The 115343-nt window shown below is 41.3% G+C and carries 99 protein-coding genes, 4 tRNA genes and 1 pseudogene (2 of these 104 only partly in view); 38 read left to right on the forward strand and 66 right to left on the reverse strand.

Features of this window, described 5'->3' with window-relative positions:
- The 7 genes from hutI to purH all read right to left on the reverse strand — a co-directional run.
- Positions 1-334 carry the beginning of an imidazolonepropionase gene (hutI, locus tag NVS78_RS08870; RefSeq protein WP_286358877.1) on the reverse strand. Its footprint begins 920 nt before the window's first position, so 334 of the gene's 1254 nt are visible here — the first part of the coding sequence; the start codon lies at positions 332-334; the stop codon falls past the left edge of the window.
- A gap of 103 nt (positions 335-437) precedes the next feature.
- Positions 438-1859 carry a rod shape-determining protein RodA gene (gene rodA / locus NVS78_RS08875; RefSeq protein ID WP_286358878.1) on the reverse strand — a complete coding sequence of 474 codons (1422 nt, stop codon included), beginning with the start codon at positions 1857-1859 and terminating at the stop codon, positions 438-440.
- On the reverse strand, positions 1852-3690 hold the full coding sequence (mrdA, locus tag NVS78_RS08880) for a penicillin-binding protein 2 (protein ID WP_286358879.1): 1839 nt from the start codon (positions 3688-3690) through the stop codon (positions 1852-1854). The genes rodA and mrdA overlap by 8 nt, the downstream gene beginning before the upstream one ends.
- 32 nt (positions 3691-3722) lie before the next feature.
- On the reverse strand, positions 3723-4121 hold the full coding sequence (locus tag NVS78_RS08885; RefSeq protein ID WP_286358880.1) for a rod shape-determining protein MreD: 399 nt from the start codon (positions 4119-4121) through the stop codon (positions 3723-3725).
- 100 nt (positions 4122-4221) lie between these two features.
- A complete protein-coding gene (gene mreC, locus NVS78_RS08890; protein WP_286358881.1) occupies positions 4222-5049 on the reverse strand; it encodes a rod shape-determining protein MreC in 828 nt (275 codons plus the stop codon).
- A 3-nt stretch (positions 5050-5052) separates the two neighbouring features.
- A complete protein-coding gene (locus NVS78_RS08895) occupies positions 5053-6075 on the reverse strand; it encodes a rod shape-determining protein (protein WP_041504040.1) in 1023 nt (340 codons plus the stop codon).
- Positions 6076-6080: 5 nt separating this feature from the next.
- The gene (gene purH / locus NVS78_RS08900; protein WP_286358882.1) at positions 6081-7619 is read right to left on the reverse strand and encodes a bifunctional phosphoribosylaminoimidazolecarboxamide formyltransferase/IMP cyclohydrolase; all 1539 of its coding nucleotides are present in this window, start codon (positions 7617-7619) and stop codon (positions 6081-6083) included.
- A gap of 190 nt (positions 7620-7809) precedes the next feature.
- On the opposite strand from purH, the gene NVS78_RS08905 reads away from it, so the two are divergent.
- Positions 7810-8331: a hypothetical protein gene (locus NVS78_RS08905; RefSeq protein WP_286358883.1), complete on the forward strand. Its 522-nt coding sequence runs from the start codon at positions 7810-7812 to the stop codon at positions 8329-8331.
- Positions 8332-8337: 6 nt separating this feature from the next.
- Here NVS78_RS08905 and NVS78_RS08910 read toward each other — a convergent pair whose 3' ends face one another.
- Positions 8338-9600 carry an outer membrane beta-barrel protein gene (locus NVS78_RS08910; protein ID WP_286358884.1) on the reverse strand — a complete coding sequence of 421 codons (1263 nt, stop codon included), beginning with the start codon at positions 9598-9600 and terminating at the stop codon, positions 8338-8340.
- The gene (locus tag NVS78_RS08915; RefSeq protein ID WP_286358885.1) at positions 9590-10123 is read right to left on the reverse strand and encodes an RNA polymerase sigma factor; all 534 of its coding nucleotides are present in this window, start codon (positions 10121-10123) and stop codon (positions 9590-9592) included. The genes NVS78_RS08910 and NVS78_RS08915 overlap by 11 nt, the downstream gene beginning before the upstream one ends.
- A gap of 191 nt (positions 10124-10314) precedes the next feature.
- Between NVS78_RS08915 and NVS78_RS08920 the strand changes: the two genes are divergently transcribed.
- Positions 10315-11007 carry a hypothetical protein gene (locus NVS78_RS08920; RefSeq protein WP_286358886.1) on the forward strand — a complete coding sequence of 231 codons (693 nt, stop codon included), beginning with the start codon at positions 10315-10317 and terminating at the stop codon, positions 11005-11007.
- 104 nt (positions 11008-11111) lie between these two features.
- Here NVS78_RS08920 and NVS78_RS08925 read toward each other — a convergent pair whose 3' ends face one another.
- Positions 11112-12896 (reverse strand): aminopeptidase P family protein, encoded by a 1785-nt coding sequence (locus NVS78_RS08925; protein WP_286358887.1) that lies wholly within the window; start codon positions 12894-12896, stop codon positions 11112-11114.
- Between the two features lie 628 nt (positions 12897-13524).
- Here NVS78_RS08925 and NVS78_RS08930 point away from each other — a divergent pair.
- Positions 13525-13938, forward strand: a complete 414-nt coding sequence (locus NVS78_RS08930) for a helix-turn-helix domain-containing protein (RefSeq protein WP_286358888.1) — start codon at positions 13525-13527, stop codon at positions 13936-13938.
- Between the two features lie 40 nt (positions 13939-13978).
- Here NVS78_RS08930 and NVS78_RS08935 read toward each other — a convergent pair whose 3' ends face one another.
- The 13 genes from NVS78_RS08935 to NVS78_RS08995 all read right to left on the reverse strand — a co-directional run bounded on the left by NVS78_RS08935 (position 13979) and on the right by NVS78_RS08995 (position 29264).
- Positions 13979-14884, reverse strand: a complete 906-nt coding sequence (locus tag NVS78_RS08935) for a dihydroorotate dehydrogenase (protein ID WP_286358889.1) — start codon at positions 14882-14884, stop codon at positions 13979-13981.
- Positions 14872-15633: a dihydroorotate dehydrogenase electron transfer subunit gene (locus tag NVS78_RS08940; RefSeq protein WP_286358890.1), complete on the reverse strand. Its 762-nt coding sequence runs from the start codon at positions 15631-15633 to the stop codon at positions 14872-14874. Before NVS78_RS08940 ends, NVS78_RS08935 begins: the two co-directional genes overlap by 13 nt.
- Before the next feature lie 19 nt (positions 15634-15652).
- Positions 15653-18415 (reverse strand): excinuclease ABC subunit UvrA, encoded by a 2763-nt coding sequence (uvrA, locus tag NVS78_RS08945; protein WP_286358891.1) that lies wholly within the window; start codon positions 18413-18415, stop codon positions 15653-15655.
- A 156-nt stretch (positions 18416-18571) separates the two neighbouring features.
- A complete protein-coding gene (rplI, locus tag NVS78_RS08950; RefSeq protein WP_041503645.1) occupies positions 18572-19012 on the reverse strand; it encodes a 50S ribosomal protein L9 in 441 nt (146 codons plus the stop codon).
- A 21-nt stretch (positions 19013-19033) separates the two neighbouring features.
- Positions 19034-19303, reverse strand: coding sequence for a 30S ribosomal protein S18 (rpsR, locus tag NVS78_RS08955; protein ID WP_286358892.1), 270 nt, complete (start codon positions 19301-19303; stop codon positions 19034-19036).
- 3 nt (positions 19304-19306) lie between these two features.
- A complete protein-coding gene (rpsF, locus tag NVS78_RS08960) occupies positions 19307-19654 on the reverse strand; it encodes a 30S ribosomal protein S6 (RefSeq protein ID WP_200889858.1) in 348 nt (115 codons plus the stop codon).
- A 155-nt stretch (positions 19655-19809) separates the two neighbouring features.
- Positions 19810-20838 carry an endolytic transglycosylase MltG gene (gene mltG, locus NVS78_RS08965; RefSeq protein ID WP_286358893.1) on the reverse strand — a complete coding sequence of 343 codons (1029 nt, stop codon included), beginning with the start codon at positions 20836-20838 and terminating at the stop codon, positions 19810-19812.
- Between the two features lie 6 nt (positions 20839-20844).
- Entirely contained in the window at positions 20845-21891 is a 1047-nt protein-coding gene (locus NVS78_RS08970; protein WP_286358894.1) for a nucleoid-associated protein, read from the reverse strand.
- A gap of 4 nt (positions 21892-21895) precedes the next feature.
- Positions 21896-23491, reverse strand: coding sequence for a DUF3078 domain-containing protein (locus NVS78_RS08975; RefSeq protein WP_286358895.1), 1596 nt, complete (start codon positions 23489-23491; stop codon positions 21896-21898).
- A gap of 10 nt (positions 23492-23501) precedes the next feature.
- On the reverse strand, positions 23502-24311 hold the full coding sequence (locus NVS78_RS08980) for an SDR family oxidoreductase (RefSeq protein WP_286358896.1): 810 nt from the start codon (positions 24309-24311) through the stop codon (positions 23502-23504).
- 234 nt (positions 24312-24545) lie between these two features.
- On the reverse strand, positions 24546-25790 hold the full coding sequence (locus NVS78_RS08985) for a tetratricopeptide repeat protein (RefSeq protein WP_286358897.1): 1245 nt from the start codon (positions 25788-25790) through the stop codon (positions 24546-24548).
- Positions 25791-25848: 58 nt separating this feature from the next.
- Entirely contained in the window at positions 25849-28350 is a 2502-nt protein-coding gene (gyrA, locus tag NVS78_RS08990; RefSeq protein ID WP_286358898.1) for a DNA gyrase subunit A, read from the reverse strand.
- 152 nt (positions 28351-28502) lie between these two features.
- Complete coding sequence (locus NVS78_RS08995; RefSeq protein WP_286358899.1) at positions 28503-29264, reverse strand: MBL fold metallo-hydrolase; 762 nt, start codon at positions 29262-29264, stop codon at positions 28503-28505.
- A 119-nt stretch (positions 29265-29383) separates the two neighbouring features.
- Here NVS78_RS08995 and NVS78_RS09000 point away from each other — a divergent pair, with 119 nt between their 5' ends.
- Positions 29384-30115, forward strand: a complete 732-nt coding sequence (locus tag NVS78_RS09000; RefSeq protein ID WP_289623362.1) for an SAM-dependent methyltransferase — start codon at positions 29384-29386, stop codon at positions 30113-30115.
- Positions 30116-30159: 44 nt separating this feature from the next.
- Here the strand turns inward: NVS78_RS09000 and NVS78_RS09005 are convergent, their stop codons facing one another.
- The 3 genes from NVS78_RS09005 to NVS78_RS09015 form a co-directional block, all read right to left on the reverse strand.
- On the reverse strand, positions 30160-30741 hold the full coding sequence (locus tag NVS78_RS09005) for a dienelactone hydrolase family protein (protein WP_286358900.1): 582 nt from the start codon (positions 30739-30741) through the stop codon (positions 30160-30162).
- A 133-nt stretch (positions 30742-30874) separates the two neighbouring features.
- On the reverse strand, positions 30875-31426 hold the full coding sequence (locus NVS78_RS09010) for an NADH peroxidase (protein WP_041503634.1): 552 nt from the start codon (positions 31424-31426) through the stop codon (positions 30875-30877).
- A 21-nt stretch (positions 31427-31447) separates the two neighbouring features.
- Positions 31448-31873, reverse strand: a complete 426-nt coding sequence (locus NVS78_RS09015) for a Fur family transcriptional regulator (RefSeq protein WP_286358901.1) — start codon at positions 31871-31873, stop codon at positions 31448-31450.
- 572 nt (positions 31874-32445) lie between these two features.
- On the opposite strand from NVS78_RS09015, the gene NVS78_RS09020 reads away from it, so the two are divergent.
- The 3 genes from NVS78_RS09020 to NVS78_RS09030 all read left to right on the forward strand — a co-directional run bounded on the left by NVS78_RS09020 (position 32446) and on the right by NVS78_RS09030 (position 36083).
- Positions 32446-34581, forward strand: a complete 2136-nt coding sequence (locus tag NVS78_RS09020; RefSeq protein WP_286358902.1) for a TonB-dependent receptor — start codon at positions 32446-32448, stop codon at positions 34579-34581.
- Between the two features lie 14 nt (positions 34582-34595).
- Complete coding sequence (locus tag NVS78_RS09025) at positions 34596-35288, forward strand: hypothetical protein (RefSeq protein ID WP_286358903.1); 693 nt, start codon at positions 34596-34598, stop codon at positions 35286-35288.
- Between the two features lie 138 nt (positions 35289-35426).
- Positions 35427-36083, forward strand: coding sequence for a superoxide dismutase (locus tag NVS78_RS09030; protein ID WP_286358904.1), 657 nt, complete (start codon positions 35427-35429; stop codon positions 36081-36083).
- Between the two features lie 28 nt (positions 36084-36111).
- On the opposite strand, the gene NVS78_RS09035 is transcribed toward NVS78_RS09030, so the two are convergent.
- From NVS78_RS09035 to NVS78_RS09060, 6 genes are read right to left on the reverse strand one after another with little or no spacing between them, the layout of a single operon-like run.
- Positions 36112-38289, reverse strand: a complete 2178-nt coding sequence (locus NVS78_RS09035; protein ID WP_286358905.1) for a S46 family peptidase — start codon at positions 38287-38289, stop codon at positions 36112-36114.
- A 31-nt stretch (positions 38290-38320) separates the two neighbouring features.
- On the reverse strand, positions 38321-38902 hold the full coding sequence (locus NVS78_RS09040) for a Maf family nucleotide pyrophosphatase (protein WP_286358906.1): 582 nt from the start codon (positions 38900-38902) through the stop codon (positions 38321-38323).
- A gap of 2 nt (positions 38903-38904) precedes the next feature.
- A complete protein-coding gene (locus tag NVS78_RS09045) occupies positions 38905-39849 on the reverse strand; it encodes a geranylgeranylglycerol-phosphate geranylgeranyltransferase (protein WP_286358907.1) in 945 nt (314 codons plus the stop codon).
- A gap of 52 nt (positions 39850-39901) precedes the next feature.
- Complete coding sequence (locus tag NVS78_RS09050; protein ID WP_434802129.1) at positions 39902-40429, reverse strand: KdsC family phosphatase; 528 nt, start codon at positions 40427-40429, stop codon at positions 39902-39904.
- A gap of 12 nt (positions 40430-40441) precedes the next feature.
- Positions 40442-41272 (reverse strand): Rossmann-like and DUF2520 domain-containing protein, encoded by an 831-nt coding sequence (locus NVS78_RS09055; protein WP_286358909.1) that lies wholly within the window; start codon positions 41270-41272, stop codon positions 40442-40444.
- The gene (locus tag NVS78_RS09060) at positions 41269-41754 is read right to left on the reverse strand and encodes a hypothetical protein (RefSeq protein WP_041503624.1); all 486 of its coding nucleotides are present in this window, start codon (positions 41752-41754) and stop codon (positions 41269-41271) included. The genes NVS78_RS09055 and NVS78_RS09060 overlap by 4 nt, the downstream gene beginning before the upstream one ends.
- 131 nt (positions 41755-41885) lie before the next feature.
- Here NVS78_RS09060 and NVS78_RS09065 point away from each other — a divergent pair, with 131 nt between their 5' ends.
- The 4 genes from NVS78_RS09065 (at position 41886) to buk (ending at position 46441) form a co-directional block, all read left to right on the forward strand.
- The gene (locus NVS78_RS09065; RefSeq protein WP_286358910.1) at positions 41886-42674 is read left to right on the forward strand and encodes an aminotransferase class IV; all 789 of its coding nucleotides are present in this window, start codon (positions 41886-41888) and stop codon (positions 42672-42674) included.
- Between the two features lie 118 nt (positions 42675-42792).
- Positions 42793-44199 carry a serine hydrolase domain-containing protein gene (locus NVS78_RS09070; protein WP_286358911.1) on the forward strand — a complete coding sequence of 469 codons (1407 nt, stop codon included), beginning with the start codon at positions 42793-42795 and terminating at the stop codon, positions 44197-44199.
- Entirely contained in the window at positions 44132-45253 is a 1122-nt protein-coding gene (locus NVS78_RS09075) for a glycerate kinase (protein ID WP_286358912.1), read from the forward strand. The genes NVS78_RS09070 and NVS78_RS09075 overlap by 68 nt, the downstream gene beginning before the upstream one ends.
- A gap of 114 nt (positions 45254-45367) precedes the next feature.
- Positions 45368-46441 (forward strand): butyrate kinase, encoded by a 1074-nt coding sequence (buk, locus tag NVS78_RS09080; protein ID WP_041503622.1) that lies wholly within the window; start codon positions 45368-45370, stop codon positions 46439-46441.
- Positions 46442-46533: 92 nt separating this feature from the next.
- On the opposite strand, the gene NVS78_RS09085 is transcribed toward buk, so the two are convergent.
- From NVS78_RS09085 to ahpC, 3 genes are all read right to left on the reverse strand, one after another.
- Positions 46534-47346: a M48 family metallopeptidase gene (locus NVS78_RS09085; RefSeq protein ID WP_286358998.1), complete on the reverse strand. Its 813-nt coding sequence runs from the start codon at positions 47344-47346 to the stop codon at positions 46534-46536.
- Positions 47347-47504: 158 nt separating this feature from the next.
- The gene (gene ahpF, locus NVS78_RS09090; protein WP_286358913.1) at positions 47505-49055 is read right to left on the reverse strand and encodes an alkyl hydroperoxide reductase subunit F; all 1551 of its coding nucleotides are present in this window, start codon (positions 49053-49055) and stop codon (positions 47505-47507) included.
- An 86-nt stretch (positions 49056-49141) separates the two neighbouring features.
- The gene (gene ahpC, locus NVS78_RS09095) at positions 49142-49705 is read right to left on the reverse strand and encodes an alkyl hydroperoxide reductase subunit C (protein WP_286358914.1); all 564 of its coding nucleotides are present in this window, start codon (positions 49703-49705) and stop codon (positions 49142-49144) included.
- Positions 49706-49830: 125 nt separating this feature from the next.
- Here ahpC and NVS78_RS09100 point away from each other — a divergent pair, with 125 nt between their 5' ends.
- The gene (locus NVS78_RS09100) at positions 49831-50754 is read left to right on the forward strand and encodes a hydrogen peroxide-inducible genes activator (protein ID WP_286358915.1); all 924 of its coding nucleotides are present in this window, start codon (positions 49831-49833) and stop codon (positions 50752-50754) included.
- Positions 50755-50764: 10 nt separating this feature from the next.
- Here the strand turns inward: NVS78_RS09100 and NVS78_RS09105 are convergent, their stop codons facing one another.
- The 6 genes from NVS78_RS09105 to NVS78_RS09130 form a co-directional block, all read right to left on the reverse strand.
- Positions 50765-51919 (reverse strand): M20 metallopeptidase family protein, encoded by a 1155-nt coding sequence (locus NVS78_RS09105; RefSeq protein WP_286358916.1) that lies wholly within the window; start codon positions 51917-51919, stop codon positions 50765-50767.
- Positions 51920-51923: 4 nt separating this feature from the next.
- Positions 51924-53252, reverse strand: a complete 1329-nt coding sequence (locus NVS78_RS09110; RefSeq protein ID WP_286358917.1) for a nucleobase:cation symporter-2 family protein — start codon at positions 53250-53252, stop codon at positions 51924-51926.
- Positions 53253-53272: 20 nt separating this feature from the next.
- Positions 53273-53842, reverse strand: a complete 570-nt coding sequence (gene xpt / locus NVS78_RS09115) for a xanthine phosphoribosyltransferase (protein WP_286358918.1) — start codon at positions 53840-53842, stop codon at positions 53273-53275.
- A 131-nt stretch (positions 53843-53973) separates the two neighbouring features.
- Complete coding sequence (gene purL / locus NVS78_RS09120) at positions 53974-57660, reverse strand: phosphoribosylformylglycinamidine synthase (protein WP_286358919.1); 3687 nt, start codon at positions 57658-57660, stop codon at positions 53974-53976.
- Positions 57661-57835: 175 nt separating this feature from the next.
- Entirely contained in the window at positions 57836-61279 is a 3444-nt protein-coding gene (locus tag NVS78_RS09125; RefSeq protein ID WP_286358920.1) for an AAA family ATPase, read from the reverse strand.
- 234 nt (positions 61280-61513) lie between these two features.
- Positions 61514-61586 (reverse strand) — tRNA-Gly (locus NVS78_RS09130).
- 364 nt (positions 61587-61950) lie between these two features.
- Between NVS78_RS09130 and NVS78_RS09135 the strand changes: the two genes are divergently transcribed.
- Together NVS78_RS09135 and NVS78_RS09140 are read left to right on the forward strand one after the other, a co-directional pair.
- Positions 61951-62862 (forward strand): L,D-transpeptidase, encoded by a 912-nt coding sequence (locus NVS78_RS09135; protein ID WP_286358921.1) that lies wholly within the window; start codon positions 61951-61953, stop codon positions 62860-62862.
- A gap of 12 nt (positions 62863-62874) precedes the next feature.
- The gene (locus tag NVS78_RS09140; RefSeq protein WP_434802130.1) at positions 62875-63564 is read left to right on the forward strand and encodes a murein L,D-transpeptidase catalytic domain family protein; all 690 of its coding nucleotides are present in this window, start codon (positions 62875-62877) and stop codon (positions 63562-63564) included.
- 9 nt (positions 63565-63573) lie between these two features.
- Here NVS78_RS09140 and NVS78_RS09145 read toward each other — a convergent pair whose 3' ends face one another.
- From NVS78_RS09145 to NVS78_RS09155, 3 genes are all read right to left on the reverse strand, one after another.
- A complete protein-coding gene (locus NVS78_RS09145; RefSeq protein ID WP_286358922.1) occupies positions 63574-66966 on the reverse strand; it encodes an ABC transporter permease in 3393 nt (1130 codons plus the stop codon).
- A gap of 256 nt (positions 66967-67222) precedes the next feature.
- Positions 67223-67295, reverse strand: a tRNA-Gly gene (locus NVS78_RS09150).
- Between the two features lie 122 nt (positions 67296-67417).
- Positions 67418-67852, reverse strand: a complete 435-nt coding sequence (locus tag NVS78_RS09155; RefSeq protein WP_041503611.1) for an Hsp20/alpha crystallin family protein — start codon at positions 67850-67852, stop codon at positions 67418-67420.
- A 166-nt stretch (positions 67853-68018) separates the two neighbouring features.
- Between NVS78_RS09155 and NVS78_RS09160 the strand changes: the two genes are divergently transcribed.
- The 3 genes and pseudogenes from NVS78_RS09160 to NVS78_RS09170 all read left to right on the forward strand — a co-directional run.
- Positions 68019-68531 (forward strand): gamma carbonic anhydrase family protein, encoded by a 513-nt coding sequence (locus NVS78_RS09160; RefSeq protein ID WP_059026181.1) that lies wholly within the window; start codon positions 68019-68021, stop codon positions 68529-68531.
- 23 nt (positions 68532-68554) lie between these two features.
- Positions 68555-69205 (forward strand): ribulose-phosphate 3-epimerase, encoded by a 651-nt coding sequence (gene rpe, locus NVS78_RS09165; RefSeq protein ID WP_286358923.1) that lies wholly within the window; start codon positions 68555-68557, stop codon positions 69203-69205.
- A gap of 43 nt (positions 69206-69248) precedes the next feature.
- Positions 69249-69953 (forward strand): annotated as a pseudogene (locus NVS78_RS09170) (cell division ATP-binding protein FtsE); the annotation flags it as partial.
- A gap of 366 nt (positions 69954-70319) precedes the next feature.
- On the opposite strand, the gene NVS78_RS09175 reads toward NVS78_RS09170, so the two are convergent.
- Positions 70320-70766 carry an SPOR domain-containing protein gene (locus NVS78_RS09175; RefSeq protein ID WP_286358924.1) on the reverse strand — a complete coding sequence of 149 codons (447 nt, stop codon included), beginning with the start codon at positions 70764-70766 and terminating at the stop codon, positions 70320-70322.
- A gap of 172 nt (positions 70767-70938) precedes the next feature.
- Here NVS78_RS09175 and NVS78_RS09180 point away from each other — a divergent pair, with 172 nt between their 5' ends.
- The 4 genes from NVS78_RS09180 (at position 70939) to NVS78_RS09195 (ending at position 76342) form a co-directional block, all read left to right on the forward strand.
- Positions 70939-73491 (forward strand): S9 family peptidase, encoded by a 2553-nt coding sequence (locus tag NVS78_RS09180; protein ID WP_286358925.1) that lies wholly within the window; start codon positions 70939-70941, stop codon positions 73489-73491.
- A gap of 2 nt (positions 73492-73493) precedes the next feature.
- Entirely contained in the window at positions 73494-73961 is a 468-nt protein-coding gene (locus tag NVS78_RS09185; protein WP_059026185.1) for a CYTH domain-containing protein, read from the forward strand.
- Between the two features lie 129 nt (positions 73962-74090).
- Entirely contained in the window at positions 74091-76115 is a 2025-nt protein-coding gene (locus tag NVS78_RS09190; RefSeq protein ID WP_289623363.1) for a transketolase family protein, read from the forward strand.
- A 154-nt stretch (positions 76116-76269) separates the two neighbouring features.
- Positions 76270-76342 (forward strand) — tRNA-Met (locus NVS78_RS09195).
- 93 nt (positions 76343-76435) lie between these two features.
- Here the strand turns inward: NVS78_RS09195 and NVS78_RS09200 are convergent.
- On the reverse strand, positions 76436-76978 hold the full coding sequence (locus NVS78_RS09200) for a GNAT family N-acetyltransferase (RefSeq protein WP_286358926.1): 543 nt from the start codon (positions 76976-76978) through the stop codon (positions 76436-76438).
- A 294-nt stretch (positions 76979-77272) separates the two neighbouring features.
- Here NVS78_RS09200 and NVS78_RS09205 point away from each other — a divergent pair.
- The 3 genes from NVS78_RS09205 (at position 77273) to NVS78_RS09215 (ending at position 80053) form a co-directional block, all read left to right on the forward strand.
- Positions 77273-77345 (forward strand) — tRNA-Met (locus NVS78_RS09205).
- 162 nt (positions 77346-77507) lie between these two features.
- Positions 77508-79457, forward strand: a complete 1950-nt coding sequence (locus NVS78_RS09210) for an LruC domain-containing protein (RefSeq protein WP_286358927.1) — start codon at positions 77508-77510, stop codon at positions 79455-79457.
- 44 nt (positions 79458-79501) lie between these two features.
- Positions 79502-80053 carry a nitroreductase family protein gene (locus NVS78_RS09215; protein ID WP_286358928.1) on the forward strand — a complete coding sequence of 184 codons (552 nt, stop codon included), beginning with the start codon at positions 79502-79504 and terminating at the stop codon, positions 80051-80053.
- Here NVS78_RS09215 and NVS78_RS09220 read toward each other — a convergent pair.
- The 4 genes from NVS78_RS09220 to fabG form a co-directional block, all read right to left on the reverse strand.
- The gene (locus NVS78_RS09220; protein ID WP_286358929.1) at positions 80050-83277 is read right to left on the reverse strand and encodes a UvrD-helicase domain-containing protein; all 3228 of its coding nucleotides are present in this window, start codon (positions 83275-83277) and stop codon (positions 80050-80052) included. The genes NVS78_RS09215 and NVS78_RS09220 overlap by 4 nt on opposite strands.
- 53 nt (positions 83278-83330) lie before the next feature.
- A complete protein-coding gene (locus NVS78_RS09225; RefSeq protein ID WP_286358930.1) occupies positions 83331-84488 on the reverse strand; it encodes an iron-containing alcohol dehydrogenase in 1158 nt (385 codons plus the stop codon).
- A gap of 11 nt (positions 84489-84499) precedes the next feature.
- On the reverse strand, positions 84500-85477 hold the full coding sequence (locus NVS78_RS09230; protein ID WP_286358931.1) for a DUF6340 family protein: 978 nt from the start codon (positions 85475-85477) through the stop codon (positions 84500-84502).
- Positions 85478-85660: 183 nt separating this feature from the next.
- On the reverse strand, positions 85661-86407 hold the full coding sequence (fabG, locus tag NVS78_RS09235) for a 3-oxoacyl-[acyl-carrier-protein] reductase (protein ID WP_041503601.1): 747 nt from the start codon (positions 86405-86407) through the stop codon (positions 85661-85663).
- Between the two features lie 247 nt (positions 86408-86654).
- Here fabG and NVS78_RS09240 point away from each other — a divergent pair, with 247 nt between their 5' ends.
- The 7 genes from NVS78_RS09240 (at position 86655) to NVS78_RS09270 (ending at position 92053) form a co-directional block, all read left to right on the forward strand.
- Positions 86655-87122, forward strand: a complete 468-nt coding sequence (locus NVS78_RS09240; protein ID WP_286358932.1) for an alanyl-tRNA editing protein — start codon at positions 86655-86657, stop codon at positions 87120-87122.
- A gap of 139 nt (positions 87123-87261) precedes the next feature.
- Positions 87262-88263: a phosphate acetyltransferase gene (gene pta, locus NVS78_RS09245; RefSeq protein WP_286358933.1), complete on the forward strand. Its 1002-nt coding sequence runs from the start codon at positions 87262-87264 to the stop codon at positions 88261-88263.
- A gap of 25 nt (positions 88264-88288) precedes the next feature.
- The gene (locus NVS78_RS09250; protein ID WP_286358934.1) at positions 88289-89488 is read left to right on the forward strand and encodes an acetate/propionate family kinase; all 1200 of its coding nucleotides are present in this window, start codon (positions 88289-88291) and stop codon (positions 89486-89488) included.
- A gap of 117 nt (positions 89489-89605) precedes the next feature.
- On the forward strand, positions 89606-90196 hold the full coding sequence (locus tag NVS78_RS09255; protein ID WP_286358935.1) for a LemA family protein: 591 nt from the start codon (positions 89606-89608) through the stop codon (positions 90194-90196).
- A gap of 23 nt (positions 90197-90219) precedes the next feature.
- Positions 90220-90666 carry a TPM domain-containing protein gene (locus NVS78_RS09260; RefSeq protein ID WP_286358936.1) on the forward strand — a complete coding sequence of 149 codons (447 nt, stop codon included), beginning with the start codon at positions 90220-90222 and terminating at the stop codon, positions 90664-90666.
- A 13-nt stretch (positions 90667-90679) separates the two neighbouring features.
- The gene (locus NVS78_RS09265) at positions 90680-91438 is read left to right on the forward strand and encodes a TPM domain-containing protein (protein ID WP_286358937.1); all 759 of its coding nucleotides are present in this window, start codon (positions 90680-90682) and stop codon (positions 91436-91438) included.
- Between the two features lie 30 nt (positions 91439-91468).
- Positions 91469-92053, forward strand: coding sequence for a DUF4251 domain-containing protein (locus tag NVS78_RS09270; protein ID WP_286358938.1), 585 nt, complete (start codon positions 91469-91471; stop codon positions 92051-92053).
- Between the two features lie 96 nt (positions 92054-92149).
- Here NVS78_RS09270 and NVS78_RS09275 read toward each other — a convergent pair whose 3' ends face one another.
- Genes NVS78_RS09275 through NVS78_RS09285 form a run of 3 tightly spaced genes read right to left on the reverse strand, consistent with a single transcriptional unit; the run spans position 92150 to position 93569 of the window.
- Positions 92150-92620 carry a YqaA family protein gene (locus tag NVS78_RS09275; protein WP_286358939.1) on the reverse strand — a complete coding sequence of 157 codons (471 nt, stop codon included), beginning with the start codon at positions 92618-92620 and terminating at the stop codon, positions 92150-92152.
- A 47-nt stretch (positions 92621-92667) separates the two neighbouring features.
- Entirely contained in the window at positions 92668-93132 is a 465-nt protein-coding gene (locus tag NVS78_RS09280; protein ID WP_041504887.1) for a YqaA family protein, read from the reverse strand.
- A 41-nt stretch (positions 93133-93173) separates the two neighbouring features.
- Complete coding sequence (locus NVS78_RS09285) at positions 93174-93569, reverse strand: hypothetical protein (protein WP_286358940.1); 396 nt, start codon at positions 93567-93569, stop codon at positions 93174-93176.
- Between the two features lie 384 nt (positions 93570-93953).
- On the opposite strand from NVS78_RS09285, the gene NVS78_RS09290 reads away from it, so the two are divergent.
- Positions 93954-95099, forward strand: a complete 1146-nt coding sequence (locus tag NVS78_RS09290; protein WP_286358941.1) for an amidohydrolase — start codon at positions 93954-93956, stop codon at positions 95097-95099.
- Position 95100: 1 nt separating this feature from the next.
- Here the strand turns inward: NVS78_RS09290 and NVS78_RS09295 are convergent, their stop codons facing one another.
- The 9 genes from NVS78_RS09295 to NVS78_RS09335 all read right to left on the reverse strand — a co-directional run bounded on the left by NVS78_RS09295 (position 95101) and on the right by NVS78_RS09335 (position 104109).
- Positions 95101-96210 carry a clostripain-related cysteine peptidase gene (locus tag NVS78_RS09295; RefSeq protein ID WP_286358942.1) on the reverse strand — a complete coding sequence of 370 codons (1110 nt, stop codon included), beginning with the start codon at positions 96208-96210 and terminating at the stop codon, positions 95101-95103.
- Between the two features lie 168 nt (positions 96211-96378).
- On the reverse strand, positions 96379-98190 hold the full coding sequence (locus tag NVS78_RS09300) for a peptidase U32 family protein (RefSeq protein WP_286358943.1): 1812 nt from the start codon (positions 98188-98190) through the stop codon (positions 96379-96381).
- Positions 98187-98864, reverse strand: a complete 678-nt coding sequence (gene bioD, locus NVS78_RS09305; protein ID WP_286358944.1) for a dethiobiotin synthase — start codon at positions 98862-98864, stop codon at positions 98187-98189. The genes NVS78_RS09300 and bioD overlap by 4 nt, the downstream gene beginning before the upstream one ends.
- Before the next feature lie 21 nt (positions 98865-98885).
- A complete protein-coding gene (gene bioC, locus NVS78_RS09310; RefSeq protein ID WP_286358945.1) occupies positions 98886-99680 on the reverse strand; it encodes a malonyl-ACP O-methyltransferase BioC in 795 nt (264 codons plus the stop codon).
- Between the two features lie 2 nt (positions 99681-99682).
- Positions 99683-100330: a DUF452 family protein gene (locus tag NVS78_RS09315; RefSeq protein ID WP_286358946.1), complete on the reverse strand. Its 648-nt coding sequence runs from the start codon at positions 100328-100330 to the stop codon at positions 99683-99685.
- A gap of 1 nt (position 100331) precedes the next feature.
- Positions 100332-101489, reverse strand: coding sequence for an aminotransferase class I/II-fold pyridoxal phosphate-dependent enzyme (locus NVS78_RS09320; RefSeq protein ID WP_041503589.1), 1158 nt, complete (start codon positions 101487-101489; stop codon positions 100332-100334).
- A gap of 1 nt (position 101490) precedes the next feature.
- Positions 101491-102759 carry an adenosylmethionine--8-amino-7-oxononanoate transaminase gene (gene bioA / locus NVS78_RS09325; protein WP_286359001.1) on the reverse strand — a complete coding sequence of 423 codons (1269 nt, stop codon included), beginning with the start codon at positions 102757-102759 and terminating at the stop codon, positions 101491-101493.
- Positions 102760-102814: 55 nt separating this feature from the next.
- Positions 102815-103777, reverse strand: coding sequence for a biotin synthase BioB (gene bioB, locus NVS78_RS09330; RefSeq protein ID WP_286358947.1), 963 nt, complete (start codon positions 103775-103777; stop codon positions 102815-102817).
- 2 nt (positions 103778-103779) lie between these two features.
- A complete protein-coding gene (locus tag NVS78_RS09335; protein WP_286358948.1) occupies positions 103780-104109 on the reverse strand; it encodes a hypothetical protein in 330 nt (109 codons plus the stop codon).
- Between the two features lie 156 nt (positions 104110-104265).
- On the opposite strand from NVS78_RS09335, the gene NVS78_RS09340 reads away from it, so the two are divergent.
- Positions 104266-107229 carry a PEP/pyruvate-binding domain-containing protein gene (locus tag NVS78_RS09340; RefSeq protein ID WP_286358949.1) on the forward strand — a complete coding sequence of 988 codons (2964 nt, stop codon included), beginning with the start codon at positions 104266-104268 and terminating at the stop codon, positions 107227-107229.
- Positions 107230-107280: 51 nt separating this feature from the next.
- Here the strand turns inward: NVS78_RS09340 and NVS78_RS09345 are convergent, their stop codons facing one another.
- Both NVS78_RS09345 and NVS78_RS09350 read right to left on the reverse strand, forming a co-directional pair.
- Positions 107281-108150 (reverse strand): YwqG family protein, encoded by an 870-nt coding sequence (locus NVS78_RS09345; protein WP_286358950.1) that lies wholly within the window; start codon positions 108148-108150, stop codon positions 107281-107283.
- A 117-nt stretch (positions 108151-108267) separates the two neighbouring features.
- Positions 108268-108714 carry a GNAT family N-acetyltransferase gene (locus NVS78_RS09350; protein ID WP_286358951.1) on the reverse strand — a complete coding sequence of 149 codons (447 nt, stop codon included), beginning with the start codon at positions 108712-108714 and terminating at the stop codon, positions 108268-108270.
- Positions 108715-108943: 229 nt separating this feature from the next.
- On the opposite strand from NVS78_RS09350, the gene queC reads away from it, so the two are divergent.
- Genes queC through NVS78_RS09365 form a run of 3 tightly spaced genes read left to right on the forward strand, consistent with a single transcriptional unit; the run spans position 108944 to position 111003 of the window.
- Positions 108944-109615, forward strand: coding sequence for a 7-cyano-7-deazaguanine synthase QueC (queC, locus tag NVS78_RS09355; protein ID WP_286358952.1), 672 nt, complete (start codon positions 108944-108946; stop codon positions 109613-109615).
- Between the two features lie 15 nt (positions 109616-109630).
- A complete protein-coding gene (locus NVS78_RS09360; RefSeq protein ID WP_286358953.1) occupies positions 109631-110167 on the forward strand; it encodes a 6-pyruvoyl trahydropterin synthase family protein in 537 nt (178 codons plus the stop codon).
- A complete protein-coding gene (locus tag NVS78_RS09365) occupies positions 110146-111003 on the forward strand; it encodes a 7-carboxy-7-deazaguanine synthase QueE (RefSeq protein WP_286358954.1) in 858 nt (285 codons plus the stop codon). The genes NVS78_RS09360 and NVS78_RS09365 overlap by 22 nt, the downstream gene beginning before the upstream one ends.
- 23 nt (positions 111004-111026) lie before the next feature.
- Here the strand turns inward: NVS78_RS09365 and NVS78_RS09370 are convergent, their stop codons facing one another.
- The gene (locus NVS78_RS09370; protein ID WP_286358955.1) at positions 111027-111545 is read right to left on the reverse strand and encodes a GNAT family N-acetyltransferase; all 519 of its coding nucleotides are present in this window, start codon (positions 111543-111545) and stop codon (positions 111027-111029) included.
- 4 nt (positions 111546-111549) lie between these two features.
- Positions 111550-113451 (reverse strand): RecQ family ATP-dependent DNA helicase, encoded by a 1902-nt coding sequence (locus tag NVS78_RS09375; RefSeq protein ID WP_286358956.1) that lies wholly within the window; start codon positions 113449-113451, stop codon positions 111550-111552.
- Between the two features lie 137 nt (positions 113452-113588).
- Here NVS78_RS09375 and NVS78_RS09380 point away from each other — a divergent pair, with 137 nt between their 5' ends.
- Together NVS78_RS09380 and NVS78_RS09385 are read left to right on the forward strand one after the other, a co-directional pair.
- Positions 113589-114431, forward strand: coding sequence for a peptidylprolyl isomerase (locus tag NVS78_RS09380; RefSeq protein WP_286358957.1), 843 nt, complete (start codon positions 113589-113591; stop codon positions 114429-114431).
- A 90-nt stretch (positions 114432-114521) separates the two neighbouring features.
- Positions 114522-115343 carry the 5' portion of a peptidylprolyl isomerase gene (locus tag NVS78_RS09385; protein WP_286358958.1) on the forward strand. 513 nt of this gene lie beyond the right edge of the window, so only the first 822 of its 1335 coding nucleotides appear in the window; its start codon is at positions 114522-114524; the stop codon falls past the right edge of the window.

The following is a 115343-nucleotide window of genomic DNA, read 5'->3' on the forward strand; positions in this document are numbered from 1 at the left end:
TTCGAGCAATTTCTTCATAAGAGAGCCCTTTGATCTTGTCGATGTACTCGATCTCCCGGCTGCCTGCATATACAATATGCGTGTGTGAATCGCAAAAGGCGGGGAGAACCAAACGGCCGGTAGCATCAATCTCCTGAATGGTATCGTCTCCTTCGTATACGGCGTGCTGGTCCAATTCGCTCATTTTACCGAAAGCTTGTATGTAACCGTCTTCCACCAACAAATAAGCATCGTTGATTATTCCCAATCGGGCCATATCCGCACCTGCAACTCTCGTTCTCGGCTCTTTCTCAACCTGAACAAGTTGTTTTATATTTATAACTACTGTTTTCATGTTTATCATTTTAAATTATTCGGGAACGAAAGTATAAAATTTAATCTACAATTTAAAACATTTGCGATTTATAGGCTCCAGAATACTCCAATTAAAATACCTACTATCTAAATACTTGTAAACGATTGGAATCGAGCCGTAGAAATATGAATATGAGTATCGTAAAGGCCCACAGAGAAGATCCCCCGTAACTGAAAAAAGGAAGAGGAATCCCGATAACGGGAGCCATCCCGATGGTCATCCCGATGTTCACTGCCATATGGAAGAATAGGATAGAGGCTACTCCATACCCGTATATCCGGGAAAAATTGGAACGTTGGCGCTCTGCCAAATAGATAATACGTAAGATAAATGTCATGAGTAATAGTATGACCAGAGCACTTCCCGCGAATCCCCACTCTTCTCCGACGGTACAAAAGATGAAATCCGTACTTTGTTCCGGAACGAAGTTAAATTTCGTCTGCGTTCCTTGTAAAAAGCCTTTTCCCAAAAAACCTCCTGAACCAATGGCAATTTTGGATTGATAGACGTTGTATCCCGTTCCTTTTTTGTCCATGGTTATGCCTAACAGGTTATTGATACGGTCTCTTTGGTGGGGTTGAAGTTTCTCGAACATGTAGTCGACAGATACCGTGGCTCCGATGCATAACCATGAAACGAATATCAGTAATGCAATATGCTTTATCTTCTTTTGGTAAATATAGATCAATCCGGCCAGGTTGCAAATCAGATAAGACAACAGCAACAGATAGTAATCAGATAAATTTCCTTGAATAGCCCAGTTGACAAAAAAGAAGAGAAAAAAGAGCAGAGTCAGTATTCCGATGATTTTGATTAGTTCCCTGAGATTATGTCGATAATAATAATAGGCAGCTAAGGTTCCTATCAGGATAATAACCAGTACGGTAAACGGAGAGTACAAAATACTGAGAACAAAAAGCGCAACGGCAACAAAACAAAGTAAAAGAATGGAACCGTGCAGCCCTTCCCTGAATAATACCAGGATAAAAGAGCTGTATACAAGAGCGGAACCCGTGTCGTTTTGTAAAATAATGAGAGCGGCAGGTATGAACAAGAGAATCCCGATCAACAATAAATTACTTATTCTCATCACCTTGAAATTATGCCTACTCATCACGTTGGCCAATGCCAAATTGGTCGCAAATTTAGCGAATTCTGCCGGCTGAACGCGAATACCCTGAATTTCGAACCAGGAACGAGCCCCATGTACCTCTTTCCCGAAGATTAGCACACAAAGCAGAAGACATATGGTAATCCCGTAAATGATAAAAGAAAAAGCGGTAAAAAATTTACTATCGGTCAGTAACACTAAAAAAGCCAATAGGAAAGAAGCCCCTATCCATATCAGTTGCTTCCCGTATTGTTGCGAAAAATCAAATATACTGTTGTGGTTCTCGTCGTATACGGCGGCATATATATTGACCCAGCCCATAAAGACAAGCAAAATATAAAGTAGGATAGAGATCCAGTCGATATTAGCAATCAGGTTCGTTTGTCTATTCATCGCCTTTTCTGTTTTTATTTGTTTGGCGAATTAAATCGCTTTCAAACATTCTTTTTTCTAACTCTTTTTTCTTATCCGATATCTTACCTTTCAAATATTTTTCAATCAATAAGCCGGCAATAGGGGCAGCATAAGTAGATCCCCACACTCCGTTTTCCACGTAGACGATAAGTGCGATTTTAGGGCGGTCTACGGGAGCAAAAGCGATAAAGACAGAGTGATCGTCCCCTTGCGGATTTTGTACGGTTCCTGTTTTTCCGGCAATCGCTATGGAATCGACCTGAGCATTTCTTCCGGTACCTTTTTTAACTACTAATTCCATTCCTTCTATGATCGGTTTAAAATAGGCCTTATTGATATCGACGGTATGTTTTTCTATCCGGTTCCGGGGAGTGGTCTCGTCAGGTCGCACGATATGGGGAGTCATGTAATATCCGCGGTTTGCCAGAATTGCGGCGATATTTGCCATCTGTATAGGGGTTATCAGCAGTTCGCCCTGTCCGATCGACAGAGATATGATATAGAGAGGATGCCAATTTTTGGTGCGGTGTATCCGGTCATAATAAGCTTGTGTCGGAATGGAGCCGCTCACTTCGTTTTGGAAATCAGGACATAATTTGCTTCCCAACCCGAAGGAGATGACGTATTTTCTCCATTCATTGTAGGCATTTCGTACATTTTCATATTGCGGTAACTCCAATACGCGCCGAAATACATTCACGTAATAAGGATTACAGGAATTTTGAATAGATGCCCGCAAATCGGTAGGGGAGTCGTGGAAATGGCATTTCATAAAACGTTTACCGCCAATGTAAGCTCCTCCTGAACAGGAAAATCTGCTTTCGGTAGTTATCGCTTTCGTCTGCAGTCCGATCAGGGCTTGAATCGTTTTGAAAATAGATCCGGGAGGATACTGAGCCATTGTCGTACGATCGAACAGGGGACGTAAACTGTCCTGTTCCAGTTTCAGATAATTCCTGCCTCTATCCAATCCAACCATCAGTTGGGGATCGTAACCGGGACTCGATACCTTTGCCAAAATCTCCCCGGTTTCCGGTTCGATTGCCACGATACCTCCTTTTTTGTTACGCATTAGCTGATAAGCGTAGTCTTGTAAGTCTATATCCAATGTAGTCTCCAAATCTTGCCCTACAATCGCTTCCTTGTCGTATTTACCATCCTGAAAGGAGCCTTTTACCCGGTTATGATTATCGACCAAGACGATTTTTTTGCCTTTTTCTCCCCGAAGTGTGGTCTCGTATGTCCTTTCCAGTCCGTTAATACCGATATAATCTCCCGGTTCGTAACAGGTGTCTTTTTTCACTTGATCCAAACTGACTTCTCCGATATAACCGAATACATCTGCGGAATGTTGAACATTATACTTTCGTAATGTTCTCGTTTGAATATAGAATCCCGGATAGCGATACAGCTTTTCCTGAAGCACGGCATATTTATCTCCGGTAATTTGGGAAACCAAAATAGAAGGCTTATACCTGGAGTAAGTCTTGCATTTTTGAATGTTTCTGTCTAAAAATTCTTTCGATATGCCGAGTATGGAAATTAAGTCCGTCGTGTCGAATTCTTTTACCTGTCTCGGAATAATCATCAAGTCGTATGCCGCTTGATTATCAACCAATAGTTTATGATTACGATCGTATATCAGACCGCGTGCAGGGTATACTGTCTCGATCCTCTGTGAATTATTGTCTGCCATTTGTTTGAATTGATCATCGACTACCTGATAAATGAATAGCCTGATGATATAAATAACGCAGACGCATACGATAATACCCGCGATAATTCCTTTTCTATATCCAAATTTATTCATTTGAATGAATCTTTTCCATTTCGAAGAAATACTTACCTGTTTACCTTTTTCAATCCGATAAAGTAATAAAGCAAGATCAACAACCAGGAGATAAAAGTACTGAAAATTATCCGGATTAAAGTGATAAACGGATCGCTAAAAGTGAAAGCTTCGGCAAAAATAAGAACGACATTGAACAGGAGGGTTGACACACCCGAATATTTTAGAAACCAGTTGAATTCCGTCAATCGTTGGGCTCCATGAATATCATCCAATTTCTCCCGGTTAGATGTCGATTGCAACAGCCAGGGACGGATATAGGCTGTAAAGGTGGAAGCCGCCGCATGAATTCCCACGGTCTTGTCGGCCAGGTCCATCACGAATCCCAATAGAAAACCGAAAAGCAATAGGGGAATTCCTTTGAATTTGTAAGGAAGAATATAAATGGCCAAAATATAAATATTGATATAGAAATAAGATCCAAGATGAATGTTATCCAAAATAAAAATTTGGATAATACACAATATGAACAAATGGATAAAATAATTTATATTATTCATGGTAATTGTTTCCTTCTAATCTTTTTTTCTCATCCTTCCAATAATCATTCACGATATAAACATGATAGAGTTTTTTAAAGTCTACGGCCAAGCGCACTTTTATGGCTAAAAAGTTAGCCGTTTCCCGAGTAGCCGATTCGACGAAACCGATCAGCAATCCTTCCGGAAAAATAGAGGAGAAGCCGGAGGTGACGATCGTGTCTCCCGGACTGATCTCCACGTGGTAGGGTATATCGTTCAAATAAGAGTAACGATAATCACTTCCGTCCCATTGCAACGAACCGTAATACCCGTTTTTCTTTATTTTAGCCGATACCCTCGAATTCACATTGATTAACGGAATTACAAAAGAATAATGTTCGCTCGTGTCCTGTATTAAGCCGACTACTCCCTCCGGGGAACATACCGCCATCTCTTTCCGGACGCCATCCTGACCTCCCCGGTTTAGCGTCAAATAATTTTTAGTCCTGTTGAAAGTTGCATTTACAACTTTCGCATCCACATAGTTGTACAGTATACAACTGTCAAGGACAAACGATATTACTTCTGAGCTATCTTTTTTTGAATTTAAAATTTCCAATTGATTCTTTAAAGCTACATTCTCTTTTACCAAGTTTTCATTTCGTTCGGCCAACCAGAAATAATTTTCGGTTTCCGTAACAACAGAAGAGATGTAATTAAAAACAGAAGAAGAGTATTGGGAGAATACCACTCTCTGATAGTCGTTATTATTGACTATCAGAGAAAAGCATAAAACTTCCAATAATATAAAAATTATAGTAAAATGATACTTAAGTATCAGTCTTATAATTTCTTTCACCTCTTATCGGATAAGGAATGAGAATTTATCTACATTTTTTAGTGCGATTCCGGTTCCGCGAGCCACAGCACGAAGAGGATCCTCTGCAATATGGAACGGTATGTTCAATTTATCTGATAACCGTTTGTCCAATCCTCGCAACAAGGCTCCGCCCCCGGCTAAGTAAATACCTTTATTCACAATATCGGCATACAGTTCAGGCGGGGTCTGTTCCAAAGCGCCTAAAATAGCTATCTCTATCTTAGAAATCGATTTTTCTATACAATGAGCGATTTCCTGATAGGAGACCGGAACTTCTACAGGCAGGGAGGTCATTTGGTTCGGACCTTGTACCACGAAATCCGCAGGCGGTTCGTCCAATTCGGATAGAGCCGATCCCACATGAATTTTTATTTCCTCCGCTGTTCTTTCGCCGATCTTTATATTGTGTTGGTGACGCATGTATTCCTGAATATCGTCCGTTAAATCGTCACCTGCGATGCGAATCGATTTGTTGCTAACTATACCGCCCAAGGAAATAACTGCGATTTCTGTTGTTCCGCCACCTATGTCAACAATCATATTTCCTTCCGGAGCCTCCACGTCCAAACCGATACCTAATGCCGCGGCCATCGGCTCATAGATCATGTATACGTCGCGTCCTCCCGCGTGCTCGGCGGAATCGCGTACGGCTCTAATTTCGACCTCCGTACTTCCGGAAGGGATACATACGACGATCCGTAAAGAAGGAGAGAAGAACTTACCTTTCCCGTTAGCCATTTTAATCATCCCCCTGATCATCTGTTCGGCAGCGTTAAAGTCTGCAATAACTCCATCGCGCAACGGCCGGATCGTTTTGATATAATCATGGGTTTTTCCTTGCATTTGCCGAGCTTTTTCCCCAATTGCAATTACCTTTTCCGATTTTTTATCTATGGCTACGATAGAGGGTTCATTCACCACCATCTTATCGTTCATAATGATAATGGTGTTTGCCGTCCCTAAGTCTATCGCGATATCTTGTGTTAAAAAAGAAAATAAACTCATAGTCATTAATGTTTAAAATGTCTCATACCTGTAAAAATCATAGCTATCCCGTATTTGTCGGCGGCATCAATGGATTCCTGGTCCCGGATAGAACCTCCGGGCTGGATTATGGCCGTGATACCGGCCTTATGGGCTGCTTCCACGCAATCGGCAAAGGGAAAAAATGCGTCGGATGCCATAACGCTACCGGGGATACGCTCTGCTCCCTGACGAATCGCATTTTCTAATGCCCAAATACGGCTGACCTGTCCCGGGCCTACGCCTGTCGTGCACTTATCCTTTGCAATCACAATAGCATTAGATTTAGTATGCTTTACAACTTTCCATGCAAAAAGTAAGTCCTTCAACTCTTCTTCTGTCGGGTGACGCTGGGTTACCACTTGAAGTTCTCCTTCGATCAATCGTTGATCCATGTCCTGTATCAATAAACCGCCTAAAACGGTTTTAGCTTTAGGCGTGGTATAGGTCCTTCGATCGATATCTTTTACTTGCAATAATCTTAAATTTTTCTTTTTGGAGAAAACGGACAATGCTTCTTCGGAAAAAGAGGGAGCCACGATCACCTCTAAAAAAACGGGAGCCATTTTTTCAGCGGTAGCCTTGTCTATTTCCCGGTTGGCGGCTACAATCCCTCCATATATGGATACCGGATCCGCGTCATACGCTTTCTGGAAAGCATCCGCCAAGGTTGCGGCACTCCCGACACCACAAGGATTAGCGTGTTTCGCCGCTACAATCGTAGGTTCATCAAACTCTTTCAATGTCTCTAACGCCCCGTCCGTATCCCCGATGTTGTTGTATGATAACTCCTTGCCTTGTAGTTGGACCGCCCCGGTTAATGTCCCTTCCGTCTCCTGGATACACCTATAAAAGGTAGCTTCCTGATGCGGATTCTCGCCATATCTTAAATCTTGTTTCTTTTCGTAAGTTAAGGTTATGGTTTTGGGAGAGGTGATATGCAGACGTTTCGAGAAGTAGTTGGCGATCAAAGCGTCGTAATGCGAGGTATGAATAAATACTTTGGCAGCCAATCGCTCTTTCGTCTCCGGCAAGGTTTCTCCGTTTTCCCTTATTTCAGCAATAACCCGTTCGTAATCTTCCGGATCAGTAACAACCGTCACGAAAGGATAATTTTTAGCCGCGGCCCGGATCATGGTAGGCCCGCCAATGTCTATATTTTCTATGATCTCCTCGTGCGAGACTCCTTCTTTCAAAATCGTCTGTTTGAAAGGATACAAATTACAAACCACCATATCGATGGGCTCTATACCCAATTCGGCCATTTGTCGTTTATGTTTTTCATTGTCCCTGATTGCCAAAATACCCCCTTCTACATTGGGATGCAACGTTTTCACTCTTCCGTCGAAACATTCCGGAAATTTTGTCAGGTCAGCGATATCTTTCACCTGAATACCCTCTTCCTTTAATATTTTTGATGTTCCTCCGGTAGAAATAATTTCCCACCCCATAGAATTTAGAGATTTAGCAAAGTCAACAATTCCACTTTTGTCAAATACACTAATCAATGCTTTTTTCGTTCTCATCCGGATTTATTTTATTTTTTTAAACGAAATCAATTATACTCGTTGACAAAGGTAAAAAAAAGATAGTTATTTTACATGTTGAGTATATAATTTCATGGAAAAAATATGTAGGAAAAATATTTTTTTTACATCGAAAGCGTGGGGTTACAAAAAATAGTTATATTTGATCGACACTAAAAATGATATTTTTATGAGTGACAACGCTTTGGATATTATAGTATATATAGCATTGACCATCGGGGCCAGCGTATTGGGGGCTCTAAAGTCTTCTAAGGATAAAAACAAAAAGAGACAACCCTCTGCGAGACACGAAACTGCTCGTCCGGAAATTTTCGTTCCGGCAGAAGATGAGACAGAAGGAGACTTTTTCGATCAAATTTTTGGTAAACGGGTAGAGGTTCCGCAACAAGAAGTTGAAATAGAGAAGCCGGAAGTCGGAACGGAAAAACAAATTATACCCGATTTCTTAAAAAGGAAAGAGGCGGAAGCCATCGCTCATTTCGGAAAATCCGAAGAAGAGAGGATGGAAATACTGAAGAGCGACCAACGGGCCCGAAAAGATATGAGAGACAAACGTTTTGCCGCTTTATTCCAACTGCACGAAAATGACATGCAAGAAAGCGATACAAACGAATCGATTTCCGGTAATACAATCCGTTTCGATTTGCCGGAAGCGGTTATCGCGAGTGAAATACTGAATCGCAAGTATTAACCCCTTCTAAAAAGATATTCCGAATCCGGTGGAAAAAGTAAAAGTATAAGGATTGTACCGGATATCCGGATCTTTACTTAAAGATTGTAAGTAATACTTGAAGCCGGGTTCTATTTTAAAATGAATCGATTTGCCAATCGGATATTCAACGCCCAAACCGACATGAGTACTCATGTTAATACGGCGAATATTATCTGTTTCTCCCATCTTCTCTTTTACACCCTCATAGCGTAAATAGGTCATGTTACGTACCAAAAAACTTGCTCCAAATCCTCCCAGGATACTGAATTTCAGTTTATTGTTGTTCAAATAATAGCGAAGGGAAAGAGGAACTTCTATCGCATCGAACTCCTGCTCAATGCTGCCCGTCGTCTCGCTATTGCTTCTCAATAACTGGGAATTGGAAACGAATACGGCCGCGTTAGATCGGCTTTTTACGTTTCCAAGCGGGGTCAGTACCCGTGTTTGGCTGTTGTAGCTGCTCATCATGGCATTTGCCCGGGGAACAAAAACCTTAGAATCACTCGTTTTTTGGCCGATACGGGTGTATCCGATACCTGTTTCGAGAGAGATTCGGTTCCCCGGCGATACGGCAAAAGTAATCCCCCCGTTCATATTGAAGATGCCGTTTAACTGATCGTCCGTGTAGCTGACAAGTCGGCTCTGTTTGTTTTCCATGTGGTAGCTACCCGAAGAGTATCCCGGAGAAACATAACCGCTGAGGGTATACTTCAGGTTCAATTTCTTCTTTTTTACCGCCGGTTGTTCATGAATTAATTTAAGATATCGGCGTTGATTTTCCAACGCTTCTTTATTTATTAAAGGGATAAAATCCTCGCGAATGGCCACCTTTTCCAGTTCGGCTACCGGGTGCGATACCGGCAACAGACCGGAATCGAAAAATTGAACCGTCATCGGATCGACCTTGACAAATTCCGGTGTTCCGGATACTTCGGTTTTTCGGTGGGCAACCGGAGGAATGGTCGGGACTGGCGAGTGATATGCCAAGAGGTAGGGGGCCGGTGGCTTTAAAGTTTGGATTTTTGCTAAAGGGGGATAAGGTGTCTTTTTCTTTTCTTGTTGAAGCATAAAAAGCGAGGAGAGAAGCAGGACTATTCCTGCCGCCGCACCGCTATATATGAATAACTGCCTAAACCTGTTTTGTTTGCCACCCAGGCGAGAATTTATGTCGGTCCACACCCTTGCCGGGGGATCGACCGTAACCTCTTCCAGGGCTGTCTTAAATAGTTTTTCTAAATTATTGTCCATAACTTAGGTATGTATTAATTTTTTTCTTTAAAATCTCTTTTGCTCTCGCTAAATTCGATTTTGAAGTACCGTCCGAAATACCGAGTATGGAAGCAATCTCTTTATGAGATAACTCTTCCATTACGTACAAGTTAAATACCAACCGGTATTTTTCCGGCAATTGACTCACAAAACCAAACAACACTTCCGAAGGAATATTCAAACCCGCGTCGACATCTTCCGTTTCGATCTCGGGAATCTCTTCCACGGGTTGTACGGGATTATTTTTTCGGTACTTTTCGAGGGCGATATTGATAAAAATACGTTTCATCCATCCCTCGAAAGATCCTTTGCCCGAATATTGTCCTATACACTCCAAAGTTTTAATAAAACCGTCCTGCAAGTTATCTTCCGCCTCTTCGCGCGTTTTGGAATACTGAATGCAAACTGCAAACATCTTGGAGGAGAACATGCGGTAAAGTTGTTCTCCGGCTTGTCGATTGCCTTTTTTGCATTTCTCTATTATTTTGTCCAAAGTATACATCGATAACTAACGCTAAGATGCTGTAATTTGCTAAAGGTTGCGTTGATTTAGCGAAAAAATAAAAAAACTTCACGATCAGAGAAAAAGCGCTCTTTTTTTTTGCATCGTATTGTTTTTTTGCGAATATTCGCACCATGAAACACAGAATTAGTGTGCTATTTAATTATTTTAAACAATAAAAACAACTAAAAATGAGAACTATTTTAAGATTAAAGCAATTTATCTTTGTATTATTGAGTGTCACCTTATTGAACTCTTGCCTGAAGAGCGATGATCCTGATTTTGCGATTACCTACGCGAGTTGCGTAGTGCTTCAAAAAAATATAATCGACGGGGAGCAAGTCGAGAAAAGATTCCTCCCTCATATTCAAATTATAGCCAACGAGGCGATGGAATCTTATACCTGTCAGGGGCCCGAGGGGATTCTCAGCATGGAGTCAATGCCCGATTCATATGGCCAGGGAGCTCAAAGTAAAATATTGAACAGTCAATTTTCCGCTGCTTTCCCCAAAGGGAATTACAGGGTTTCCGTAAAGAACGCTAAGCAAGAGGTAGCCGGATGGTCTGTCGATATCAAAGAGACCGAGAAAGTATTGGGGACGATCGAAGCAGCGATATCATATGAAAACGGAAGAGTAAAAGCCAAATGGAACAAGGTGGAAAACGCAAGTTTTTATCTTGTCGGAATCGGAACAAAAGGAGAACCGTATTCATTGATTAACGGTAAAAAATTTACGGACAGTCCCGAAAGCGGAGTGGATTTTGCTATTAGCGATATCAGCGCAGGTTTTACCAAAGGCGAATATCAATTGGTGGTGCGTGCCGTACAGTCGGAGGCCGGTATCGTGCTGGATAGCGAAAGCGTTATAATTACTTTGGACTAATCATCAGCGTAGAATAATCGCTCGAAAGAAAAATGGAGTTCATAAAATGAACTCCATTCTGTTTCTAAACTCGCCTCGGTCGAATGATTTTGATGTTGCGATTTTCAGCTCCTCAGAGGATTGGTTTTATTCCGTAACCATTTTGCCTCTTCCGCGGACAAATAGGGAGACGTCTCTCGGTACACCCGCTCGTTATAAAGATTTAGCCACTCTGTTTCTTCCTGTTCTAAAAGTTCAGGTAAAATAGCTGAAGTATCGAAATAACAAAGCGTTATCGTTTCAAACTTATAAAATTCTCCGAATTCGTTAATCGTATCCGGCCGGCAAACGATCAAATTTTCGTGGCGGATACCGTGAAGGCCTTCCCTGTATAATCCCGGTTCGTTAGAGGTCACCATTCCCGGAAGTATCTCCTGATCCTTTAAGTCGGGACGAATGGATTGCGGCCCCTCGTGCACGTTTAAGAAATAACCGACACCATGTCCCGTTCCATGTCCGAAGTTTCTGTGATTCATGTATAAAGGCAACCTTGCAACTATATCGATATTGCATCCTCTGGAGCCTTTGGGAAATATCAATCTGCTTAAATTGATCATGCCTTTAAGGACCAGGGTGTAGTCCTCTTTTTCCAAATGCGTTAATTCCCCCACGGGGATTGTGCGTGTAATGTCGGTTGTGCCATGCAGGTATTGCGCACCGGAATCAACCAAATACAAACCTTTGGCTTGAATCTCGGATTGATGTTCTTTCGTGGCGGAATAATGGGGCAACGCGGCATTTTTTCCATAAGCGGAAATACATTCGAAACTGTCGGAAACATATTCGGAATCCGCACTTCGGAATTTTTGTAGCACTGCGGCAGCTTCCAGTTCGGCAACGGAGCGGGTGGCTAACGTATTCTCGAGCCAATAGAAAAATTTTGTCAAGGCAATGGCATCTTTGCGGCACGCCAAACGAAATCCAGTTAACTCCGTCTCGTTTTTCACTGTTTTCAGCAGAGGTACGGGAGAAACGATCTCCTTCACCTTGAATCTCTGACCAATCCGATGATACACGGCGTAATTGCAAGTAGTCGTGTCCAAAATAAAATCGGCAGGGGACTTCAATTCATCCAAATAAAGAAAAAGATGATGATAATCGTGTATCTCTACGCCGTCCGCGTGTAGTTGGCTACCGGTTTCCGGTGTAATTTTATCCTGTTTTACAAATAAATGGGCTTTCTCTTTATCGATTAAGGCATAAGCGATGGCAACCGGATTATAAGGGATATCGTTACAACGGATATTGTAGAGCCAGGCTATTTCGTCCAAAGCAGAGAATAGAATATGGTTGCTGTTATTACTAATAATAAACTCCCTTATTTTCTTGATCTTGTTTCTGACTGTTTCTCCGGCATATCGATCGGGTAATACGGTTATGGCTCCTTGAGGAAAAGCCGGACGATCCAGCCATATCTCACCCAAAAGATCCGTTTTTTCACAAACGGCTATGTTTTTAAGGGCCAAAGTATCTTTTAGGGCACGGACATCGTTGACAGACATACAAAAACCGTCTATGCCGACTTTCTCACCCTGTTGCAAGTGTTCGCGCAACCATTGAGGGTAATCAACGGCTCCGGGAATACGTAGTTTATGTAATTCGATCTCTGTTTCGCTCAATTCCTGTTCTGCTTGAATAAAATAACGGGTATCCGTCCACAAACCCACATGATCTCTGGTAACAACGACCGTACCAAAAGAGCCTGTAAAACCGGAAATCCATTTCCGTTGTTGCCAGGGAGCGGGTAAATATTCACTATTATGAGGATCCGTTCCGGAAATAATGTAAGCGGCTATATTTTCCCGATCCATAATTCTTCTGAGTTCTGCTATTTTTTCCGCGATTGTCATGATTTACGTGTTTAATTTTTTTCAAATGTAAAAGAATTTCACGAAGATAACAAGGTCTTGATTATTTACATTTGTCACGATATTTAAACCAATGAATAAATTTACATTTGTAAAGTACATGTTACAATCGGATACGGTTTCTTCCGGTAAAGAGTAGATTTACGAATGTAAAGAAATAAGGAGTCTTGTGTATTTAACATTTTAATACAATTGTATATTTATTCCTTATTATAAGTAATTTACATCAATAGATTCATCTTTTACTTTAGGCTGAAAGAGCATTCGGAGATGACTTTTACGTGAAAACACATAAAATCGAGGAATTTTCGATATTTAAATATCTAATTATCAGTGATATATTAGTAATTATATTATGTTTTTATTTATGGAGTTAAAAGAGGTGTTTTTAATTTAATACACTAATAAACAATGTATTATTTTTATTATAATGGAAAGGAGGGGGAAATCATATTTAACTATTTGATATTTAAGTAAAATGCAATTTTCACTTTCGATACACCTTTATTTTTGTTACATATGTAAATCCATGGAATTACAAATGTGATTTGTTTTTTCACCTTCAAATCATTACATTTGTAATGTACAATATTTACAAAATGATAATCAAATGCAGGATCGATTGAATCAATTATTTGCACAAAAAGAGCTTACTGCTACAAAATTTGCGGCGATGATCGGCGTGAGCGCTTCTACCATTTCTCATATATTAGCCGGTAGAAATAAACCCGGTTTTGATATCATCAACAGCATAGCGGAGGTATTTCCGGATATTAGTCTTACCTGGTTAATAACAGGAAAAGGTCCCATGTATACCGGAAGTGTTCCGGAACAGCCAACGAAGAAGCCGATAGAAGAACCGTTGTTGTTCAAGGAGGAGGAGATCCTTAAAAACAAGCAGGTTGAAAAAGAACTTCCGGAATGGAGCACCTCTTTCCGGGTATCGTCCGAGAAAAGCAAAAACTTAAAGCGTATTCTTCTCTTTTTCGATGACGGAAGTTTTGAAGATTACAATAAAGAATAAGAGACCGGGAGAAAATGAATTTTCTCCCGGTCTCTTTCTTTTAAATCAAACCAATGATATCTTTAACGGATTTAAAACCGTTCTGATCCAAATATTCATTGATACCCCGTATCACTTTTAGCGTAATAGCCGGATCTATAAAATTGGCCGTGCCGATTTGGATTGCCGATGCTCCCGCCAATAAAAATTCGATGGCATCGTTAGCGGAAGTTATTCCTCCTAAACCTACAACCGGTATTTTTACGACCTTGGCAACCTGCCATACCATTCGAAGAGCTACCGGTTTTACACAGGGGCCGCTTAGCCCTCCGGTAACCGTACTCAGAACAGGTTTACGACTTTTTGTATCGATGGCCATTCCCATCAACGTGTTGATCAGGGAGACGGAATCAGCCCCAGCCTCTTCGGCGGTAAGAGCGATCTCCTGAATATTGGTCACGTTGGGAGATAATTTCACCATCAGGTGTTTTTTGTATGCCTTTCTAACTTCTTTTATCACTTCTCGGGCAGAAGCACAACTGGTTCCGAAGGCCATACCGCCTTCTTTCACGTTAGGGCAAGAAATATTAAGTTCAATGGCCGGTATATTTTCCAGTTCATTGATTTTTTCCGCTGTCATCACGTAATCGGCCACGGTAGATCCGGAAACATTTACCAGAATATTACTTTTTATCGCTTGTATCTCCGGATAAATGTGTTCGATAAAATAATCCACACCCTTATTTTGAAGGCCTACCGCATTTAACATTCCGGAAGGCGTTTCTGCCATACGGGGATAGGGGTTTCCTTCCCGGTGCTTTAAGGTGGTACCTTTCACGATAAAACCGCCCAATGCATTTAAGTCGATGAAATCCTGAAACTCTATCCCGTATCCGAATGTCCCGGAAGCAGTTAAAACCGGATTTTTCAGCTGTAACCCGTTGATATTGATACTTAAATCTGCCATGTTAAATCTTTTATATTAAAAATAGGACCTTCCGTGCATACACATTTATGGCCTGTCGTTGTTTCCGTTACGCAACAGAGACAAGCGCCGATCCCGCATGCCATCGTGTTCTCGAGGGATACCTGACAATCAATATTATTCTTGTCAGCATAAGATGCAACTGCTTTCATCATCACTTCCGGCCCGCAACAGAAGATATGGTCGAAGTGCTCTTTCAATATCGAATGTTGCGTTGGGTATCCCTTTTCTCCGTAGGAACCGTCTTCAGTTGTGTAGTATACTTTTGCATATTTTTCAAACTCTTCCCGGCGTAAAATCTCTTTTCGCGTGCGGGTTCCGACCAAAAGAACGGGATCCATTCCCACGGATTGCATGACACGCGATAGATGGAGCATGGGAGCCACCCCACAACCGCCTCCGATTAGCAGGCATTTGCCATCCTGTGGTATTTTAAAGCTGTTTCCTAAAGGAAGGATAATATTCAACTTTTCTCCCGGCTTAAGTTCTCCCAAGGTTGCCGTTCCGCATCCCACTACTTTAATATAGAGATAGAGAAGGCCTTTCTCTTCATCCACATCATGAACCGATATAGGACGTCTCAACAAGGTGGAAGGGGATTTGTCTACTCTCACGTTTACGAATTGTCCCGGTAGAATGGGGGGTAATTCATCGGAATGAAGTACCAGCAGAACGGTATCCTGATTTAATGGCTGATTTTCTTTTACTGTAAAATCAATAATTTTCTTCATATCTGTATGTTTCAAACGCTTATTGGTACATCTCTAATTTTTCTTTTAAATATTTTCCCGTGTAGGAATTCTGGCATTTGGACAACTCTTCGGGAGTTCCTTCGAAAACCAAATAACCTCCTTCGTTACCTCCTTCGGGGCCTAAATCTATGATGTAATCGGCACATTTGATTACGTCCATATTGTGTTCTATGATTAAAACGGTGTGTCCTCGGTCGATCAAAGCATTTAAGGATTCCATCAATTTGTGGATATCGTGAAAATGTAAACCTGTCGTAGGTTCATCGAACACGAATAGGGTAGGGTCCGCGTTTTCCTGGCTTAAATGGTAAGCAAGCTTTACGCGCTGACTCTCTCCTCCGCTTAACGTACTGGAGGCTTGCCCCAGTTTTATATATCCCAGCCCCACGTCTACCAGTTTTTGCAATTTGCTAACAATGCTCCGTTCACTGTGACTGCTACCGGTACCGAAAAACTCAACCGCCTGATTGACCGTCATCTCCAGGATATCGTATATATTTTTATCCTTGTATTTTACTTCCAGTATCTCCTCTCTGAAACGACGTCCTTTACAATGTTCACACTCCAGGTATACATCGGCCATGAATTGCATTTCCACTTTTATAATACCTTCTCCCTGACACTCTTCACACCTTCCACCCGGAACATTGAAAGAGAAAAAAGCCGGTTTGAAACCATTCGTCTTGGATAGTTTTTCTTCCGCGAAAATTTTTCGTATATCGTCCCAGGCTTTAATGTAAGTTACCGGATTCGAGCGGGAAGATTTGCCGATAGGGTTCTGGTCGATAAATTCGACATCAAAAATCCGGTCTAAGTCACCGGAAAGACGATTGAAACTTCCGGTTCTATCCGAATAATCCCCGTAGTATTTTTTCAAAGCGGGAACCAGAATCGTTCTGATCAGGGTACTTTTTCCAGAACCGCTTACACCGGTTACCGCTGTCATGATGCCGAGAGGGATCCTGACGTCTATGTTTTTTAAGTTGTTTTCGGTCGCTCCTTTCAGTTCGATCCGATAGGGAGAAGTCCGACGATGATCCGGTACGGGAATGTGTTTTTTGCCGGACAGATAATCAGCCGTTAGCGTATCTGCTTCCCGTATCTCATTTAAAGTGCCCTGGTATACGATTTCTCCTCCCAGTCTGCCCGCCAAGGGACCCACGTCGATAATCTCATCCGCCGCCAACATAATATCTTCGTCGTGTTCAACGACAACCACCGTATTACCCAAATCTCTTAATCTTTTCAGAACCTGAATCAGGCGATCCGTGTCTCTGGAATGTAATCCGATACTGGGTTCATCCAATATATACAAAGAACCCACCAAAGCCGACCCGAGAGAAGTGGCCAAATTGATACGCTGCGATTCTCCTCCGGAGAGGGAAGAAGAGAGACGGTTCAAGGTCAAATACCCCAAGCCCACGTCCAACAGAAATTCAATTCGATTATGAATATCCGGAAGAACCCGATCGGCTATTTGTTGATCCGGCTCTGAAAGAGACAGTCGTTCAAAAAAATATTTCAGCTCCGAGATCGGCATATCGACCAAATCGGTGATGGCTTTATGTCCTACTTGCACGTAAGAAGCCTCTTTCTTCAAACGAGTTCCATGACAGACCGGGCATTTGGTCTTTCCGGTATAACGTGCAATCATCACCCGGTTCTGAATCTTGTATTTTTTGGATTCCAAATGTTCAAAAAAAGCATAAATTCCCGTCGGACTGTTCCAAAGAAGCTCTTTTTCCGCTTTAGTCAATTCGTAATAGGGCTTATGTACGGGAAAATTCGTATGATGAGCCTGACGAATGAAATAGTGCTTCCATTCGCTCATCTTCTCTCCGCGCCAACACATGACGGCATCGTCATACAGGCTCAATGATTTATTGGGGACAACGAGATCCTCGTCTATACCTAAAATTTTACCGTATCCCTCGCATTTGCTGCATGCCCCGATCGGGGAGTTAAAGCTAAACATATTGACGGAGGGAATTTCAAAAGTCATACCGTCGGCCTCAAATCTGTTGGAAAAAGAACGAATCTCTCCGTCCAATTCGATGTAGCATACTCCTTGTCCTTCATATAAAGCCGTTTCAACGGAATCGTTAATCCGGGAGATGGTATCCTTCTCTTCATGCACGGTAACCCGATCGATAACCAAAAACAGGGGAACATCCGTTTTAACCTCTTCATTGCTCTCTAAAAAATCGGATATACGCGTAAATTCATGACCATACTTGATACGGCTAAACCCTTGATTCATCAAAAGTCCCAAACTCTCTTTCGTCACCGAAACAGGCTTGGCCATAATGATGACGCTTTTATCCGCGTGCCCCTGAATAATATAATCACAAATATCGTCTACGCTATGCCGTTTTACCTCTTCACCGGAAACGGGAGAGATGGTTTTACCGATACGGGCATACAACAACTTGATGTAGTCGTATAATTCGGTAGATGTACCTACCGTTGAACGCGGATTGGACGTATTTACCTTCTGTTCTATCGCTACTGCCGGGGGAATCCCCTTTATATAATCGCATTCCGGTTTATTCAGACGTCCCAAGAATTGACGGGCATAAGCGGATAAGCTCTCCACGTAACGACGTTGTCCTTCCGCGTACAGAGTATCGAAAGCCAGAGAAGACTTGCCACTTCCGGATACACCGGTAATCACTATCAGCCGATTCAGTTTGATTTTCAGGTCGATGTTCTTCAGATTATGAACCCGTATACCCTTCAACTCAATATATTGTTCGCTCATAAAATCTATCCTCCAATTCTTGCAAAGATAAGATTTTCACTTCATTTTCTATTTACATGAAGGTGAAATGTACATAAAAAAAGCACCCGTAAAGGTGCTTTTCGTTTGGAATATGTTTGGAAATACGTTTAAGTCTTGTTTATGACTTGTTTTTAATTATTCTGAAACTACTTCGAATTCTACATCGACTTTCACTTCCCTGTGAAGTTTGATGATTGCGCTGTAAGTTCCAATCTCTTTCACATCTTTCAGCATGATCTTCTTTCTGTCGATATCGAATCCTTTCTCTTTCAGACATTCAGAAATCATGATGCTGTTAACGGAACCGAAAATCTTACCGGTAGAACTGGTTTTAGCTCCGACAGTAAGTTTTACTTCAGCCAATTTTGCTGCAAGTTCCTCAGCTTCAGCTCTCAATTTTGCTTCTTTGTGAGCTCTTTGTTTCAAATTCTCAGCAACTACTTTTTTTGCTGACTCTGTTGCTAAAATAGCATAACCTTGGGGAATAAGGTAGTTACGACCGTAACCTTGTTTAACATTTACAATGTCATCCTTATGACCCAAGTTTGCTATGTCTGTCAATAGTATAATCTCCATTTGCGTCCTCCTTCCTTAAAATTATTTCATCAAGTCGGTTAAGTAGGGCAACAAAGCAAGGTGTCTTGCTCTTTTCACGGCGGTTGCTACTTTCTTCTGGAATTTCACAGAAGTTCCGGTAATTCTTCTGGGAAGAATTTTCCCTTGCTCGTTCAAGAATTTCTTCAAAAATTCAGGATCTTTGTAATCGATGAATTTGATTCTTGCTTTTTTGAACCGACAGTACTTTTTCTTTTTGATTTCAACCGTAGGAGGGGTCAAATATCTAATTTCGCTTTCGTTCTGTGCCATGGCTTATTTCTCCTCTTGTTTTACTTGATTTTTAGCTCTTCTTTTTAACGCATACTCGTAAGCATACTTGTCTAATCTAAATGTCAGAAAACGGATCACTTTCTCATCGCGTCTGTAAGCAGTCTCTAATTTGTCCACTAAAGTACCCTCAGCCTCGAATTGAAGCAAGTGATAAAAACCTGTAGTTTTCTTTTGGATAGGATAAGCCAGCTTGCGCAGTCCCCAAGCCTCTTCATGCTCGATATTACCTCCATTCTGGGTAATAACGTTTTTGAATTTTTCTACCGCTTCCTTTACCTGTATTTCAGATAAAACGGGAGTTGTGATGAAAACGGTTTCGTAATGATTCAACATAACTGTTTGTTTATTAATAAATTAAATAATAAAAATTATTTTATCGCCCGCAAAGTTACTACTTTACTCCGAATTTGCAAAGAAAGTAAGTATTTAATTTTGAGTTTTTTGCCATTTGTTTTGTCCTCTCTGCTTGGATATTGGTTTCTTAATTATCTCCAAATTTTCCTTCTATCCAATTCCCGGTGGTATTCCCGCGCATGAGCGTTATGCTGTCGCAATGTTCTGGAGAAATAATGGTAACCGGAAAAGTCGCTTTTGGCACAGAAATAGAGGTAATCATGTTTCTGATGATTCAACACGCCATCGATAACCTGAATAGAGGCCATTCGGATAGGACCGGGGGGTAGGCCGGCATATTTGTAAGTATTATAGGGAGAATCTATTTCCAAATAGCGATCCAAAATCCGGGTAATCGTAAAATCTCCCAACACGAATTTAAGGGTCGGGCAAGCATCCAGCTTGATACCCTTTTTCAACCGGTTCAGGTAAACCCCGGCGATGATGGGATACTCTTCCTTTTTTACGGTCTCTTCTTCAATAATCGAGGCCAATATGGTCACTTCAAGAGGAGAGAGTCCTATCTCTTCCGCTTTCTTCAGACGCTGTTTATTCCAAAAACGCTGGTATTCCTTATACATTCTATTCAAGAAATCAGTAGTTGAAGTATTCCAATATATCTCGTATGTATTGGGAATAAACATACCGATCACGGTTTCCGGGGAAAAACCGTATCGGACAGTCGTATCAGGATTACGAAGCCGAGAGAGTAATTCATCGGACGATACGGCCAATTGAAGAGATACCGTTCCGGCAAATTCTTCTAACGTACGTATATTATTGAATGTCAGTTGTACCGGAGATTGATTTCCCGAACGTAACATATTGATCAATTCGTTATTGTTCATACCTTCTCTGATCCGGTAACGTCCGGATTTTGCTTTTGCTTTTTTCAACCGGGCAACCTGCAGCAGGGTAGAGGGATGTTTGACATATCCCCGGCTTCGCAAGGTATCCAACACCTCCGTTATCGAACCGGAGCTTCGAACGTAAATGATTCCGTCGTCTTTTACCGTAATATTCGGATAAAATAGATAGTAATATCCGATTCCTGCTCCCATTAATCCCGCAAGACACAAGGCCGCAAAGAGTATGATAATTCTTTTCGTTGCTTTAATCATGGAGGTTCAATTTTCTTCCCGGAAAAATAATTTATAATAATTCATATCTTTGGTCGAATCGTATCCTTTCTCGATGTATTTTTTTTGGCCGTGAATGTAAACATGAAAATTCTTATCCAATTTTAAAACGTGTTTAAAATAACGTTTTTCATCTTTTACGGCACTATCCGACACGTCGAAAGAGTCCTTCAAGGCTATTTCATTTTTCTCCTCGTAGAAATTTTTAAAATCTTCAAATGCGCGAATGACTTGCGGATCCATGACAATCTCTTCTTTAAACCGATCTTCATCAAACGTGTCTGCTTTTTTGAAATAATCGATGGATCTATTCAACATATCGATCTGATCGGCTTTAGGAATATCGTTTTCCTGATTATAAACCTCTTGTACGAAATCTTTACATAACTTCAAGTAATTGGAAGTCTGAAAATAGTCATCCTCCTGCTGTTCCAATCCCAAAAAATCAGTTGTCCAATATACCGCTTCCGTATGATTAGTTTTATCCAAAACAGTAACCCGATAGCCGCTCTCCTCGTTCATGTTAAATATCAGACAAGCCTTATCTAACTTTTTAATGTTGATACCGGACTCACTGGTCAGTTGATAACTATTTTGATTAACAATGATTTTCAAAAAAGTATCTTTATTCTCCGATTTAAAAATACCGATCGCATCGCAAGTTCCGTCTTCCAATAAACAGTTTTTAAAATGCACCACATAGAGTTCTCCGGATTTGATATTCGGATGGTTGGATTGTTCGAACAAATGCCGGGCGATGTCGATGGATGCCTTGTAGAAAGAGGCAGGGTCCTCGAACACAGAACGTATCGCCGCATACACGGGATTGCGGGAAAGTTCTCCTTCGTAGGCGGAAAAACGATAAAAGGCATCTCTTTTAAAAGGAGTCAGAAAATAAGTTTTCAGCAGATTATGAACATCCTGTTCGTCCGGAACAAAATTAGATTCGGAAAACCGGATATCTCCTTCTTCATACTTATTTCCTATATCGTGAATAACGATATTACCAATTTCACAATTTTCAAAATTCATCATAAGGTTAAAATCTAAAATATATACCGAGATTCAGCGTCTCTTTGAACTGTATTTTTTTCGAATAATTTTGATCGTATATGGCATTCATATAAACGGATGTTTTCATAAAATAATTTATTTTGAAATCGAGACTCAAACGCCAATCAACGGTTATGTATTCCGGTTTCTCATAATAACTGGAAAAAATAATCAACCGGTTATCTATTTTCAAAAACTTAAAAAATTCATGCTCATTCCTTAATTCCACTTTGGCTCCGGCATCACTCCTGTACCTTTTTCCCTTTTCGACGCCATAGCGGGTCGGATCAACTCTGGCCGTATCCCGAACATAGATCCATTGTCCGGCAATAGGCGAGAGGTAAAGAGAGATATTGTTTTTAGGTTTATAATCAAGACCTAAGGAGATGGTGAAGTAACCCGGAGAGAGAAAATTAGCGATAATTTGATCGTTTTTAGGATAGTTGTGAGTCCTGAACAGTACCGTATTCATATCGAACTGAGCCGCATAATTCCAATGTTTAAAAGCTTTTACTCCTAATTTGGATAATACTTCAAATTTATCTTCGTTCTTACTTAACTCCTCCTTTCCGCTCTTTAGCGCCCCTAATCTGTACCGGAATGCATTCTCCCAGGATAAACTGTTCTTCTTGTAATTTAAAAAATACTTCAAATCGGAAAGAATAGAAAGTGAATTTTCCCCCCCAGAAGCCCAACTGTCACTAAAATATCCTTGTCCGAATGCGAAACTGATATCCCAGTAATACCGCCAGTAGTTTCTTTTTATCGGAAGAGGTATCAGGGGTTTTAATTTTAAATAGGCCGAGTCCTGTATCTTCAAGCTGATATCTTTTGAAATTTTATCGGATTGACTGTACTTCTGATACATGTTTTCATCCACAAAAAACTTCACCCGATTTCCACGGGAAGAGACTCTTAACCAAGATCCTACGGAATCTCCAGCGACACTTTTGGTCGAAAAATAGTAGTAATAGGTTTTTCCTCTATTCAACCAAACCTGATTGGGTTTATCCGAAGCGTTCAGTATGATTAGTGGAATGGAATCCCTGCTTTTTTCACGCATCCATTGATAATTCTCATCTTTTTCCATAAAAGTTAGAAGAGATTGCAAATCTTGATTCAAAAGTATATCGTAACGTGCCGAATCCATAGGATTTCTCTTACGGTATTCCAGGCTATCTTTTTTGATTCGTTCCCGTATTTGTTGAATGGCTTTTTCTTTTTCTTCAATGGTTTCAAAATAGGCCCGAAGATAATTTATCATATATTTTATATGTTCATTTTCAGCGTATCCCCTCAACGTATTTATGGCTTGTTTCAACTCGTAATATTTTGATCTGTCTCGGGTAAGTTTTTCCAACGCGTAACGAACGGCGGGATTTTCTATATGTTCATTTTTTAATTGTGCCGATCGATAAACCAGATCGGGAATACGGGTAAAACGGAGTGAGTCCGTCCGACTGATTTTTAAAACAGTTATCGGAATGGGATAAGATTTCATGATTTTCAGCATTCCCTTTTCCTGAGCGAAAAGAGAAAAAGAGAGGAAATTCAGAATAAAAACAAATACATAAAATCTCATCGATTCACAATTATTTAAAAGGAGAATCAGGTTCCTTGGCCATATGATTATAAGCCAGTTTATCCAACAAACTGGGCCACCATTTACTTAAGAATACGGATATTTTTCCCTCCACTAATGTCATAATAATTTCCCGTTTCCGTGTTCTTATTCCTTTCACGATGATTGCAGCACACTCCTCTGCAGACATCATCTTACTTTCTTCCCGGGGACTTTCTCCTTGCTGGTTTCCATCTGCAACCAGAGCGGTTTTACGAATATTGGAAGCCGTAAAGCCGGGAGCTGCAACCAATACATGCAATCCTTTTTTCAAATTTTCTACCCGCAAGGTGTTCAAAAAACCTCTTACGGCGAATTTACTTGCTGCATACCCGGTTCTCCCCGGTAAACCTACAAAACCGGCCACAGAGATAATTCCGACCAAACTGCCTTTAGAATGAAGTAAATAGGGGATAGCATATCTTGAACAATAGACCGTTCCCCAAAAATTAACATCCATAACGCGCCGAATGACGTCCACATCCAACTCGTCAAATAATGCCCTCATGGAAATCCCGGCGTTATTGACTAAAATATCAATTTTCCCGAATTTCTGAACGGTTTGCTCGATCAAATGTTTACAATCGTCTTCACGAGTCACATCCGTTTGAACCGCGAGAACCTCAATACCTTTATCGTTCAGCTCTTTTTCCATTTGCTGAAGTTCCGCCAAATTGCGGGCTGCCATTACGATTTTACTCCCGAATTTTGCAAATTCATATACTAACGCCTTACCGATTCCGGAAGAAGCCCCGGTAATGATTACCACTTTATTTCGCATGAGATAATTTTATTCATTACTTTGACTCACAAAAATAAGAATAAAAAGTGGATTTGAAAAACAGATCGTTTATCGATTAAAAATGAAAGATTGCCTCGTGGGAATTACTTGTATAATTTGTCCTATAATTTATATTATGTTAAGTAGAATATATGGAAAGGATTGAAATATATTCTACTGCAATAAAAAAGACGAGACTTTTTGAATCTCGTCTTTTTAGAAGCAACCGGACTTTTATAAACTTTCCAGCATCTCTTTTGTTTTTTCATATTTCTTCATATAGTCCGTATTGGGTTTTTCTCTCAACCGGTAATATAACTCTTTCAACGTGGTCAACGTGTTTTTCTCTCCCGGTTCCAATTCCAAGGCTCTTTCAAAATAAGGAATAACCGACTCGTATTCTTTCAATATCTGTTCATAAGCCACTTTATACTTCGCGTCATCCAGTTCGTCTATTTTGTTATGTTTTTCGATAACTTTGTTCAACTGAATATTTCCCAAATTGTACTGGGCTCTGAAATCATCCGGATTTAACTCCAACGTTTTAAGATACATCGCTTCGGCTTTATCCGTTTGCTTCAAAATCTCGTACATATCACCTTTAGCACGATAGAGCTCCGAATTGTCGGGTGTTTGTTCAATAGCCGCATCTAAGAATTGTTCTGCTTTTTCCGGGGTATCTCCTTGTAGGTAATAGTTGATCAACTGGATCAGCAAATAAGATTCATTCGGGAACAGTTCGTGTCCTTTCAGCAGATACTGAACAGCTTCTTCCTGATAATTTTTTCCTAAAACGCTATCCCCAGCATCATTTGCATTCTTGCTTTGAGTAAACAGGATGCTGATAATCATCGGATATACTTTTGAGGCGTCATAGTTCAATTCCAGTGATTTTTTATAAAAATCCAATGCTTGTTCCAAGTCTCCTGCCCGTTGGGCCGTGATACCTGCATTGTAAATAATGGCCGTATCAACTCTTTGGCTTCCGAATTCCGAGGCATTGATTTCCAACACGCGTTTAAAATTATCTAAAGCAAGGGCAAAATCTTTTTTTGCGGCGTCAGGATTTGCGTTATTATCATTATCTACTCCTTTATTATAATTTTCGACACCATAATTTTGAAAATCAGCAACCAGATTGGCATATTGATTGATCAAATCTTTTTTAAATTTTCCCTTATCATCCAGTTTAATGACTTGTTGAAAAGCTTCCCACGCGATATTCAGAGGGTCTTTTACCAACTTCAAATAATCCGGATTTTGAGACTCGTAAATGGCTTGATAAATCTGTCCTTTTACAAAATAGGCTTTGGGCCAGCTTACACAATTCTCGTGAACGATAGCTTCATCTATTAATTCTTTGGCTTTGTCTAACTTTCCTTGCGTGAAAAAGCTAACCGCAGAAGTAACTTTCCCCTTTTGTGCAAATGTGAAATTCGCGCAAAGTAGAAGTGCAATGATAAAAGATAGTTTTCTCATACGTTATAAAATTTGTTTTACATTTAGATGTTTTTTCAAATCGTCAGTTATTTTCGTTTTACTCCGTTACGTCTTCAGTATCCTCCCCCTGCTTCTCTCCTTCCGCCTCTTCTTCTTTAGCCGAAGAGACCTTGGCAACGGCGGCAATAGCATCATCGTTTCTTAAATTAATCAATTTCACACCCTGCGTATTCCTTCCCATTACTCTTAATGTCGATATATCAAGACGTATTGTCAGGCCTGACCTATTGATAATCATTAGATTGTCATCGTCCGTTACATCGATTAAAGAAATCAGGTTACCTGTTTTCTCCGTTAGATTAATGGTCTTCACACCTTTTCCTCCCCTGTTGGTAATACGATAATCTTCAATATCGGAGCGTTTTCCGTATCCGTTTTCCGAAACGACCAAAATATCTGCTTTTCCCGGTTCAACGCATATCATACCTATAACCTCATCGTCTTCGTTACCCAGCGTTATACCTCTGACGCCTGAAGCCGTTCTTCCCATCGGACGAACCTTATTTTCAGGGAAACGAATGGCTTTACCCGATTTGACGGCTATCATGATATCGTTTTCTCCGTTTGTCAATTTGGCATCCAAAAGTTGGTCCCCCTCTTTTATCGTAATAGCGTTTACACCATTCGCACGAGGACGCGAATAGGCTTCTAAGGTCGTTTTCTTCACGATACCTTGTTTGGAACATAAAACAATATAGTTACTGTTTATATAATCTGTATCTTTCAGATCCAAGATGTTAATATAAGCTTTGACTTTATCGTCCGGTTCAATGTTCAACAGATTCTGTATGGCTCTACCTTTGGATTGTTTTGTGCCTTCCGGAATTTCCCATACTTTCAACCAGAAACATTTTCCTTTTTCGGTGAAGAATAGCATCGTATTATGCATGGTTGCCGTAATCATGTGTTCCAGGAAGTCCTCATCGCGAGTCGCGGATCCTTTTGATCCTACTCCTCCCCGATTTTGAACCTTGTATTCACTTAAAGGAGTACGTTTGATATATCCCATGTGCGAGATGGTGATCACCATCTCTTCGTCGGCATAAAAGTCTTCGGGGTTGAATTCTTCAGATGCGTATACGATATCCGTTCGCCGCTCGTCTCCGTATTGTGCCTTTATCTGCAATAACTCATCTTTAATGATTTGCATCCTTAGTTCCACGCTTTCCAAAATAGCTTTCAGATGCTCGATCAATTTCATGATCTCTCCGTATTCCGTTCTTAGTTTATCCTGCTCCAGGCCTGTTAACTGACGTAACCTCATTTCGACAATGGCTCTGGCCTGAACCTCGCTTAGAGAAAAGCGTTCTATCAATCCGTTTTTAGCTTCGTCCGGGGTTTTCGAGGCACGAATAATACGAATGACTTCGTCGATGTGATCGGAAGCAATAATCAGGCCTTCCAGGATATGGGCACGATCTTCCGCTTGTTTTAATTCAAAACGGGTACGACGGGTAACGACATCATGACGGTGATCCACGAATAATCGAATCAAATCCTTCAAATTCAGCAACCTGGGTCTTCCACCGACCAACGCGATGTTGTTGACCCCGAAAGAGGTCTGCAATGCCGTGTGTTTCAATAATGTATTTAAAACGACATTGGCAATCGCATCTTTTTTCAGATCGATAACGATTCGCATTCCATTACGATCCGATTCATCATTGATATTTGAAATTCCGTCTATCTTTTTTTCATTCACCAAGTCTGCAATCTTAACGATCAGCTCGGCTTTATTAACCATATAAGGAATTTCATGCACGATGATCTTCTCTCTTCCGTGAGGTGTCGTTTCTACGGAAGTTTTAGAGCGAACGATAACCCGTCCTCTTCCCGTGTGATATGCCTCTTTTACCCCACTATATCCGTAAATCGTACCTCCTGTCGGAAAATCAGGAGCTTTGATGATCCGAATCAGATCATCGATCTCGATATCATTATTGTCAATGTACGCGCATATGGCATCGATGGTATCTCTAAGATTGTGAGGCGGCATATTGGTTGCCATCCCGACAGCGATACCGGATGCTCCGTTTACTAATAAAATAGGAATCCTGGTCGGTAATACACTCGGTTCTTTTAAGGATTCGTCGAAATTAGGTATCATATCGACCGTATCCTTCTCCAAATCTGCCAAAGTCTCTTCGGCAACTTTCATCAGACGTGCTTCAGTATAACGCATTGCAGCCGGACTATCCCCGTCAACCGATCCGAAATTACCCTGTCCTTCTACCAATCTGTATCGTAGAGACCACTCCTGAGCCATACGTACCATTGCCATGTACACGGAACTATCTCCATGAGGATGATATTTTCCCAATACTTCTCCAACTATTCTGGCTGATTTCTTGAATGGTTTACCAGAGGTCACCCCCAATTCACTCATTCCATACAACACCCTTCTGTGCACCGGCTTTAAGCCGTCCCGAACATCTGGTAATGCGCGGGATACAATCACCGACATTGAATAATCAATGTACGAAGATTTCATCTCCTCCTCGATGTTGATTTTAATAATTTTTTCTCCGATGTTTTCCATTTAATATGATCTAATTACTCTATTAACAAATTGGCAATAAGGCTATTAAGCGTGAAATAACCCTTTCTGTTCCAAAATTTCACAAATGTAATAAAAACGGCCGATTAATTGAAATTTTATCCTCTTTTTTATTAACATTTGCGTGACGAAATTCAAATTTCAAATGTCAGCATATCATGGGCTAACCGTACGTTCGAAGGTAATTCCGCGGAGACTTGGGTGCTTAATCCCATCTGATGCCCGATATGTGTGATATAAGCTTGTTTAACTTGTAATTCCCTGATAATCTCCAAAGCCTGATCCAATGAAAAATGAGATATATGAGGCTCTTTTCTTAATGCATTGATAATCAAACATTCCACTCCTTTTAGTTTTTTCTTGTTCTCTTCCGATATGAAATTCGCATCCGTAACATACGCAAAATTACCGATCCTGAAAGCGGTAACGGGCAATTTGTAATGCATAACCGTAAGCGGGATAATTTTTATATCGTCCACGTAAAAAGGACGATTATCAATAACATGCATGCTCATATCGGGGACACCCGGATACTTAACGGGCATGAAAGCGTAATCGTAATCTTTATGGATGGCATCACAGGTTCGTTGATCGCAATAGATATCAACATATCCTCCTTTTATCCAATTAAAGGCTCTTACATCATCCAATCCTCCGGTATGATCTTTGTGTTCATGTGTCAAAAGGATGGCCCTCACGTCCTTTACGTGTGCCCTTAACATTTGATACCTGAAATCAGGACCAGCATCGATCAACAATTTTTTCCCTTCTATTTCAATCAGAGCAGAACTTCTCAATCGTTTATCGCGGGTATCACAGGATCGACACACTTCACATTCACATCCGATAACGGGAATACCTTGCGAAGTCCCACTTCCTAAAATCGTTATTTTCATCGGTTAAGCATTTAATATCATAAAAGAATCTCCGGAAATCTTCCCTGTCCGCCTCTTTTAATACGGACAAAATTAATAAGATAAAAATAATCCTATATATTTGCAGCAAACATTTTATCATGGGAAAATTATATTTACTCCCCAATTTACTTGGAGATACGGAAGTTCGGCAGGTACTTCCCGAACACGTGACCGGCATTTTAAAAAAGCTAAGGGTATTCGCAACGGAAAACGTGAAAAACACCAGACGTTTTTTAAAAAAAATAGATAAAAATATCTGTATAGACGAATTGACTTTTTTGGATCTGAACGAGCATTCGACACGGGAAGAGATCGAATCTTATCTTCCTTATTTGACCGTACAGGATGTAGGTATTATTTCAGAAGCCGGATGTCCGGGTATTGCCGATCCGGGTGCGGAGCTCGTGGCATTAGCTCATCAACATCAGTTTCAAGTCGTCCCGTTGGTCGGTCCTTCGTCCATCCTTTTAGCTTTAATGGCTTCGGGCTGCAACGGACAAAATTTTTCATTTAACGGTTATCTGCCGGTAAACAGACAAGACCGGGCCAAAGCGTTGAAAATATTCGAGAAGCAATCCTTACAAGAAAACAGGACTCAAATATTCATTGAAACACCTTACCGGAATCTGACGTTATTGGAAGATATGTTATCCGTTCTCTCTCCGACAACGAAGCTGACCATTGCCTGTGATTTAACAACGGCGAACGAGTACGTCAAAACACGATCGGTAAAAGAGTGGAAAAATGAAAAACCCGGTATACATAAACGACCGACCATATTCATCGTGTACGCGGGAATGAAAGAATGCAAAAAAGGCTGTCGATCGTAAAATCGGGACAGCCTCCTATAAGATAAAGTCTCTTTTTCAAATATTTAGTGAGTATTGAACCACCGGTAAACATTCTTTACCGTTTTATCTAACACTAAAGGATCTTCATAGTATTGTACACGAGAAACCGAATCTTCCCAAATGGCCATTTTGTCTTCCGCCTTAATGGTCGCGTATATCTCCCGTGCCGATTCCAAACTTTCGTTTTCTCCGCCATGGATAATGATCGTAGGTGTTTTCAGTTGAGAAGCTTCTTTTTTCTTGTAGCAACCGGATACAAGTGCAATAGCTCTCAACCGTTGCTCTTCTTCAGTACGATTGATGACCTCGTTCGTTCCGTGACAAATACCGACTGCATACATTTTATCTGCATCGACCTCTTCTTTGAAGCTCAGGTAATCAATGGCGGCTTTAATGTTTTCGGTCTCTTCCAAACATAAGGTAACATAACCGTAATTAGCCAGTCTCGTGGCATATCGCATAGAAATTTTATCATCTTTTGAATCCCGCGGTCCTAACACGATCACGGCCGGTTTTTTCCCTCCCTCTTCAGGATTGCATAACCATCCTTTTATTGTATTTTCATTAGATAAAATCACGTCTTCACATGTATAACTTCTCATCATCTTCTTTGTTTTAATATTATTACCTGATTCGGTTACGGAAAACACGAGCAAAGGTTACGCTTTTATCGAAAAAAAATAAAAGAAGGACTTCCCGGTTTAAGGAAGTCCTTCATAAAAAAAGAGTTATGTCTGTTTATTTTTTAAAATAACGATTATAAAGCCCTTCAAAACCCTTTCCGTGGCGAGCCTCGTCCTTGCACATTTCGTGAACGGTATCGTGAATCGCGTCTAAATCCAACTTTTTAGCTAACGTGGCAATACGCTTTTTGTCTTCACATGCTCCGGCTTCAGCTTCCATGCGTTTCCTTAAGTTTGTCTCGGTATCCCACACGCATTCTCCTAATAATTCTGCAAATTTCGAAGCATGTTCAGCTTCTTCCCAGGCATAGCGTTTGAATGCTTCGGCTATTTCCGGGTATCCCTCGCGGTCAGCCTGACGGCTCATGGCCAAGTACATTCCGACCTCCGTACATTCGCCGTTGAAGTGAGCTCTTAATCCTTCCAGCACTTCAGCATCAACTCCTTTTGCCACTCCAATCCGGTGTTCGTCTACAAAGGTCAACGCACCTTCGGTTTCAACCAACTCCTTGAATTTACTTTTCGGTTGCTTACATTGAGGACAAAATTCAGGAGCTTCATCTCCTTCATGAACATAACCACATACGGTACAAATAAATTTTTTCATAACGCTCATTTTAATAAATTACTACTTATCTTTTCTCTCTATACAATTTTCACAAAATCCTTTATAATACAGATGAATTTCCGTAACGACAAAACCCTCCTCCCCCTTAAAAGAAAACTTTTCCATATCTTCTACGGAAAGGTCGTGTACTTTTCCACACCCCATACACATGAAATGGGCATGGGGCACGGTATGGATATCGAACCGAATATTTTTCTCGTCAATAACTATCGGAATAACGGCTTTTTGCCCGACAAATAATTTCAACGTATTATATACCGTCGTTTTGGATAAAGTCGGGTATTCCGGAGATAACGCGTCATAAATCTCCTCTACGGTAGGATGTATTCTATGGGAAATCATATAATCCATTATAGCGATCCTCTGTACCGAAGGTTTTATGTGATATTTACCTAAATACGCCTGAATCTCCTGTATCTTACTCATTACTTATTTGTAATAATTACAATTTTTAAACTTGTACAAATGTATAAAAATTGTTTCTTTAACAATTTATTTTCAAGCACAATTCTTTAAAATTTAGAATGTTTCTAATTAATTGTATTCTTCGATTAATTTTGATATTAGCATGAAGCGTATCTATATTTTTAATAGCTTTGTAGCATGTTTTTTATAGGTCCATCGGTACATATATTTGTATATCTGCTTGTTTCAGCCTTTTTCTTTATCTGTTTTTATACAAAAAGCGAAACAAGAATTCGGGAAAACTTACCGGAAGAGAAGATTATTACTCTCTCCCGAGGGACTTTCGAAACATTATCCGCGTGTAAAATAGTAGATTTTATAAAAAATACGATTCATAAAGAGCCGGAGGCGACAGAATTTTCAGTTTTAAAGAAAAAAGTTTTACCCTACATCATAAATTACAAAGATCCTCTTTCGTCGAGTAAAACCCTTCGGGCCCCTCCTGCTGCTTAATTAGCTTTTTCGCTTCCTGCTATTACGACATCCGTTTGTAATACACTTTGAACTGATTTACCTTATTAAAATTTATTATAATGCGAATAACTATTTGTATAATATTACTTTGCATCCTATCCAATGCCCTAAAAGGGCAAAGCGGTACGGCCATTCGCGAGCAAGATTCAACTTACAGTATAATTGAACAATTAAAAGAGGTCGTCGTATCTGCAGAGAAAAGGATATTGCCCATCAACAGTATTCCCATAGCTTTAACTGTCATCACGGGGAAGAACCTGCCGAACGAAAATAATCTGGATTTAAGGAATCTATCGGGAATCGTTCCTAACTTTTACATACAGGAGGACGGTCTTAAATTATCAACCCCCTTGTATATACGGGGAGTTGGTACCGTTTCCGGTACTCCTCCTGTCGGGTTATACGTGGACGGAGTTCCCGTTTTCGACAAAAATGCTTTTATTTTTGATCTGTACGATATCAAACAGATTGAGGTTTTACGGGGACCGCAAACAACACTTTACGGAAGAAACAGTATTATCGGATTGATTAATATCACAACCAATATACCTTCAAATGTTTTTTCCATAGAAGCGAAAGCCGGAGTGGCCAGTTATAATTCACAAAACTACATGATATTAACGAATCTGCCTTTCCGTAACGTTTTATATAACAAGCTATCTTTTACTTATAATCGCACGGACGGATACTTTAAAAACAGATACACGGGAGGTAAGCCTAATCAATCCGACTCTTATAATCTGCGTTACCAGGGATTAGTACACACGAACAACACCTGGAAGATAGCTTTGGGTATGAATTACAACCATAGCTTCGACGACGGTTACGCCTACCACGCGATCGATTCGTTAAAAAGACATCGTTATACGGTGAATTACAACGCGACCTCTTCCTATGAAAGAGATCTGGTATCTACTTACGTTAACCTGAAAAGAAATTTCGAACGGACGTCTTTCCTGTGGGTGACTTCGTACTCCTGGTCGGAAGACGAGCAGCTATTAGATGCCGATTTCACTCGTTATGATGTTTTTCAGAATGAAAAAAGCTCTAAGCAAAATTTGATTACGCAAGAGATCAATTATCAATCGACTCAGGCGAAACGCGTAGATTGGACTGTCGGGACTTTCGGTTTTTACAAAGACTTAACGAATAATTATTTAGCATTATTCGGAGAAGACCGGCAATTGTTGCTTCCGATGGATTTGGATAAGGCTTTGTATTATAACAGCACAAAAACCTGGGGAGCTGCCGGATACGGTCAGATTACCGTAAAGGATTTACTTCCCGGACTAATGTTCACCATCGGATTGAGATACGACTATGAAAAGGTAAAACTGTCGTATCGCGACAGTCTACTTTATCACGGAGAGCAAAAATTTACCGGTTATCATGATTGGAAAGAGTCCAAAGATTACAAGGAGTGGTTGCCCCAATTTTCTATTTTACAGAAGTGGAACGACCAATTGTCCGTTTACGCGAGCGTATCCAAAGGCTATAAAGCGGGAGGTTATAATATTATTTCTAATGAAATGACGTCTCAAATAGTCAAGTTGGGCTACGATAAAGAGAGCCTGTGGAATTACGAGACGGGAGTAAAATATTTTAGCCGGAACAGTAAATTCAACCTGAACGCTTCTCTTTTTTATATCGATTGGAAGGATCAGCAGATATTCGTCATGGGCATGATGGGACCAAGTATCAAGAACGCCGGAGATGCCCGAAGCATAGGAGGCGAAATGGACATGAAATGGGAATTCGTGTCCCATCTAACCTATTTTTTATCTGCAGGATACAGCGATTCGGAGTATTACCATCACCTGAACAAAGAGTATAAAGGAAATAAAGTCGTTATGGCCCCCGATTTCACGATGAATACGGGATTCTCTTACTATAAACCCATAAAATTTTTCTGTTTTAATACTTTGACAGCTTCTACTTCGGTAATCGGTTTCGGGACACAATATTTTGACGAAGCAAATCGCTTGAAGCAGAATCCTTATTTCCTCTGGAACATGGATTGGGGTATATCAGGGAAGTGCATTGACTTCAGAATATGGGGAAAAAACATGTTGAACAAAGCATTTTTCAGCTATATGTTTACCAGTCCGGTAGGAACCAATTTACCCGCTTATCGTCATTCAGGGCAATCCGGAGCCCCTTCAAGATTCGGAGCTTCCATTACATTTAAAATTTAAATAAAACAATCATCATGAAAAACAAATTGACTTCTATCATTTCGATATTATCCCTGTTATTCGTTATCGTTTCTTGCAATGACAACAAAGAACCGGAACCCTTTTTGCAAGGAATATGGGCTTACAAAGCTCCTTATTTCGCATTCGAATATAGCGAGGAAAACATAGATGTGAACTGGGGAGGACAAACACTTCAATTTAAACCCGAAGAGTTAACGACGATGTTCAAGTCCATGGCAGGAACTAAAATGGGAGAATACTTTGTCGGTATACAATTTGTTTCCGAAACGGAAATGAATATTAATATGAAATTTAAAGACCAGACACAAAAGACACTAAAAGCCACTTATGAAACTCAAGGAACCAAGTTGGGTATCCTATTGGATAAAGAGAGTTTAAAAGAGATTACCGGAAAAGAATGGGATATTCCTCAACTCTCTTTCGATTATAAAATTATCAACAACCAGTTGACGGCCTATTTGAACTGGAGCTATCTGAAAGGCTTTTTAAATACACCCTATGTTTCCGGTATGTTAGATCAATTATTTCCCACGTTGGCCGCAACGCTTCTGAAAGACCAGTGGCAATTTATGCCGGAACAAGCCCAACAGGCCGTGGTCAATCAGCTGAAACAAATCTTTAACGAAATTAAATCAAAGACAGAAGACTTAGAGATCGGTGTCGTAATGGAGTCCGTTTCCCTCTAAGAATGATTATATTGTAAATTTATGATACTAATTTGGCAAAAAAAGATTTAAATTGTATAACTTTATAAGGCTTGAATTGCAACCTTCATTTGGAATCGGACGTATATCAGTAGCCTGTCAAATTAAAAAAGATACATTATGAAAACAGAAGAATTTAAAGAGTTAGATGTGTTGATTTCATCGAACGTAATAAATGCCAGAGGTGAGGACAAAAAATTCAAATTACCCCCTCTTCCTTATAAAGAAAACGGTTTGGAGCCTTATATCAGCGAAAAAACCATTCAATTCCATTACGGAAAACACATGGCTACTTACATCAATAATATGAACAATCTGATTGCCGGTACCGAATACGAAAACATGTGTTTAGAAGGGATCGTGATGAAATCGGAAGGCGGTTTATTTAACAATGCCGCTCAATCTTATAATCACGCGTTTTATTTTGAGGCATTCAAACCTTACGATTCGGCCAAAGTGGTTCCAACCGGAAAAATAAAAGAGTTAATTGATAAATCTTTCGGTAGCTTCGAAGTTTTTAAAGAAGCATTCACAAAAGCCGCCACGACCTTATTCGGTTCCGGATGGGCTTGGGTGATACTTACGAAAGAAGGAAAACTCGAAATCGAACAAACCGGAAATGCGGACAATCCGTTGAAACACGGTAAAAAACCGATCTTAACCATAGACGTATGGGAACACGCTTACTATTTGGACACTCAAAACGCCCGTCCGAAATACATAGAAAATTTTTGGAATATCATTGATTGGAACATTGTCAATCAGCGGTTGAAATAAAAAATCGGGAGAATATCTCCCGATTTTTTTAGGGTACAATCTCCATCTCTTCGATCAGATGTTTAGCTCCCGCGTACTTATCGATAATAAATAATACATAACGTATATCTACCGCGATATTTCGGCATATTTCCGGACTGTATTGCATATCGGACATTACCCCTTCCCAAGCCCTGTCGAAGTTCAGACCGATCAGATTTCCATCCGCGTTCAACACGGGGCTTCCGGAATTTCCACCTGTCGTATGATTGGTTGCAATAAAGCAAACCGGCATTTCTCCATCCTGAGCATACGAACCGTACTCTTTGGATTCGTACAACTCTTTTAATTTCTGAGGAACATCGTAATCATAGATCGCGGGATTGTTTTTTTCCATAATTCCTTCTAAAGTCGTATAATGCTTATAATACACGGCATCTCCCGGCGTATACCCTGCAACCTTACCATAAGCGATTCGCAAAGTTGAATTGGCATCCGGATAGAACGTTTTATCCGGTTGCATCTCCATTAAACCGGCCATCCATAAGCGATCCAGCATTATTAATTCATTCTGTATCCGGGTTAATTCCGGTTTTATTTTCTCTTTGACCAACTCCTGAATCCCGTTCATGAATTGATATATCGGATCTTTCTTAATTTTCTGCAAACCTTTAGGCGTTATATGTTTTACAAAATCAAGAAGAGCTTCCCGATGCGTGAATAAGGATTTTTTAAAGATATCTGCCGCGTAATAATCGTAACTCTTCTCTCCGTGTTTGATATATTTGGAATTTAATTTGACCATACCAGGGATCCACTCCTCTCCCAACTCCTCATTATTATACAACCGAAGCATTTCTACCATGATTTTCTGATCGGTAGCCACATCATAATCTTTATAAAACGCCTCAATCTTTTCCGTAAGTAATTTTTTATACTCCTCTTTGTTGTCAGTTTTATCATAAAGATCGAAAAGTTTGGATAAAGAGGATGCCAAACCAATGATTTCGGCACCGCGCAAACCGGCTTCCATAGCATAGGCACTGGCTAATGCAAAATCCTTTCTTTTCTCGTACAAATCGCGATAGCGGTCTGTTAATCCGATATATTGTGTTTTCTGTTCGCCGCGGGCCCATCGATCAAATTGCTGTTCCAATTTTTTCTTTTGTTCTGCCGTTTTGAAACGTTCCAGTCCTTTAATCTCACCCTGCCACTTTTTCCATGCGTTAGCCACATTCGCAGCTTTAGCGGCATATTTAATACGTAATAATTCATCCGAATTCATAGCGGCATTAATGACATTCAATTTTGCCGTCCGGATTTTTATTTTATGAGGATCTTCTATGTTCGCGATCTGCTCGATAGCATACGAGGTTAGGTATTCCTGCGTAGTTCCCGGATAACCGAAAACCATCGTAAAATCACCTTCCTTTACTCCTCCTGTTGATATCTTAAAATACTTGGCCGGAGTATAAGGTATGTTATCTTGTGAAAAATCGGCCGGTTCGTTGTCTTTTCCGGCATATATCCGTAAAACGGAAAAATCCCCCGTATGGCGAGGCCATACCCAATTATCCGTGTCCCCTCCGAACTTACCTATTGCAGAAGCCGGAGCTCCCACCAAGCGTACATCCCGATAGATTTTAAATACCGACAAAAAATATTGGTTCCCGTTGAAATAGGGTTTAATATTAGCTTTCAAATTCGTTCCTTTTACCGCTTCCGACTCTAATCTCCGGGCTGTTTGCGTAACGGCTTTGATTCTCTCTTCTTCTGTCATTCCGGGTTTTACGGCCGCGTTGATTTTATCCGTAACGTCTTCCATTCGCATCAGTATAGAAGCCGTAATCTTGGGATTGGCCAATTCCGCTTTTTTATCCTGTGCCCAAAAACCATCTTTCAGGTAATTGTGTTCCAGACTGGAATGAGCCTGAATCATTCCAAAAGAGCAATGGTGGTTCGTGATAACGAGTCCTTCGTTACTCACTATTTCACCCGTACAAAAGTGATGGAACGGTGAATCTTCCCGCCCCAAGCCGATAACTGCATCTTTCAAAGAGGCGTGATTAATATCGTAAATATCTTCCGCGGTAAGTTTAAAACCGGCTTTTTGCATATCTTCGATATTATACTTCTTTAATAACATAGGAATCCACATTCCCTCGTCCGCCATACTGGGCAGGGCCAATAGAACAAAGGCCAAAAAACATACTGCAAATTTTCTCATATATAACGATTTAAAATGATTTTTATCGAATTTACCAATCCAGATTCTTTAAGGTCTCGTATAGTTTCTGCGTAGGTAATCCCATTACATTATAGAACGATCCTTCCACTCTCTCAATCCCGATATACCCGATCCACTCCTGAATACCGTAGGCTCCCGCCTTATCAAAAGGTTGAAACGTATCCACGTAAAATATGATCTCTTCATCCGATAGCGTGTTGAAATAGACGTTCGTAAAAACCGAGAACGATTGTTGCCGCATCGTCGTGGTCAAAGTAACACCTGTTACAACCACGTGTCGACGTCCGGATAATTCCTTCAACATATGGATGGCCATATCCCGATTTTGAGGCTTACCAATAATTTTGTCATGGAGACATACCACCGTGTCTGCAGTAACCAATAATTCGTTCTTTTCCAATTCATGTCGAAAAGCTTCCGCTTTCAAACGGGAAAGAAATTCCGGTACCCGCGTAACAGGTATATCGTCCGGATATTTTTCTTCGATGTTTTTCGTCCAGACCTCAAACGTGAATCCGGCATCCCTCATTAATTGCTGTCTCCGGGGGGAAGACGACGCCAAAATCAATTTATAATTGTTAATAATATCCATGTTCACGCTACACTATTAAAGAAGTATTGTAACAACAAGCTAAATCCTACACACAGAACCATAATAAGGCGTATCAAATAGAATTGAAATTTTTTACGATCATCCCTTAAAACCGAATAAACATAGAACAAGTAGGGTATGAATAGACCAACTGCAAAATATCCTAATACGACCCACGAATGTGAAAATTCTATGGCATAAAGTACGAACATGGATACAATGCACCAGCATACAAGAATAGAGATAAAAATTTTAGTCTTTCTGATTCCCAATTTTACCGGAAAAGTCATCACTCCGTCGTCCCGGTCTCCCTCTATACTGTATATATCTTTATTGACCTCATAAATCCACATGTTGAAAAAGAGAAAATAAGAGAACCATCCCGTCCAATACAATACGGCATTGAAGTCTATTCCTGTTTTTGCGATAACATCCGAATAAGTATGAGTCAAAAGAGGGATTTCAAACAATACCGCGGACAACGGAATGCAACCGGCCAAAAAAGCCACGATCAGATTTCCCCAGACAAAACGTTTTTTATAGCGTGAAGAGTAGAACCAAAGCAAAAGCGAAACGGCCAAAAATAAAATCCCGAATTCCCAATGGCCGATTCGTTCTCCTATGTAAAATGCAATGACAACGGCTACTATATTTAAAAAAGTATGCAAGATGATAGCCATACGCCTGCTTATCGTTTTTCCGACAATAATCTCCCGGTTTCCCGAAAGTCGGTCTGTCTTCGTGTCAAAATAGTCATTGATCACGTATGCTGCAGAAACAAGGCAACAGACAGAAACTACAAGGAACGAAAAATCTCCATCCGACAACTGCAAGGAAAATCCTCCCCGCGCCAAGATCGGTACGATAACGAAATAACGCATTGCATACATGGTAAAAGCAGCAAAGGCAATTGTTCGTAAACGGATTAATTTAAAAATTTCCAACATCTATAAATTCTTGTAGTTAAACGCTAAGATCGTTACTGACTTTCGCCTATTTTTACATGCACTTTACATAACATTGCGTATCCATCCACTCCCCTTTGGCCTTCAATACTTGAGATACAACATCCCTCACACACCCCAATCCCCCGGGGATATCGGAAATATAACGGGAAATCGACTTGATTTCTTCACAGGCATCAGCGGGGCATACAGGTATACCGACTTGGGTCATTACGTTGTAATCCGGTATATCATCCCCCATATACATCACCTCTTCCCTTTTCAAACAATACTTTTGTAGAAATTCGTCCAATGCCTCCACCTTATTCGCGATACCGAGATAAATATCCTGAATACCCAGTTTTTGAAAACGTTCCCTTATTCCGGGGGCGTACCCTCCCGATATAATACATACCGGATAGCCTTTTTTGATACAATACATCATGGCATAGCCGTCTTTCGTACACGATGTCCTTACCAATTCCCCTTCAGGGGTAATATTCATCTCGTGGCGGGAAAAAACACCATCCACATCAAAGGCAAATGCCTTTATTGTTTTAAGTTCTTCTTTAAAAAAATTCATATTATTCATTTATTACCAAAGTGTTGGCATATCCGATATTTCATCTTGATTCATCGGATCATCCTCTTTCGTCTGACTCTCTTTAATCATTTCCGACAATAAAGCATACAGCTTTAATAAATTTTTATTCTCTTTCAACATACTCTTATGCCCGTTCAGGATAGATTCATCTCCCCGTTTAGCCGGTCCGGTTTGAGCCTCCATAGGAGTCAGTAACATGACTTTGTGTGCCGTTTCGAAGATCAAAGGCCGTAAGACCGAAAAAGGTAACCCACTATTTTCCAACATTTTTTCAGCTATATGATACAAATAATTAGGAAAATTACAAGCAAAAACGGCTGCCAAATGAAGCTCTTTACGCTGATCCGAATGGACGGGATAAATATTATCCGATAAATCAGTTGCCAACTCCCTTATTCTCTCCATTGCAACAGGAGAATTCCCTTCTATACACAGGGGAATTTCCTTGAAATTCAAGTCTCTTCCTTTAGAAAAAGTCTGAACAGGATAAATAACTCCGTATTGTTTCGAAAAAGGTTTGAGGATCTCCATAGGAAGACTTCCTGACGTATGCAGCAAGAGTGCATCATCATGTATTCTAATTGACTTCAAAAGAGAATGTAACACGTCATCACTTACACAAAAAATATACATATCCCCATCCGGATAAATTTGTGAAAGATCAGATGTATAAGAGATGCCTGTTTTGCGACCTAATTCTCTTGCGGATTCGATGGTACGGCTGTATATCTGACATAAATTAGCGCCCGCTTTCAATAAAGCGGCGGCTAAATGATGTGCCACGTTGCCGGCCCCGACTAATATGATTTTATCTTGTCTCATTCCTGATATCCTATATTTTTCGGTTTTATTTTCCCCGTCTTCAACGCCTCACAAAGACGATCGACAGCTTTGCAAATATCTTCATAAAAAAACTCAGAAATCAATACCAATTTTCCCTCCGTAACCTCCAAATGCTTATATCCATTTTTATTTTCATTCCGGTTTATTAGCAGTAAATCTCCCCCAGGAATAAAGGTATGAGTCATTTGGTTGCGTAGTTTATCGTACAAATAATAATTCTCATTCAACAAGCGGTAGCGTCCTCCGAACAATTTTGTAACACCGGAGGCAAATCTTTTAGCAGACTGCCCTTTAGCCTTCATCGGTTTCGTATCCAAAAAACTTCCCAGCACCTCAACTGCTTGTCCCATAATAACAAACTGCATATACGATAATTCAAGTTCCACTACCTTCGAGAGCTCTTTTATCATGACATTCCGCAAGAAATATTCTATCCGATTGATTTGTTCGCTTGTTTCCATAATTCCAGCCAAAATTAAGGCAAATAATTGAAAGTTGAAAATGGATGCAAGAGAATATAAAGTTTAAGAACTTTATCGATCGCTTATTCGTTTTATCCTGTAACTTTGCACCATATTTAATGAATACGAATATGATGCTATACAATAACGTTCCTATAGAGAAGCGGTCGTTTTCCGAGGATATTTTAAACACGGGACTAAGCCTTTACGAAGTATGCAGGGTTTTTAGAGGAAATGTCATTTTTCTTGAAGACAATCTCTTAAGACTGGAGAATTCCATACGCAAATCAAACGTAAATATCGATATCCATGCGCTCCATATAAAAGATAAACTGGATCACTTAATTCGTTTGGAAGGGATCAAAGAGGGTAATCTTAAATACGTCCTACACATCACTTCCGACGCCATCGACGAATACATATATCAGATCCGGCACTCCTACCCTACAGAAGAAGATTATCGTTCGGGAGTTGATACGATTACTTATCATGCTATGAGGGATAACGCCGAAATAAAATACATTAATCCTCACTTGCGCGAAATGACCAACGAACTCATTCGTTCGCGTGGAGTTTACGAAATCTTACTGATAGATCGGGACGAATGTATCACGGAAGGATCTCGTTCCAACGTATTTTTTATACGCGACAATATTTTTTATACAACACCTGTACCTTATGTTTTACCGGGTACAAGCAGAAAACGGGTGCTTGAGATTTGCCAGCAAGAAAATTTCCCTGTCGTGGAAAAACGCGTGTCCTGTGCGGACTTGGAAAACTACGACACCGCTTTTATAACAGGAACTTCTCCTCTCGTGTTACCGATACGTAAAATCGATCACCTGTTTTTCAATCCCGCGCACCCCTTATTGAGAAAAGTCATGGAACGCTATTTTTCATTATTAACTTTAAATTTTTAACCTGATTTCACATGCTTTACTTTGAATAAGAATATCTTTTTCTTAATATTGCGAACGTATTGTATACTTCTGTTATCTAAAGAAATACAATGCATTTTTTTATTACGAAACAGAGCCTATGAAATATATTATAAGTTTGATTATTTTATCAGGTGTTCTTTTGTTTAGACCTTGGAATATCAACCGTACTCAGGCCGATATGATGGAAACGACAGAAGAGCGGCCTATGGAAGATACTCTTATACCTATTCACGATATCATTCATAATTATTATTCCGATTTATCCGAAACGAAACGTTTAGATGCAACTATCGAACGATTTATGAATCAATGGGAAATAAAAGGAGCCTCCTTGGCTATCATGAAGGATGGAAAATTGATTTACAGCAAGGGATACGGGTATGCCGACGAGGAATCTCAGACCAAGGTTGATGTGAATCATATCTTTAGAATCGCTTCTATTTCTAAATTAATTACGGCAACCGGTATTATGAAGCTGGTAGAAAGTAATAAATTATCTTTAGAAGATAAAGTTTTCGGAGAAAACGGAATATTGAACGATACCGTATACCAAGCGATCAGGGACAAGCGGGTAAAGGAGATAACGGTAGAACAGTTGCTGCGACACAAAGGAGGATTCTCTTTAAGGTACGGAGATCCCATGTTTCACCCGGTAGAGATCGCTAAAAAAATGGGAGTTCCCCCTCCTGCCGATTTGAATACGATAATCAGGTTTGTATTATCAAAGCGTTTAGGATTCCGTCCGGGGACCAGTACCTGCTACTCGAATGTAGGATACGGGATTCTTTCCAAAGTAATAGAAAAGATAAGCGGACAATCTTATGAAAAATACATTCAGGACAGCATACTGATCCCTGCCGGCTGTTTCGATATGCACCTGGGTAACAATTTATGCGAAAGGCGCTACCCGAACGAAGTAAAATACTACGAACCCACCAACGCCGAATTAGTACGGGCATGCGATGGAAGGGATACGTTGGTACTTCGATCCAACGGGGGAAATAATATCGAAGAACTTTACGGCGCCGGAGGATGGGTAGCTTCTCCGACCGAGTTACTGCGATTCCTGTCCGCGATAGACGGAAATGACAATTATCCCGATGTGTTAACTCCCGAAAGCGTCAAGACGATGACGGCCAATATTTACAATGCCCTGCCGATCGGCTGGATGAACACGAATTCCAGAGGTGATTGGTGGAGGTCAGGGACCTTAGCCGGAACGAGTGCTATGATGAAACATCAAAAAGACGGTTTCAGTTGGGTTTTCATTACGAATACAAGCAGTTGGACCGGAAGTAAATTCCCGAACAAAATAGAACGGATGATGCATCAGGCTCTAAACCGGGTAAAATCCTGGCCCGAACGGGATCTTTTTGATCCGGAATATTGTAAAACGATAGAAAACTCTCAAGAATTATTAGCAAACGAACCCGCTCATGAACCCCTTTCCTCCAAAAATTCTCTTAGCACCCAACGCCTTCAAGGGAAGTCTCTCAGCTTTTGAAGCGTGTCATATCCTTTCAACATCTCTAAAGAGAAACGGAATTGAAACGATATCTCTACCTATGGGGGACGGAGGAGATGGAACTGCCGCCGTATTAGCTTATTATTATAAAGCTCGGCCCATAGAAACCGTGACATGTGACGCGTTGGGACGAACCCGGAAAGCTATTTACTACGTTGACGGAGATACTGCTATCATCGAGTTAGCCGAAAGTTGCGGGATAAAACACTTGAAAAGAGAAGAATACGATATTTTAAATACGAATACGGCGGGGTTCGGAATAATGATCCGTAACGCAATAGAGAGCGGTTTTAAAAAATTAATCCTTTGTATAGGAGGAAGTGCCAGTGTGGACGGAGGAATGGGAGCTTTACGGGAAATAGGTTTGTCCATAGAAAAAAAATCAGATACATACAGGAACGATATTATTGATATGAAGGACATTCATACCGATTATATACAAAATAGATTTAAGGATATAGAGTGTACCGTCTTATGTGATGTGGATAATCCGATAACAGGAGAACAGGGAGCAGCTTTCATGTTCGGTCCCCAAAAAGGGGCGTCTTCGGAACAGGTCATTTTATTGAATCAAAAGCTTCATAAGCTGACCTGCTTGTTAGAATCCAAAACCCGGAAGTCGTTACATACCCTGAAACACGGAGGTGCTGCCGGAGGGATTGCTTTGTCTTTTTGTTCTTTGTTGAATGCTAAATTAGTATCCGGTTCCATTTTTTGTATAGAACTTGCTCGACTAAGGGATTATCTCTCTTCTGTCCAAGCAGTAATAACAGGAGAAGGTAAAATAGACGTACAATCTCTACACGGAAAAATTCCCGGATCCATTTCCGACCTATGTCGTGAAAATCATAAAACGGTATATGCTATTGCCGGAATGACAGACCATCGACTTCTCTCCTCTTTCGACCAGATCTTCACGTTACTATCTCATGCTTCTTCCGTGGAGGACTCTATCAGAAATGCAAAAGAATATCTAAAAGTCATTGCCCAGGAAATCTCGGATGCATTTTACGCTTCCATCTATCCTATGTAACTTCTGCAAAATAAATTATCACTTTTCCTTTGACATTTGCTTACAATTTATAAATTTTGCAGCTTCAAAACAGACAATCATAAATAATTATCTAATAACAAAAACTTATAATTTATGTCTTATAAAATTCTTGCGATTAATCCGGGGTCAACTTCCACGAAAATTGCTATTTACGAGGATGAGAATGAGCTATTCGTGAAAAATATCAAGCATTCATCCGAAGAAATCGCCCGTTTTGAGACCGTTGCTTCTCAATTCCAATTCAGAAAAGAGATCATTTTAACCGAATTGAAAAATGCCGGGTTCGATATCAACGAGATCCATGCAATCGTTGGCCGGGGAGGATTGGTTAAGCCTATAGAATCGGGAGTGTATGAAGTAAACGATGCCCTTATAACCGATTTAAACAACCCTCCTCTCGGAGAACATGCATCCAATCTGGGCGGATTGATCGCTCACGATATCGCCCGCTCTTTAAATAACGGAGCCAAAGCGTATATTGCGGATCCGGTCGTTGTGGATGAAATGGAAGAAGTTGCCCGTCTCACCGGACATCCCGCATTCCGAAGAGTCTCCATTTTCCATGCATTGAATCAAAAAGCAATCGCGAGAACTTATGCCAAAGAGATTGGGAAAAAATACGAAGATATCAATCTGATTATTGCCCATTTGGGAGGAGGTGTTTCCGTCGGAGCACATAGACGGGGACGAGTAATTGACGTAAACAACGCTTTGGACGGAGACGGACCGTTTTCTCCGGAACGTTCCGGTACCTTGCCTACCGGACAATTGATAAAAATGTGCTTCAGCGGAGAAAAGACTCAAGCCGAGATAAAAAAGATGATCAAAGGTGAAGGCGGATTAGTAGCTTATTTAGGAACTAACGATGCTTATGAAGTAGAGCTGAAAGCGAAAGAAGACCCGCAATGGAAACTGGTTCAGGACGCAATGTCATATCAGGTGGGTAAAGCTATTGGAGAGATGGCTGCCGTTTTGAAAGGTGACGTGGATGGCATTCTGTTAACCGGAGGAATCGCACATAACCCCTTCCTGGTTGCTTATGTAAAAGAGATGGTCGAATTCATCGCCCCGTTAAAGGTATACCCCGGAGAAGATGAAATGCGTGCTTTGGCCATGAATGGCCTGATGGTTATCCGCGGAGAACTTACCGGAAAAATCTACCAATAAGAGTCGGTCTTTAAAAGGGAAAAAGGCTCTAAATGTCAGTATAAAAAAAATGAGAAGCGCAGCAAAGCGCTTCTCATTTTTTATCGATTCATTCATTTATTTTCAGTCGTATCGACAGGCTTCTGAATACCTTCGGTCGTTGCGCGTTCTTCCATACGCTTTATGCGTGAATCCAAATCGGGATGAGTAGAAAATAACTGGTTCAGTTTACTGTTTTTTTTCGCTCCAGCCTCTTCCTGCATTTGTTTCAATCTATGAAACGAAAGAGCCATCGCCCATGGATTTTTCCCGGCCTTCTTCAAAAATTCATAACCGTAATCATCTGCATCGCGTTCCTGTTTTTGCGAGTAATTGGCTTGCACCAATGCTTCACCGAGATCGCCTAACTGCGAATCGGTCAATGCGGCAACTTTTCCGTCTTGAGACGACACTCCGTCTTTTAAAGCGGAAGTCAACAATGCCGTACGAAAAGCTTTCTTAGAGTCCTTATGGGCCACATGTCCCACCTCGTGTCCAATCACGCCCAACAACTCTTCGTCACTCATAATATCCATTAACGAAGAAAAGACGCGTACGCTACCATCCGCACAAGCAAAAGCGTTAACGTCGATCACATGGTACACTTTAAAATTCAAAGGAATACCCTCCACCTCCTTCAATCCTTCCGTCAGTTTCTTCAGTCGAATAGTATAAGGATCATCATCGGCACATACCTGATTGTGCTTATCCATCCAATCGATATACTCCTTTACATACGCGGCCATTTGTTCGTCCGTCAGCGTAACCGCTTGTACCGCTTTCGATACTCCGCTCACTGCTTTTTTAAGTTTTAACTGCGCCATTACAGGCATCACGAATGTTGTACACACGAGTACAACCGCACATTTCACAAAGAATCTTATCATCATATTTTAGCATAAAAAATTACGCGGCAAATAAAATAAAAAAAATCCATACCAGATAACGGTTAAGCGACTTTTTTAGACTTTCTGCAAGTCATAAAATTCCTCGGAAATCTTTGGTTCCGAGGAATTTTTTTTAAAGGTTTTCTCTCTGTTTTTGATCAGATAACTCCCCGTATACGATCTTCAAAGGCCGTAAGAGCAGCTTTAGCCCCTTCACCCATTGCGATGATAATTTGCTTGAAAGGCACGGAAGATACATCTCCCGCGGCATAAACTCCTGGAACATTTGTCCGGCAATAACTATCTATGACAATCTCGCCTCCGCGGTTCGTATCCAAATATTCCCTAAACGGGAGCGTATTGGGAGCTAAACCGATCTGCACAAAGATACCATCCAATTCAACGACACGTTCTTCTCCCGTTCGATGATCTTTTACGCGAATCCCAACCACCTTCTCTCCATTTCCAATCACTTCCGTGGTTTGCGAATCGGTGAAAATATCGATATTGGGCATACTTTTAGCCTTCTCTTGTAATACTTTATCGGCTTTCAATTCATTCAGGAATTCAAACACAATCACGTTCGAACAGATTCCAGCCAGGTCTATTGCAGCTTCGATCCCCGAATTCCCACCTCCGACAACTGCCACTCGTTTTCCTTTATAAAAAGGACCGTCACAATGCGGGCAAAACGCTACGCCATGTCCAATGTACTCTTCTTCTCCCGGTACATTCAATTTACGCCAACTTGCTCCCGTGGCAATGATAACTGCATCCGCCATGAATTTTTCCCCACCGGATACCGTTAATTGTCTTTTACTTTCTTGTATCTCTATTTTCTCTATTTTTCTATGCTCGAACAAATCGATAGGATAACGATTCATATGAGTTCTCAAATTATCGGCTAACCGATCTCCCGTGGTTTCGGGAATGGATATTAAGTTCTCTATCCCTACAGTTTCTTTCACCTGCCCTCCTATCCTTTCAGCGATGACCGCAACATTCAATCCTTTACGAGCCGAATAAATAGCGGCAGAACATCCGGCCGGTCCTCCTCCAACAACGACAACGTCGTATTCTTTAGCAAGTGTCTCCCGAACGTTTTCGATTTTCCCGTACCGAACTTCCAATTTATCCAATAAAGTCCCGAAATCACCTCTTCCGACATGCAATAATTGTCCGTCCGCGAAAACGGCAGGAACTCCCTGAATCTTCAACGCATCTATCTCTTGGGGATAAATAGCTCCATCCACCATTTCATGTCGAATCGTACCGTTTAACGTGGTCATTGCATTCAATGCCTGTACGATATCAGGACAATTGGTACAGGTTAAAGAGACATAAGTCGTCAAATGCATGGGACCTTTTAAAACTTTTACACGGTCACATATTCCTTTATCCGGAAAATTTTTCCCTTTTCCGTCCAAATTCAATATCGCCAGCAATAAAGAAGAAAACTCGTGTCCATTAGGAACCGCCCTGAATTTTATACCGGTCATTTTGCCGTTTTTCAGTAAAACAAAGGATAAACCTTCTCCCTCTCCTACTCGACAGGAAATTTTCTCGGAACAGGAAGATACGTCTTCCAATAGTTCCAATAATTCTGCACGACTTCCATGTTCCGGCGAAACAGAAATATCGAAAAGGTAATCTGCCTCCAACGGGCTAAATATTGTACATAATTGTTTTTTTAATTCAGAATCTAACATCTTGTTTTATTTGTTTTTAATGGTTTCCTGACGAAGAAATAGGGTCGAGATAAAGTTTCCCGACCCCGTTTTCCTGTTAATTTATATTAAATCTTTCCGACCAAGTCAATACTCGGTTTCAACGTTGCTTCTCCTTTTTTCCACTTGGCAGGACAAACTTCATCCCCATGTGCTGCAACAAACTGAAGAGCCTGAAGACGACGGAACAATTCGTCCGCATTACGCCCCACATTACCGGCCAATACCTCGTAAGAAACGATTTTCCCCTCCGGATTGACGATAAAAGTGCCCCTCTCTGCCACCCCGTCGCTCTCGATCATAACATCAAAACCACGGGCAAGCGTTCCTGTCGGATCAGCCAACATGGGATATTGTATTTTTTGAATGGTTTTTGAGGTGTCATGCCATGCTTTATGAACAAAATGAGTATCACAGGATACGGAATAAATTTCACAACCTGCTTGTTTAAAATCTTCATATTTATTCGCCAAATCCTCTAATTCCGTAGGACATACGAATGTAAAATCGGCCGGATAAAAGAAAAACACGGACCACTTTCCCAGGACATCCGCTTTACCGATCGTTTTAAACTCTTTATTCACATAGGCCTGAACCTTAAAATCTACAATCTCTTTTCCAATTAGTGACATAACTTTCATTTTTAATTTATACTGTTTATCTATCTGTTTTTATTAGTTCGATACAAAAATATTCTGAATATTTTTATAAATCAAACAGATATTATTTATATTTGTATCTACAAAATCTATATACAATGACAATACAACAGATGGAATACATTGTGGCGGTTAATAAATACCGTCATTTTGTGACAGCTTCGGAAAAATGCGGAGTAACCCAACCGACCCTGAGTATGATGATTCAGAAGTTAGAAGAGGAGTTGGAAATTAAAATATTCGACAGGACCAAGCACCCCATAGAACCAACTAATATGGGACTACGGATCATCAGGCAGGCCGAAGCTTCTCTATTCGAAATCCGAAAAATCAAAGAGATGGTCATTGCCGAGACCGAATCTCTTTCCGGAAGTTTGCAGATAGGCATTATTCCAACAGTTGCCCCTTATCTTGTTCCTGAATTTATTACATCTTTTAAACTCGAATACCCGACAGTGGACCTCTCTATCTCGGAGATGAGAACCGATAATCTCGTTCACCATCTTCACGACGGCTTGGTAGATATCGTTATTGCTTCTACTCCATTGAATAGACCTGAATTTTATGAAATACCGCTCTATTATGAACAGTTCGTGGCTTATTTCGCCCCGGAAAATCAACAAAAAGATCAGGTTCTAACAGCGGAAAATTTGCCGGGAGAAAATCTTTGGGTGCTACAAGAAGGCCATTGCATCCGGAATCAAATTTTTAATCTATGTTCTCAAACGGCCAGTTATAACCACGTTTACGAGGCAGGGAGCATAGACACATTAATCCGGATCGTAGATAAAAACGGCGGGTATACCTTGATCCCGGAATTACACCTGCCGTTTTTGACGGAAGAACAGAAAAAAAATATCAGATCCATTGCATCTCCTCCTGCCGTGAGGGAAATTTCAATTATCATACGGAAAGATTACGTTAAAGAAAGAATGATAAATGCCGTTGCGGACACGGTGAAAAAAATCATTCCTTCGTCTATGCTTGACGACCGATTAAAAAAATTCTCCATAAAGTTGTAGCTCTCAAAGTTTATCGGTTATTCAGAAAGGTCAAACAATTCCTGACCAGCAAGTCTATTCCTATGGATATAGCTTTTTCATCGGGGGCTAATCGGGGGCTATGCAAGGGCGGCATAGATTCGGAACCTTCCGGGCAAACACCCAACACCCATAACACGCCCGGCATTTTTTCCAAATAGATAGCGAAATCCTCTCCCAATGTCAGAGGATCCATCTCGATCACATTCTCTGAACCGACAAGATCGGAAGCATTTTTCCGGACCAAACGGGTAAGCTGTTCGTCATTCACGAGCACGGGAAGTCCATTCCAAGTATTATCCATTCTAAAAGAACACCCGTAAAGTCCGCAGATAGCACGGGACTTTTCTTCTATCAACTCAAAGATTCGATGGCGTAAAACGTTATCGTGCGTGCGAACGGTTCCCAAAACATCGACCCGATCCGGCATGACATTATTACAGGTTCCACCGTGAACAGAGGTAATTGAAAGAACCGCCGGAATAAAGGGATTCCTGAATTTGGTTATCAAAGTTTGATAAAACTGTATCAGATGAGCAACGGTCAGTATCGGATCCGATCCCATTTGCGGCATGGCGGCATGCGTTCCCTTGCCTTCCACTGAAAAAATAATATTATCCGAAGAAGCAAAAAAAGCTCCGGCACGTATACCGATACGACCGGTTTTCAATCCCGGAAAAATATGTTGAGCAAAAATGGCCTGCGGCACAGGGTCCTTTACGACTTCCGGTAAAAGCAAACGAGCTCCTCCCGGCCGTTTCTCTTCGCTCGGCTGAAAAAGTATTTTAACCGTCCCGTTCAACTCTTTTTCTCTCCTTTTCAAAAAAAGGAGAGCCCCCAAAACCATGGCCATATGCATGTCATGTCCGCAAGCATGCATCATTCCCTCCTTTTCAGAACAATATTCCAATCCGGTCTCTTCTTCTATCTTCAACGCATCCATATCAGCCCGTAGGGCAACGCAACGCTTCCCTCTGCCCACGTAAGCAATAATACCCGTACCGATCTCCTGATAGTCAATATGATGATCCTCCAGTATTCCTGTTATGTATTTTTGCGTATTGAATTCCTGCATGGCAAATTCCGGATGCCGGTGGAAATAACGCCTGTACTCTATGGCCAACGAATAGATATCTTCTGTCTTCATTTTTTCATTCTTTAATTCGAATCAACGCGTTTGATACAATAGCTGTCACTCCTCCGGCCGTAATTCCGGAAGAAAAAATGTTCTTTATCGTGTCCGGAAAATACATTAAAATTTCAGGAAGCAATTCCACACTCAATCCTAAAGAAAAACTGAGAGCCATTACCAAGGTCGCTTTGCGATCGATATTCTGAGAAGCTATAATTCGTATGCCGGCCGCGGCCACCGTTCCGAACATCAATAAGGTAGCTCCTCCTAAAACCGGTTCCGGCATCAAGGAAAATACCAACCCTACGGCCGGAAAAAGTCCCAGAAGTATTAAAAAGGCAGAAATATAATACCCTACGTAGCGACTGGCAACTCCCGTCAATTGTATCATTCCGTTGTTTTGAGCAAATATTGAATTAGGAAAAGAATTGAATACGCTTGCCATGAAAGAATTAAATCCATCGGCCATAATACCTCCGGAAACCCGTTTTATAAACTTGTCTCCCTCCACGGGTTCTCCGGATATCATGGAATTAGCCGTGATGTCTCCGTATGCCTCAATAGCGGTAATAGCATAAATTAGTCCTACAGCAATAAAGGAAGACCACTCGAAAGATAATCCGTACTTGAAGGGAAGGGGAATATGGACTCCACCGTAATTCCGAACAGAATAAAAATCAATCATCCCCATAAAATAAGCTACAATATACCCGGCACCTAATCCGATAACGATAGAACTCATCCGAAGGTATTTATTCCCGCTCCGGTTAAAGAAAATAATCAGTACCAGAACAAAGGCCGCCAGTTCCAAATGCTCGAAACTACCAAATGTTCCGTCGGCTTTGGCCAAAGCCCCTCCACCACAAGCCGTAATCCCCACTTTAATCAAACTCATGCCGATCAATGTAACAACTATTCCGGAGACAAGGGGAGTAATTATCTTTCTGGCATATTTCAATAGCCGACTAATCAACATCTCGACAAAAGAACCAGCCATACAAACCCCGAAGATCAAAGGCAATCCTCCCGTTAATCCGGTAGAGATAATCGGACCGATAAAAGAAAAGCTCGTTCCTTGTATACATAACAACCCCGCTCCTATACATCCTATTCGTTTACATTGAATAAATGTGGATATTCCTGATGCAAAAAGAGCCATGGAGACTAAAAATGCAGTAGTTTCCACATCCAAATTCAACGCCCCAGCTATAATAAGGGGTGGTGTCACTATGGCGACAAAAATAGCCAATAAATGCTGCAATGCGGCAAAAAAAGCCTCTTTAAAAGGCGGCCGATCCTCAATTCCATAGATCAAGGCTGAACGCTCTTGTTTGTTTTCCATCTCCATACCTCCTCTAATTACCGTATTTATTCCCGTATTTCAATCCGACAGTTATCCAAACTATCGATGATCGCCAAGGATTCAACAAGAATATTCCTGTTTCTTAACAAATCTCCCCCGTGCTGAAATGCCTTTTCTATGATAAATCCCATCCCGACTAACTCTGCTCCAGCTTGCTCTATCAAATCAATGATACCGTTAGCGGCATTGCCATTGGCTAAAAAATCGTCGATAAAAAGAATCCGGTCTCCTTTACCTAAAAAATCTCTACTGATACATACGTTATACTCCCTGTCTTTCGTGAAGGAACGAATCGTTGTCGAAATCGTATTTTCCATCGTTTTGGGCTGCTTTTTTTTAGCGAATACGACCGGTAGCTCTAATAGATACCCAACCATGATTGCCGGAGCTATTCCGCTGGCTTCAATCGTCATTACCTTGTTGAAATTCAGGTTGGCAAACCGACGAACAAACTCAACCCCGATAGATTTCATCAAGATGGGATCCATTTGATGATTTATGAAACTATCCACTTTTAAGATACCTCCCTCAAAACATCTACCATCCTGCAGAATCCTTCTTTTTAATAACTCCATAGGTCTTTATATTTATCTATTTTACACTCCCTGCAAAAGTATAAAAATCTCTTGTGATACGATCCGTTCTTTTCAAATTATAAAAAAGCAGCCATAAGAATGGCTGCTTTTTTATATAACAATAACAATGTTTATTTCCGTGTTTCTATCCATTTTTTAGCATTCACGAATGCTTCGATCCACGGACTCACTTCATCCTCTTTCCGATCTTCCGGATAATACGCCCAGTTCCAAGGAGCCATAGAACGTTCCAAATGAGGCATTATCGCCAAGTGACGACCATCCTTGCTGCAAATAGCCGCCGTTGCCAGAGGAGAACCGTTCGGATTAGCCGGATAGCGGTCGTAACTATACCTGACAGGAATATGATACTCCTCCTGTTCATAAGGTAAATAGAATTTCCCTTCTCCATGAGCGATCCAAATTCCCAGACGAGATCCCGCTAACGTTTTCAACATAATTGAATCATTCTCCACGATATCCACGTTTACGAAAGCTGACTCAAACTTACGGGAATCGTTATGCAGCATCTTAACTTTCTTCCCTTGCTCCGGATAAACCAAATCCAACTCTACCATTAATTGGCATCCATTACAAACACCCAGACTCAAGGTATCCTCCCGCTTATAAAAATTCTCCAAAGCGACACGCGCTTTTTCATTGTATTTAAACGCCCCGGCCCATCCTTTTGCCGAACCTAAAACATCCGAATTGGAGAATCCTCCCACAAAAACAATCATATTCACGTCTTCCAGATTTTCCCGACCGGAAATCAAATCCGTCATGTGAACATCCTTAACATCGAATCCCGCTAAATACAGCCCCCAAGCCATCTCCCGATCGCACTGGCACCCTTTTTCGCGAATAATAGCAGCTTTTATACCCGAAGGAGTCGAACGATTCGAATCCAACCCCAACGCGGCTAATTTCCCAGTAAAAGAAGAGGGGAATCGATATTTCAATTCATTCTGCTTGTAATTTTTATACCTCTCCAATGCCAACTCAACTCCGCTTTGACGACGATCCAAAAGATAAGAGGTTTTAAACCACAAATCCCTTAAAGAACGAATATCCAGGTTCCACCGCGCACTATCCTTTTTAATCGTCAAGCGGCCGCCCTGAGACAATCCCCCAAAGAAATTATAGGCAACGCCGGCCTCATCCAAAATCCGGGCCACTCGTTTACAATCCTTTACCTGTATCAATACTCCCGGATTTTCAGCGAATAAAATTTTCACGATATCCTTTTCAACCAAATAAGAAAAATCGATATCCAGTCCCAAACGATTGTCGGCAAAACACATCTCCAACAAAGCCGTGATCATCCCCCCGGCCGAAATGTCATGACCGGCCAATACATACCCCTCTTCTACCAATTGTTGCAAAACGGTGAAAACATTTGCAAAATATTCCGCATCTTTTACATCCGGAGCATCCTTTCCGACCTTATCCAATACCTGAGCAAAGCTGGATCCGCCCAATTTCAATTTATCGAATGAAAAATCAATATATACGATTTCTGTTTGCGGATCGACTTTTAAAACAGGAGAAACTATTTTTCTTATATCCTTCACCTCTCCTACCGTAGAGATAATGACGGTCCCCGGGGCGTAAACTTTTTTGTCTCCGTATTTCTGTGTCATGGAAAGAGAATCCTTCCCCGTGGGAATATTTATACCTAATTGGATGGCAAATTCACTCGCGGCCTCTACCGCTCCGTATAAACGAGCGTCTTCGCCCGGATTTTTACAGGGCCACATCCAGTTAGCAGATAAAGATATTCCCCGTAACCCTTGCTCTATGGGTGCCCAAACCAAATTAGTCAACGCTTCCGCTATGGCCAAACGCGATCCCTTTGTCGAATCGATCATAGCAGCAACCGGGGCATGACCAATAGAGGTGGCTATTCCTTTCTCTCCCTTATAATCCAAAGCGATAGCACCCAGATCATTCAACGGTAATTGCAAAGGTCCGGCACATTGCTGAAAAGCAATACGACCGGTTACAGAACGGTCTACTTTGTTGGTCAACCAATCTTTACAAGCTACCGCTTCTATCTGCAACACTTGTTCGATATACTCTTCGACTTTACTTATATCATACTCGACCTCCGTGAAATGCTCCTTTACGTTTTTATCCTCCATAATTGTTTTCGGCGGATTCCCGAACATATCTTTCATCTCCAGATCTATAGGCTTTTCTCCTGTTTTGGCATCAATAAAGGTAAAACGGTGGTCTCCCGTAGCCTCTCCGATTACATACATAGGGGCTCTTTCCCGGTCTGCAACACGCTGTAATGTAGCCACATCTTTCTCTTTCATCACCAGTCCCATACGCTCCTGAGACTCGTTCCCCACGATCTCTTTGTCGGAGAGGGTCGGATCTCCCACGGGCAATTTTTCCAAATGAATCAATCCCCCTGTCTCTTCCACCAATTCCGACAAACAATTCAAATGTCCGCCAGCACCGTGATCGTGAATGGATACGATCGGATTTTCATCGCACTCGGCCATCGCCCGGATCGCATTACATACTCGCTTTTGCATCTCCGGATTGGAACGTTGTACGGCGTTCAGCTCTATTGCACCGGCATAAACCCCCGTATCCACGGAAGAAACGGCTCCCCCTCCCATTCCAATCCGGTAATTGTCTCCTCCTAATAATACAACTTGATCTCCTGTTTCCGGAGTACGTTTCATAGCCTGTCTGCGGTTTCCGAAACCAATACCGCCCGCTTGCATGATTACTTTATCGTAACCGTATGTTTTGTCATTCTCCTCGTGTTCAAACGTCAACAAAGAACCCACGATCAAAGGCTGACCGAATTTATTTCCAAAATCCGATGCCCCATTGGAAGCTTTTATTAAGATATCTTCCGGTGTTTGGTAAAGCCATTTCCGCGGATCGATTTTCTCTTCCCAAGAACGATCAGCCTCCAAACGCGGGTAAGAGGTCATGTATACGGCCGTACCGGCAATAGGAAGAGCAGCCTGTCCCCCAGCAATTCTATCCCGTATCTCTCCTCCTGTTCCCGTGGCAGCCCCGTTAAACGGTTCCACCGTAGTCGGGAAATTATGGGTTTCCGCCTTCAAGGATATTACCGTATCGATCTCTTTCGTTTCGAAAAAGTCCGGTTTATCCTGCGTACGAGGTGCGAACTGAATCACATGCGGCCCTTCTAAAAAGGCACAATTGTCTTTATAAGCAGACACGATCCGATTCGGATTGGTCTTTGAAGTCTTTTTTATCATCGAAAAAAGAGATTCTTCTTTAGTCTCTCCATCGATAATAAATGTTCCGTTAAAAATTTTATGACGGCAATGCTCCGAGTTTACCTGAGAAAAACCGAATACCTCCGAATCCGTCAAATTTCGTTTTAACTTTTTACTTAAGTTTTCCAAATAAACAACCTCCTCCTCGTTCAACGCGAGCCCCTCTTGTTGATTATAAGCTCGTATATCTTCGATATAAACGATGGGATCCGGCTTCTTATCGATCGTAAAAACAGATTGATCCAATCCTGTATAAAATGCTTGAAGCATAGGATCGTATGTTGCTTTCTCATTACTACGAGCAAACTCTTCAATCCTTAGGATCCCCGATATTCCCATATTTTGAGTGATCTCTACAGCGTTAGTACTCCAAGGAGTTACCATTTCCCGGCGAGGACCCACGAAATATCCGTCCATCGCCTCTTCTCGAACTCTTTTTGCCCCGCTGAATAACCATTCTAATTTACTAACATCCAAAGGATTTTCTGAATCTTGGTAGTGAACGGCATACACCGTTTCATCTTTTTGGTAGAAAACTATTGCCATGCGTTATATCTGTTTATTTTGAATTCCACGTTTCACCCGCGAATATAATAAAAAACGAGGGATCTTTCCCTAAAAACAGGATTCGAACATAAAATAAAACAGAATTAATGGAATGACGAAAATGCCGATAACCTTCACCAAAGAGTTGTGTATGCAACAATCTATTGATTCGAACTTACATTTTATACCCGATCGTATTCCGCTCCCTGACCATACCGGCAAGGAATTCCGGAGTGAATTGTTCCACATCGTGTTTAGTTATCGAATACATTTTACTTTTGTTCTCTTTAAGACCGGTTTTAGCTACCCGTTGAATCCTATTTCGAATCATCATCTCCGCTACCAATTTGATCAGGCGAGCACTGGCGTGATTTTTTTTCTTATTGTCGACCAAATGGGAGATAAATGAAACGATTTGCTGCTGAGCCGTACGAGTCATTTTGGATTTTTCGGTAGCCAGATCCCGCTTCAATATCTCCAACAACTCCTCTTTCGTATAATCCTCAAACACCAAAACATTAATCATATCGGAAACTTTTTCAACGTCATCGTTCAACATGATTCGCGGAGGATTCTGTTTGGCGTATATAATCGTGTAAGCCCCCGGTTTTTCTGCCAATTGATTAACCAATATGGCACGTACCCTCTCTTTCACTCCCGGAACGTCATTCAAACGACTGGAATCTTCATCGAAGAAGAAAAGCCCGCCTTTCGATTGAAGCAACGCATTGCCTATATTCTGCATGGCTTCTTCATCTGTTTGTCCGATCAGCTTCTCTACCCGGAAACGTTTTACCTCCTCTTTGTCAATAATTCCCATCGCCTTATATAGACGGGCTATGATTCGAGCTACCGTCCCTTTGCCCATACCGGAATTACCTGTAAAACACCATTGTAAAGAGAGACGGGTATTTAATTTTACTCCTTGTCGGTTGTAATGTCGGGCCAAATCCACAAAATCGTGAATTTGCTTTTTTAATTTAGCCTGACCAACCATATGATCCAGATCCTTCAATGCAGCTGCAATCACTTTTTCATCGAACCGATCCTTGTAGGAATTGGGTAACTGAGAAGTTATATCAGGGATATCAACCTCCATCAAGGTAGTAATCTCCTTCCGGGTCAATTCCCGTTCTTTTCGGATTTTCATCGTTCGCGAAGAAAGATTTCGTATAGCCTGATCTACCATTTTTTCCACGAAAAGAGCGTTTCCAAAATGTTTATCGTGTTCATCGTATACCTTAGATACTAACTTCTTAAAAGCCTCTTGGGCTTTGGGATGTAAACTATAATTTTTTTCTTTCACTTTCCGAACAGCAATATCCAGCAACTCTTCAGGCGTGTAATCTTCAAAATAGAATGAATAGGGAAAAAGCAATTTCAACTTAGGGTTAGCGGTCAGAATTTTTTCCATCTCTTCGGAATCTCCCCCCAATATGACCACGGTATCACCGTTTTCGGTTTCGGATAATTGATTTAAAATCATACCTAAAGCCGTCATACCCGTTACCTCCTGAAACAAAGTATGAGCATTCTCAAGATAAAGAATCCCCCCTCGAGCCTGTTCATAAATATAGAATGCCATTTGCTGGGGAGGTACACTTCCGTCTCCGATCAATTCCCCCCGAGTTCTTACCGTTACCGCAGAACTTTCCAACACTCCCGCCGTATTGAAAATTTCCCCCAACATTTGAGCGACCGTAATTTTTCCGGTACCGGGATTGCCCGTAAAAATCATGTTCAGCGGAGGAAGAACATCCGTAAACCCGTGTCTTTGCCTTTCCCGGATAAAATAGACATAATTTATATAGTTAACCATACTGTTCTTCAATTTGTCAGATCCGATCATTTCATCCAATTTCTTCAATGATTCTTCCGGACTCGGTTGCTCGCAGGCATCAATATCCTCCTCCCGAATCAACATCATTTCGTCCTTCGTGTAACGACCGGAACGATTAGCCATCAAACGTTTAGCCAATTTAGATGCGGCCGACTCCAAACGATCTTCTAAAAAATGCCCGTTTTCAAATCCTTCATTTTTAAACGTACAATAATCTTTTAAAAGCTTGGCAAATTTTTCTTCCGCTTTTGGAGTAAATTTATATTGACGTAAAGTTAACATCCGATGCGTGATCTCCATAAGTTCATCCGGAGAATAATCTTCAAAAACCAATCGAGTGGGAAAACAACGTTTCATTTCGGGAATTCCCTCCGCTATGGCCAATAATTCATTCTTATTGCCGGCCAATATAACCAACACACGAGGGGATTCGTTATCCAGGATATTCAATAATATATTCCATATTCGAATGGCCGGATCATTCGGATTGTTCGTCGGATAAAGCTCATCCGCATCTTCTATCAACAATATACCGCCTTCGCTCTTGGACAAGGCGTTCCGAATCAACTCTTCTTCTGCCGTTTGTCCGGGATTTGTTAAATGTTCCCGACGGTACCGGTGCAACTCCCCGTTGCTTAATATGCCCTCTTTATAAAATATTTTTCCTATAAGTCGGGCTACCGTACTCCTCCCCGTTCCCGGATTGCCCATAAACAACATATGCATGGGAGGAAACTCATCATCAAATCCGTTCTCTTGTCTCATTTTTACAAATTCGACCAACTCGTTCACACGGGTAATCTCCTCTTTTACGTTCCTCAACCCTACCAATTGGTATAGTTGCTCTAAAGCATCTTCCTTATCCATCCATTTTTCATCATTTCGAACCGTATCGGTACGCTCCATGGATGCGACCTCTTCGTTAAAACGATACGGTACATCTTCCGTCCCTATTTCAAAATCCAATACAAGTACGACCTGATCAAAACAAAGTAATTCCACCGTATAACTTCCCGTTTCCCAAAAATGCTCCAATTTTCCACCTAAATCCACGGCAAAGCAGAGCAATCGTTTTCCCTTCGAATCGGATACGTAATACTTTCCTTTAACCATCCGGGTTGCTTTCGTCATTCCATTATGATCCATAATGTTAACGAGAAATTCATAGGTCCAATCCTCTTTCAAACAATTTTCCGCCACAAGATAAAAACGTACGTCTTTCAGGTTATTTCCGTTCAGCATGCGAAAAGAGTGGGGACGTTCCGTGTCGGGATCTTCCTCGCAACATTTATCAAATCCGGCATCAACAACCTTAAAATAATCCGCCACATCAGCATGAGCCTCCAGCAAATGAATCTCATCCGATAAAGCGGCCATTCCGTTGACCACCACCTGTACCCGGTATACCCCCTCCCGGAAAACAGACCCATTCAGATCCGCTAAAACAAACGAAACAGAATAGTTAAAGACATTCATATCTTTAGGAATAACCGCTACCTCCTCTTTCTTGGCCACCATGACAGGATTATCTCCATCTATAAAGAATAATCCGATAATAATCGAAGCATTCCATGAACTTTCATCGTAGCGCTTGTTTATCCATTCCGTATCGATATAAAATGCTTCCACTTCATTCGAACGATAGACCGTACGGTAACGTTTATGTCCCGTGTAATCAATGATATTACGATTACTTATCCGGATACTTTTAAACTTAAACTCGTCTTCAGGATTTGCTTTCTTGCCTCTGTTTTTTGCAGTATTTTTTTTGTCGGCCATATCATTTTACATTTTGGATTTTCACTATATGGTTTCATTGGATCCATACCAGATGAATCCGTTACACCAACTTCTCCAAAAATAATTTTATTTTCGTCCAAAAACAATTCTTTCCTATTTTAATTAATTCGCTATTTTATAATATATTAAAAAACAGAAAGATGAATATTTTTCGATTACAGCCCCCGACTTTTACATAAAATAAAAGCGGTGATGAAACATCACCGCCTATCGAGCGAAAAACGGGACTCGAACCCGCGACCCCAACCTTGGGAAGGTTGTGCTCTACCAACTGAGCTACTTTCGCATTATTATCAAACAACGTTTTGGCATCCTCAAACCTACCCAAGGTTGCATCCATACGCTTCGCTTTCGGGGGAAGGTTGTGCTCTACCAACTGAGCTACTCACGTACTTTTTTAAGAACAGGACAAAGGTATATAATTAATTCCAACACGCAAATTTTTATTTTAAATTTTTATACAAAAAAGTACCGGACAGCCTACTCTGTCCCTGCATTCGATCGGAAGGAGATGTCAATTTTCCTGTCAATAGCTAAATAAATATGTTTTCTTGTTTTTAATTCGCAAACATTCATAAACCCCTATCTTTTTACGGGTTTATAACGTAGATTTAATCGAACTAACGAAGATAAAACACACTTATACAAGTATGATAAGAATATGGTTTCTATTCATGTGTCTATTCGTGTACGGACAAAAGCTCCCAACAGTAAAGTTAGAAAAGGCGTTACTGTATAATCGCCACTCCCTGAAAGACACGTTTAACTCGGGAAAACAGAAACGGGTATTCCAGTGGCATAAAATAGCCCATCAATTAGATTATGTAACGGACTTCCAAAAACAACATATCGTTTTAGGAATATTACAAAATTATAAAAATAGAAACGGGTTGGCACCTCTTGTTAAGAACATTCAAAAAAACAAGTATAATCATCAACAAGATACCTTGGGGGTAGAACGAAATCAGGCCATTCCTCTTTACCGGACAAATGATTTAACCGCACCGGAACGCTACGGACCGGACGGAGCTTTAATTGCTATTTTACAAGACAGTGCCCAATTCATCAAGGTGACATTGGCCTCTTTCCGAGGGGTGTGGATGGTTCCACGCAAATACATAAAAACATTGGATTCGGTTACTTTCGATAAAGCGATTTTCATAGACCGTACCAATCAATACGTAACGACATTGGAGAATGCCAATTCGGTTTGGCTGATCAGGAGTATGAATCCGGCAACGACAGGCTTGCATCGACCTCCCTATTATAAAGAGACTCCTACCGGTATATTTGTACTACAAAACAAAATACCCAAAATGTATTACACGAAAGACGGATCGTATCAAAATGCAGGATTTGCACCTTATGCCAGTCGTTTCAGTCGAGGGGCCTATATTCACGGCGTACCCGTGAATTATCCGGATACGGTCATCCACGAATACAGTTACACGCTCGGAACTACACCCCGCTCCCATATGTGCGTACGAAATGCCACATCCCATGCTAAATTCATTTACGATTGGGCTCCTATAGACAAAACTATTGTTATTGTAATAGAATAAACTTTACCTATCATGATCTCAAACAAAATCAGCTACCTATTATTTATTTCATTACTCGTCTTTCATGCAAATTCAGGTCAAGCCGGCACTCCCCTCAATAGTCTCAGCCTCTACCATGAAATGAAATTGAACCAGTTGATGGATTACAAAGTTTTCAAATACGCCATTGACGGATATAACAAAATTCCCGTCAAAAAACCGATTCTTACCGTCATTGATTTCACAAAGCCCTCTACTTCGAAACGACTGTTTGTTATAGACCTTAAACTAAAGAAACTACTATTATCCACCCATGTCGCTCACGGAAAAAACAGCGGAAATAACTACGCAACTTCTTTTTCCAATACGCCGAGTTCGTACAAGAGTTCCTTGGGATTTTTCCTTACGGAGGGGACGTATCAAGGTAAAAACGGCTATTCGTTGATCTTGGAAGGATTGGAAAAAGGGATAAACGACCGAGCTAAGGAGAGAGCAATTGTAGTCCATGGTGCAGCCTATTGCGATCCTTCACTTTTATCATCAAGAGGTCGCCTCGGGCGCAGTCTGGGGTGTCCGGCCCTTCCCCGGCAAGTATCCCGCGAAGTCATCGATCTGATAAAAGAGGGCTCTCTGCTATTCATTTTCGGAAAAGATATTCGTTACGAAAAACAGAGCCCTATTTTATCCGCTCCCCTTCATCATGTTTTATACCCGTCTCGCTGATCTCTTTTATCAATCTATTTTTATCCATTTTACAGCATCGGCAACAATCGCTAAATCTTTTCTCCTCTTTTCGTCCTTGTCCGAGAGAGTCACGGAAACTTCTCCTTCCGTGAAATCGAACTCGCCAAGAGAAGTCCAGACAGGGTACATTTCCGCATCATTCCCCTCTATTTCAATACGTTCCTCTATCCCTTCGCTTTTTACCGTGTAGTAAAGAATAACATCGGATAAATAATTTTTATCAACTCTTTTGACGTATCTCTCAAAAGGTATATACCCTGCCTTTACCATAATCCTGTATTTTCCCTTTTCCTTTAACCGGGCTTTCCAGGTTGCCGTGCAACTACCCGAACCAAAACTCTTGTAATAACAACTTCTCACGGAATCCCCCTGAAAATTCGGACCAATAACACTCTTCCACAAGCGGACCGACTCACTCTCTCTATTCAAATAGGTACTCTCCTCTCTCTCCTTTACCCCGAACCATTTTTGTAGTATGGTCTGGTTTACCTTATCGTCGAATGAAAAACCGGGGTCCATATTATCCACCATGGTTTCTCGCGGGTCCAATGCAAAAACGGCAGGGTCTATATTTGTCCAGCTAACCCGCGTTTCCAGTTTTTCAGGTTTTTCACGGGTTCCGCTTTTCCACGCCATAAAGGTATTCGGACGATTGGATGACATACCGGTAGTTACTTCCGCATTCGGTCCCCACTTCGCATAATAGGCCATATAAAATGATTTGGCTTCCCCGGGATTCAAATAACAACTGTAACGTTGAATAGCCTCTTCATTTTTTATACAGACCACGACAAAGCCGCCCTCTTTCCCGCAATTCTTCACTTTTCCTTCCAGTTCTGCCCATCCGGATCTGGTCACGAACTTGCCGGATATCGGATCCGGATAAAAGTAAGAAGTTAAATCTTCTATTTTAAAATATTGATTGTGACAAAGGTTCAACCATCTTTCAAACACGCTTCCGACATCTCCTCCCGTTCGACTTTTTAGTTCTTCACAAAAATCCTCAAAACGAATCATTCCCCGGCGGGTATGGTAAATATCATCTATCGCTCTAAAGAATGTATCCACGGAAACTTTCAACCCGATATGGTCCATCAAATCGCGTAAACTCCACAACATCACGTTGTACCGCGTTGTTTGAGCGATATTCTCGTCCGACATAGCTTCTTTTAAACTGTGTTTCCGGGTGTAATCACGAGCCGTCTCCATATCCCCGATTCCAAATCTTCCTCCCCTACCCATTAAAAACGACTTATCCAAATAAAACCTGTCCCATAATATGTTGATAAAGGGATATTGTTCCGAGTAAATCGACAAACGACGATCCGTCATTAAAGTACCAATATCCAACGGATTTAATTTTGCCGCATTCGAAGCATAACTGCTTTGCCTTAACAAAGGATGACTGTTCGTTCCCAGTGTCCAGTCCTTACTCAAACAGTACCAAAGATTAATACCTTGTTCCAGAGTAGGATTTTGCGCCTCCTGCATATAGACCTCTCCATCCCCGATATCAATAGGAATGGGAGATCCATCCCCAACGGGTTTATTGAGAATATCGAACATGTCGACAGTATAGCTTCTTTCCGGCAAGAAAAAAATCCCTGGTTCGATTTGACCGCCAAGGACTCTGCCTTCATTGGATTCTATCCGAAACGACAAGGGGGTCTCTATCAAACTCAGACGAGCCATCGCCCCGTCTTTCCAAGTTAAATCCGTAAAATCCAATCCATAAGGGAAAATATACGGGTTTTCGTGAAAAAATAATTTCACATCCTCCGCTTTCGTTGCGACAAAATGCTTAAAAAAAGCCTTGGGTTCCGTTATGGTATTCAAGGAAAGTCTTATCAGACTATCCACATCCAACTGTCTCGTTTTAAATTTCCCGCCACAAACCGAGATCCCCGGTAAATAACCGGAAGAGATGAAAAAAAGTGTGTCTTCTCGTTCGAAAATTGTCCCTTGAGAGAAGAGAGAAGCCTGACGAGGAGCCACCACCTTCAGGTGATAAAGCGTCATGTCCTTTCCCGTGTTCATCGGCATAAACGGATGTACCGGGGCAATCGCCGTCGGATACCATCCACACGCGGGTGTCAACAACAAATAAGCATCCCCGATAAAAGCACTGCGCCGCCCCGTGGGAAAGAATAGGTCGTTATTGAAAGGATTCTCGTAATCCTGATCCGATAATTGCAAATTCGTGAAACTCTCATCGATTTTTCCCGAGTAACTTACACGCAACTGCAAGGAATCACCGCCATTTATAGGACGATCCAATATAATAATTTGTCCGTCTCGCTTAAAATTCACGTTTTTTCCCCTCTCCTCCACGACGTCGACTCGTAATCCCGGATTCAGGAAAAGAAGAGGTCGGTCAATCTTTTCTTTTGTCAGGTTACACAATATCAGATCGCTTTCCATAAAAAGCCGATCCTCCCGTTGCTCCATCCTTATCGAATGACGTTCTATATGACAAAGTTTTCCCTTCCAGTGACTACGGAAACTTTCACGATATTTTTCACGAGTACTTCGATCTGACCAATAACCGGCCTCAAGCAATATACCACATGCGATACCTAACAAAATAAGGGTTCCTCCCCCATAAGTGTAAAAAGTCGCACGTTCCTTCACGCTCGGTAAACGCTTCATCCCCTTTATACTACAAAATACGAATCCCATACCCAACAGCAAAAAAACCGAACGATGCAATAAATAATATCCTAAGCCCAGATGCCCTGTCACGTCAGAAAACAGATTAGGCACCCCGGTCGCTAAAAAATCTACCGTTCCATGCAATACATAAGGCAACCACACGATCGATACGCCTAACCAGCCGAGCAGAAGCAAAAGTGCCAGGTAACGAAAACATACAATCCGGACCAACCAAAGACTCAATCCCATCATAAAAATCAAAGAAGGAATATTCAACGTGAAAAAATAAAACAGGTAATACCACGGATTCAAAGGCGCTAAACTGTTTAAATTTACAAAAAAAATGCACGCTAACATAACAATCACGTTTACAACGGCAAACAACATGGCATTCCCCAATATCCGTCCCCATGTGTAGTTTGCGTTTTCCATAGGACGGGCATATATCGGCTCTAAGGTTTCTCCCATCCCCTCCCTCCTCGGAAAATCAGTCATTATAACGATCACGAATAACGATTGCAGAACACTAAACAGATAGGCATTTATCAGAGGCACGGATGACGGAAGAGCAACTAACTTCCAATTCTCACAATACCCCTCTCCCTGCAAAAACAGTTGGTATAAGGTAATACTGAATAAAGAAACGAGAACAAACAGCAAAAATACCCATCCCCTGCTTTGTTGTTTTGCCTCGTAAACGGCTACATGGAACACATCACGCATTTTCATAAGTTATTCGGTTATAAAACGGTAAATAATAGTTGTCAGATTTCCTTTTTGTCGGTAGACTAACGGAAATTCAGAATTCACCGTCCGAATACCAATCCCCTCCTCAATTTCTAATTTTTTTTATTTAATTTAGATTTTGTAAAACTAAATATATAGCAGATAAAAAACAAATAAAATTTACTATTTTATAAAAAGGGGTAATTTCTTTAAAAATACAAAACGTCGTCCGAATTAAAATCGGACGACGTTTTACCGGAGCGAAAAACGGGACTCGAACCCGCGACCCTAACCTTGGCAAGGTTATGCTCTACCAACTGAGCTATTTTCGCAAATTATCCAATGCATCTCACGTGCCTTTTATTGCGATGCAAAGGTAAACTCTTTTTCAAAAAAGAACAAAAAAATCGGCCGATTTTTTTCAAAATCGACCGATCACTCAAAATAAAACCACCTACTTTACCTGTATCGTCTTATTTAATTTAGCTCTCTCTTCGTTTTTAGGCATCGTAATATCCAAGATACCGTCTTTATAAACCGCTTCGGCCTTACCGACATCGTATTTATCCTCCGGCAATTCTATCGTGCGATGAAAAGAGACGGAAGTAAACTCTCTTCGTAAAAATTTTTGTTTACCATCTTGCTCTTCCTTCTCCTCTTTTTGTTCACCGGATATTGTCAGGAAACCATCTTTATACTCTAACTTAATATCTTCTTTTTTCATCCCCGGAACTTGAAGTTCCAACGTCAGATTCTTATCGTCCTCTTTCACGTTCAAAGCCGGAATTCCTCTTTGTTCGTTAATTGTCTTAGGCCATGTATCGAAAAAATCATCAAAGAGATTAGAATAAAATGGCCTTAAATCACTATTTCTTTTCACAATACTCATAATTTTACCTCCTCTATTAAAAGTGATCGTTTAGTTTAATTGTACATCGTCTTATACGTTGAAAATTCCAAAGTGTTACAAAAAGAATATATAAAATCACGAAAGGAAATTGTTTTCTGATGCATATTTCGTAATTTCGAATCCTGAAAATAATGAAGATTTTACTATGGCAATTATTAGAGAATTAAACGGGCATTCTCCCAAGTTCGGAGAAAATTGTTTTATTGCTGAGAATGCAGCAATCATAGGAGAAGTGGAAATGGGCGATAATTGCAGTATTTGGTATGGTGCTGTATTACGGGGAGATGTACATTATATAAAGATAGGTAATAATGTAAATATTCAAGACAACGCAACCATCCATGCCACCTACAAAAAGTCGCCTACAAATATAGGTAACAACGTATCTATTGCGCACAATGCGGTCGTCCACGGGTGTACGATTCATGATAATGTATTAATCGGCATGGGAGCCATCGTGTTGGACAATGCCGTTATAGAAAGTAATTCCATTGTCGCAGCGGGAAGCGTGGTAACCAAAGGCACCGTCGTAGAGTCCGGTTGGGTATATGCCGGAGCCCCGGCCAAAAAACTGAAAGAGATGGGGCCTGAATTACTTCGTGACGAGGTGGAGCGTATCGTAAACTCCTATTCCACGTATGCAAGCTGGTATAAGTAATTAAAAAAACTGGAATAAATTATATGAGTATCATAGTCTCTCCTTCCTTACTATCTGCAGATTTCCTTCACTTGGCCAAAGATGTTGAAATGGTTAACGAAAGTTCCGCAGACTGGTTTCATTTGGATATCATGGACGGCGTTTTCGTCCCGAATATTTCTTATGGTCTACCACTCGTATCACAAATAAAGAAAGCAGCCCGGAAACCGTTGGATGTGCATTTGATGATCATTCAACCCGAACGTTACGTGGAGGCTTTTCATAAAGCAGGAGCCGATATATTGACGGTCCATTACGAAGCGTGTACACATTTGCACCGGACTCTACAACAGATCAAATCACTGGGAATGAAGGCCGGGGTAGCCCTCAATCCGCATACACCGGTACACGACTTAGACGATATCATTCAATACATCGATGTGGTTCTGCTTATGAGTGTTAATCCCGGATTCGGCGGACAATCTTTTATAGAAAGTACGCTCCAGAAAGTTACAAAACTCAAAAAACTGATAAAGGAAACAGCCTCCTCCACCTGTATAGAAGTCGATGGCGGTGTGAATTTCGAGACAGGACGTCGGCTTGTGGAAGCCGGGGCTGACGCTTTGGTTGCGGGGAGTTTCGTATTTAATTCTCCGGACCCGAAAAAAAATATAGAAGGATTGAAAAATTTATAATCCGCCGACCGAAGGTGTAAAAAAATAGTAAAACGATACGCTTATGTCTATGGGAACTATTATCAAGCTGGAGCAGGCAGCTATCCGGCAGCAAAAGAATACGGTATTGAAGAACGTTAACCTGGAAATTGCCGAGGGCGAATTTGTTTATATCATCGGAAGAGTAGGTAGTGGGAAAACGTCTCTATTAAAAACATTATATGCCGAAATACCTTTAGAGTACGGAAAAGCGGAAGTTGCCGGATTTAAATTAGGCAAGATAAAAAAATCCCATATCGCCCTATTAAGACGAAAATGCGGCATCGTGTTCCAGGATTTCAAATTACTCACGGACAGAAATGTTTATGCCAACTTAGAATTTGTATTGAGAGCAACAGGATGGAGAGACAAAAAAGCGATCCGGGAACGAATAGACGAAGTCCTCGAGAAGGTGGAGATGCCGGATAAGAAAGATAAATTCCCGCATCAACTCTCCGGAGGAGAGCAGCAACGTATTGTATTGGCCCGAGCTTTATTAAACGCCCCTCCCCTTATTTTGGCAGACGAACCGACCGGAAATATAGATCCGGAAACCTCCTACCATTTGATCGAACTGCTGAAAGACATTTGTGACAGCGGGAAGACGGTTATCATAGCAACCCACCAGTACGACCTGATCACCAAATTTCCCGGACGGGTTTTCCGATGTGAAAACGGAACCATTCTTGAAGACCACTCTTTTTCTGAGATTGTAGCAGAAAATCCGCCCTTAAGTGAAGAAGAGATCGAAAATATCGTGGAGAGCAACCCGGAAATATTAACTCGGAATCCGGAAAACGAGACTTCAACGGTAGAAGAGTGCGTCATAAATACGACTGGCAACAATATGCCTGTGGAAGAAAGCGTTATGGAGTCCTTGGAATCGGAGCAGATGCCGACGGAAGCCGAAAGCATGGAGGAAGAAAAAACAGAGGTCTCATTCTTAACAGAAGAAAAACAGACAGATAAAAAGGAAAATACGCCGAACGACACGATAGGTATTGAATTAATATAAGGAACGGGGCGATCCCCAAAAAATACCGCTTATGAAGTGAAAAACATCATAAGCGGTATTTTTTATATATCAATCTGATTTTTAGTTATCTTTCGTAATCAATAACCACGCATCCGAAAACTCCGGATATCTTTCTCTCACCCGTATCAGTTCGGCCCTTGCCGGGGCCTCTTCGTCAAAACCGGCAATACTTACCCGATTCATTCCGGCATCATTTTTCATAATGATACTATTATACCCCTCACCGATCAAACGGTTCCGTAACCGAATAGCATTATCTTCATTAGAGAAACTTCCTACAATAACGTTATACTTTTTCATAACATCGCCATGGGTCATGGTTACTTTCTCTTCCTTAGAAACAACAGGCTTACCGTTTGTCTTCTTCTCCCGCGTTTGTGTTGTAGGAACAGTTTGCTCAACTACCACATCTTCCTCTTCTTCGAAAGGCGGAGCATATACCTTTTTATTTGTCCCGCAACTGGCCGCAATGACAGCCAACATAATTACCAATACAATACTTTTCATTTTTTCCCTTCTTTAAATGTTATAAATCTTTTATCTACGCAGAGCAAAATTAATGATAAAAATTACATCATAATAAATTTTATTCAGAATTTTCAAACATTCTACGTTTTAGGATTAACTTTGTTCTGTTTTAATAAGGACAAATAAACAATTATACCATAATCAAAAAAGAATGAAAAAACTACTCCTTTTCGTTTGGGTTATATTTTCCTTTCAAGTGCAAGGACAAGTAATCCGGGAATGGATGAGTCTCCCTCCCATTCCTGTGGAAATGCCCGCTTTTCACAATCAAAAAAACGGGAACAACCAACCTTTCGCTCCCGTTTCACTTTTAGAATTCTCGACTCTATCCGTCGAAAATCTCACTCCTGTTCCGGAAGGCATCGAACAAGGAACAAAAGATTTTCAATGGCGACGTTCGAAGGTGGTTGACGGGAAAGTCCGTTGCTCCTCACGGGAGAAAAGGCTTTCTATCGTCTATAACGCCGTTTACATGGCCAACACGGAATGGATGAATGGCAGCATGACTTTCCATTTCGGTGCTCCCGCGGAGGTATTTATAGACGGAGAAAAAGTACTTACTTACGATGCCTGTAACGAAGAAGAAAAAAACGTCTCTAAAGAGATACGCAGAAACTGGATACCGGGCAAACACACGATAATCGTAAAAAGTCTTGTACTCCCGAACTCCTCGCAAACCTTGTTTTCCGCCTCCTTTAAAGCAGGAGATGAGTTCAAAAATATTCCTGTAGAGTTTACCCTTTCACCCATGAGAGGAAAAAATATTTACGATGTATTGAACGGAACCCGTATCGGAGACATACAAACCTCCCCTTCTGGTAAATATTTGCTTTTAAGTGAAACGGAAATCATAAAAGGCAAGAGTAGCCGAATAACCTATCTTTATCGACTTACAAATAAAGAAATCATTTACTCTTTTTACGGAAAAGAGACGACCGACATCACTTGGGTACCGGGGCAAGATAAGCTCTCCTTTTTGATACCGGAAGGAAAAGGACATTCACTTTATACCTATGATCCTGAAACCCGACGCCAAGAATGCCTCATCAAAGCCGATCGCTCGATCTCAGGATACAGATGGTCTCCCGATCGAACCTACTTGCTTTATTACCAATCGGAAGATTATAGCGAAAAAGAGTGGAAGTTGCGTAAAATCGAAGGTATGGAAGATCGCCAACCCAATTACCGTACCCGTTATTTCCTTTGTAAATATGATTTCAAAAGCGGAATCCACACCCGTCTGACTTGGGGAAATCAAACCACGTCAATCATGGATATCAGTCATGACGGTAAACAGGTTGTCATCACTACAAACCGTCCGGATTACAACGAATATCCGTATAGTAAACAATCCGTTTATCTGATGGATATACCGTCAAACCAAATCGATACCTTATGGCAAGACCGCCCGGTCAGCATATATTGCTCGTTTTCTCCCGACGATAAGCAACTGCTGGTGAGCGGAGGCGCTAACGCTTTCGGGAATACAGGCATTAACATTCGTAAAGGACAAATCGTAAACGAATACGATACCCAACTTTTCATTTACGATCTGGAAACCCACCGGGTAGATCCGATTACCAAATACTTCAATCCTTCAGTCTCTACCTCCTATTGGCATAAAGACGGCTCTATTTATATCATCGCGGGCGACACGGATTATATCCACCTGTTTCGTTACCGAAACGGCAAAATAGAAAAGATCGATTGTCCGGGAGACGTCATCCAAAGACTCTCTTTACCGGAACAGGGTGATTTAGCTGTTTACACGGCTTCCGATCAAAGTTACCCCACTCGTGTCTATACCTTAAATCTCACGGATCTGAGTACGCAATTATGGGACAACCCGGCTGAAGAACAGTACAAAAATATTGTTTTCGGAAAAGTCAAGGATTGGGATTACCAATACAAAAAGGGTACCACTATTGACGGGCGCTATTACCTTCCGGCCGATTTTGATCCGAGTAAAAAATATCCGATGATTGTCTATTATTACGGAGGGACCTCTCCCGTCGAAAGAACTTTCGGAGGACGCTGGCCGTTTAATTTATACGCGGCGAACGGGTATGTCGTGTATGTCATGCAACCCTCTGGTGCCACGGGATTCGGACAGGAGTTTTCCGCACGTCACCAAAACAACTGGGGAATCATCACGGCAGACGAGATCATCGCGTGTACGAAAGCATTCTTAAAAGCACATCCGTTCATAGATCCTCAAAGAGTAGGCTGTATGGGAGCCTCCTACGGCGGTTTCACGACCATGCTTCTGCAAACCCGTACCGATATATTTGCCTGCGCAATCTCCCATGCCGGAATCTCGTCCATATCCAGCTATTGGGGTGAAGGATATTGGGGATACAGTTACAGCACCCAAGCAGCTGCTTACTCTTTTCCCTGGAACCGAAAAGACATATATGTAGATCAGAGTCCTTTATTCAACGCGGACAAAGTGAAAAAACCGATATTGTTATTACATGGAACAGCCGACGTTAATGTACCCACCGGAGAGAGTATCCAATTCTACACGGCATTGAAACTATTGGGCAAAGAGGTGGATTTGGTTTTGATCAACAATGCCGATCATGCCGTAGTTGACTACGATCAACGAATCCTATGGAATAATACCATTTTATCTTACTTTGCCAAATACTTAAAAGGTCAACCGGCCTGGTGGGAAAATATGTATAAAAACAAAAATTTATAATCATGTTCCGGGAAATCGAGCGCAAATTTTTAGTCAACGGAGATTTCAAATCACAAGCATTTAATAAGACTCAAATCACACAAGGATATCTGTCTTCCGTACCGGAACGCTCCGTAAGGGTACGCGTAAAGGGAGATCGTGCCTACCTGACCGTAAAAGGGAAAGGTAATGCTACCGGGGCGAATCGTTTTGAATGGGAAAAAGAGATATCCGTCGGTGAAGCCGAAGCATTGCTACAAATCTGTGAACCCGGAATTATCAATAAAACCCGCTACTATGTAAAAGCGGACAAATTCACGTACGAAATAGACGAATTTCACGGGGGCAACGAAGGTTTGATTTTAGCAGAGATAGAATTGGAAGATGAAAACGATACTTTTCCGAAACCGGAATGGATAGGAGAAGAGGTCACGGGCAAACAGAAATACTACAATTCGATGCTAAGCAAACACCCCTTTTCGGAATGGTAAACACATAAAAATCAGGATGAATATACAATCCTGATTTTTATTGAATCCCCGCTGTCTATTTTCTTGTTTTCCCATGGGAAAATCGTAACTTTGCGCAAAAATTTTAACAATATCTCAAAAAATATAGGCATGGATAAAATCCTAAATCGAGCAGCGGATAACATCCGTATTCTTTCAGCCTCCATGGTTGAGAAAGCTAAATCTGGCCATCCGGGTGGAGCCATGGGTGGAGCCGACTTTGTAAATGTTTTGTACTCCCAATTTTTAAATTTTGACCCGGACGATATGAGTTGGGCCAACAGAGACCGATTTTTCTTGGATCCCGGACATATGTCCCCCATGCTGTACTCCATTCTCAGTCTCGTGGGGACTTACAGTATGGAAGATTTACAAAATTTCCGTCAATGGGGAAGTGTGACTCCGGGACACCCTGAAGTCGATGTTAAACGAGGAGTGGAAAACACCTCAGGCCCCCTGGGGCAAGGACATGCCATGGCCGTGGGTGCAGCAATCGCAGAACGTTTTTTGGCAGCTCGATTCGGTGAATGGATGGCCCATAAAACCTACGCTTTTATTTCTGACGGAGGTATTCAGGAAGAAATTTCTCAAGGAGCCGGCCGTATTGCCGGAACATTGGGGTTATCCAATCTGATTATGTTTTACGACGCAAACGAAGTGCAGCTTTCGACCCGTGTCAACGAAGTGACCAGAGAGGATACGGCCATGAAATACAAGGCATGGGGCTGGAATGTCATTACCATAAACGGAAACGATGCGAAAGAAATCGCAGAGGCTCTGAAAGCTGCCAACGAAGAGAAGGAACGCCCCACCCTTATTATCGGGAAAACATTAATGGGAAAAGGAGCCGTAGGGGCTAACGGGGAAGATTTCTCCGACAAGGTCTCGACTCACGGACAACCGTTAAGCGGTGCAGGCGCCTCTATCGAGAAAACCATTGAAAACTTAGGAGGAGATCCACAACATCCGTTTGTTATATTCCCAGAGGTTAAAGAATTTTACAACAAAGTATTAGAACAGAAGAGGGCTTATGCCAAGGCTAAAAAAGCAGAACAAGCCGCCTGGGAAAAAGCCAACCCGGAATTAGCCGCAAAATGGCATCGTTTCTTATCCGGCAAGGCTCCCGAAATCGACTATAAATCCATCGTACACAAGCCCGGAATTGCTACCCGTGCCGCATCAGCCGACGTATTAGTCGAATTAGCCAAACAGGTTGAAAATATGATCGTCAGCTCTGCCGATTTAAGCAATTCCGATAAAACAGACGGATTCATCAAAGGCGGAGCCCGAAATCTGATAAAAGGAAATTTCAGCGGAGCTTTCTTCCAGGCTGGAGTTGCCGAATTAACCATGGCTGTCATCTGTAACGGGATTGCCTTACATGGTGGTATATTCGTAGCTTGCGGTACGTTCTTCGTGTTTTCCGACTACATGAAACCGGCTGTTCGTTTAGCCGCGTTGATGGAGATCCCCGTAAAATTCATCTGGTCGCACGATGCATTCCGCGTGGGGGAAGACGGACCGACTCACCAACCTATCGAGCATGAGGCACAGCTCCGGTTAATGGAGAAGCTTCATAATCACTCCGGTAAAATGAGCCTGTTGGCCCTTCGTCCGGCGGATGCCGCCGAAACTTCCGTCGCGTGGAAAATGGCCATGGAAAATACCTCCACCCCTACCGCCTTGATCCTGTCCCGGCAAAATATCAAAGACCTTCCGGGAGGATACGATAAAGCTTTACAAGCAGAAAAAGGAGCATACGTGGTAACCAAAAACGCGGAGAATGTTGATATCGTGCTGGTTGCTTCCGGTTCGGAAGTATCTACCTTACTGGAAGGTGCACAACTATTAAAAGAACGTAAAGGCATATCTTCTCAAGTGGTATCCGTCATCTCCGAAGGATTATTCCGCGAGCAATCCTCAACATACCGAGAAGAAGTCATCCCGGCCAATAAGCCAAAATACGGCTTGACAGCCGGTCTTGCCGTCACGTTGGAAGGACTTGTCGGAATAAACGGACGAATCCACGGAGTAAATCATTTCGGTTATTCGGCCCCGGCGAAAGTATTGGATGAAAAATTCGGATTCACCGGAGAAAACGTATATAACGAAGTATGTGAAATGTTAAAGAGATAATTTCACAAAAAATTAAACAAGAACGGGGATCGTAAAAATCCCCGTTCTCTATTTAATTACCGGACATAACGCAAAAACAAAAAAATCTTTGTATATCCCGAATATAGCATTATCTTTGTACTCGCAAAGCAAGGAATGTTGTTTTAGCTTATATTGCGGGATGGAGCAGTTGGTAGCTCGTTGGGCTCATAACCCAAAGGTCGTCTGTTCGAGTCAGGCTCCCGCTACTAAATAAAAACCGTTCGAAAGAGGATTTCGAACGGTTTTTAATATTAGCCAGTTTGCTTGAACCGTCTAATCGCCAGCTCCTTTACAATTGTTTATTTTCCTATTAAACCGTAATTATCGGTATACACCTTCCGTTTTATGGTCTCTATAAACTCGGGTAAACGTTCGGAATATTGGTTTCCCATAATCCAAAGCGGACAAGAATCCCGGACTCCGTCATAAGAAGGCTGTATATATTCCTCCTCCAGAACCTGATACCCGTTCCGCTGATAGTAACGGACACGCCGGGTAGTCATCTCGTCTTGCATCGGCTCGACTTCCAATAACCGAACTCCTTTCAGATGATCAGTCACGTAATTTAGAACCTGTTGCCCGAGCTTCTTGTTGCGCATGGAGGGATATACCGCAAGGTGCTCTAAATAATAAAAATCCTTCATGTCCCAGTACACGAAAAAACCGCACAACTCTCCGTCACATTCAACGACACTAAAATACATATCGGATTTCTCTTTTATCATCCGTCTCAATTGCCCGATATCTCTTCTCTCTTCCACCGGGAAAGCATCCTCGTAGAGAGGAATCAAACGATCCAGATTCCGATCGTCAGGATTTGTTATTCTAATCAAATTCATCATATTCTTGTTGTTTATGTATACCTTTTTACTTGTTTTTTCTCGATAACAAATTTATTGTAACCGTTTCAATTTCGAACGGATGCGAATGGCGGAAAAATTAAACGTATCCCCCAAAAGCGGATACCCCTCTGCTTTTCTTTATGAATGTTTCCATAAACCGATCTTTCTGCAAAGATAGGAAAACATAGGGAAGTTTATATAATGACTAATTTATTTACCCGAATATTTGGATTAATAAAAACAAATAGCTATCTTTGCACTCGCAAAACAGAAAAAAGTTGTTTTGGCTTATATTGCGGGATGGAGCAGTTGGTAGCTCGTTGGGCTCATAACCCAAAGGTCGTCTGTTCGAGTCAGGCTCCCGCTACGATAAAGAGAACCCATTCAAAGGGTTCTCTTTTTTTATTTAGAAAAAATATACATTATCTACGTTTTGATAATTATTATTAATAACAGTATTCAATCCATTTATTTGCAACTGAAAATTAATTTATTACATTTGCAAAATATGACCTAAATAGATACTAAAATGAAAACCAAAATTGTAAGCACAGGAATTATTGTTTTTATCGCTATACTTATAGGATGTACGGATAAAGACATGTCGAAGACCCCTCCTCCGGGAGATGGAAACGCGTTTGACTACCGTACGGCAAACAACATTACTGCAGATGTAAATTATAGTGTTCCCGAAGGGTACGCGTTAGCGTTCGAAGCTTACGCGGAAGATCCGATTGAGATCGTAAATGATGAACCCGTGAAAAAAGAAGGTTTAAAAACCTTATTCAAAGGAATCACGGACAATGACGGAAATTATTCGGAATTAGTTCAGATCCCTGCATCTATTAAAGAAGTATACCTATATACTGATGCTTTAGGTGTTCCTTCTGTAACAAAATATTCCATCGATGGTACACAGGTAAAATCCAAGTCCGTTAGCTTGCGGGCAGGAGAAACGGATTATATCTACTCTACTCGTCCAAGCGAATTGAAAATAGTAAATGACGGCAAATGGAATGTTAAAGGTGTTCCGAATTATTTAGGCGCTCCCAAGAATGTATCGTCTGACGGACTAAAGATGGTGAATGCAAGTTTAGGTACGAAAAGCGATAATGTCGATAATTATATTGCCGAAAGCGGGGAAGCCAATATCAATATCGTTAAAGACGGAGCTATTATCGATCTAGTCGTTGTACACAATAGCGGCAATACGGTAACTAATACGATGGGATATTATTATTACGATTCTCAAAAACCACCCCGTTCCGTTGAAGATATTCAAAAAATCGTGTTATTCCCGAACGCTACTTTTGCCCCGAAAGCCGGGTTGCAATTGGGAGATAACGTTCGGTTAAAATATTGGGACGAAGCCACCCAAAGCTGGATAGACCAATTTCCAAAAGGAATAACCATCGGATGGTTTATTTTAGTCGGAGGTTTCAATTCCACTTCCTATGCCATATCCCAACCGGATATCTGGAAAGTATATGCCTATTCCAATACGGAACTCAACGATTTACAGCAAAAACACAACGTGATCGTCCGGGATCCCAACACGAAAATCCGTTATATCGGTTTCGAGGATAAAAATTTCCATCAGGCAGACTACCGTGACTTTATTTTCTACATAGAGGCCGATCCTTCGTACGTGGAATACAACGACGACAATATTCCGGACGGAAAAGATTTGACGGATAGCGATGGAGATGGTGTTCCGGACGTAGATGACGAATTTCCGGACGATCCTCTATTAGCTTACACCATAAAATACAACGGAACGGTTGCTTTCGAGGATATATGGCCTTATCAGGGAGACTATGACATGAACGACGTTGTGATGGAATACAATACCACTCACTATCTGAACGCCCGTAATTTAATCGTTAAAGTAAAAGACGTATGGACGTTAAAGAATAACGGAGCCCAGTACACAAATGGTTTTGCTTACCAATACGAAACCAGCAGCAGCATGATTCGATCAATGAATATAACGTCAGATTACACGACTCCTACCCGTTTCAGTCTGAATAGCAAGGGGCTGGAGAACAACCAAACAAAGGCAACGATCATTCTGTTTGACGATGCGGAAGACGTGGTTAAAACAGGAAAAGACATGGTTTTTACCGTAGAGACGACTTTAGGCGGAATGAAATCCAACGAGTTAGGTTTACCACCTTATAATCCTTTTATTATCGTCGAGTCCGATAAGCAACGAGGATGCGAGGTACATCTGCCTAATCACAAGCCTACGGATTTAATGGATATGAACCTTCTGCATTACGGGCATGATCTTTCCGAACCGGCAAAAGGACTCTACTTCATATCCAACAACTATTTCCCGTTTGCCATTCATATCGTGGGAACCTCTTTTGATTTTCCTAAAGAAGGACAACGTATCGATGAAGCATTCCCGCAGTATACCCGATGGGCAACTTCAAACGGGACAGAAAACTTAGAATGGTATAAACACAAAAAATAATAACCGATAAGGGTACTGTTCCAGTACCCTTTATTTTTGAATATATGAAACCACAGGAATTATTAGACCTCTTTTTGCAACGACAAAGTGTCAGGGGATACTCCAGCGAACCCGTATCTCAAGAGAGTTTATCGAGGTGCATCGAAGCCGCCCGCCTGGCTCCTTCAGCCTGCAATGCCCAACCGTGGAAGTTTGTCATCGTCAAAGACCCTGAATTGAAGAATAAGGTAGCGGACGCCACATCGGGAGGGATTCTTCCCATGAATCATTTTACCAAACAGGCCCCTGTTATCGTCGTCATGGTTAGAGAAAAAGCAAATCTCTCTTCCCGTATCGGTCAAACATTAAAGAATAAGGATTTTACCTTAATCGACAACGGCATTGCGGCAATACAATTTTGCCTTCAAGCTACCGTTGAAGGATTGGGAACTTGCATCATGGGATGGTTTAATGAAAAAAAGATAAAGGATTTGCTACATATCCCTTCGTATAAAAGAGTAGAGTTGATCATCCCTATCGGACATCCTGCAGACCCGATCATTCGTCCCAAAATTCGAAAAAATACGGATCAAATCAGCACCGTAGACAGCTACTAAAAATCCAACTGCAATTGAGTGCCGGACCCGATAGGATATATTTTATTCATGTTAACATACCAAATATATCCTTTCACCTCCTTATGCCCCATTTGTCTCAGTATTTTACAATAGAATCCCATTTGCTTACGGTACTCCTCCTCCTCTTTGTATCCGAACTTGTAATCTACGATAACGACCTTATTCCCGTCAAACATAACCCGGTCGGGCCGAGCTCTTCCCGCGTTCGTAAAAAGGATATCCCGTTCGGTAATGATGCGATAACTTCCGTCAAACCAAGAAGCTTCCGGAACATTATCCAAATAATCGATTAATTTTTTTCGGTACATCTCCTTTTCATTATAATGTATTAAACCGGAACGATATACCTCATTTACCGCCCGTTCTATATCTGTCGTCTTTTCGATACGACGGAAAAGTTCATGAAACAATTTTCCTTCGTCTACCGCCGAATTTCCCTTCTCTTCGATATCCGTGTAATCTTCGTATTTATAACGCACCCGGACTCGATCTTTCAAATCGAAAACCGGATACTCTTTTAACATAATCCTGTTATCTACCGTCTCTTTCCTTCTTTCCCTCAAAATACCGCATTCTCCTATACTTAACTGCTTTTCCCCGCTGTTCCATCCGGATAATAAACGAGTTGCTTCCAGTCTTTCCAACACTTGATACAAAAAAGATCCAATATCTGCCGGTCGCCCTTCCTTACTGATTTTAGGCGCATAAGGGAAAACATGCAAGGCTCTCTTTGCTCTCGTCAAAGCGACATATAAAAGATTTAAATTATCGATATAGGTCTTCATATGCTCTTCCAAATAAGCCTCTTTAAAATGGCTGTCCGATAACTTTGAAGAGTAATTCAGTGGAGCATATTCCAAATCTTTAAAACCCTCCTTCCTGTTATCACACCAAAGGCGACGGGCATGTCTCATATCGTCCAAATCCCAGTTACAGAAGGGAATGATCACGGTATCAAATTCCAATCCCTTGGACTTATGAATGGTTAATATCCGAACAGAATTGGTCTCTTCCGAAGTTGAGAGAACCTTTTTATCCTTCTCTTTTTCCCACCATTCCAGAAATACGGGTATGCTGCTCGTATTGTTCTCTTCATATTCGAATATAATATCCTGAAAAGCAATTAAATAAGGCAATTCCTCTATCCGATCCCTCAGTTTCATTGCTGCAATAATAGCCTCTACCATTTCATACAAAGACCCGGTCGTTTCTCGATTTATCTCCTGCAAAAAAGGAATACCCAGAGATGTCATGAAGGTCTCTTCTGAAGCGATTGCCTTAAACCGCGTATCCTGATCATCCAAATTTTCGTTTTTGACATAAGTAAAATAGTGGTACGACAAAACGGCCCGGTTTACCAAGTCATAAGGAGTCATTATGTATTTCAATACACTAATAATCAAAATAACATACGGAGAAGCCGCCACATATAAAGAATCATTCGAAATAAAAGGAATAGGTGCAGTCGGGTGCAGTCGATTATACTCAATAATATAATCGGCTACAAAAGCCCCTTCTTTACCGTTTCTTACAAGAATTACGCTATTCTTCAATTCCTTCCCTCTCTCCATATTACTCCGGATTACTCCCACGACGGCTTCCATAATGGCTTCCGCACTTCCCTCTTCCTGTTTATCCCCTCCATATTTAATTTGTATATAACCCCGTTCATCGCGGCGTATTTTCTGTTCCGTATGGGCATAAGCCTCCAAGATTGAGAAAGAGTAATCGTTCTTTCCCTCCTCTTTATCATACATCTCTTTCAATTGTAAAGCCGCCTGGGAAAACAGCAGGTTGTTGAACATTACAATTTCTCCCGCACTTCGCCAATTATACTCCAAAATCTCATCGCAAATCCCAAACGTTTTAAAATCTTTTTCCACACCGGAGGACAACAAACGCCAATCGCCGTTTCTCCACCGGTAAATACTCTGTTTTACATCCCCTACCACCAATGCCTTTCCTCCTTCTGACAACGTATTTACAATTAACGGCCGGAAATTGGACCATTGCATGGCCGAGGTATCTTGAAATTCGTCAATCATGACGTGTTTATAGAAATTTCCTATTTTCTCGAATAGAAAAGAGGTATCGTTAGCAGCAATCAGCACGTTTAAGATACGGGTAGTATCACTCAGTAACATAAGGCCTTTTTCCTCACAATAGGCTCGGATTTCCCGATACAAATCATTCAATATACCCAACTGGTACAAATTATCGAGTAACAATCTGGCAGAATGATAATCCGCCACCTCTTCGTCGTAGAATTGAATGCTCTCCCCCAACCAGCTATTTAGGGTAGGATAAAGGTTCTCTATTTGGGTTCGAATTTCCGGATGCTGTTTTTTAGCGATCCATGCTTCGGGATTATCGAGAGCGTTTCGGATCGAATCCGTTATACTGTTTAAATTTTTGTCTCTTAGTTTACAAAAATGGTTAACGACTCCTCGTTTCCCATTTTTAAAATCTTCTATCCGCAAATTATTTGTTTCAATCAAACGACATGCCCTCTTACCATACTCTTCCAATCGTTTTTCGAAACGTTTCATAACACCCCGCAAAAACGACTGATAAGCTTTCAAAAAATCCCGATTGCCGAATTTTTGTTGAACGGCCTTATCGAACAACATGTAATTCTCCCCGAACAATTCTTTTCCCAACTCCGCAATCTTCCCTTTCACGCTCCACGATTTAGCCTCTTCCACGCTATTGTTCATCAACTCGGTAATCCAAACCCTCAATTCCTTATCCTCGTTCATCCGTTGCATGATCTGGTCGACCGCTCTTAATAGCACGTAATCATTATCCAACTCCACGTTATACCCGGGAAATATCCCCAATTCCTTCGTAAATGCCTTAATGATCCGTTGAAAAAAACGGTCGATGGTAGTTACGGACAATCGACCGTAATCATGCAGAATCAATGTACGCAATACGATAGCCCGCTCCTTAACTTGCTCATCAGATAAACGTAAATTCGATTTTAAAGCCTCATTGTAATCACTTTTTTCACCCTCTGCCAATTTATTCAATTCCCTAATAATACGGGATTTCATCTCTTCCGTCGCCTTATTCGTGAACGTCACTGCCAGAACATTCTTATATTCTAAAGGCGAAGCAAAGACTATCTTAAAATATTCCATGGTCAGGGCAAAAGTCTTTCCTGCTCCGGCAGAAGCCCTGTATATTTTCAATTCGGACATTAAGATCGAAATTAAAAAGAAGGTGTCTGGCTTTTGCCAGACACCTTCTTCACTTATAATCTGGATGTTAAAATGACTCTCACATTATTCACGTTCACATCGTCAATTCCTCCCAATGCAAACTCTCCTCGATCCCGGAAACGTTTCTCGACACGATCAATGGTATCAATACCTATACCATAATCAGACAAACGGGTTTTGATTCCCATGTCATTGAAAAACTGCTCTGTTTTCGCAATAGCCTGATCGGCAGCCCCCGGCTGTGAAATATCCAAATCCCAGACCCGTTGTGCATATTGAAGCAATTTATCGTGGCGCAACATCTTCGTGGCTTTCATTACACCCGGCAGAACAATGGCCAAGGTCACCGCATGGTCCAATCCATGAAACGCCGTCAACTCATGACCGATATGATGCGTCGACCAATCCTCCGTCACCCCGCAAGCGATCAATCCGTTCAACGCCATGGTTGCCGCCCACATAAAATTAGCCCGGGTTTGATAATCCGGTTGTTCTGCTGCGATCATTTGGGGACCGAGAGCGATTAACGTTTTCAATATTCCTTCCGAGAAACGGTCTTGAATTTCAACATCCTGAGTCGTTGTATAATATTGTTCCATCACATGTACGAAAGCATCCACTACCCCATTGGCAATCTGATGTTTCGGTAAGGAGAAGGTAACCGTCGGATCTAACACGGAAAATTTCGGGAATACATGACGAGATCTAAAAGCCAATTTTTCTTCTGTCTCTTGCCGGGTAATTACAGCCCCGCTATTCATCTCGGATCCCGTAGCCGGTAAGGTTAAAACCGTGGCCAAGGGCAAAGCCGCATGAACGGGAGCCATCTTAGCCAGAATGTCCCACTTGTCTTCACCTTCAAAACAAGAAGCCGCTGCAATAAACTTCGTGCCGTCTATCACCGACCCTCCTCCAACAGCCAACAAAAAACCCACGTTCTCATTTTTGGCAATCTCCACCGCTTTCATCAGAGTTTCATAACGCGGATTCGGCTCAATTCCGCCGAATTCGATTACATGAAAATCTTCAAGCGCGGAGATAACCTGATCGTACACGCCATTCTTTTTAATACTACCACCACCATAAGTGATCATTACTTTAAATCCTTTGGGGATTAATTTTCCGATCTCACTAATCTTCCCTTTACCAAAAAGAATTTTTACCGGATTATAATAATTAAAATTCTCCATATAAAATGCTTTTATAACTGATTTAATAATTTACGATCGTCTTTTATTCTTTGATTCAGTATTTGAATATAATGTTTTATGTACTCCGATATATTATTATTTTTCACGTTGGATTTTTCCATATGTCTTAAAGCCGCCTCCAACAGATCGATCGCTCCCTGAAAATTGCCTTGCCGCTCATACAACCAAGCGATATTTACAGTAGCCTTCACTGCCACGAGCGGTCTCATATTCAACGCCGCATTCCATATTTCATAGGCCTGATCGTACTTTTCATCTTTCAAAAAATAATATCCCAATTTCAAGGCATTATTACTCATATAGATTCTCCTTTTTTCAGGCTGCCAGGTCGGAACCAGATGTTTGGCGTAATTCATCCCCAACTGATAATAGAAATCGCATATCGCATTTATATCTTCCCCGGCAGTTATAGCGGATCTCAATACATTGGAATACATGGTATCTATAGGTTGATTACTCTCCGTATCGTACAATCTTAAAAACAATGCATTGTCTACCACTGCATTATATCTATCGTACAAGCGAAACACACAAGATTCTATCCCCAGGACATAAGAGTATACCCCCTTGTTAACGGTTTGCAACTCTGAAAAAGTCAACGGTGCGGGGGTGATGGTATCTCTCATGTATTTGCTATTCAATCCGACGGCACGCCCCAACACTACTTTTTTAGCACTATTATGAATACCAGCCTGAAAACCGTCGTAAAAACATTCCACCAAATCCCCCCGGGTCAATCCCGACAGATTTTTCAACTCCCGAAACGCCATCGAATCGGATTGATATACCAACTTACGGTCTAAAAAAAGAATTTTGATATCTCCTTGCTTCAGCTCTCGGTCTGCAGGTTCTAATACGTCGATATCGAGTAAACGATAACCCGCGCAAGAAATTAAACAAGAAAACACGAGAAACAATAAAGTCCCCCGTACGCATCGATCTACTATCTTACCTCTTTTATCATACATATTACTTTCTTTTACGTTATCTCAGAACTAACAAAAAGTAAGCCATAATCATTTCATGTAAAGATAAGGAGATATTTGAAAGCAAACAAGAATTCAGATCAAATCACGTACAAAATTTGACCTTCAATCAAAACAAAATGCCCGATCCGAAGACCAGGCATTAAAATTTTTCACTATCTGAAATTACATGTTCATACCGCCGCATACATGAATGGTTTGTCCCGTAACGTAAGCAGAGAGATCTGAAGCTAAAAATACGCATACCTTCGCAATATCTTCAGGCGTACCACCTCTTTTTAACGGAATTTTTTGAGCCCATTCGTTTCTCACTTCCTCCGACAATTTCGCTGTCATATCGGTAATAATAAAACCGGGAGCAACCGCGTTGGCTCTAATATTCCGGGACCCCAACTCTTTGGCAACACTCTTGGTAAAACCGATAATTCCGGCTTTAGAGGCAGCATAATTAGCTTGTCCGGCATTTCCACTAACGCCGACAACAGAGCTCATACTGATAATGGAACCGGATTTCTGTCTCAACATGATTGCCGAAACCGTTTTTGTAAAATTGAAAACAGACTTCAAATTTACATTCATAACAGCATCCCATTGTTCTTCACTCATTCTCATCAACAATGTATCTTTTGTTATTCCGGCATTATTCACCAAAATATCGATGCGTCCGAACTCCTTGGCTATCTCTTCCACCGTTGCTGCTGTTGCGGCGAAATCGGCAGCATTAGAAGCATACATTTTCGCTTTTACTCCCAAAGCGGCAATCTCTCTCTCCGTTTCCTGAGCAATCTCATCGTATCTCAAATCAGTAAAAGCAATGTTCGCACCTTGTTTAGCAAATTCTAATGCCACAGCTTTACCGATACCTCTTGAAGCTCCGGTAATAATGGCCGTTTTTCCTTCTAATAATCTCATATCAATAGCTTTTTTAAAACTAAATTAAACCTTAGGCATCATGAAGTAAACCCGTTACTCTTTTTTACCCTAACGGAAGACAAAAGTAGTCAATTAATTGAAAAATGAAAATTCTGGTACCCCAGTTTTATACTTTCCGAGAACTCTATTGAAATCTTATCTCTACGTAAATAAATTTATCCTTTACCGGGAAATAATATTAAATTTGTCATTCCAATGGATTCATTCCCGTAAAAATTTAAATAATATGGAACAACAACTTCAACTCAACGATCATAATAAACAAGAACATCCTCCCATGCATACGGCAGAACATATATTGAATCAAACGATGGTCCGGATGTTCGGTTGTGAAAGATCTAAAAACACGCACATTGAAAAGAAAAAATCCAAATGTGATTATTATCTATCCGTGTCTCCCTCGGAAGAACAAATGGCCGAAATCGAACGTAAAGTCAATGAAGTCATCGGTATGCATTTACCGGTAACCGCGGAATTTGTAGATAAAGATCATGTTCCGGAAGAGATTGATCTCAGCAAATTACCCGAGAACGTCAGTCAAACTTTACGTATCGTACGCATCGGCAGTTACGATACGTGTGCTTGTATCGGCCGGCACGTGGCTAATACGGCCGAAATCGGTATTTTTAAAATCATTTCTTACGATATGGAAAACCAGAGATTAAGGATTCGTTTTAAATTGCTCCAGGAATGATCCTGCGATTTTTGCAATCTCTGCTTGACAATATTCTTGAAAATTGCGAACAATAGCTTACAAAAAGTTACGTTATTGATTAAATTATTTCTACTTTCGCGAAAGAAATGAACAACAACTTATCATAAAAAAGATACTTATGAACCTTCTTGAACAAATCAAAGAAAACGCGAAAAAGTACAACAAAAGAATTGTACTCCCGGAAGGGACGGAGGAGCGGACGCTAAAGGCTGCTGACATTCTTCTCAATGAAGGAATTGCTCAGATTATTTTAATCGGTAAACCGGCAGAAATACAAACGCTGGCAGATAAATTTGAACTGAAAAACATCGGGAAAGCTACCATCATCGATCCTGAAAATCATCCGAAAAAAGAAGTTTACGCGGATATACTCGTCGAATTACGTAAAAGTAAGGGCATGACCAAGGAAGAGGCTCTTAAATTAGTAATCAATCCGCTCTATTTAGCGACTTTGATGATTAAGAACGGGGATGCGGACGGAGAGGTTGCCGGAGCCCAAAATGCGACAGGCGACGTACTAAGGCCTGCTTTGCAAATCGTAAAAACATTGCCGGGTATATCCGTAGTATCGGGGGCATTCCTCCTGTTAACCGATAAACCGGAATACGGGGAAAACGGGTTAATCGTATGTGCGGATTGTGCCGTACTTCCGAATCCGACGGCCGAAGAGTTGGCTCAAATCGCCGTAGCTACAGCCGGTACGGCTAAAGCCATTGCCAAAATAGAGCCGCGAGTAGCCATGTTAAGTTTCTCAACGAAAGGTTCCGCAAAAAACGAATTGGTTGATAAAGTGATAAAAGCAACCGAATTAGCCAAACAGATGGCTCCTGACATAATGATCGACGGCGAAATGCAGGCAGACGCCGCTTTGGTTCCTTCCGTGGGTTCCAGCAAGGCTCCGGGTAGTCCCGTTGCCGGAAAAGCCAATGTCTTAATCTTCCCCAGTTTGGAAGTAGGCAATATCAGCTATAAATTAGTACAACGCATTGCCGGCATAGAGGCCGTAGGACCTGTACTTCAGGGAATGGCAGCCCCGATTAACGACCTGTCGCGGGGATGTTCCGTTAGTGATATCGTAAATTTAGTCGCCATTACCGTAAACCAAGCCGCAAGCAAATAATTCACCCCACGTAAAACCGAATGTCATGAATATATTAGTTTTAAATTGCGGAAGTTCATCCATCAAATATCAGATATTAGATATGAAAGAAGAACCGGTTGTATTAGCCAAAGGATTGGTTGAGAAAATCGGTCTCCCGAAAGGGAACTTCACCCATAAACCTTCAGGAAAGGACAAATATGAGATAGAGGAGTCCATAAAGGACCACATCACAGGTATCAATCTTATCTTAAAAGCTCTTGTCGACCCGACTTATGGCGTAATCGAATCTTTAAACGATATAAACGCTGTCGGACACCGAGTAGCCCACGGGGGAGAATATTTTTCCCAGAGCGTATTGGTCGACGACGATGTAAAGAAAAAAATCGCTGCTTGTTGCGAGTTGGCACCGCTTCATAACCCGGCTAACCTAAAAGGGATAGAGACCATGGAACAACTGCTTCCCGGAGTTCCTCAAGTCGCTGTTTTCGATACTTCTTTCCATCAAACTCTTCCCAAGGAAGCCTACGTATACGGCTTACCCTATAAGTATTACGAACAATACGGAATCCGTCGGTACGGTTTTCACGGGACCTCACACAAATTCGTTGCTGAAAAGGCCTGTAAAATATTGGGTTGGGACATAAGCGAAAAGAAGATCATTACCTGTCACCTCGGAAACGGTTCATCCATTACGGCTATCGACCATGGTAAATCGGTAGACACCTCCATGGGATTTACCCCGAACGCGGGTGTCATCATGGGAACCCGCACAGGAGATCTGGACCTGGGTGCATTGCTTTTTATCTGTGAGAAGGAGGGGTTAAACATCCCGCAAGCCAACGATTTGATCAACAAAAAATCGGGACTGATGGGAGTTTCCGAAGTTTCTTCCGATTGTAGAGAGTTACAAGCTGCAGCAGTAAAAGGAAATTCTCAAGCCCGCTTGGCCTTGGACATTTTAGCTTACGATGTAAAAAAATACGTGGGTAGTTATGCAGCCGTACTGAACGGGGCTGATTTGATCATATTTACCGGAGGTATAGGAGAAAATGATTGTGAGGTGCGTCAACAGGTATGCGCCCATATGGAATACATGGGAGTAGATTTCGATTCCAAGGCGAATGACGGTGTTCGCGGCAAAGATATAATATTGACAAAACCTCATTCAAAAGTAATCGTTATGAGTATTACCACCGATGAAGAATTGGTAATTGCTACAGATACAATGAATTTGGTGAAATGACGAGTACAAATCCCGCTAAAGATAAGGCCGCAGCAATGCGGCCTCATTTTTTAGTTTGAAATTTTCTTTTATCTTTGTAAAAACGATCTATTAGTTTTACATAAAACAGAAACAAAAATGAAAAAAAGTTATATCGTATTAGCCATAATAGTCATCATTGCTATCGGCATTTTTGCATGGTTTCAAGGAAGCTATAACCAAATGGTAACCAGAAGTGAAACCATATCCTCCCAATGGTCTAATGTTGAGAACCAATACCAAAGGCGAGCGGATCTCATCCCCAATTTGGTAAACACGGTAAAAGGATACGCGGAACACGAACAAAACACCTTAACACAGGTAACAGATGCCCGGGCGAAAGCCACTCAAATGCGGATCAATTTCGACCAGCTGGATGAAAAAAACTTACAGAAATTCAACAATATGCAAGGAGAATTATCCTCTGCCCTATCCCGTTTGATGGCCATATCCGAACAATATCCGGATTTAAAGGCAAATGAGAATTTCAGAGACCTCCAAACACAATTGGAAGGAACAGAAAACCGTATTGCCGTGGAAAGACGTAAATTCAATGAAGAGGTAAAGGGATATAACGCGTACATCCGTTCTTTTCCCAAAAATATTTTGGCCGGGATGTTCGGTTTTATGCCTAAACCCTATTTCGAAGCCTCAAACGGTGCCGAAAAAGCCCCGGAAGTTAAATTCTAACATCGAATCTCAATCCTGTTATTATGTCTCCAGAAAAATATTTTACGGAAGAACAAAAAGATACGATGGTAGCTGCTATTAGGGAAGCGGAGAAAAATACATCCGGAGAAATTCGCATTCATATCGAGAACCACTGCCCAAAAGAAGTTCTGGATCGTGCTGCGGATGTGTTCGCCAATTTAAAAATGCAAAAAACAGCCCTTCGTAATGGAATTTTGTTCTATATCGCCTTGGTCGATAAAAAAATGGCTATATTAGGAGATGCCGGGATCAATGCCAAAGTTTCCGACAAGTATTGGGACGAATTGAAAAACCGTATGATCGAAAAATTTAAACAGGGATATATTACGGAGGGAATTTGCGAAGCCGTCATTCAGGCCGGAAAACAATTACAGGAGTTTTTCCCCTATCGGCAAGACGACGTTAATGAACTACCCGATGACATTTCATTCAATTCATCCGAAAAGTAAAATGAATTATAACATGAATATCCAGAAACTCATTATATTATCCATATTTAGCCTAATCACCGTATCCGGTTACAGCCAAAAATTTCCGGAGCCTATGCAACCCAAAAGGCTGGTGAATGATTATACGGAATTATTCAACAAAAAAGAGATCTCTTCTTTAGAAGAAAAGTTATCCCATTTCAATAAAACTTCGTCAACCCAAATCGCCGTGGTAACGGTCTCTTCGTTGGAAGGATATGACATCAATGATTACGCGGCTCGTTTGGCCGAGAAATGGGGCATCGGTCAAAAAGGAAAAGACAATGGGATATTGATTCTGATCAAACCTAAAAAAGGAAATGAAAAAGGAGAAGTCGCCTTATCCGTCGGTTACGGACTCGAAGGTGTTATTCCGGATATTACGGCTTCTCGTATTATCCGAAACGAAATAATTCCCTCCTTTCAGCAGGGGAATTATTACATGGGAATAAACAAAGCAACCAATGTACTGATGGATCTGACAAAAGGAGAATTTACAGCGGAAGAGTACGAACAGCAATCGGAAAGTTCGCTTTTGGTATTTATTCCCCTTTTTTTCTTTATTATTTTATTTCTTTTTATTCGGCGGCGTAAAGGATTTTCTCCCGGACACTCCTCCGGTCCGTTTTTTATCGGAGGTATTCCATTCGGGAGCAATAGCGGAGGTTTCGGCTCATTCAGCAGCGGAAATGGCTCCTTCGGTGGATTCGGAGGTGGTTCTTTTGGAGGAGGCGGTGCCAGCGGAAGCTGGTAACGATATATGTGTAATTATAAACCAATGATTATGAAAAAACTATTTTTTATTTTAATGGCCATTGCAGTACTAATGCCGACAATGGCTGAAGCACAAACTCAGAAAAAGAGCAAACGTGAAATCAGAGCGGAAAAAAAGGCTGCAGAAGCAGAACAGGCTAAAAAAGCACATGACAAAGCTTTAAAAGCGTTGGAAGCCAATGACTGGGCTTTCGAGACCAAAGAGGTGTACAACTCCCAGGGTAAACGATTGACCCTCCGGAATCGTCCTAACGTCGTCGGTTCATCCGGAAAAAGGTTAGTCGCTAATTTAGCTTATGGTGAGAGCGATAATTATATAGAGCTCATCAAAGACGGACCGATAAAAAAAGTTGAAAAAAAACAAGATAAAAGAGGAAACTGGATTTACAAATTTTATGTCAATCATCCTTTTGCCGCAGAAGTAACCGTCGTTCTGACCAAAGACAGTAATGCCGCCAGTATCACCGTCAGCGAGGGAACAACCGGCGTGAATGCCAACGGTGTTAATAGTGTTCCGCAGACACACCATTTCAGCGGATTTATCTTCCCGGCAGAGGAATCCCATCATTACAACATGATTCGCGTCGAAAACTGAAAAAAATATCGATAGACCGCCCGTACGTCGAAATCAGTACGGGCGTTTTTTTTATTTCCGGATCGCACCAACCGATTCCACGGGTATTGATATATCCTACAAATGGGAAATAAACTTTACGAATTTATCTGTCCAAAGTAAGTATAACACCAACCAAAACAAAAATCGTATCAACCTTCCGAAAAACATAAAAATAAATGATTTCACGGCATTAATACGATAAAAACCAAGAGCCAACGCGAAAAGATCTCCCAAAACAGGAACCCATGCCAAAAGAGCCATAACGCTTTTGTATTTTTCAATTCTGTTTTTTTGCCGTTTCAATTTTTCGGGTGTCACTTTAAACCAGCGCTGTATCCACGTCCATTTTCCGGCATATCCCAACCAATAGGTCAACGTCCCACCTAACCAATTCCCCGTTGTTGCGATGGCTAAACACCATACAGGTTTTCCCCCGGCTGCCAACATCCCCAACAATAAGGCATCCGCCCCCATCGGAATTACAGTGGCCGAAATAAACGAACCGATAAATAAACCCAAATATCCTAAATCAAGAAGTGAATCCATGAAAATACCTTTCTCACTTATAACGCAAGCGAACAAAGTATGTTATATCATCGGATCCATTCGACAAACCGATCGGCATACCGAATATACAAAAGCGTCCAAACAAGAAAACGGACAAAACGGCCGACCAACATATATAGAGCCGACATTTTAGGGCTCACTCGATAAAAACCGAGAGCGATGGCAAAAAGATCTCCCACAAGGGGAAGCCAAGTGAACAAAGCCAGCCAAACCCCGTATCGATCAATCTTTTCCTTCTGTCTCTCCAACTGCTCTCGCTTCACTTTCAACCAGCGTTCGAGCCAGTCCCAACGTCCAAGCCATCCCAGCCAATAGGATGTCAAGCCTCCCAACCAATTTCCGATAGTGGCAATTATCAAACAAATCCATGTATTCCCTCCCAAGGAAAGTACCCCTACCAATAAGAGATCCGCACTCATCGGAATGATTGTCGATGCCAAAAACGAGCCGATAAATAATCCCCAATATCCCCAAGCGACCAATGATCCCATAACAATTACCTATAAAACGCAAAAATCTTACAAATTTATATTCAATTACCCGATAAAAAATCGGTTATCTCCCTTCTCTTTTTTTCTCTTTGAGAAGAATAGGTTTTCGACCTGCATTCGATAGAGTCATAAAGTTTTAATAACAACCGGAATAGATAAGTTTTCCGACGGATGTCTACTGTAAAAACAGCATCTTTAAATATCAATTCGGAAAGCATCTCCGCTTTTTCCACAGGTTCATACAAGATACAGTGACTAACAATTTGCTCTCCCTCTCCTGTTATTTTTTCCCGGTCGATATGAAAATAGGTAGAATAAAATTCATTTAAAATAACAGATATATCTTCGTATTCATCCTTATTCTTTCCTCTGAATCTCTCATCGAACGCTTTGAAAAATACCTCCATCTGCCGCAATAGACAATCTCTTTGAATCATACTCGATCTGATTTATAACCTAAATCCGGCTAAACAACTGGATTTAAAATGATACTTACGTACTTTAGCAACTCAAAATTACAAAATATACATCCAAATCAAAGGTCGATTTCCCTATTTTTCCCAATGAATCAAATAAAAGAGTCCATTCTGTTTCAGAATCTATCAGGATCTTTTAAGGACAAACGTAACAAAATAAAGACCGAATCGTTATTGGGTTTATAATATTATATATTTATCTTTGCAGCAGAATTATTTTATATAACATAATGTGCTAAAAATCAATATATTACATCTTTATAATTATTATTTACTCCATTATAACAACTCTATTTGATCGTTCTTTTTCAAATACTGATTTTATGCTTATAAAACAATAAATATATGCAAACACACTCTTTTGATTCGATCCGTCACCAATTACATCGACAGCCGGAACTCTCCGGCAAGGAAAGAGAAACAGCCCGTTTTATCGAAACCTCTCTCCGCCCGTTTCATCCGACTAAAATCATTCGCTCCATAGGAGGACACGGCTTACTGGCCGAGTATTTCTTTTCCGAAGAGGGACCAACCCTCTTGTTTCGGGCTGATATGGATGCTGTCGCTATTGATGAATCGAAAGATAATATTTCCTATCGTTCGGTTCATACCGGGATATCGCATAAATGCGGTCACGACGGTCACACGACCATTCTATTACGATTGGCACAAATACTTTTCGAAAAACCGATGAAACAAGGACGGGTATTGCTTTTATTCCAACCGGCAGAAGAGACTGGCAGCGGGTCATCCGCCATTTTGGCCGATCTCGTACTTTCCCAATATCATATTCAATACGTTTTTGCTCTTCACAATATTCCGGGGTTTTCCACGTCCGCCGTATTATGTAAACCGGGTAGTTTCACCTGTTCCGTCATCAGTGCGGCAATTACACTCTCCGGCAAAACAGCTCATGCAGCAGAACCTTTAAAAGGAATAAATCCCGTAAACGCGACCTTTAGAATAGTCGAAACGCTCACGGGATGGAATCAATACGATATAGAGAAAGAGGATTATTTTCTGGCGACCTTGGTAGAAATCCATATTGGGGAAGAAGCCTACGGGGTGGCAGCGGGAACAGGAGTTATCCGGGTAACTCTACGCGCTAAAAACGATCGGCTACTCCGCCTGCATATGCAAAAATTAGAAAAATTGATCGAAACAGAAACGGCAGCTACACCCGGTTTAAATTCGGCAATAACCTGGTTGGAATCTTTTTCTGCCAATGAGAACGATCCGCAAGCTGTCCAACACATAAAAAAGGCAGCGGAAACCAACAAGCTACCCTATCTGGAAATGAATGTTCCTTTTAGCTGGGGAGAAGATTTCGGTCTTTTTACTCAAGAGTATAAAGGAGCTATGTTCGGGTTGGGAGCCGGAGAAGATTGTCCTCCACTTCACTCTCCTCAATACGATTTCCCGGACGAGCTCATCGAATCCGGTGCGGGTATGTTTTACACGATCGCCCAAGAGATTCTAAACACGAAATAAATTACAATCCATATACTCCTGACCATGATAAAGTGAAATAATAGTTATTTAAACCGGGCCAATCCGGAAAAGGAACATAGGTACTGATACCGCTAAATCTATCTTTATCCACGGGAACAAAATCCCAAAAATATCGGGTAGCCGCACAATAACGGACGACCTTTTTCAGCTGTGCCTCGAATTTAGCGAACTCCTCCCGAGTAGCTACCTGACGGATTAAATCGGCAAAATCATAAAAGGTATAATTTATAACTGCAAGCGGCACGTAATACCGGTAAACACTACTCTTGTCTTGGGTCTGTACTTCCGGTAATTTTCCTTCCAAGATTTCCTGACAAAGGACGTATAAAGCTTCTAACTCGGAAGTCTTTATTAAAGTGATCGTGGCCGTTTCCGTCGTCGTATTATTGAAATCGCAATAAGCTTCGCAAATCTTTTCCAAATCCGAATCCTCCCCCCAAAAATAAGGAACGACTTGTTCGTAAGGAAGTCCCTTTGCAGGAACTAACGTGGGAGAAGCAATGATATAATCCGCCTTATTCCTCAGTTCATAAAAAACTTCTACGGCTCCCATCAGACAAGCATCGAAAATGATATAATGAAAAAATTTATCGGGAATAACAGCTGCCAACTCCTTAATATCCATCTCGGAACCATGATCTTCTCCGAAACTCCGAGCTTGCACGGAAGGACTCTCGGGAAACCAACCTGTCCCGTGAGACCAAAGAACCAGTCCGTATGATTTGGCCGGATACAATTTTTGTGTTTCGCGAATAACCCGTGCCAAAACGGCAGGTGAAGCTGAATTTTCCTCCTTATATTCCTTTATCACCCGTTGCTTTACGGAACCGTTTTTCATCACCTCCAATTCAAGTAATTTCGGGGCAACATTCGGTTGATCCCAATAAACAATTAAATTACAGTTATCTTCCTTCATTCCTTTCATCATTCCTTCCATATTCTGGGATGAAAAATAGGAAAGATTATTATCTCCGGCTATATATACCAATACAGTCCTCTCCCTTTGAGGCTTTATCTTTTCATCATGGCAACCACCTAAACAAAAGAAAACGACAATACTTATAATTCCTCGAACAAACAAAATCTTCATAAAATAATTTTATAGAACAAATATAGCGAAAAAAACGAAAAAAATAGCCCTCAAATAAATCAAGGACCATTTACCTGAGAAGGCTTTATGATCAAAATTAGATAAGGGATAAATAAGTTACGGATTTTATTATTTGAAAACAGCTTTTCAGGAAAGAAGGAGCACTTTTTATTTTAAGGCTATCACCTTCATTACACAGGCCGGGCAATCAAACTCCAACTGAAAACGCCCTAAATTATTAGAAAGATATAACGGAAGCTTCAAGTCACTGCACTTATTCGTCTTACGACATAAACCTAACTCGAATAGAAGACAATAACGAGTAGTCATCACCTCTTTTCCGCAATAATCTTTTCGGATCTCAAATCCCTTTTCCGGAATCTGTATTCCATGTTCCCGGTAAAATTCTCGCGAAAATTTATTAACGATATTTAGCTTCCAGTCCGAATTTCCAGTATACGTCAACTCACCGTTCAAAGGTTCTTGTATCCATTTCTCCCTTAACTCTTCTCGTTTATCCTGCAATTTATCCAATAACTGACGACGATACGTATTCAACACGGCCGCCTGTATGAACAACACATCCTTTCCATGATACTCAACCGAATCACATCTAAAATCCGTATCCCCGCATTTTTTCAATTGTTGACAAATTCTTTCAGCTTGTTGCGACTGTTTTGCCTCATCGAAACGCTCTTCGCTTACTAAAGTAACATGAACCCGATCCTCATCCGTGGCAGACAATATCAATCTTCGATCTTCCGTATACACGTCAATCCTTACTCCTATTTTCCGAACGGCATTTCCTTTTTCCAAACGAACGACAAACCGATGATCGTAATTACGATACAACGGGGCACCGGGAGAGATACTCACCTTTTCATTGCAATTCAACCATTCACCTTCCACCGTATTGATTTTTATACCCTTCAACTCCCCGTTCTCCATATAACACAATCCGTCAGCATTATGAAGTTCTTCAAAAGCATTTACCTGCAATCGGTTTCCTCTGGTACATTTTACCTCCGCCACTTTTTTCCCCATGGATTTTGGCGTATCCATATTAACCAAACCGACGGATCTCCCGGCATAAAAATATTCCGAATACCCCCGGTTAAAACTTCTTTCCGGGTCAGCCTCAAAATCAGCCGATACGCTACCGGACCCCACGCGGGTATAACCTCTTTCCCGCTCTACGATCCTATTCAACCGCAACGAGTAGTAGTTTGTCACATTAGCGACATAGGGAGTATCCTTCAGGCGTCCCTCGATCTTAAACGAATCGATGCCCGCTTCTGCAAGCTCAACCAATCGATCGGAAAGATTCAGGTCTTTTAAAGACAATACATGTTTCTCTTTCAACAAAAGTTTTCCCGTCGCATCCTCCACATTCCATTTCATACGGCAAGCCTGAGCACACTCCCCCCGATTGGCGGAACGTCCCAATAGATAATGCGACATATAACACTGACCGCTTAAACTGACACATAAGGCGCCGTGCACGAAATACTCCAATTCTGCACTTACCTCCTGCCTGATCTTTTTTATCTCTTCCAACGACAGCTCCCTGGCCAACACAATCCGTTGAAATCCAATCTTGTCCAAGAATTTAATCCGTTCCAACTCGTAATTGTGCATTTGGGTGCTCGCGTGCAGGGCAATAGGAGGGATATCCAATTTCAGGATACCGGGATCTTGTATGATAATGGCGTCTGCGCCAACCCGGTATAGCGCCTTTATCAGTTTCTCCGCCTCTGACAGCTCCTCATCGTAAAGAAGAGTATTCATAGTCACGAATACCCGGCAATAAAAACGATGAGCGACAGAGACTAATCGTGTAATATCCTCAATAGAATTTCCTACCGCCTTTCGTGCCCCGAAAGCAGGCCCTCCGATATACACGGCATCGGCTCCATTTTGAATGGCGGCCAAAGCAACCTTCAAATTTTTGGCGGGGGATAAAAGTTCTAATCTTCTCATTTCGATAATAACGGCCCCACCTCTATATCAGGATATTCCTTCCCATACACAACAGGCACCTCTACCAAACGGCAAGAAGGAAAGAAATCCCGCAAATAATGCTGAAAAATCGTAATGGAATCATTTGTAATCCACTCGCTATCGTTCGGAAATCGGTTATACACCAACAGGGCAAGTTCTATTCCCCGTTGACGACATAACTCCAAACTCATCAACGTATGGTTTATACTGCCTAATTTGGAAGAGGTAACCAAAATTAAAGGGTGCTTTTTTTCTTGAATATAATCAATGGTAAAATAGTCTCTGGTGACCGGAACATACAATCCCCCGGCCCCTTCCAACAATACGATATCGTATAACTCGTCCAATTTACGGGAAGAAGCCGCTATCCGGTCCGTGTCCAAAGTCACACGATCGATCTCCGCCGCCAAATGAGGGGATGCAGGGTAAGTCATCACGTAGGGACAAGTCGTTCCGTCCCGATCTATTTCGAGAGGACCGATTTCCATAATTTCCCGATGCTTTAAAATATCTTCAGAGATCCCGGTACAACCAGTCTGTATAAACTTTTGGGTAACCACCCGAACTCCTTTTTTTTGTAATGAACGGGCTAATAACCCCGTTATAATCGATTTTCCGGTATCCGTATCGATACCGCTTATAAAATATATCATATCGTGAATCTGTATTTACATTTACCAACTGGCAACGCCATAGGTATTCATAATCCTCGGTTTCTTTCTACATACCAAATACAAGGGATGATAAGTTAAGGTCACTTTCCCATCCATAGCAAAACGAGCATTATATTCGTCAATAAATTCCTGAACCTTTCCCTTGGTCCATACCCGTTTATCACCGGATACATTTACTCCTGTTTTCTTCAAATGCTGTAACAACGCCAAAGGATCGTCAAATTCCATCAACCTGAACTCTTCTCGGATTTGTTCAATCTTAAAATAAGGCTCCAAAAGTCCCATCAACTCCTCCTGTGTCCGGTATCTTAATCCTCCCCCCGTTGTCAATCGAATTTCCCGCAAATTGTACTTTCCAAAAGTACTGAAAATCATCAAACCGTCCTCCCTCAAATGTTCGGATAATTTTCTGAAAGTCGCTTTCGGTTCGTTCAACCATTGAAAAGTGGCGGCAGAAACAATCAGGTCAAATCGCCCCGGCAATGGAATCTCCTCAATATCCCCCGGCAAACAATGAGAAGCTATGACCTGATACAAACGTGCTGTTCGGAAACAAACTTCCTCGACGATATCATTGACATAGATCTCATCTTCCTTAAAACAACGTCTTAACTCTTCCGTGAACAATCCCGTTCCACATCCCACCTCCAATATATTTTTGGGAATATAATCCAAACTGGACATAACCATTCGGTTTAATTGTACGGCCATCGCCTTTTGTACCATTGCGTTAGCGTTATAAGTAGTTATACTACGACGAAAACGCTGTTCAACCTCGTGTTTATTTACAGCCATATTTATATTATTAAATCCCAGTTTTCAAATACGTAAAAAGGATAATGTCCCCCTTCTATTTTTTTTATTTCACTTCGTCCCCTCCACCAATTCTCTTGATTTGTCACCGGAAATATAATATCATTTTCCGAAATATACACCCTATTCCAGCAAATTTCTCCTTTTAATCTATCGGATTGTTCCCGGATGGCTTTCAACTCTTCCAATTGCTCCTCTAAATTCCTATCCGGATGATGTTGTTTAAACCGGGTGCGTTCTCCTGTTCCCGATAACATCCGAACAAAAAATTTATCTCTTCCACGCTCATTCATCCCCCTCTCCGTAAGCAGGTACACATGAAGAGGAATACCGTACAGATTATCAACGGGACGTTCCGTTCCGTTGATAGCCGTACTTCTGTCCACGGGTAAATTCCACAAGGGAAGCAAGACGGAAGCTGCCCAAACTCCCATGGACCAGGCTATCACATCTATACTTTCGTAACCGTTTAAAACCGGAGCTTTTTCACCTTCTATGTTTCGGTAATCGTAAAGCATCAACACGTCCGACTCCCCGGTCATATGACTTACGGCCCTTTCGTCCAAACCCCATCCGCTAAAAAAAAGAATTACCCGCTTGTTACCGTTTTTTTTTAACCAAACTCTCCGCATCCTAACAACTCACTTCAATAAATTCAAACAAGCACTCGTAATCCTCTTCCGGAATGGCTGCATTCAAAGAAAACCGTATTCGGGCCTCGTTTTTAGGCACGGTAGGGTATCTCACCGGTAATACAAAAAAACCATTATCCCGGAATTGCTCAGACATATAAACACTGTTTTCGTTACTTCCACATAAAAAAGGCACGATATGAGAATTTCCCCTGGTTTCAAATCCCCTGTTTATCAACGTATTTCTCAATCGTTCAGAAATCGTCATCAACTTCAAACGCTTGGAATAAAAATCAGGCATACGATTTAAAATAAAACGAGTCCAAGCCACGTTTATCGGCGGTAATGCCGTCGTAAATATCAAACTTCTCTGCGTATTAACCAAAAATTCTCGAAAAAGATCGTCACAGACTACAAAGGCCCCGTATGAAGCAAAGGCCTTACCGAATGTTCCGACAATAAAGTCAATATCTTCCATACATCCCTGTTCCTCACAGCATCCTAAACCGTTCGTTCCCCGGACTCCAACGGCATGAGCTTCGTCCACGTACAAAAAAGTATCGTACTCTTTTTTCAAATCACATAATTCCTGCAAATCACACACGTCCCCGTCCATACTGAAAATGGACTCTGTCACAACAAAAACATTCTCGTATTTTTCCCTATGATTAAACAGGATCTCCCGCAAATGTCCATAATCCAAATGCCGGTAACGCAACATCTCTGCTTCACTCAACCGCAATCCGTCAATAATACTCGCGTGTACAAGTTTATCGGCAACAATCAAATCCTTTTTACCCGCTAATGCGGGCAGTATCCCGATATTAGCATGATACCCGGAATTGAATACCAATGCTGACTCCTTACCGTACAATTCCCGCAAATCATTCTCCAACACCCCGTAATATTCATGATTACCCGATAGCAAACGGGAAGATACGGCACTGTACGATAACAATTTCACATCTGTCTCCTGACGAAATTCTTCATACAGATGCGGATCGGAAGATAGTCCCAAATAATCATTGGAGGAGAGATTCAACATTTCGCGTCCGTCATGGTGGATCAAAAAACCATTATGCTGAATCTCCTTCAACTCCCGATAATTTCCAGACTCCTTTATCTTATTTAATTTATTGATGTAACGCTCTCTGTTCATATCATTTCAGGTTAGAAAGAACCCGCAACAAAGCCTGTGTCAAACGAGAAAGTTCTTCCGGACGAATGATGTAAGGCGGCATGATATATACCAATTTACCGAAAGGACGTACCCATACTCCCTCACGTACAAATGCAGATTGGATATAGGCCATATCCACGGGTTCTCTTAACTCGATAACTCCTATGGCGCCCAACACTCTTACATCGGCAACGTTACTGTAATGTGCGGCCGGGGCCAACTCGGTCCGCATCTGCCTTTCGATCAAACCGATCATCGTGTCGATATCATAGCTCATGATCAGATCCAAAGAAGCATTGGCGGCAGCACAGGCCAAAGGATTGCCCATAAAAGTAGGACCATGCATAAACACACCCGGATTTTTCGAGCATATACCCGTGGCTACCTTTTCTGTTGTCATCGTGGCTGCAAAACTCATGTATCCTCCGGTGATTGCTTTCCCTACGCACATAATATCCGGAACGATACCCGCGTGATCACATCCCCACATTTTTCCGGTCCTCCCGAAACCGGTTGCAATTTCATCACAAATCAGAAGTACATCATATTGTTTACACAACTCTTTGACTTTCCAAAGGTATTCGGCGGAATAAAACCACATACCTCCGGCACCCTGCACAATCGGTTCTAAAATAACAGCCGCGATACGATTGTGATTATTTCGCAAACATTGTTTGAACTCTTCTATATCCGCATCACGACAAGGTTGTCCGTATCGAACCCGGGGAGAAGCAACAAAATAGTGAATGGGCAAAGTTCCCCGGAATATACTATGCATTCCCGTAACAGGATCACAAACGGACATCGCATTCCACGTATCACCATGATATCCCTTGGTAATGGTCAAAAAATGTCGTTTTTCCTCCCGTCCCTGCGCATACCAGTACTGAAGGGCCATCTTCATCGCCACTTCTACGGCCACGGACCCGGAATCACTGAAAAAGACCTTCTCTATCCCGTAAGGGGTTAGTTTCACTAATTTGGCAGCCAACTCTACAGCCGGACGGTGCGTTAATCCGCCAAACATCACGTGTGACATATCTTTCAATTGCTTTTCAATAGCAGCATTAATTTTCGGATGATTGTACCCGTGTACTTCACACCACCAGGAAGACATGCCGTCAATTAACCGGGTTCCGTCTTCCAATTCTATGTACACGCCCTCAGCTCGTTTCACCGGATACACCGGAAGCGGATTTACCGTAGAGGTGTAAGGATGCCACAAATGTTCCCGATCAAAGCGAAGCATCGCTTCCGTCGTCATTGTCTCAATAAAATTTTCCATAACCTTCCATTTTTCGATTTTACTTTCTTGTGATAAACCCCATTTTCTCTACTTTTTCCATATCTTCCATAACCTTTGATCCCACCGTAGTCAATAGGTCCCCGACAATCGCCGAATTAATTCCGGCTTCTATCGCTTCTTTTTCTATATGTGCTATTAAATTTCTACCTCCGGCAAATCTTAAAAAGGCATCCGGATGAATAAAGCGAAACACGGCTATCGTCGTTAACACTTCCTCATCCGCCAAAGGTGCTGCTTTCTCCAAAGGAGTTCCCGGAATAGGATTCAACACGTTGATAGGAATTGACTTAATCCCCAAATCTCGAATCATCAGAGCCAGATCGATGCGATCTTCCATCGTCTCTCCCATCCCTATAATTCCTCCGGAACAAACTTCCATTCCTACCTCTTGAGCCGCACGAATCGTCTCTATTTTTTCATCCGTCGTATGAGAAGAACACAAGGAGTGAAAATAACGACGAGAAGACTCCAAATTACAATGGTAACGTGTTATACCAGCCTCCTTTAATCTAAGTAATTGTGTCTTATTTAACAATCCCATGGAGGCACATAAATTGATATCCATCCCTTGCTTTATCTTTCGGGCATAATCACACAACCGATCTATATTTTTATCGGAAAGAGCTCTTCCGCTCGTAACAAAAGAAAATTTATTTACCCGATAAGTAGCATTCAAACGAGCCAATTCAATACAACTCTTTTCATCGATTAAATCATACTCATCTACTTTTGTCCGAAAAATTGCCGATTGGGCACACCATTTACAATTTTCAGAACAACGTCCGGAACGCGCATTGATAATCGAACAAGTATCGAAATAATTTCCGACGAAATGATCCCGTATCTCTCCCGCAGCCTCGTATAAAGCCCTTTTATCCTTTATCAGGGATAACTCCAGAGCCTCCTCCTTAGTAATCGATTGTCCTTTAAAGATTTTCTCTTTCAATGTATCTATTAACATATCTATATACAAAAAAGGTATACCCATTGTTCACAACAAGTATACCCATCTATATTAAATTTTTCATTCCCATGCTTTACAGGAAACTTCGCTCCAACACATGATAATACCACCTCGCATACCTGTTTTAGTCCGCCACCCGACTCCTCCCTCTTATCCTTTACCATGATTTTCTTTGAGACTCCGGAAAAATCAACGATTATCCCTTTTAAAGAAGATTTTCCTAATGCTACCTTACAAATATCCATCGATAACGTCGCTATCCTTACCTCTTTTCTCAAAGAGGCAAAAATAGCATATCCCTTACGATTCCATTTGGAAAAGTATACCATGCATCTAAAGCAAAAATATCTTCTGTTCATAAACTCCCAACACAGCGGATATAATAAACGGCTGCAATTTACTAAAATTTTTTTATATTTAGCGATTCAATAAAAAAAACAGAAAAGTCGACTTAATCGTAAAAGCGAATAAAAATAAAACTTGTTATGGAAAAAATAGATTTGAATCGCATATATAAACGCAAAAAAAACGATAGAGATATTTTTCAAGAACTTATGCCCTTTAAAGTAAAGGAGATTCTATTAGTGGCAAACTATTACGATGCCTACACGATCGAACGGGAAGGGCAATTTTCAGACAAAATATTCGGAGAATACCTGCAATTGAATTTATTTACGGCTCCCCGTTTCACCTCTGTAGCGAGCGAGTCGGAAGCTTTGAAAAAACTAAGGGAACGACATTACGATCTCATTATCATCATGGCCGGCTTAGATAAACAGACCCCTTTGATAATCAGCCGTAACATAAAAAAAACACATCCCCATATCAAACAGTTAATGTTAGTCAACAACAACGGAGACCTTGCTTACTTTCATCGCATCGAAAAAGAGGTACACGAATCCATCGAACGGCTATTTGTTTGGAACGGTTCGACGAAAGTCTTCTTGGCTATGGCCAAATATCTTGAAGACCGAATGAATTTGGAAGCAGATACACGTTTAGGGGATGTCAGAGTCATATTGGTCGTGGAGGATTCCGTCAAATATTACTCCCGTTATTTACCCTTACTCTATACCGAAATCATGACCCAGACACAAAAAATCATCGCAGACGAACCATCGGATGACGAGCTGGGACTTATATTGAAAATCCGGGTACGTCCCAAAGTGATCTTAGTCAGTACCTATGAAGATGCGATAGAGATTATTGATAAATACAAAAATAATATCATCGGTGTCATATCGGATGTTCGTTATGCCAAAAACGGCATCGAGGATGAAGATGCGGGTGTTGAGTTGATTAAATACGTTCAGCGATTAGGATACAAGATTCCCTGCCTTCTTCAAAGCCATGAAGAGGAAAATGCCAAGCGGGCAGAAAAAATCCACGCGGAATTCATTAATAAAAACTCGCTCACGCTGGCACAAGAAATAAAAACTTTTATCAAAACCCGTCTCGGGTTCGGAAATTTTATTTTTCGAGACAAATCAGGTCACCCGATAGATAAAGCGACTTCAATCAAAGAGTTTCGAAGGAAATTGACCACCATACCGGATGAATCTTTAGAATACCACTCCATTCGCAACGGTATATCCACATGGTTAATGGCAAGAGGAGAAATTAATCTCGCTCAAAAATTACGACGGTATAGTTTTGAATACTTTAAAAATACCAATGAAATTCGCCAGTTCATTGCCAACGTTTTCGAATCTTCCAAACTAAAAAAAATAAGAGGACGTATTATTCCGTTCCGGCCGGAATTGGTCGACTCCAACCGTTATATCACTCGCCTGGGACTCGGCTCTCTCGGAGGCAAAGGACGCGGATTAGCATTTTTATCCAACTTTATTGAGAATGTTTACCTTAAAAAATTAATTCCCAACTTAAAAATCGCTATTCCCAAAACCGCCATCATCGGAGTGGAAGAATTCGATAATTTCCTGGAATTAAACGATTTATACAAAGAAACTTATATCAACAACGAATACGACCGCTTAAAAAAGGCCTTTCAACAGGCCACTCTCTCTTTACCATTGAAAGAAAAGCTACGCCAGTATCTTCAAGTCATGACCAAGCCGTTAGCAGTCCGATCTTCCGGTCTGTTTGAAGACTCCTTAAGCCAACCTTTTGCCGGTGTGTACGCGACTTATTTGATTCCTAATAATCATCCGGACTTTGAACGCAGGTTGGAAGAACTGGAAGATGCCATCAAATTAGTTTACGCCTCTGTCTTTTCCGATGAATCGAGGGCTTATTTCAAAGCTATTGACAGCATGATAGAGGAAGAAAAAATGGGTGTAATCATACAGGAAGTTATCGGGAACGAACACAACGGACGATATTATCCCGATATCAGCGGGGTCGCCCAATCTTATAATTTCTACCCCTTTTCCTATATCAGGCCGGAAGACGGTTTTGCCGTTACTGCCATAGGACTTGGAACTTACGTGGTAGGAGGTGAAAAGACTCACCGCTTCTCTCCGGCATTTCCAAAATTGCAATTAGCTTCCATACAGGACAAAATCCGTAGCTCCCAAAATTATTTTTACGCTATTGATATGAAACACCAGGGATACGATTTAATCCGAGACGGAGAAAATGCAGCAATTAAAGCCTATGATTTAAAAGAGGCCGAACGAGACGGCACATTGGAATATAGTGCTTCGGTTTATGATTTCATGAACGATCGCATCGTCTATGATCTGAATGAAAAAGGTCCCCGAATTATCGATTTTGCCAAAATCTTACAATACGATTATATTCCGTTAGCCTCCACTCTACAAATTTTGCTGGATATCTTCTCGCAAGCCATGGGCTCACCCGTTGAAATTGAATTTTCCCTTAATATAGAAGAAAATGTACCGGTATTCTATTTATTACAAATCAAACCGTTGATTAAAAACGAATACTCTATCGATATCGATACACTTCACATCGATCAAAAAAAGATTCTTCTTCAAGCCAATAAAGGTATGGGAAACGGAAAACTGCAATATATCCGGGACGTCGTCTATATCGATCCTCGGAAATTCGACAGACTCAAAACCCGGGAAATGGCAGAAGAGGTAAAACAACTCAATGCCGAAATTGCCCGGGAAGAAGAAAAATTCATACTGATTGGCCCGGGACGCTGGGGTACACGGGACCCGCTTACGGGAATCCCCGTCCAATGGTCCGATATCGCCAATGCAAAAATAATAGTGGAACAAGGACTTCCTGATTTTCCGTTGGATGCCTCTTTAGGTTCTCATTTTTTTCATAATGTTACCTCCATGAATATCGGTTATTTTGCTATTCCCTTCGAATCCCCCGATTCATTTATTAGGTTCGACGTACTCGAACAACAGGATGTCATTCACGAGTTAACCTATGCCCGACGAGTCCGTTTCAAAAAGCCGCTGACTGTCTGGATGGACGGCAAAAAACAAACTTCCGTTATTACTTATTGAAAAACGCCCAAGAATGATACTATTCTTGGGCGTTTTTTATGTGAAACGTCTTTAATAACAATCCCAGTTATATAAGACGTTAGAAAAATCACGTCTGGCCAAATCTTCAGGCTTTATAAAAAAATGACAAACACCCGAATCCCCCCAAAGAATCGAATAATCTTTCGTCTCCTCCGAATCCAATTGAAACAATAGCACGGTATGCCCCCGTAAATTCTCATGGTATTCCCGAGGATCTATTTGCGTAAACATCGGGTAACCGCCGATATGATGCCCACCTCCCTCCAACTGATCGTATACTCCATCCGTAATCTCTTCGGATATCCGTTCTAAAGAAGAGACTTGATTCGAGGGATAGACTTCATTATAGGCATCCAAGACTAATTTGTCAAAACGAAAATCCCCCCCGCCCATAGGCATCTCGCCTAACTCGAAATTCAACTTCAATTCATCGGATACGGGAAATGCTTCTTTGTCCCCTTTCTCCTCATTGAAAGGAAGTGCAGAAATCAACTCCGTCTCTTCATCGACTCTCTCGTGGTAAAGGACCCGAAATCCCTTTTGAAGGGTCAACTCTTCGAAATTCAACCCGTACATCCCCCCGTCACTAATATAAAATTGTAACATTCCCGTCGCGGGAAAACCTTCTAAAAAAGGCATCTCTTCAAAATTGATCTGGGCTAAAAGACGTAAAGGCCTCTCCTGCCCCTCTTCCAACGCTTCCGTGGGATATGGAAAATCCACCGGTAAATAAGGTACTCCACCGATTTTACTATTATACAAAGAGCACTTTTCCTTAGCCGGACGAAGCTTTATACTGGGAATCGTTGTCTTTTCCCGAATAACACGAACTATTTTATCGGCAGGAGTCTCTATTTTAGCACACTCGCCATTACCGAATAATTTACTGAATATACCCATGAGTCTATCAATTCTTAGTAAAACACATATACATCGTACAAATATAACCGTTTGAATTCACTTTTTCCGCTTATTACACAAAACTCCGTATAAATTCAAAAGAATAATGAATAACCTTTAAGACAACTGTTTCTTTAAATAATACATATCGATACATTGTTTGCCGTCCTCCCATATCGGCTCCGGATAGTTGGCAATAAAAAAACGCTCGAGCGTATGATCGGTTTTAAAACCGTTTCTCTCGTAATAACCTACTCCCGACTCACTCGTCCCGACCCACAGGCATTCGAATTGACCTCGGTAATATTCCGTCAGGTAATTCAATAAATAACTGCCGTACCCTCTATTCCGATACTCGGAACAAACAGCCAAATTTTTGATCTCCCCTTTCTGGTCCACCACGACCTCCCCGACAACCGTTTTACCCTCCAGCAACACAAACATATCTCCTTTTTCGATATAACGATCGATCATCTCCTCCGAAGGATCAGCATCCAATAATAAATCCAGATACTGTTTTCTATCGGAAATCACCCGTTTAATCTCTATTTCATTCTCCAACATATAATAAATCTATTATCTTTTTGTACAAAGATACCATTAATTACAAATTGCAAAACGTAGATTAAAAAATACGGAATCTAATGTAAGATCTACCATTCAAAACATACAATGGATGATCGGGAATTACGTTCACTTTATCCTCGTATTTCACGTGACAAGCAATGAATAACCTTGTTCGGCAAAATATTTTCACTACTTTTGTAAAACAAAACAACAAGTGGAATATCTTATGAAGAAAGCAATTGTTTTATTATCAGGAGGTTTGGATTCGACAACGGCTGCTTATCTGGCAAAACACCGGGGATTCGACGAACTATATGCTATGACTTTCCTGTATGGTCAAAAACACGATAAGGAATTACTTTCTGCCAAAGCCGTCGCAAAAGCCATCGGAGTAAAGGAACATAAAATCATCGAGTTGATGCTGAACCAATGGGACGGTTGTTCCCTTACCGATGAAAAGATCGACATTGCGGACGGGAATATCGAACGGGACCATATTCCGGCTACTTATGTTCCGGCCCGAAATATGGTATTTTTATCCGTTGCCGCTTCTTACGCGGATGCCCTGGAGATCACTGATATTTTTATCGGAGTCAGCGAAGTGGATTATTCCGGTTATGTGGATTGCCGAGAAGAATTTATCAAAGCCATGGAAAATGCCATAAACTTGGGAACGGTATTGGGTGCCGAAAAGAAACGCCGTATAACCCTACATGCCCCTTTTATGCATATGACCAAGGCTGAAGAGGTTCGTTTAGGAACGACACTGGGAGTGGATTTCGGTCTCACGTGGAGCTGTTACCGGGGAGGCGACAAACCTTGCGGTACATGCGACAGCTGTCTTTTACGGGCAAAAGCATTTGCCGAAGCCGGAATTGAAGATCCCGCGATAGAGTAACTCAAAAAATACCATATGTTAATTCGTAAATTGTTTAAATTCGAAGGAGCCCATATCGTACGGAACTGTTCGTCGCAACGATGCAGAGAGAACATCCACGGCCACTCCTATATCGTAGAAGTGTTTATCACCTCCGACAAGTTGGACAAAGGCTACATGGTCATGGATTTTGTACTATTAGATAAGGTAAAGGAACTAATCGACAGCTTCGATCACTCCTACTCCCTCTGGCAAGAAGAAGGAGAAGATTTGAAGCAGTTCGTATACCGTTATAACCGTCGAGTAGCGGAGATCCCCGTGTCTCCCTCCGCCGAAGGCTACGCTTTATTGTTTCTATTCCTGATCGATAAAATCCTGCAACACACGGAACATAAAAACGGAGAAGGAAATGTACGATTAAATTCCGTGCGGGTACATGAAACGGCAACCGGTTACGCCGAAGCCTTCCGGGAAGATCTGTCTTTGGTTGACTTCTCCTTGAAAGACATCCGTTTCTCCGAAGCCATTCAGGAAGAATGGAAAGACAATCTATGGTGGAAAACGTTAAAGTGATTCGAGTTCATTCAACTGTTATGTTTATTCAACTGGCAAAAGACGGCATCTTTCCTATTACGCGGGATAAAGCAGGTAATCCATTAAAAAAACTTCCGGCTTCCGGTTTTACTTTTCCGGGAACCATTCAAGGAGAAGGAAAATTGAACGGTATACCTTCACTGTTTATCCGATTGGCAGGATGCAACTTACATTGTTGCTGGCAAACTCCGGAAGGAGTTGTCGAATGCGATACGGCCTATGCCGCTTTTAAGATTGAGGAGAGCTTCCGGCTTCCGGTTCCGGATATCATTCGGATCGTTAAACACAACAGGGAAAACATCCGTCACATCATTATTACGGGGGGAGAACCCTTTTTGCAAGCAGAAGGAGTGCTTATGCTTTGTCGGGAGCTGAAAAAAGAGAACCCGTTTCATATCACCGTAGAGACAAACGGGACTCTTTTCAATGAAGCTTGTGCCGCCGAAATCGATTTTTTCAGCATCTCCCCTAAATTAGCCAGTTCTACTCCCCCGTCGCCACATGACCGTCGGCACAGTACCACCCGGATAAATTTGGGAAATATCCAATCGTTCATCACTCATGCACGGCAATACGGAAAAGATTTCCAACTCAAATTTGTTTATTCCTCGGAACACGATGCGGAAGAAATAAAAAAGATATTGACTCAGCTCACGGATTGGCGAAACGAAGATATTCTACTGATGCCCATGGGAGCAACCCCCGAAGAGTTACAACGTACTATTCCCAAGACTTTAGAGCATTGTATCCGTAACGGCTGGCGCTATTGCGACCGTCTTCACCTCTCTCTTTTCGGCAATAAACAAGGAGTATAATCCACTATAACAAGACTTCTTCTTTAGTTAGTAGCATGGTATATAAAATGAGTCATTATCCTACCGTTTACTATTTTATCATACTCACCGACCATTTTCATACCGACCCTTTCCGCCACGGCACGGGACGATAGGTTTTCAGGACGAATATCAGCAATCACTATCGATGCACCCAAAACACGGAAAGCATATTCCATACAAGCTCCTGCTCCTTCCGTCGCGTATCCCTTACCCCAATGCTTTTTACACAATATATAACCTATACCGATATATTTCTTTCCTTCTATCTCTTCCGGCAACAAACCGATTTGTCCTACCACTTCGTGCAGCTGCTTGTCCCATGCCAAAAAATAAGCGTATCCGTATCTTTCATAATTCTCGTTCATCCGTCCGATCCAAGAGTATACCTGTTCGTCTGTAAAAGTATATCCCCACGCGTACATAACCTCCCGGTCTTGTAACATCGTCGCTAAAATTGAAAAATCCTCCATGGACATTTTCCGAAGAATCAATCGTTTCGTCTCTAAAAAAACATCCTCCATTCCTTTACCTTTTTAATCCCAGCCGGGTACGTGTAACATAATGAATAAGATCCTCATCCAATAAAAAACGGATGCGGGCGATCACCGCATCCCGATCGCCGGATACGGAACAAACCAATTCTTTTATATCCATATCTCCTTTAGCAAGTTCAGCAAGGATTTCCTGATCGATCCTCTCCTTTCCCAATTTTACGGAAGCTTTTCTTCTATCTATGCATACGTCGCATATCCCGCACCCTTTATACTCCTTTTGTCCGAAATAAGCCATCAAATACAATTGCCGACAAGTCTCTCCCAACTCGATATACCCTACCATGGCTCCCACTTTTTTCTGGTAGGCCTGTTTCCTCCATTCATACGCTTCGCGGCCGATCGACAAATAAGACAAGGGTAAACGAGGCTGATGATACAAGATATAGGGTCTGCTGTTTCCCGGAACATAACGAAGAATCTTTTGTTTGGCCAAAACGACAAAAGCGTGATAAAGTCTATACCTGTCCACATTCAGTTCCCCCGCGATATACTCTTCATCCACGTACACGTCCTGCACGAATATACCGGCATAACTCCGCATCAACACAATCATCAAACGCTCCGACAACTCATCTCCCAAATCCACGTTGTATAACTGATCGCGTAACAACAGAAACCTCACTCTGGAACGAGAGTTGATATCCGTCGTACATTCCATATACCCCGCCACACTCAATATACCGATAGCCGAAAGTACTTTCACCTGATCCAACTCGAAACAAGAAGCAAAAGAGTCCGGATCGAACTCGAATACTCGTCCAGCCCCCTCTCCTTCCCCCAATTGGAAATGATTTCCCAAAGCTTCATAGACCCGCTTCACGTAATCTTTTTCCGGAAACTCTTTCTCTACGCGATTTTTTAAAGTCGTTAAAGAAGCTGTATTGTATAATAAAACGGCATATGCCCGTTGTCCGTCTCTTCCGGCACGTCCGGCCTCCTGAAAATAAGCTTCCGGAGTATCCGGAATATCATAATGCACAACCACTCTGACATCCGCCTTATCGATACCCATACCAAAAGCATTTGTCGCAACAATGACAGGAACTTCTCCCGTTTTCCATGCCTCCTGTCTTTTTTCTCGTTGCACAGCCGACATCCCGGCATGATAATGATCCGCGCGTATGCCCGCTTTCCGCAAAAAGTCAGCCAACTCCTCCGCTTTCTTACGTTTACGTACATAGACAATAGCCGGAGCATTCACCCGGGAAAGAATCATCCGTAACTCTCCGGCTTTATCTTCCACTTTCCGGACGACATAAGATAAGTTATCCCGACGGAAACTTTTTGATAACACGTGAGCCGCCTTAAATTTTAATTGTTCCTGTATATCCTTAACGACTTCAGGAGTAGCCGTCGCCGTTAGCGCCAATACCGCAACACCAGAAAAAAAATCACGAATCTCGGCAATACGCAAATAAGAAGGCCGGAAATCGTATCCCCATTGAGAGATACAGTGAGCCTCGTCCACGGCTATCAAAGACAAAGGCATCTCTTTCAGCTTCAACCGAAATTGCCCGGAAGTCAAACGTTCCGGAGAGACATACAGGAATTTGACCCCTTTATAAATGCATTTGTTGATCACGGATGCGATTTCATCCGCATCCATTCCCGTATGTATGGCTTCAGCAACAATATCCCTACGTCTCAAATCTTCTACCTGATCCTTCATTAACGCGATTAACGGCGTCACGACCAAGCAAATGCCGTCAAGAGCCATTCCCGCCACCTGATAGGTCAAAGACTTCCCTCCTCCGGTAGGCATTAAAGCAAGTGTATCTTTACCCTCTAAAACAGACAGAATAATCTCTCTCTGGAGAGAACGGAATTCATCGTATCCCCAATACTTTTTCAATATATCCTCGATCTTTATCATCTTTTAGCTGATTTCCCTACAAACGTACAAAATAAGTCGTTTCTAAAAAATTACTACTCCTATTTTCAACTTTCATCCGTAAAAAGATCTATTTAAAACGGTTTTTTACTATTTTCGCCCAACTATTTAACAACAACATGAAATCAATAATTATACTCGTCTTGTTCACTCTATTCCTAAGCGGATGTGGCAATAAAATCGATCCGAACGATGTACCGGTAGCCAAAGTATTGGATAAATACCTGCTTCTATCCGAAGTAAATGAAATAATCCCTACGGGTACATCCAAAACAGACAGTACTTTGATAGCACAAAAATACGTGAGGAAATGGATCACAAAAGAGCTATTATTAAATAAGGCCCTGCAAAATCTTTCCGATAAAGAAAAAGACATCCGCAAACAGGTAGAAGAATACTCTTCCTCTATCTTAATTTATAAATACAAGGAAAAACTGATATCCCAAAAATTAGAGGCTCAAATTCGTCAAGCAGAAATAGACGAATATTATGAAAAAAACAAATATAACTTCGTATTGAGAACTCCCGTCGTCAGAGCTCAATTGATTATCATCCCGAAATCGGCATCTAACATCAATAATGTCCGAAAATGGATCCGCTCCAATGAGGCAAACGATCAGGCGGCTTTAGAAGAGTATTGTATCACCAATGCTAAAAAGTACGATAATTTCAATGATAAATGGATAGAATTAAGATATTTATTAAATATTCTACCCATCACTCAAGAAGATTGGGAAAAGAAATACAAGAACAAAGAATACCTTGAGATAGAAGATGATGAAAATTATTTTTTCTTGAGAATCAAGGAGATCTTAAATGAACACGATACAGCCCCGGCAGATTACGTGAAACAGGAAATTGAAATTATTTTACGGAACAAGAAGAAAATGAACTTCGAGGATAATTTGGAAAAACAGATCAACGAAGAGGGAATAGAAAAAAATTACGTCAAAATATATTGAAATCGTAGAAAATAGAGAGATTATTCCGTGTTTTTGAAGAAAAAGTATTAGTTTAGAGCGTTTTTATTGAAATAACTTTACAAATAAATTATGAGATATTTAGTACTACTTACGTTATCATTCTTAATAAACTATGCCTCAGCGCAAAATAATGTTATAGACAAAATTGTGGCTGTCGTGGGAGAAGAGATCATATTAAAATCAGAAATCGAAAATCAGCTGATACACCTAAGAAGTGAAAATATACTCGATCCCCAAATCGATTATAAAACTCAGGTATTGGAACAACTCTTGGTAAACAAATTGTTGTTGGCACAAGCGAAAGTAGACAGTGTCGTTGTGACGGACGAAGATGTGGAAAGAGAGTTAAATGCCAGAATAGACAGCTATATTAATCAAATCGGTTCTCAGGCAAGAATGGAGAGTTATTTCGGTAAATCGATAGAAGAACTTAAAAACGAAATGCGAACCGTTGTAAAAGAGGGAGCAATTACCTCGGAAATGCAACAAAAAATCGTAAAAGACGTGAGAGTCACTCCTTCAGAAGTTCGTTACTACTATAAAAAATTAAATAAAGACAGTATAAGAGACGTAGGAGCTCAATACGAAATTCAACAAATCGTGATTCGTCCTAAAATCAGCGATTCGGAAAAAGAGAGGATCAGAAACCAATTGAGAGAATTCCGGGATGAAGTTTTAAGCGGCAAACAATCTTTTACTGTTTTAGCCGGACTCTATTCGCAAGATCCCGTATCTGCCTCCAAGGGTGGAGAGTTAGGGTATATCGCTAAAAGCCAATTAGCTCCCGAATTCGCGGAAGCGGCTTTTGCCTTGAAACCGGGAAAACTTTCCAAGATCGTAGAAACAGAATACGGATTCCATCTCATTCAGGGAATCGACAGACAGGGAGAT

This window comes from Gabonibacter chumensis (genome assembly GCF_024741215.1).
GTDB lineage: Bacteria > Bacteroidota > Bacteroidia > Bacteroidales > Marinifilaceae > Gabonibacter > Gabonibacter massiliensis.

Excerpts from the sequence above, each read along its gene's own strand:
- rodA (WP_286358878.1), bottom strand. The coding sequence starts at position 1,859 with ATGAATAGACAAACGAACCTGATTGCTAATATCGACTGGATCTCTATC.
- mrdA (WP_286358879.1), bottom strand. The coding sequence starts at position 3,690 with ATGAATAAATTTGGATATAGAAAAGGAATTATCGCGGGTATTATCGTA.
- NVS78_RS08895 (WP_041504040.1), bottom strand. The coding sequence starts at position 6,075 with ATGAGTTTATTTTCTTTTTTAACACAAGATATCGCGATAGACTTAGGG.
- purH (WP_286358882.1), bottom strand. The coding sequence starts at position 7,619 with ATGAGAACGAAAAAAGCATTGATTAGTGTATTTGACAAAAGTGGAATT.
- NVS78_RS08905 (WP_286358883.1), top strand. The coding sequence starts at position 7,810 with ATGAGTGACAACGCTTTGGATATTATAGTATATATAGCATTGACCATC.
- NVS78_RS08910 (WP_286358884.1), bottom strand. The coding sequence starts at position 9,600 with ATGGACAATAATTTAGAAAAACTATTTAAGACAGCCCTGGAAGAGGTT.
- NVS78_RS08915 (WP_286358885.1), bottom strand. The coding sequence starts at position 10,123 with ATGTATACTTTGGACAAAATAATAGAGAAATGCAAAAAAGGCAATCGA.
- NVS78_RS08920 (WP_286358886.1), top strand. The coding sequence starts at position 10,315 with ATGAGAACTATTTTAAGATTAAAGCAATTTATCTTTGTATTATTGAGT.
- NVS78_RS08925 (WP_286358887.1), bottom strand. The coding sequence starts at position 12,896 with ATGACAATCGCGGAAAAAATAGCAGAACTCAGAAGAATTATGGATCGG.
- NVS78_RS08930 (WP_286358888.1), top strand. The coding sequence starts at position 13,525 with ATGCAGGATCGATTGAATCAATTATTTGCACAAAAAGAGCTTACTGCT.
- NVS78_RS08935 (WP_286358889.1), bottom strand. The coding sequence starts at position 14,884 with ATGGCAGATTTAAGTATCAATATCAACGGGTTACAGCTGAAAAATCCG.
- NVS78_RS08940 (WP_286358890.1), bottom strand. The coding sequence starts at position 15,633 with ATGAAGAAAATTATTGATTTTACAGTAAAAGAAAATCAGCCATTAAAT.
- uvrA (WP_286358891.1), bottom strand. The coding sequence starts at position 18,415 with ATGAGCGAACAATATATTGAGTTGAAGGGTATACGGGTTCATAATCTG.
- rplI (WP_041503645.1), bottom strand. The coding sequence starts at position 19,012 with ATGGAGATTATACTATTGACAGACATAGCAAACTTGGGTCATAAGGAT.
- rpsR (WP_286358892.1), bottom strand. The coding sequence starts at position 19,303 with ATGGCACAGAACGAAAGCGAAATTAGATATTTGACCCCTCCTACGGTT.
- mltG (WP_286358893.1), bottom strand. The coding sequence starts at position 20,838 with ATGATTAAAGCAACGAAAAGAATTATCATACTCTTTGCGGCCTTGTGT.
- NVS78_RS08970 (WP_286358894.1), bottom strand. The coding sequence starts at position 21,891 with ATGATGAATTTTGAAAATTGTGAAATTGGTAATATCGTTATTCACGAT.
- NVS78_RS08975 (WP_286358895.1), bottom strand. The coding sequence starts at position 23,491 with ATGAGATTTTATGTATTTGTTTTTATTCTGAATTTCCTCTCTTTTTCT.
- NVS78_RS08980 (WP_286358896.1), bottom strand. The coding sequence starts at position 24,311 with ATGCGAAATAAAGTGGTAATCATTACCGGGGCTTCTTCCGGAATCGGT.
- NVS78_RS08985 (WP_286358897.1), bottom strand. The coding sequence starts at position 25,790 with ATGAGAAAACTATCTTTTATCATTGCACTTCTACTTTGCGCGAATTTC.
- gyrA (WP_286358898.1), bottom strand. The coding sequence starts at position 28,350 with ATGGAAAACATCGGAGAAAAAATTATTAAAATCAACATCGAGGAGGAG.
- NVS78_RS08995 (WP_286358899.1), bottom strand. The coding sequence starts at position 29,264 with ATGAAAATAACGATTTTAGGAAGTGGGACTTCGCAAGGTATTCCCGTT.
- NVS78_RS09000 (WP_289623362.1), top strand. The coding sequence starts at position 29,384 with ATGGGAAAATTATATTTACTCCCCAATTTACTTGGAGATACGGAAGTT.
- NVS78_RS09005 (WP_286358900.1), bottom strand. The coding sequence starts at position 30,741 with ATGATGAGAAGTTATACATGTGAAGACGTGATTTTATCTAATGAAAAT.
- NVS78_RS09010 (WP_041503634.1), bottom strand. The coding sequence starts at position 31,426 with ATGAAAAAATTTATTTGTACCGTATGTGGTTATGTTCATGAAGGAGAT.
- NVS78_RS09015 (WP_286358901.1), bottom strand. The coding sequence starts at position 31,873 with ATGAGTAAGATACAGGAGATTCAGGCGTATTTAGGTAAATATCACATA.
- NVS78_RS09020 (WP_286358902.1), top strand. The coding sequence starts at position 32,446 with ATGCGAATAACTATTTGTATAATATTACTTTGCATCCTATCCAATGCC.
- NVS78_RS09025 (WP_286358903.1), top strand. The coding sequence starts at position 34,596 with ATGAAAAACAAATTGACTTCTATCATTTCGATATTATCCCTGTTATTC.
- NVS78_RS09030 (WP_286358904.1), top strand. The coding sequence starts at position 35,427 with ATGAAAACAGAAGAATTTAAAGAGTTAGATGTGTTGATTTCATCGAAC.
- NVS78_RS09035 (WP_286358905.1), bottom strand. The coding sequence starts at position 38,289 with ATGAGAAAATTTGCAGTATGTTTTTTGGCCTTTGTTCTATTGGCCCTG.
- NVS78_RS09040 (WP_286358906.1), bottom strand. The coding sequence starts at position 38,902 with ATGGATATTATTAACAATTATAAATTGATTTTGGCGTCGTCTTCCCCC.
- NVS78_RS09045 (WP_286358907.1), bottom strand. The coding sequence starts at position 39,849 with ATGTTGGAAATTTTTAAATTAATCCGTTTACGAACAATTGCCTTTGCT.
- NVS78_RS09050 (WP_434802129.1), bottom strand. The coding sequence starts at position 40,429 with ATGAATTTTTTTAAAGAAGAACTTAAAACAATAAAGGCATTTGCCTTT.
- NVS78_RS09055 (WP_286358909.1), bottom strand. The coding sequence starts at position 41,272 with ATGAGACAAGATAAAATCATATTAGTCGGGGCCGGCAACGTGGCACAT.
- NVS78_RS09060 (WP_041503624.1), bottom strand. The coding sequence starts at position 41,754 with ATGGAAACAAGCGAACAAATCAATCGGATAGAATATTTCTTGCGGAAT.
- NVS78_RS09065 (WP_286358910.1), top strand. The coding sequence starts at position 41,886 with ATGATGCTATACAATAACGTTCCTATAGAGAAGCGGTCGTTTTCCGAG.
- NVS78_RS09070 (WP_286358911.1), top strand. The coding sequence starts at position 42,793 with ATGAAATATATTATAAGTTTGATTATTTTATCAGGTGTTCTTTTGTTT.
- NVS78_RS09075 (WP_286358912.1), top strand. The coding sequence starts at position 44,132 with ATGAACCCCTTTCCTCCAAAAATTCTCTTAGCACCCAACGCCTTCAAG.
- buk (WP_041503622.1), top strand. The coding sequence starts at position 45,368 with ATGTCTTATAAAATTCTTGCGATTAATCCGGGGTCAACTTCCACGAAA.
- NVS78_RS09085 (WP_286358998.1), bottom strand. The coding sequence starts at position 47,346 with ATGATAAGATTCTTTGTGAAATGTGCGGTTGTACTCGTGTGTACAACA.
- ahpF (WP_286358913.1), bottom strand. The coding sequence starts at position 49,055 with ATGTTAGATTCTGAATTAAAAAAACAATTATGTACAATATTTAGCCCG.
- ahpC (WP_286358914.1), bottom strand. The coding sequence starts at position 49,705 with ATGTCACTAATTGGAAAAGAGATTGTAGATTTTAAGGTTCAGGCCTAT.
- NVS78_RS09100 (WP_286358915.1), top strand. The coding sequence starts at position 49,831 with ATGACAATACAACAGATGGAATACATTGTGGCGGTTAATAAATACCGT.
- NVS78_RS09105 (WP_286358916.1), bottom strand. The coding sequence starts at position 51,919 with ATGAAGACAGAAGATATCTATTCGTTGGCCATAGAGTACAGGCGTTAT.
- NVS78_RS09110 (WP_286358917.1), bottom strand. The coding sequence starts at position 53,252 with ATGGAGATGGAAAACAAACAAGAGCGTTCAGCCTTGATCTATGGAATT.
- xpt (WP_286358918.1), bottom strand. The coding sequence starts at position 53,842 with ATGGAGTTATTAAAAAGAAGGATTCTGCAGGATGGTAGATGTTTTGAG.
- purL (WP_286358919.1), bottom strand. The coding sequence starts at position 57,660 with ATGGCAATAGTTTTCTACCAAAAAGATGAAACGGTGTATGCCGTTCAC.
- NVS78_RS09125 (WP_286358920.1), bottom strand. The coding sequence starts at position 61,279 with ATGGCCGACAAAAAAAATACTGCAAAAAACAGAGGCAAGAAAGCAAAT.
- NVS78_RS09135 (WP_286358921.1), top strand. The coding sequence starts at position 61,951 with ATGATAAGAATATGGTTTCTATTCATGTGTCTATTCGTGTACGGACAA.
- NVS78_RS09140 (WP_434802130.1), top strand. The coding sequence starts at position 62,875 with ATGATCTCAAACAAAATCAGCTACCTATTATTTATTTCATTACTCGTC.
- NVS78_RS09145 (WP_286358922.1), bottom strand. The coding sequence starts at position 66,966 with ATGAAAATGCGTGATGTGTTCCATGTAGCCGTTTACGAGGCAAAACAA.
- NVS78_RS09155 (WP_041503611.1), bottom strand. The coding sequence starts at position 67,852 with ATGAGTATTGTGAAAAGAAATAGTGATTTAAGGCCATTTTATTCTAAT.
- NVS78_RS09160 (WP_059026181.1), top strand. The coding sequence starts at position 68,019 with ATGGCAATTATTAGAGAATTAAACGGGCATTCTCCCAAGTTCGGAGAA.
- rpe (WP_286358923.1), top strand. The coding sequence starts at position 68,555 with ATGAGTATCATAGTCTCTCCTTCCTTACTATCTGCAGATTTCCTTCAC.
- NVS78_RS09175 (WP_286358924.1), bottom strand. The coding sequence starts at position 70,766 with ATGAAAAGTATTGTATTGGTAATTATGTTGGCTGTCATTGCGGCCAGT.
- NVS78_RS09180 (WP_286358925.1), top strand. The coding sequence starts at position 70,939 with ATGAAAAAACTACTCCTTTTCGTTTGGGTTATATTTTCCTTTCAAGTG.
- NVS78_RS09185 (WP_059026185.1), top strand. The coding sequence starts at position 73,494 with ATGTTCCGGGAAATCGAGCGCAAATTTTTAGTCAACGGAGATTTCAAA.
- NVS78_RS09190 (WP_289623363.1), top strand. The coding sequence starts at position 74,091 with ATGGATAAAATCCTAAATCGAGCAGCGGATAACATCCGTATTCTTTCA.
- NVS78_RS09200 (WP_286358926.1), bottom strand. The coding sequence starts at position 76,978 with ATGATGAATTTGATTAGAATAACAAATCCTGACGATCGGAATCTGGAT.
- NVS78_RS09210 (WP_286358927.1), top strand. The coding sequence starts at position 77,508 with ATGAAAACCAAAATTGTAAGCACAGGAATTATTGTTTTTATCGCTATA.
- NVS78_RS09215 (WP_286358928.1), top strand. The coding sequence starts at position 79,502 with ATGAAACCACAGGAATTATTAGACCTCTTTTTGCAACGACAAAGTGTC.
- NVS78_RS09220 (WP_286358929.1), bottom strand. The coding sequence starts at position 83,277 with ATGTCCGAATTGAAAATATACAGGGCTTCTGCCGGAGCAGGAAAGACT.
- NVS78_RS09225 (WP_286358930.1), bottom strand. The coding sequence starts at position 84,488 with ATGGAGAATTTTAATTATTATAATCCGGTAAAAATTCTTTTTGGTAAA.
- NVS78_RS09230 (WP_286358931.1), bottom strand. The coding sequence starts at position 85,477 with ATGTATGATAAAAGAGGTAAGATAGTAGATCGATGCGTACGGGGGACT.
- fabG (WP_041503601.1), bottom strand. The coding sequence starts at position 86,407 with ATGAGATTATTAGAAGGAAAAACGGCCATTATTACCGGAGCTTCAAGA.
- NVS78_RS09240 (WP_286358932.1), top strand. The coding sequence starts at position 86,655 with ATGGAACAACAACTTCAACTCAACGATCATAATAAACAAGAACATCCT.
- pta (WP_286358933.1), top strand. The coding sequence starts at position 87,262 with ATGAACCTTCTTGAACAAATCAAAGAAAACGCGAAAAAGTACAACAAA.
- NVS78_RS09250 (WP_286358934.1), top strand. The coding sequence starts at position 88,289 with ATGAATATATTAGTTTTAAATTGCGGAAGTTCATCCATCAAATATCAG.
- NVS78_RS09255 (WP_286358935.1), top strand. The coding sequence starts at position 89,606 with ATGAAAAAAAGTTATATCGTATTAGCCATAATAGTCATCATTGCTATC.
- NVS78_RS09260 (WP_286358936.1), top strand. The coding sequence starts at position 90,220 with ATGTCTCCAGAAAAATATTTTACGGAAGAACAAAAAGATACGATGGTA.
- NVS78_RS09265 (WP_286358937.1), top strand. The coding sequence starts at position 90,680 with ATGAATATCCAGAAACTCATTATATTATCCATATTTAGCCTAATCACC.
- NVS78_RS09270 (WP_286358938.1), top strand. The coding sequence starts at position 91,469 with ATGAAAAAACTATTTTTTATTTTAATGGCCATTGCAGTACTAATGCCG.
- NVS78_RS09275 (WP_286358939.1), bottom strand. The coding sequence starts at position 92,620 with ATGGATTCACTTCTTGATTTAGGATATTTGGGTTTATTTATCGGTTCG.
- NVS78_RS09280 (WP_041504887.1), bottom strand. The coding sequence starts at position 93,132 with ATGGGATCATTGGTCGCTTGGGGATATTGGGGATTATTTATCGGCTCG.
- NVS78_RS09285 (WP_286358940.1), bottom strand. The coding sequence starts at position 93,569 with ATGATTCAAAGAGATTGTCTATTGCGGCAGATGGAGGTATTTTTCAAA.
- NVS78_RS09290 (WP_286358941.1), top strand. The coding sequence starts at position 93,954 with ATGCAAACACACTCTTTTGATTCGATCCGTCACCAATTACATCGACAG.
- NVS78_RS09295 (WP_286358942.1), bottom strand. The coding sequence starts at position 96,210 with ATGAAGATTTTGTTTGTTCGAGGAATTATAAGTATTGTCGTTTTCTTT.
- NVS78_RS09300 (WP_286358943.1), bottom strand. The coding sequence starts at position 98,190 with ATGAGAAGATTAGAACTTTTATCCCCCGCCAAAAATTTGAAGGTTGCT.
- bioD (WP_286358944.1), bottom strand. The coding sequence starts at position 98,864 with ATGATATATTTTATAAGCGGTATCGATACGGATACCGGAAAATCGATT.
- bioC (WP_286358945.1), bottom strand. The coding sequence starts at position 99,680 with ATGGCTGTAAATAAACACGAGGTTGAACAGCGTTTTCGTCGTAGTATA.
- NVS78_RS09315 (WP_286358946.1), bottom strand. The coding sequence starts at position 100,330 with ATGCGGAGAGTTTGGTTAAAAAAAAACGGTAACAAGCGGGTAATTCTT.
- NVS78_RS09320 (WP_041503589.1), bottom strand. The coding sequence starts at position 101,489 with ATGAACAGAGAGCGTTACATCAATAAATTAAATAAGATAAAGGAGTCT.
- bioA (WP_286359001.1), bottom strand. The coding sequence starts at position 102,759 with ATGCTTCGCTTTGATCGGGAACATTTGTGGCATCCTTACACCTCTACG.
- bioB (WP_286358947.1), bottom strand. The coding sequence starts at position 103,777 with ATGTTAATAGATACATTGAAAGAGAAAATCTTTAAAGGACAATCGATT.
- NVS78_RS09335 (WP_286358948.1), bottom strand. The coding sequence starts at position 104,109 with ATGGTATACTTTTCCAAATGGAATCGTAAGGGATATGCTATTTTTGCC.
- NVS78_RS09340 (WP_286358949.1), top strand. The coding sequence starts at position 104,266 with ATGGAAAAAATAGATTTGAATCGCATATATAAACGCAAAAAAAACGAT.
- NVS78_RS09345 (WP_286358950.1), bottom strand. The coding sequence starts at position 108,150 with ATGGGTATATTCAGTAAATTATTCGGTAATGGCGAGTGTGCTAAAATA.
- NVS78_RS09350 (WP_286358951.1), bottom strand. The coding sequence starts at position 108,714 with ATGTTGGAGAATGAAATAGAGATTAAACGGGTGATTTCCGATAGAAAA.
- queC (WP_286358952.1), top strand. The coding sequence starts at position 108,944 with ATGAAGAAAGCAATTGTTTTATTATCAGGAGGTTTGGATTCGACAACG.
- NVS78_RS09360 (WP_286358953.1), top strand. The coding sequence starts at position 109,631 with ATGTTAATTCGTAAATTGTTTAAATTCGAAGGAGCCCATATCGTACGG.
- NVS78_RS09365 (WP_286358954.1), top strand. The coding sequence starts at position 110,146 with ATGGTGGAAAACGTTAAAGTGATTCGAGTTCATTCAACTGTTATGTTT.
- NVS78_RS09370 (WP_286358955.1), bottom strand. The coding sequence starts at position 111,545 with ATGGAGGATGTTTTTTTAGAGACGAAACGATTGATTCTTCGGAAAATG.
- NVS78_RS09375 (WP_286358956.1), bottom strand. The coding sequence starts at position 113,451 with ATGATAAAGATCGAGGATATATTGAAAAAGTATTGGGGATACGATGAA.
- NVS78_RS09380 (WP_286358957.1), top strand. The coding sequence starts at position 113,589 with ATGAAATCAATAATTATACTCGTCTTGTTCACTCTATTCCTAAGCGGA.